The organism is Streptomyces sp. NPDC111516 (genome assembly GCF_055635345.1).
The window spans coordinates 1-113,980 of sequence record NZ_JBVKBV010000010.1 but is presented as its reverse complement, the minus strand read 5'-3'; the positions used below and the strand labels follow the sequence as shown (position 1 = coordinate 113,980).

Annotated in this window: 97 protein-coding genes, 8 pseudogenes and 1 riboswitch (1 of these 106 cut by a window edge); of the genes and pseudogenes, 50 read left to right on the top strand and 55 right to left on the bottom strand. The window is 69.6% G+C overall.

Annotated elements, in window-relative coordinates:
- The 6 genes and pseudogenes from ACZ7L9_RS20635 to ACZ7L9_RS20610 form a co-directional block, all read left to right on the top strand.
- Positions 1–248: the 3' portion of a GPW/gp25 family protein gene (locus ACZ7L9_RS20635; protein WP_471416737.1), read on the top strand. The gene continues 175 nt to the left of window position 1, outside the view; the window shows 248 of its 423 coding nt (coding positions 176–423); its start codon lies beyond the left edge, outside the window; the stop codon is at positions 246–248.
- Positions 248–2,209 (top strand): putative baseplate assembly protein, encoded by a 1,962-nt coding sequence (locus ACZ7L9_RS20630; protein ID WP_471416735.1) that lies wholly within the window; start codon positions 248–250, stop codon positions 2,207–2,209. The genes ACZ7L9_RS20635 and ACZ7L9_RS20630 overlap by 1 nt, the downstream gene beginning before the upstream one ends.
- Positions 2,206–2,769: a phage tail protein gene (locus ACZ7L9_RS20625; protein ID WP_471416733.1), complete on the top strand. Its 564-nt coding sequence runs from the start codon at positions 2,206–2,208 to the stop codon at positions 2,767–2,769. Before ACZ7L9_RS20630 ends, ACZ7L9_RS20625 begins: the two co-directional genes overlap by 4 nt.
- Before the next feature lie 4 nt (positions 2,770–2,773).
- Positions 2,774–2,839: pseudogene (locus ACZ7L9_RS20620) on the top strand (zinc ribbon domain-containing protein); the annotation flags it as partial.
- 321 nt (positions 2,840–3,160) lie between these two features.
- Positions 3,161–3,934 carry an NADase-type glycan-binding domain-containing protein gene (locus tag ACZ7L9_RS20615; protein ID WP_471416944.1) on the top strand — a complete coding sequence of 258 codons (774 nt, stop codon included), beginning with the start codon at positions 3,161–3,163 and terminating at the stop codon, positions 3,932–3,934.
- Between the two features lie 299 nt (positions 3,935–4,233).
- Entirely contained in the window at positions 4,234–6,129 is a 1,896-nt protein-coding gene (locus ACZ7L9_RS20610) for an eCIS core domain-containing protein (protein ID WP_471416731.1), read from the top strand.
- A 235-nt stretch (positions 6,130–6,364) separates the two neighbouring features.
- Here ACZ7L9_RS20610 and ACZ7L9_RS20605 read toward each other — a convergent pair whose 3' ends face one another.
- The gene (locus tag ACZ7L9_RS20605) at positions 6,365–7,141 is read right to left on the bottom strand and encodes an RraA family protein (protein ID WP_471416729.1); all 777 of its coding nucleotides are present in this window, start codon (positions 7,139–7,141) and stop codon (positions 6,365–6,367) included.
- 142 nt (positions 7,142–7,283) lie between these two features.
- On the opposite strand from ACZ7L9_RS20605, the gene ACZ7L9_RS20600 reads away from it, so the two are divergent.
- The 5 genes from ACZ7L9_RS20600 to ACZ7L9_RS20580 all read left to right on the top strand — a co-directional run bounded on the left by ACZ7L9_RS20600 (position 7,284) and on the right by ACZ7L9_RS20580 (position 14,058).
- Positions 7,284–8,558 (top strand): alpha-L-fucosidase, encoded by a 1,275-nt coding sequence (locus tag ACZ7L9_RS20600; RefSeq protein WP_471416727.1) that lies wholly within the window; start codon positions 7,284–7,286, stop codon positions 8,556–8,558.
- Between the two features lie 365 nt (positions 8,559–8,923).
- A complete protein-coding gene (locus ACZ7L9_RS20595; RefSeq protein WP_471416725.1) occupies positions 8,924–10,168 on the top strand; it encodes an ABC transporter substrate-binding protein in 1,245 nt (414 codons plus the stop codon).
- Entirely contained in the window at positions 10,147–11,067 is a 921-nt protein-coding gene (locus ACZ7L9_RS20590; RefSeq protein WP_471416722.1) for a carbohydrate ABC transporter permease, read from the top strand. The genes ACZ7L9_RS20595 and ACZ7L9_RS20590 overlap by 22 nt, the downstream gene beginning before the upstream one ends.
- 13 nt (positions 11,068–11,080) lie before the next feature.
- Positions 11,081–11,992: a carbohydrate ABC transporter permease gene (locus tag ACZ7L9_RS20585; RefSeq protein WP_471416720.1), complete on the top strand. Its 912-nt coding sequence runs from the start codon at positions 11,081–11,083 to the stop codon at positions 11,990–11,992.
- Positions 11,993–12,063: 71 nt separating this feature from the next.
- Positions 12,064–14,058, top strand: coding sequence for a right-handed parallel beta-helix repeat-containing protein (locus tag ACZ7L9_RS20580; RefSeq protein WP_471416718.1), 1,995 nt, complete (start codon positions 12,064–12,066; stop codon positions 14,056–14,058).
- A 59-nt stretch (positions 14,059–14,117) separates the two neighbouring features.
- Here the strand turns inward: ACZ7L9_RS20580 and ACZ7L9_RS20575 are convergent, their stop codons facing one another.
- The 3 genes from ACZ7L9_RS20575 to ACZ7L9_RS20565 all read right to left on the bottom strand — a co-directional run bounded on the left by ACZ7L9_RS20575 (position 14,118) and on the right by ACZ7L9_RS20565 (position 16,887).
- Positions 14,118–14,885 carry a GntR family transcriptional regulator gene (locus ACZ7L9_RS20575; protein WP_471416716.1) on the bottom strand — a complete coding sequence of 256 codons (768 nt, stop codon included), beginning with the start codon at positions 14,883–14,885 and terminating at the stop codon, positions 14,118–14,120.
- Between the two features lie 68 nt (positions 14,886–14,953).
- The gene (locus ACZ7L9_RS20570; RefSeq protein WP_471416714.1) at positions 14,954–15,940 is read right to left on the bottom strand and encodes an acetylxylan esterase; all 987 of its coding nucleotides are present in this window, start codon (positions 15,938–15,940) and stop codon (positions 14,954–14,956) included.
- 122 nt (positions 15,941–16,062) lie between these two features.
- Positions 16,063–16,887, bottom strand: a complete 825-nt coding sequence (locus ACZ7L9_RS20565) for an amidohydrolase family protein (RefSeq protein WP_471416712.1) — start codon at positions 16,885–16,887, stop codon at positions 16,063–16,065.
- Between the two features lie 177 nt (positions 16,888–17,064).
- Here ACZ7L9_RS20565 and ACZ7L9_RS20560 point away from each other — a divergent pair, with 177 nt between their 5' ends.
- The 4 genes from ACZ7L9_RS20560 (at position 17,065) to ACZ7L9_RS20545 (ending at position 21,468) form a co-directional block, all read left to right on the top strand.
- Positions 17,065–18,945 (top strand): DUF8034 domain-containing protein, encoded by a 1,881-nt coding sequence (locus ACZ7L9_RS20560; RefSeq protein WP_471416710.1) that lies wholly within the window; start codon positions 17,065–17,067, stop codon positions 18,943–18,945.
- A complete protein-coding gene (locus ACZ7L9_RS20555; RefSeq protein WP_471416708.1) occupies positions 18,942–19,898 on the top strand; it encodes an aldo/keto reductase in 957 nt (318 codons plus the stop codon). Before ACZ7L9_RS20560 ends, ACZ7L9_RS20555 begins: the two co-directional genes overlap by 4 nt.
- Before the next feature lie 118 nt (positions 19,899–20,016).
- Positions 20,017–20,421 (top strand): GNAT family N-acetyltransferase, encoded by a 405-nt coding sequence (locus tag ACZ7L9_RS20550; RefSeq protein WP_471416706.1) that lies wholly within the window; start codon positions 20,017–20,019, stop codon positions 20,419–20,421.
- Positions 20,422–20,679: 258 nt separating this feature from the next.
- Positions 20,680–21,468: an IclR family transcriptional regulator gene (locus ACZ7L9_RS20545; RefSeq protein WP_471416703.1), complete on the top strand. Its 789-nt coding sequence runs from the start codon at positions 20,680–20,682 to the stop codon at positions 21,466–21,468.
- Between the two features lie 67 nt (positions 21,469–21,535).
- Here ACZ7L9_RS20545 and ACZ7L9_RS20540 read toward each other — a convergent pair whose 3' ends face one another.
- A complete protein-coding gene (locus ACZ7L9_RS20540) occupies positions 21,536–23,836 on the bottom strand; it encodes an FAD-dependent oxidoreductase (protein WP_471416701.1) in 2,301 nt (766 codons plus the stop codon).
- 436 nt (positions 23,837–24,272) lie between these two features.
- On the opposite strand from ACZ7L9_RS20540, the gene ACZ7L9_RS20535 reads away from it, so the two are divergent.
- The 4 genes from ACZ7L9_RS20535 (at position 24,273) to ACZ7L9_RS20520 (ending at position 29,034) form a co-directional block, all read left to right on the top strand.
- Positions 24,273–25,202: a carbohydrate ABC transporter permease gene (locus tag ACZ7L9_RS20535; RefSeq protein WP_471416699.1), complete on the top strand. Its 930-nt coding sequence runs from the start codon at positions 24,273–24,275 to the stop codon at positions 25,200–25,202.
- Complete coding sequence (locus ACZ7L9_RS20530) at positions 25,199–26,119, top strand: carbohydrate ABC transporter permease (RefSeq protein ID WP_471416697.1); 921 nt, start codon at positions 25,199–25,201, stop codon at positions 26,117–26,119. The genes ACZ7L9_RS20535 and ACZ7L9_RS20530 overlap by 4 nt, the downstream gene beginning before the upstream one ends.
- 77 nt (positions 26,120–26,196) lie before the next feature.
- Entirely contained in the window at positions 26,197–27,498 is a 1,302-nt protein-coding gene (locus ACZ7L9_RS20525; protein WP_471416695.1) for an extracellular solute-binding protein, read from the top strand.
- A gap of 222 nt (positions 27,499–27,720) precedes the next feature.
- Positions 27,721–29,034: a BNR-4 repeat-containing protein gene (locus ACZ7L9_RS20520; protein WP_471416693.1), complete on the top strand. Its 1,314-nt coding sequence runs from the start codon at positions 27,721–27,723 to the stop codon at positions 29,032–29,034.
- 28 nt (positions 29,035–29,062) lie between these two features.
- Here ACZ7L9_RS20520 and ACZ7L9_RS20515 read toward each other — a convergent pair whose 3' ends face one another.
- The 5 genes from ACZ7L9_RS20515 to ACZ7L9_RS20495 form a co-directional block, all read right to left on the bottom strand.
- Positions 29,063–29,500, bottom strand: a complete 438-nt coding sequence (locus tag ACZ7L9_RS20515) for a WD40 repeat domain-containing protein (RefSeq protein WP_471416691.1) — start codon at positions 29,498–29,500, stop codon at positions 29,063–29,065.
- 475 nt (positions 29,501–29,975) lie between these two features.
- Positions 29,976–30,431: a MaoC family dehydratase gene (locus ACZ7L9_RS20510; RefSeq protein ID WP_471416689.1), complete on the bottom strand. Its 456-nt coding sequence runs from the start codon at positions 30,429–30,431 to the stop codon at positions 29,976–29,978.
- Positions 30,432–30,456: 25 nt separating this feature from the next.
- The gene (locus ACZ7L9_RS20505) at positions 30,457–31,947 is read right to left on the bottom strand and encodes an acyl-CoA synthetase (protein ID WP_471416688.1); all 1,491 of its coding nucleotides are present in this window, start codon (positions 31,945–31,947) and stop codon (positions 30,457–30,459) included.
- A 13-nt stretch (positions 31,948–31,960) separates the two neighbouring features.
- Positions 31,961–32,827: an amidohydrolase family protein gene (locus tag ACZ7L9_RS20500; RefSeq protein WP_471416686.1), complete on the bottom strand. Its 867-nt coding sequence runs from the start codon at positions 32,825–32,827 to the stop codon at positions 31,961–31,963.
- Positions 32,824–33,768 (bottom strand): SDR family NAD(P)-dependent oxidoreductase, encoded by a 945-nt coding sequence (locus ACZ7L9_RS20495; protein ID WP_471416684.1) that lies wholly within the window; start codon positions 33,766–33,768, stop codon positions 32,824–32,826. Before ACZ7L9_RS20495 ends, ACZ7L9_RS20500 begins: the two co-directional genes overlap by 4 nt.
- 77 nt (positions 33,769–33,845) lie before the next feature.
- Here ACZ7L9_RS20495 and ACZ7L9_RS20490 point away from each other — a divergent pair, with 77 nt between their 5' ends.
- From ACZ7L9_RS20490 to ACZ7L9_RS20475, 4 genes and pseudogenes are all read left to right on the top strand, one after another.
- A complete protein-coding gene (locus tag ACZ7L9_RS20490; protein WP_471416682.1) occupies positions 33,846–34,292 on the top strand; it encodes a MarR family winged helix-turn-helix transcriptional regulator in 447 nt (148 codons plus the stop codon).
- 290 nt (positions 34,293–34,582) lie between these two features.
- A pseudogene (locus tag ACZ7L9_RS20485) lies at positions 34,583–35,090 on the top strand (LysR family transcriptional regulator).
- 188 nt (positions 35,091–35,278) lie between these two features.
- Complete coding sequence (locus ACZ7L9_RS20480) at positions 35,279–35,995, top strand: SDR family NAD(P)-dependent oxidoreductase (protein WP_471416680.1); 717 nt, start codon at positions 35,279–35,281, stop codon at positions 35,993–35,995.
- Between the two features lie 54 nt (positions 35,996–36,049).
- The gene (locus ACZ7L9_RS20475; protein ID WP_471416678.1) at positions 36,050–36,463 is read left to right on the top strand and encodes a YybH family protein; all 414 of its coding nucleotides are present in this window, start codon (positions 36,050–36,052) and stop codon (positions 36,461–36,463) included.
- Positions 36,464–36,678: 215 nt separating this feature from the next.
- On the opposite strand, the gene ACZ7L9_RS20470 is transcribed toward ACZ7L9_RS20475, so the two are convergent.
- From ACZ7L9_RS20470 to ACZ7L9_RS20455, 4 genes and pseudogenes are all read right to left on the bottom strand, one after another.
- Positions 36,679–37,347 carry a nitroreductase gene (locus ACZ7L9_RS20470; RefSeq protein ID WP_471416676.1) on the bottom strand — a complete coding sequence of 223 codons (669 nt, stop codon included), beginning with the start codon at positions 37,345–37,347 and terminating at the stop codon, positions 36,679–36,681.
- Between the two features lie 260 nt (positions 37,348–37,607).
- A complete protein-coding gene (locus tag ACZ7L9_RS20465) occupies positions 37,608–38,336 on the bottom strand; it encodes an SDR family oxidoreductase (RefSeq protein ID WP_471416674.1) in 729 nt (242 codons plus the stop codon).
- A gap of 259 nt (positions 38,337–38,595) precedes the next feature.
- Positions 38,596–38,766 (bottom strand): hypothetical protein, encoded by a 171-nt coding sequence (locus ACZ7L9_RS20460; protein ID WP_471416672.1) that lies wholly within the window; start codon positions 38,764–38,766, stop codon positions 38,596–38,598.
- Between the two features lie 132 nt (positions 38,767–38,898).
- A pseudogene (locus ACZ7L9_RS20455) lies at positions 38,899–39,006 on the bottom strand (DUF3761 domain-containing protein); the annotation flags it as partial.
- 168 nt (positions 39,007–39,174) lie between these two features.
- Here ACZ7L9_RS20455 and ACZ7L9_RS20450 point away from each other — a divergent pair.
- Positions 39,175–39,384 (top strand): hypothetical protein, encoded by a 210-nt coding sequence (locus ACZ7L9_RS20450; protein ID WP_471416670.1) that lies wholly within the window; start codon positions 39,175–39,177, stop codon positions 39,382–39,384.
- 36 nt (positions 39,385–39,420) lie between these two features.
- Positions 39,421–39,999, top strand: a complete 579-nt coding sequence (locus ACZ7L9_RS20445) for a maleylpyruvate isomerase family mycothiol-dependent enzyme (RefSeq protein ID WP_471416668.1) — start codon at positions 39,421–39,423, stop codon at positions 39,997–39,999.
- A gap of 918 nt (positions 40,000–40,917) precedes the next feature.
- On the opposite strand, the gene fumC is transcribed toward ACZ7L9_RS20445, so the two are convergent.
- The 3 genes from fumC to ACZ7L9_RS20430 form a co-directional block, all read right to left on the bottom strand.
- Positions 40,918–42,378 (bottom strand): class II fumarate hydratase, encoded by a 1,461-nt coding sequence (gene fumC, locus ACZ7L9_RS20440; protein WP_471416666.1) that lies wholly within the window; start codon positions 42,376–42,378, stop codon positions 40,918–40,920.
- Complete coding sequence (locus tag ACZ7L9_RS20435; RefSeq protein ID WP_471416664.1) at positions 42,375–44,030, bottom strand: NAD-dependent malic enzyme; 1,656 nt, start codon at positions 44,028–44,030, stop codon at positions 42,375–42,377. Before ACZ7L9_RS20435 ends, fumC begins: the two co-directional genes overlap by 4 nt.
- 242 nt (positions 44,031–44,272) lie before the next feature.
- Complete coding sequence (locus ACZ7L9_RS20430; RefSeq protein WP_471416662.1) at positions 44,273–45,136, bottom strand: SDR family oxidoreductase; 864 nt, start codon at positions 45,134–45,136, stop codon at positions 44,273–44,275.
- A gap of 505 nt (positions 45,137–45,641) precedes the next feature.
- Between ACZ7L9_RS20430 and ACZ7L9_RS20425 the strand changes: the two are divergent.
- Positions 45,642–46,464: pseudogene (locus ACZ7L9_RS20425) on the top strand (IS5 family transposase).
- A 22-nt stretch (positions 46,465–46,486) separates the two neighbouring features.
- On the opposite strand, the gene ACZ7L9_RS20420 reads toward ACZ7L9_RS20425, so the two are convergent.
- Entirely contained in the window at positions 46,487–47,398 is a 912-nt protein-coding gene (locus ACZ7L9_RS20420) for an alpha/beta fold hydrolase (protein ID WP_471416660.1), read from the bottom strand.
- Positions 47,399–47,863: 465 nt separating this feature from the next.
- On the opposite strand from ACZ7L9_RS20420, the pseudogene ACZ7L9_RS20415 reads away from it, so the two are divergent.
- Positions 47,864–47,992 (top strand): annotated as a pseudogene (locus tag ACZ7L9_RS20415) (integrase core domain-containing protein); the annotation flags it as partial.
- Here the strand turns inward: ACZ7L9_RS20415 and ACZ7L9_RS20410 are convergent.
- The gene (locus tag ACZ7L9_RS20410) at positions 47,993–48,205 is read right to left on the bottom strand and encodes a helix-turn-helix domain-containing protein (RefSeq protein WP_471416658.1); all 213 of its coding nucleotides are present in this window, start codon (positions 48,203–48,205) and stop codon (positions 47,993–47,995) included.
- Between the two features lie 7 nt (positions 48,206–48,212).
- Between ACZ7L9_RS20410 and ACZ7L9_RS20405 the strand changes: the two genes are divergently transcribed.
- The 5 genes from ACZ7L9_RS20405 (at position 48,213) to ACZ7L9_RS20385 (ending at position 54,324) form a co-directional block, all read left to right on the top strand.
- Complete coding sequence (locus ACZ7L9_RS20405) at positions 48,213–49,478, top strand: ABC transporter substrate-binding protein (protein WP_471416656.1); 1,266 nt, start codon at positions 48,213–48,215, stop codon at positions 49,476–49,478.
- Entirely contained in the window at positions 49,475–51,235 is a 1,761-nt protein-coding gene (locus tag ACZ7L9_RS20400; RefSeq protein ID WP_471416654.1) for a branched-chain amino acid ABC transporter ATP-binding protein/permease, read from the top strand. The genes ACZ7L9_RS20405 and ACZ7L9_RS20400 overlap by 4 nt, the downstream gene beginning before the upstream one ends.
- Positions 51,235–51,918 carry an ABC transporter ATP-binding protein gene (locus ACZ7L9_RS20395; protein WP_471416652.1) on the top strand — a complete coding sequence of 228 codons (684 nt, stop codon included), beginning with the start codon at positions 51,235–51,237 and terminating at the stop codon, positions 51,916–51,918. The genes ACZ7L9_RS20400 and ACZ7L9_RS20395 overlap by 1 nt, the downstream gene beginning before the upstream one ends.
- Positions 51,919–51,952: 34 nt before the next feature.
- Positions 51,953–52,528 (top strand): amidase family protein, encoded by a 576-nt coding sequence (locus ACZ7L9_RS20390; protein WP_471416650.1) that lies wholly within the window; start codon positions 51,953–51,955, stop codon positions 52,526–52,528.
- A gap of 179 nt (positions 52,529–52,707) precedes the next feature.
- Positions 52,708–54,324: a flavin monoamine oxidase family protein gene (locus tag ACZ7L9_RS20385; RefSeq protein WP_471416648.1), complete on the top strand. Its 1,617-nt coding sequence runs from the start codon at positions 52,708–52,710 to the stop codon at positions 54,322–54,324.
- Between the two features lie 244 nt (positions 54,325–54,568).
- Here the strand turns inward: ACZ7L9_RS20385 and ACZ7L9_RS20380 are convergent, their stop codons facing one another.
- Entirely contained in the window at positions 54,569–55,795 is a 1,227-nt protein-coding gene (locus tag ACZ7L9_RS20380; protein WP_471416646.1) for an MBL fold metallo-hydrolase, read from the bottom strand.
- Positions 55,796–55,895: 100 nt separating this feature from the next.
- Entirely contained in the window at positions 55,896–56,336 is a 441-nt protein-coding gene (locus tag ACZ7L9_RS20375) for a PPOX class F420-dependent oxidoreductase (RefSeq protein ID WP_471416644.1), read from the bottom strand.
- Between the two features lie 161 nt (positions 56,337–56,497).
- Between ACZ7L9_RS20375 and ACZ7L9_RS20370 the strand changes: the two genes are divergently transcribed.
- The 4 genes from ACZ7L9_RS20370 to ACZ7L9_RS20355 all read left to right on the top strand — a co-directional run bounded on the left by ACZ7L9_RS20370 (position 56,498) and on the right by ACZ7L9_RS20355 (position 59,707).
- Entirely contained in the window at positions 56,498–56,812 is a 315-nt protein-coding gene (locus ACZ7L9_RS20370) for a hypothetical protein (RefSeq protein WP_471416642.1), read from the top strand.
- Positions 56,813–56,997: 185 nt separating this feature from the next.
- Positions 56,998–58,218 (top strand): glutamate dehydrogenase, encoded by a 1,221-nt coding sequence (locus tag ACZ7L9_RS20365; protein WP_471416640.1) that lies wholly within the window; start codon positions 56,998–57,000, stop codon positions 58,216–58,218.
- A gap of 194 nt (positions 58,219–58,412) precedes the next feature.
- The gene (locus ACZ7L9_RS20360) at positions 58,413–59,024 is read left to right on the top strand and encodes a hypothetical protein (RefSeq protein ID WP_471416638.1); all 612 of its coding nucleotides are present in this window, start codon (positions 58,413–58,415) and stop codon (positions 59,022–59,024) included.
- Between the two features lie 71 nt (positions 59,025–59,095).
- On the top strand, positions 59,096–59,707 hold the full coding sequence (locus ACZ7L9_RS20355) for a TetR/AcrR family transcriptional regulator (protein WP_471416636.1): 612 nt from the start codon (positions 59,096–59,098) through the stop codon (positions 59,705–59,707).
- A gap of 50 nt (positions 59,708–59,757) precedes the next feature.
- Here the strand turns inward: ACZ7L9_RS20355 and ACZ7L9_RS20350 are convergent, their stop codons facing one another.
- Positions 59,758–60,759 carry a DUF6745 domain-containing protein gene (locus tag ACZ7L9_RS20350; RefSeq protein WP_471416634.1) on the bottom strand — a complete coding sequence of 334 codons (1,002 nt, stop codon included), beginning with the start codon at positions 60,757–60,759 and terminating at the stop codon, positions 59,758–59,760.
- Positions 60,760–60,997: 238 nt separating this feature from the next.
- On the bottom strand, positions 60,998–61,324 hold the full coding sequence (locus ACZ7L9_RS20345; protein ID WP_266904720.1) for a hypothetical protein: 327 nt from the start codon (positions 61,322–61,324) through the stop codon (positions 60,998–61,000).
- Positions 61,325–61,532: 208 nt separating this feature from the next.
- Between ACZ7L9_RS20345 and ACZ7L9_RS20340 the strand changes: the two genes are divergently transcribed.
- Genes ACZ7L9_RS20340 through ACZ7L9_RS20315 form a run of 6 tightly spaced genes read left to right on the top strand, consistent with a single transcriptional unit; the run spans position 61,533 to position 67,718 of the window.
- On the top strand, positions 61,533–62,489 hold the full coding sequence (locus ACZ7L9_RS20340; RefSeq protein WP_471416632.1) for an STM4015 family protein: 957 nt from the start codon (positions 61,533–61,535) through the stop codon (positions 62,487–62,489).
- Between the two features lie 6 nt (positions 62,490–62,495).
- Positions 62,496–63,467 (top strand): STM4015 family protein, encoded by a 972-nt coding sequence (locus ACZ7L9_RS20335; RefSeq protein WP_471416630.1) that lies wholly within the window; start codon positions 62,496–62,498, stop codon positions 63,465–63,467.
- Complete coding sequence (locus ACZ7L9_RS20330) at positions 63,448–64,602, top strand: STM4014 family protein (RefSeq protein WP_471416628.1); 1,155 nt, start codon at positions 63,448–63,450, stop codon at positions 64,600–64,602. Before ACZ7L9_RS20335 ends, ACZ7L9_RS20330 begins: the two co-directional genes overlap by 20 nt.
- 37 nt (positions 64,603–64,639) lie before the next feature.
- The gene (locus ACZ7L9_RS20325) at positions 64,640–65,455 is read left to right on the top strand and encodes an STM4013/SEN3800 family hydrolase (protein ID WP_471416942.1); all 816 of its coding nucleotides are present in this window, start codon (positions 64,640–64,642) and stop codon (positions 65,453–65,455) included.
- A gap of 8 nt (positions 65,456–65,463) precedes the next feature.
- On the top strand, positions 65,464–66,813 hold the full coding sequence (locus ACZ7L9_RS20320) for an STM4012 family radical SAM protein (RefSeq protein ID WP_471416939.1): 1,350 nt from the start codon (positions 65,464–65,466) through the stop codon (positions 66,811–66,813).
- Positions 66,814–66,821: 8 nt separating this feature from the next.
- On the top strand, positions 66,822–67,718 hold the full coding sequence (locus ACZ7L9_RS20315) for an STM4011 family radical SAM protein (protein ID WP_471416626.1): 897 nt from the start codon (positions 66,822–66,824) through the stop codon (positions 67,716–67,718).
- Between the two features lie 80 nt (positions 67,719–67,798).
- On the opposite strand, the gene ACZ7L9_RS20310 is transcribed toward ACZ7L9_RS20315, so the two are convergent.
- The 3 genes from ACZ7L9_RS20310 to ACZ7L9_RS20300 form a co-directional block, all read right to left on the bottom strand.
- Positions 67,799–68,644: an SGNH/GDSL hydrolase family protein gene (locus ACZ7L9_RS20310; RefSeq protein ID WP_471416624.1), complete on the bottom strand. Its 846-nt coding sequence runs from the start codon at positions 68,642–68,644 to the stop codon at positions 67,799–67,801.
- 197 nt (positions 68,645–68,841) lie between these two features.
- On the bottom strand, positions 68,842–69,774 hold the full coding sequence (locus ACZ7L9_RS20305) for a M23 family metallopeptidase (protein ID WP_471416622.1): 933 nt from the start codon (positions 69,772–69,774) through the stop codon (positions 68,842–68,844).
- A gap of 3 nt (positions 69,775–69,777) precedes the next feature.
- A riboswitch (cyclic di-AMP (ydaO/yuaA leader) is annotated at positions 69,778–69,934 on the bottom strand.
- 294 nt (positions 69,935–70,228) lie between these two features.
- Complete coding sequence (locus ACZ7L9_RS20300) at positions 70,229–72,328, bottom strand: alpha-galactosidase (protein WP_471416620.1); 2,100 nt, start codon at positions 72,326–72,328, stop codon at positions 70,229–70,231.
- A 226-nt stretch (positions 72,329–72,554) separates the two neighbouring features.
- Here ACZ7L9_RS20300 and ACZ7L9_RS20295 point away from each other — a divergent pair, with 226 nt between their 5' ends.
- A complete protein-coding gene (locus ACZ7L9_RS20295) occupies positions 72,555–73,367 on the top strand; it encodes a tyrosine-protein phosphatase (RefSeq protein ID WP_471416618.1) in 813 nt (270 codons plus the stop codon).
- Positions 73,368–73,394: 27 nt separating this feature from the next.
- Here ACZ7L9_RS20295 and ACZ7L9_RS20290 read toward each other — a convergent pair whose 3' ends face one another.
- From ACZ7L9_RS20290 to ACZ7L9_RS20200, 19 genes and pseudogenes are all read right to left on the bottom strand, one after another.
- Positions 73,395–73,562, bottom strand: a complete 168-nt coding sequence (locus tag ACZ7L9_RS20290; protein ID WP_471416616.1) for a DUF6126 family protein — start codon at positions 73,560–73,562, stop codon at positions 73,395–73,397.
- A 31-nt stretch (positions 73,563–73,593) separates the two neighbouring features.
- A complete protein-coding gene (locus ACZ7L9_RS20285; RefSeq protein ID WP_471416614.1) occupies positions 73,594–74,202 on the bottom strand; it encodes a helix-turn-helix domain-containing protein in 609 nt (202 codons plus the stop codon).
- A gap of 76 nt (positions 74,203–74,278) precedes the next feature.
- Entirely contained in the window at positions 74,279–75,676 is a 1,398-nt protein-coding gene (locus ACZ7L9_RS20280; protein ID WP_471416612.1) for an aspartate aminotransferase family protein, read from the bottom strand.
- Positions 75,673–77,574: a 1-deoxy-D-xylulose-5-phosphate synthase gene (dxs, locus tag ACZ7L9_RS20275; RefSeq protein ID WP_471416609.1), complete on the bottom strand. Its 1,902-nt coding sequence runs from the start codon at positions 77,572–77,574 to the stop codon at positions 75,673–75,675. The genes ACZ7L9_RS20280 and dxs overlap by 4 nt, the downstream gene beginning before the upstream one ends.
- A 26-nt stretch (positions 77,575–77,600) precedes the next feature.
- Positions 77,601–77,942: pseudogene (locus tag ACZ7L9_RS20270) on the bottom strand (flavodoxin-dependent (E)-4-hydroxy-3-methylbut-2-enyl-diphosphate synthase); the annotation flags it as partial.
- 143 nt (positions 77,943–78,085) lie between these two features.
- A complete protein-coding gene (gene hpnH, locus ACZ7L9_RS20265; RefSeq protein WP_471416607.1) occupies positions 78,086–79,105 on the bottom strand; it encodes an adenosyl-hopene transferase HpnH in 1,020 nt (339 codons plus the stop codon).
- A gap of 5 nt (positions 79,106–79,110) precedes the next feature.
- Positions 79,111–79,770 carry a phosphorylase family protein gene (locus tag ACZ7L9_RS20260; protein ID WP_471416605.1) on the bottom strand — a complete coding sequence of 220 codons (660 nt, stop codon included), beginning with the start codon at positions 79,768–79,770 and terminating at the stop codon, positions 79,111–79,113.
- Complete coding sequence (gene shc, locus ACZ7L9_RS20255; protein WP_471416603.1) at positions 79,770–81,770, bottom strand: squalene--hopene cyclase; 2,001 nt, start codon at positions 81,768–81,770, stop codon at positions 79,770–79,772. The genes ACZ7L9_RS20260 and shc overlap by 1 nt, the downstream gene beginning before the upstream one ends.
- Before the next feature lie 107 nt (positions 81,771–81,877).
- Positions 81,878–82,978 carry a polyprenyl synthetase family protein gene (locus tag ACZ7L9_RS20250; RefSeq protein ID WP_471416601.1) on the bottom strand — a complete coding sequence of 367 codons (1,101 nt, stop codon included), beginning with the start codon at positions 82,976–82,978 and terminating at the stop codon, positions 81,878–81,880.
- The gene (hpnE, locus tag ACZ7L9_RS20245) at positions 82,975–84,363 is read right to left on the bottom strand and encodes a hydroxysqualene dehydroxylase HpnE (protein WP_471416599.1); all 1,389 of its coding nucleotides are present in this window, start codon (positions 84,361–84,363) and stop codon (positions 82,975–82,977) included. Before hpnE ends, ACZ7L9_RS20250 begins: the two co-directional genes overlap by 4 nt.
- Before the next feature lie 118 nt (positions 84,364–84,481).
- Positions 84,482–85,402: a presqualene diphosphate synthase HpnD gene (gene hpnD, locus ACZ7L9_RS20240; RefSeq protein WP_471416597.1), complete on the bottom strand. Its 921-nt coding sequence runs from the start codon at positions 85,400–85,402 to the stop codon at positions 84,482–84,484.
- Between the two features lie 29 nt (positions 85,403–85,431).
- Positions 85,432–86,352: a squalene synthase HpnC gene (gene hpnC, locus ACZ7L9_RS20235; protein WP_471416595.1), complete on the bottom strand. Its 921-nt coding sequence runs from the start codon at positions 86,350–86,352 to the stop codon at positions 85,432–85,434.
- A 446-nt stretch (positions 86,353–86,798) separates the two neighbouring features.
- On the bottom strand, positions 86,799–87,584 hold the full coding sequence (locus ACZ7L9_RS20230; protein ID WP_471416593.1) for an ABC transporter ATP-binding protein: 786 nt from the start codon (positions 87,582–87,584) through the stop codon (positions 86,799–86,801).
- Complete coding sequence (locus tag ACZ7L9_RS20225; RefSeq protein ID WP_471416591.1) at positions 87,577–88,506, bottom strand: ABC transporter permease; 930 nt, start codon at positions 88,504–88,506, stop codon at positions 87,577–87,579. Before ACZ7L9_RS20225 ends, ACZ7L9_RS20230 begins: the two co-directional genes overlap by 8 nt.
- Positions 88,507–88,613: 107 nt before the next feature.
- A complete protein-coding gene (locus tag ACZ7L9_RS20220; RefSeq protein ID WP_471416937.1) occupies positions 88,614–89,486 on the bottom strand; it encodes a glycosyltransferase family 2 protein in 873 nt (290 codons plus the stop codon).
- Between the two features lie 8 nt (positions 89,487–89,494).
- On the bottom strand, positions 89,495–90,274 hold the full coding sequence (locus ACZ7L9_RS20215) for a CDP-alcohol phosphatidyltransferase family protein (RefSeq protein ID WP_471416589.1): 780 nt from the start codon (positions 90,272–90,274) through the stop codon (positions 89,495–89,497).
- Complete coding sequence (locus ACZ7L9_RS20210; protein WP_471416587.1) at positions 90,252–91,313, bottom strand: iron-containing alcohol dehydrogenase family protein; 1,062 nt, start codon at positions 91,311–91,313, stop codon at positions 90,252–90,254. The genes ACZ7L9_RS20215 and ACZ7L9_RS20210 overlap by 23 nt, the downstream gene beginning before the upstream one ends.
- The gene (locus ACZ7L9_RS20205; RefSeq protein WP_327271591.1) at positions 91,301–92,038 is read right to left on the bottom strand and encodes a phosphocholine cytidylyltransferase family protein; all 738 of its coding nucleotides are present in this window, start codon (positions 92,036–92,038) and stop codon (positions 91,301–91,303) included. The genes ACZ7L9_RS20210 and ACZ7L9_RS20205 overlap by 13 nt, the downstream gene beginning before the upstream one ends.
- A complete protein-coding gene (locus ACZ7L9_RS20200) occupies positions 92,035–93,807 on the bottom strand; it encodes a DUF5941 domain-containing protein (RefSeq protein ID WP_471416936.1) in 1,773 nt (590 codons plus the stop codon). Before ACZ7L9_RS20200 ends, ACZ7L9_RS20205 begins: the two co-directional genes overlap by 4 nt.
- Before the next feature lie 794 nt (positions 93,808–94,601).
- Between ACZ7L9_RS20200 and ACZ7L9_RS20195 the strand changes: the two genes are divergently transcribed.
- From ACZ7L9_RS20195 to idi, 3 genes are all read left to right on the top strand, one after another.
- A complete protein-coding gene (locus tag ACZ7L9_RS20195; protein ID WP_471416585.1) occupies positions 94,602–95,543 on the top strand; it encodes a cation diffusion facilitator family transporter in 942 nt (313 codons plus the stop codon).
- A 74-nt stretch (positions 95,544–95,617) separates the two neighbouring features.
- Complete coding sequence (locus ACZ7L9_RS20190; RefSeq protein ID WP_471416583.1) at positions 95,618–96,025, top strand: hypothetical protein; 408 nt, start codon at positions 95,618–95,620, stop codon at positions 96,023–96,025.
- A gap of 153 nt (positions 96,026–96,178) precedes the next feature.
- Positions 96,179–96,772 carry an isopentenyl-diphosphate Delta-isomerase gene (gene idi, locus ACZ7L9_RS20185; RefSeq protein ID WP_471416581.1) on the top strand — a complete coding sequence of 198 codons (594 nt, stop codon included), beginning with the start codon at positions 96,179–96,181 and terminating at the stop codon, positions 96,770–96,772.
- Between the two features lie 39 nt (positions 96,773–96,811).
- On the opposite strand, the gene ACZ7L9_RS20180 is transcribed toward idi, so the two are convergent.
- Together ACZ7L9_RS20180 and ACZ7L9_RS20175 are read right to left on the bottom strand one after the other, a co-directional pair.
- Complete coding sequence (locus tag ACZ7L9_RS20180; RefSeq protein WP_471416579.1) at positions 96,812–97,267, bottom strand: ATP-binding protein; 456 nt, start codon at positions 97,265–97,267, stop codon at positions 96,812–96,814.
- A gap of 144 nt (positions 97,268–97,411) precedes the next feature.
- Positions 97,412–98,035 (bottom strand): HdeD family acid-resistance protein, encoded by a 624-nt coding sequence (locus ACZ7L9_RS20175; protein ID WP_471416577.1) that lies wholly within the window; start codon positions 98,033–98,035, stop codon positions 97,412–97,414.
- An 80-nt stretch (positions 98,036–98,115) separates the two neighbouring features.
- Between ACZ7L9_RS20175 and ACZ7L9_RS20170 the strand changes: the two genes are divergently transcribed.
- A complete protein-coding gene (locus ACZ7L9_RS20170) occupies positions 98,116–98,874 on the top strand; it encodes an enoyl-CoA hydratase/isomerase family protein (protein WP_471416575.1) in 759 nt (252 codons plus the stop codon).
- Between the two features lie 11 nt (positions 98,875–98,885).
- On the opposite strand, the gene ACZ7L9_RS20165 is transcribed toward ACZ7L9_RS20170, so the two are convergent.
- Positions 98,886–99,827, bottom strand: coding sequence for a GlxA family transcriptional regulator (locus ACZ7L9_RS20165; RefSeq protein ID WP_471416573.1), 942 nt, complete (start codon positions 99,825–99,827; stop codon positions 98,886–98,888).
- A gap of 134 nt (positions 99,828–99,961) precedes the next feature.
- Here ACZ7L9_RS20165 and ACZ7L9_RS20160 point away from each other — a divergent pair, with 134 nt between their 5' ends.
- Together ACZ7L9_RS20160 and ACZ7L9_RS20155 are read left to right on the top strand one after the other, a co-directional pair.
- Positions 99,962–100,825, top strand: a complete 864-nt coding sequence (locus tag ACZ7L9_RS20160) for an SCO6745 family protein (protein ID WP_471416572.1) — start codon at positions 99,962–99,964, stop codon at positions 100,823–100,825.
- Between the two features lie 144 nt (positions 100,826–100,969).
- A complete protein-coding gene (locus ACZ7L9_RS20155; RefSeq protein ID WP_471416570.1) occupies positions 100,970–103,399 on the top strand; it encodes a Tex family protein in 2,430 nt (809 codons plus the stop codon).
- Between the two features lie 139 nt (positions 103,400–103,538).
- Here ACZ7L9_RS20155 and ACZ7L9_RS20150 read toward each other — a convergent pair whose 3' ends face one another.
- The 3 genes from ACZ7L9_RS20150 to ACZ7L9_RS20140 all read right to left on the bottom strand — a co-directional run bounded on the left by ACZ7L9_RS20150 (position 103,539) and on the right by ACZ7L9_RS20140 (position 108,725).
- Positions 103,539–105,176 (bottom strand): ABC-F family ATP-binding cassette domain-containing protein, encoded by a 1,638-nt coding sequence (locus ACZ7L9_RS20150; protein WP_471416568.1) that lies wholly within the window; start codon positions 105,174–105,176, stop codon positions 103,539–103,541.
- Positions 105,177–105,405: 229 nt separating this feature from the next.
- A complete protein-coding gene (locus ACZ7L9_RS20145; protein WP_471416566.1) occupies positions 105,406–106,719 on the bottom strand; it encodes a M14 family metallopeptidase in 1,314 nt (437 codons plus the stop codon).
- Entirely contained in the window at positions 106,716–108,725 is a 2,010-nt protein-coding gene (locus tag ACZ7L9_RS20140; protein ID WP_471416564.1) for a Xaa-Pro dipeptidyl-peptidase, read from the bottom strand. The genes ACZ7L9_RS20145 and ACZ7L9_RS20140 overlap by 4 nt, the downstream gene beginning before the upstream one ends.
- Before the next feature lie 211 nt (positions 108,726–108,936).
- Between ACZ7L9_RS20140 and ACZ7L9_RS20135 the strand changes: the two genes are divergently transcribed.
- Positions 108,937–110,421 carry a M1 family metallopeptidase gene (locus ACZ7L9_RS20135; protein ID WP_471416562.1) on the top strand — a complete coding sequence of 495 codons (1,485 nt, stop codon included), beginning with the start codon at positions 108,937–108,939 and terminating at the stop codon, positions 110,419–110,421.
- 158 nt (positions 110,422–110,579) lie between these two features.
- Here ACZ7L9_RS20135 and ACZ7L9_RS20130 read toward each other — a convergent pair whose 3' ends face one another.
- The 4 genes and pseudogenes from ACZ7L9_RS20130 to ACZ7L9_RS20115 form a co-directional block, all read right to left on the bottom strand.
- On the bottom strand, positions 110,580–111,470 hold the full coding sequence (locus ACZ7L9_RS20130) for an oxygenase MpaB family protein (RefSeq protein WP_471416560.1): 891 nt from the start codon (positions 111,468–111,470) through the stop codon (positions 110,580–110,582).
- A 134-nt stretch (positions 111,471–111,604) separates the two neighbouring features.
- Positions 111,605–113,167 (bottom strand): M4 family metallopeptidase, encoded by a 1,563-nt coding sequence (locus ACZ7L9_RS20125; protein ID WP_471416934.1) that lies wholly within the window; start codon positions 113,165–113,167, stop codon positions 111,605–111,607.
- Positions 113,071–113,547: pseudogene (locus ACZ7L9_RS20120) on the bottom strand (aldehyde dehydrogenase family protein); the annotation flags it as partial. The pseudogene ACZ7L9_RS20120 and the gene ACZ7L9_RS20125, both read right to left, overlap by 97 nt.
- Positions 113,546–113,965 (bottom strand): annotated as a pseudogene (locus ACZ7L9_RS20115) (transposase); the annotation flags it as partial. The pseudogenes ACZ7L9_RS20120 and ACZ7L9_RS20115, both read right to left, overlap by 2 nt.
- Positions 113,966–113,980: the final 15 nt, after the last annotated feature.

Here is a 113,980-nt window from a genome sequence, read left to right as displayed (position 1 = left end):
ACGTCTTCGCCCCCGGCGACGGCGCCACCGCGGGCCGCATCGCGCGCGAGGTCCGCACGTCGCTGGAGCGCTGGGAGCCTCGCATCGAGGTGACCGACGTGGTGATCGCGTTCGACGCCGTCGAGGAAGGCACCTTGTACATCGACGTGCACTACACCGTGCGTGCCACGAACGACCTGCGCAACCTCGTTTTCCCCTTCTACACCATCCCCTCCTCCGAGGGCTCCGAAGAAGCGGGAGTGCGCTGATGGCCCTGCCCTCACCCAACCTGGACGACCGGCGCTTCCAGCAACTCGTCGACGAGGCCAAGCGGTACGTCCAGCAGCGCACCCCCGAGTGGACCGACCACAACGTGTCGGACCCCGGGGTCACGCTCATCGAGACGTTCGCCTACATGGTCGACCAGTTGCTGTACCGGCTGAACCGGGTGCCGGACAAGAACTACTCGGCCTTCCTCGACCTGCTGGGCGTCACGCTGTTCCCGCCGACGGCGGCGCGGGCGGAGGTCGACTTCTGGCTGTCGGCCCCGCAACCGGAGACCGTGCTGCTCCCGGCGGGCACGGAGGTCGCCACCTCGCGCGGCGAGGCCGAGGAGGCGGTGGTTTTCTCCACCCCCAACAACCTGTCACTCGTGCCGAGTTCGCTGGTCCGGCTGGTCACCGCGCCGGTGTCGGGCGAGCCGACCGACCGCACCGCGCCGCTCGGTGCGGGCCAAGACGTCCCGTGCTTCCAGGCCCGGCCGGAGCCGGGCGACGCCGTGCTGTTCGGGCTGCCGACCGCCGTCCCCCGGTGCATCGTCGCCGTACGCCTGGACAGCCGCGTGGAGGGCGTGGGCGTAGACCCGCGGCAGCCGCCGCTGGTGTGGGAGGCGTGGGACGGTGCCCGCTGGGTGACGTGCCGGACCGGCACCGACAGCACCGGAGGGCTGAACAGGCCCGGCGAGGTCACCGTGTTCGTCCCCGCCGGGCACACCACGTCGGTGGCCGCGGGGACCCGGGCGGGGTGGCTGCGCTGCCGGGTCACCGCGCCGGAGCCGGGCCAGCCGTTCTACTCCGAGTCGCCGACGATCCGGGAGGCCGAGGTATTCACCGTCGGCGGCACTGCGGACGTGGAGCACGCGGAGACCGTCCTGGACGTTCCGCTCGGCGTCTCCGGGGGCGTCGCCGGCCAGCGGTTCTCCGTGAACAGGGCACCGCTGCTGCTGGACGGGGAGCCGCTGCTGGTCCAGGTGTCCACCGCGGATGGCTGGCAGGTGTGGACCGCCGTGGAGCACTTCGGCGCCTCCCTGCCGGACGACCGCCACGTGCGGATCGACGCCGTCACCGGCGAGTTCGCGTTCCCGCCCGAGGTGCGCGAACCCGACGGGACGATGCGCGCCTGCGGCGCCGTGCCCGAGAAGGGCGCTCAGCTTCGGGTCCCCCGCTACCGGACGGGCGGTGGCGCGGCCGGGAACGTCGCCCGGGGCGCCATCAATGTGCTGCGCAGCTCGGTGCCGTACGTGGCGAGCGTGAACAATCGTGAGGCGGCCCGGGGCGGGGTCGACGGCGAGACGGTGGAGAACGCGAAGGTCCGGGCGCCCAACATGCTCCGGGTGCAGGAGCGGGCCGTCACGGCCGCGGACTACGAGGTCATCGCCCGCGAGGCCGCTCCCTCCCTGCGCAGGATCCGGTGCCTGCCCGCCGCCGCGGGCGAGGGCGGTGCGGTGCGGGTCCTGGTGGTCCCCGACGCGGTCCCCGACGAGGGCGGAAACCTGCGGTTCGAGCAGCTGATCCCATCGGACCCGGTGCTCTCGGCGGTCGCGGCGCGGCTCGACGAACGGCGGCTGGTCGGGACCCGGCTGGTGGTGGAACCGCCCGCGTACCAGGGCGTCACCGTGGTCGCCAGGCTGGTGGCGTCCGGTGGGGAGGTGGACCGGGTCCGTACAGGGGCGCTCGCGGCACTGTTCCAGCACATCGACCCCCTGCGGGGCGGGGCGGAGGGGGCGGGGTGGCCGTTCGGCAGACCGGTGCAGTACGGCGAGGTCTTCGCGGTGCTCCAGAACGTGCGTGGGGTGGGCCTGGTGGAGGAGGTGCGGCTGTTTCCGGCGGACCCGATCACCGGTCGGCGCGGGGCGGCGCAGGAGCGGATCGACGTCGCCGCAGGCGCCCTGGTCTTCTCGCACCAGCACCAGGTCGTGGTCACCGCGGGCGGCAACGGTGACGGCTCATGACCAGAGCCGCGGTACCGGGGCTCGCCAGCCGCTACCCGATCGGCGGGCTGCTGCCCGCGCTGTACGCGGACGACGACCTGGCCCAGCGGTTCACCGCGGGCCTGGACACCGTGCTGGCCCCCGTCCTGTCCACCCTGGACAACCTTCCCGCCTACTTCGATCCGGCACTCGCCCCGGTCGACTTCCTGCCCTGGCTGGCGTCCTGGGTGGGAGCCGATCTCGATCCGGCTTTGCCACAGGAGCTACGGCGGGCCGTCGTCGCCCGTGCCGTCGAGCTGCACCGGTGGCGTGGCACCCGCCGGGGCCTGATCGAACAGCTCCGGCTCTGCTTCGGCCTCCACGCCGACATCCGTGACGGCGGAGGCGTCGCGTGGTCGTCGGAGCCGGGAACCGCGTTGCCTCCGGCGCCGACCGGCGAACTGCTGGTGCGCGTCTGGGCGCAGCACGGGGGCCCGGTGGACGCGAACCGCGTCCTGGACGTCGTCGCGGCGTCGTGCCCCGTACACCTCACGTGCCGGGTGGAGATCCTGCCGGGCCCGCCAGAAGAGACAGGAGACTGATGCGATGCGCTCGTGTCCGGCGTGCGGTGCGGCCAACCGCGAGGGTGACGAATTCTGCGGGAACTGCGGTTCCTATCTGGGCTGGTCCTCCCAGCCGCTGCGGAACCCTCCCGCCGCCGAGGAACCTGTCGGCCCGGCGGAACCGGAAGCCGAGCCAACGATCCGGGCTCCAGCCGTTCCCGAGACCGGTATCGCCCCGCAGACCGCAGACCCCGCGGCCGGGGCCCCGCCCTCCCCCCGTCGCGAGCCAACGGTGGAACCCACGCGGTTGCGCACACCGGAGCCTGCCGGACCGCCCCCCGGGGTGCCCGCGGCGGCGCCCGAACCGCCCCCGCAGCCGGCGCAGCCCGCCGCTGTCCTGCCGGAACCATCGGCAGAGGAGGACGTGCCCGTGGTTGCGGTGCAGCCGGCCAAGCCGATCGCCCGGCGCCCCGTCGTCAGGCCCGTGGCCGCGGAAGAGAACCCCGACGGGCCGCCGTGCCCGGCGTGCGGCACCCCGAACCTTCCGGGGCGCCGGTTCTGCCTGCGCTGCGCCGCACCGCTGCACACCCGCGAACAGCCGAAGCCGCTGCCGTGGTGGCGCACGGTGTGGCCGTTCCGCCGCCGCGTGCGGGGCGGATCGGGCCGGGCGCTGCGGCGGACGCTGCTGGTGCTGGCGATCGTCGGGCTGCTGTTCGCGGGTTTCCTGCTCCTGCCGGCCGGGCGCTACCTGTTCGAGGACGTGCGGGACAAGCTCGGTGGAACGGCGGAGATCAGCCCGGCCAAGGCCACCGCGAGCTCCCAGGCTCCCGGCCATCCGGCGACCGCGGCCATCGACGGAGTGACCAACACCTACTGGGGCGCACCCACGCTCGGCTCGTCCTTGACTTGTGTCTTCGACAAGCCGTTCCGGCTGGTCGGCGTCGTGGTGCACACCGGTGTGTCGACGGAGCCCCAGGAGTTCCGGCAGGGGGCCAGGCCCACTCGGGCCGATCTGATCGTCACCACGACGGACGGCGAGGTCCATGAAAAGGCGGTGACACTCACCGACAAGCCGGGCCCGCAGACGATACGGGCCGGCATCAGCGATGTCGTCTCCGTCCGGCTCGTGCTGCGGGCCGCGTCCGGCCAGGGCGAGGGGCGGCCCATCGCGGTCGGGGAGGTCGAGTTCTTCAAGCGCACGTGAGGCCGAGCGCGGCTCGGGGGCGGGCCGGAGCGGCGCCGCGCCGGTCCGCCCGGCCTTCCGGGGCGATGGACAGGATTTCCCCGCCCGCCGAACCCCGTGGTCGCGACCTGCGTGCTGTGCCAGGTCTCGACCGGGCCGGATCAGGGCGCCCTCGCCGCGGGCTCCAGGCCCCCACACTCTGCCCGTTTGCCCTCTCTTCTTTGCCTCTTAGCACCTGGATCAGGAGGCGAGGCGCCACGTATGCAGAAGGAGATACATTTCTACGCGGGAAGAGGACCCCCTTGCGCGATCACGACCACGTGAGATCGACCTCCGCGGCGACCTGGCATACACCGGCCCGCAAACCCACGGCGGACGAGCGGATGCCGCCCCAGGGCGTCCTCTCGCTGCAGAGCACAGCCGGGAACGCGGCCGTTGTCCAGATGCTCCGTCAGGCCGGGCATCCTTGGGCCCAGGAACAGCACCGGCACAGCGCGGACTGCGGGCATCAGCAGGCTGAGCAGCCCGCGGTGCAGCGCTCCGCCGTCCACGACGTCCTGCGCACCAGTGGCAAGCCCCTGGACGAGGCGACCCGGACCGAGATGGAGGCACGTCTCGAAGCCGACTTCTCCGACGTCCGCATCCACAACGGCAGCGCTGCCCGGGCGTCCGCCGCCGAAGTCGGCGCCCGCGCGTACACATCAGGCAGCCACGTCGTCTTCGGCGCCGACAGCACCGACAAGCACACCCTCGCCCACGAGCTCACGCACGTGATCCAGCAACGCCAAGGAGCCGTGACGGGGACGGACAACGGTGCGGGGCTGTACCTCTCACACCCGGACGACCGCTTCGAGCGGGCGGCGGAGGCGAACGCGGCGCGAGTGATGGCCGGCCCGGTACCGGACTCACCGGCCGCTCACGGCCGTGTGGAGCAGAACACGGCTTCCGGCACCGGTCCCGTCCTGCAGCGCCGCACCGCCACCTCGCTGCACGACCAGCTCGCGAAGGACGACCTGCCGGACAACGTGGCCGAGGCCGTGAAGCGGTACGACGGACTGACGGACCTGGAGCTCAATGAGCAGATAAGGGAACTGAAGACGATTCAGAACCTGCTGCCGAACGGCCCGGGCAGCATCCGCGACGTCGTGGAGAGCGAACTGAAGCACGTCGACGACGAGCTTGCGTCCCTCCGGAGAACGATGAGTACGCCGGACGGCCCCTACGACCTGATGACCCAGCAGGGACTTCTCTGGACGGACGAGGATTTCCCGATGAACACGACCGCCGTGGGCAGGACCGGCAGGCCCTACTTCGAGCAGCTCTCGGCCGGGAACCTCAAGGGGCTGCAGGAAGAGAACGCGAACATCTCGAATGACCTCGAGTGGTACAGGGGAATGCGGGGCGAGTTGGAGCGGGCTCTGAATGGGTTCGTGGTCCGCCACTACGCCCCGAAGGAACGAATTGAGGGCATACTCAGCGGCGGGCTGCAGTCGAGGGCGAAGCTCGAGACGGACCACGGTGGCGGCGCAAACAATACGGACACCTACGACGTTCACGCACTGGCCAACACGGGCTTCGTGTTCTTCTACATCGAAGCACCCGAGAGCGGCTTCCGGGGTTCTCGCTTCGGCAACGAAGCCCGAATATCCCTCGGACTGAAGGAGTCAGGACTGCTCAGCAATGGCTGGGTGATGCTCAGCGACTTCGCCGCGCGGGAGTTCCCGACGTTGCTGGTGGAACGTTCCGACCCTCCCGAGGTCCAGTCCCGCAGCAAGAACGTGAACCGGTTCCTCAAGGAAAACAAAAACTTCGCCAAACTGCGCGAGTTCAAACGTGATCCGAAGCTTGCGGAGCCCGAACCACCGCGTTCCATGACCGCCGAACGCCGCGTGGAGTCGAACAGGATTCGGACTCAGATAGCCGAGGAACCCAAATCCAGGCAGCGCTACACCGGGCCTCGGAAGTCCGTTCTGGAGCGCCCCGAGTTGCTCCACCAGAACCTGCTGGTCGGCCCGGACATCATCCCTGGCCTTGTCGAACGGCTCCTGGCCGACGTGGCCAGGATCAGTGAAGTGGATCCGCAGGCGGGAAAGACACTGCGCAGCAGGAGTGCGAAAGAGCTGGCACTCTTCCTGCTCAAGGACGTGGTCCGCCCGCAGGCCATGGTGCCGAACTCCGTACACATTGACGAGCAGAATATCGAGTACGCGAATTGACCACGGGCCTGCGTCCCTTTCCTGTGGGGGCAGGACGGGAGCGGCAAGCCGGATATTCTCCGAGTCCCGCCGCAAAGCGCCCAGCACCGGAACCACGACACGCGCGCTCAGCCGGGTCTGCCAAACGAACGACTCCGTTCCATGATTGGTGGTGCCGGTGAGTGTTCGTCACTGGACGGGCCTTCTCGTAACGGCACAGCAGCCCCATGGCACCGACCGAACAGTCCGGCGGGACTCAGGTGGCGGGCCGGCTCGCCAGGTACTCGGTCAGGCCCTCACCGGTGAGCGGGTAGTAGTCGGAAAGCCGTCCGCCCTCGTCGAGGCGGCGGCGCGCGAACGCCTCTCGGTCCTGGTGCAGCAGGGAGTCCTCGGCGAGCGGGATCGCGGTCCGTTGCGGCACGACGACGGCGCCGTCCTCGTCGGCGACGATCAGGTCGCCGGGCGTCACCAGGGAGCCACCGACGCCGACGGGCACGTTGAACGCGGACGGGAACAGCTCGGTCTGCGAGGCGTAGTGCGGGGTGACGCCGGTGCACCAGATGGGCACTCCGAGCGCGCGGACCCGGGCCGCGTCCCGCACCCGTCCGTCCACCACGATCCCGGCGCCGCCACGCAGCTTGAAGTAGCGAACCAGCATGTCGCCCAGGCAGCCGGTGAAGTGGCTGCCGTGGGCCGAGACGACGAGCACGTCGCCGGGCCGGATGGATTCGAGGACGCCCCACAGCGCGGTCTTCCGCTCGATGTCCTCCTGCTCCGCGCCATTGAAGACGTCCTCGCGCTGCGGCAGGAACTGCAGCGTCACGGCACCGCCGGTGATCTTGACGTCCGGCTCGCGGTGCAGCGGCACGGGGCCGTCGATGAACGTCCGGGTGATACCCATCTGATGCAGCTTCGCGCAGGCCGTCGCAGCGCTCACGTCCTTGAGGGCTTCCACCATCTGTGAGGTGGGTCGTACGTAGTCCGCGGTGTGGACCGGTGCTCGCATCGACTCATAGGTGCGGGTCTCCCCCACCGACGGCGTTTCCTGATCCCCAATCGGGTGCATGCACTTGCCTCTCCGCGCACTCTTCGCACGCAACGCCAGTGACATCATCGCCTATCGATGGTAGATAACAGCCAATCGATTAGTGATGTCAATGCGTCAGGAGCCCTCCGTGACCGGTGCTTCCACCGATTCCGCTCTTTCCACCGGATGGTTCGAGGCGGCACGCTTCGGCCTGTTCGTCCACTTCGGCCTGTACAGCCTGGCGGCTCGGCACGAGTGGGTGCGCAGCCGGGAGGCCATGTCCCAGCAGGAGTACGATCGTTACCTGCACCGGTTCGATCCCGACCTGTTCGATGCCAAGCAACTGGCCCGTACGGCACGGGAGTCCGGGATGCGCTATGCCGTACTGACAGCCAAGCATCACGACGGCTTCTGCCTGTTCGACTCGGAGCTGACCGACTACACCTCGGCGCGCGCGACGGGCCGCGACCTGGTGCGCGAGTTCGTCGACGCAATGCGCGCCGAGGGCCTGCGCGTCGGCCTGTACTACTCGCTGCTCGACTGGCACCACTGCGACTTCACAGTCGACGAGCACCACCCGCTGCGCGGCACCGCGGCCCGGCGTGAGCGCCGGGACATGGCGCGCTACCGCGCGTACATGGAGGGGCAGATACGTGAACTCCTCACCGGATACGGCCGGATCGACCTGCTGTTCTTCGACTTCACGTATCCGGAGAAGGGCCCCGAGGAGTGGGGTGCGCAGCAACTTCTGTCCCTGGTGAAGGAGTTGCAGCCCGGCATCCTCGTAAACGACCGGCTCGGCATACCCGGTGACTACGTGACGCCCGAGCAGTACCAGCCCGACCGGCCGCTTGAGCGCGGCGGCGAACGGGTGATGTGGGAGGCCTGCCACACGCTCAACGGATCGTGGGGGTACGACCGCGACAACCACGACTACAAGGACCCTGCATTGCTGGTCCGTATGCTGGTGCAGTCCGTCGCCTGTGGCGGCAACCTCATCCTGAACGTCGGGCCCACCGGCCGCGGCGCCGTGGACCCGCGGGCCCGGGACACGCTCCGGGCCATCGGCGAGTGGACCGAACTGCACGCGCGGTCCGTCCACGGCGCGGGACCGAGCACGTTCGAGGCGCCCGCGAACGCCCTGTACACGCAGTCCGGCCACCGTCTGTACCTGCACCTGCTGGCCTGGCCGCTCAAACACCTCCACCTGCCGGGACTGGCCGGGCGCGTGCGCTACGCCCAACTCCTGCACGACGGTTCGGAGATCCGCTTCCACGAGATGGACGGCACGCGGCACGAGCACAACAACCTCGCGCCGCCGAGCCAGTCGGCGGGCACCCTGACCCTGCCCCTGCCGATCGCCCGGCCCGACGTGCTGCTCCCGGTGATCGAGCTGGAGCTGGACACGACGACCAGCAGCTGACCCGGAGTTGGACTGACCACCTCATCCGCTGACGCTCACAGCCCGTTCCCCCGGGACTCAAGACCGCGTCTGTGTGCGGTGGTTGCTCATCGACGCACCCGACCGGAACCCGGCGGACGAAGACCAGAGGTTTGCGGCGGCAGCACCCTTGAACAAGCGAAGTGCCGCCCATAGCATCAGTAATCGATAGACGATAGTCATGGAGGCGAGACCCACTCCGTCTCCGTCGTACCGCGCCACCCCCCGCCGAGCGACCCATCCCAGCGACCTCGCCCGCGGCCCCCTCCCACCGCTGCTCCACCGGGAACTCCGCGGCTGAACGCCAGCTATCGATTATTCACGTCTACGCAACGGAGTGTGTCCAGATGAAAGCAATGTGGCGCCGTGCCTGCGGGCTCGCCGTGGCTCCCCTGGTGATGGCGTCCGCCGTCGCCTGCGGCGGCGGCTCCGACCAGGCCGCAGGGGGCACGACCCTCCGCGTCATTGTGAACATCACGCCGAACCTGACGGAGAAATACTGGAACGGCCTCTTCGACAAGTACGAGAAGGCTCATCCCGGCGTGACGATCAAGCTCGAACTGACCGGCACGATCTCGGCGGACGCGAAGCTGAGGCAGGACCTGGCCGCCGGCGATCCGCCGGACGTCGCCCAGCAGATCATTCCGACCGCCGACACCGCCTCGCTCTTCGCCGACCTGTCCGACCAGCCCTGGACGGCCAAGACGCCACTGGCCGACCAGTACGCCGTCGACGGCAAGCACTACGTGGTCGGTGTGGGTGAGCAGATCCAGTCCCTCGTCTTCTACAACAAGGCCGCCTTCGAGAAGGCAGGGCTCGACGCCACGAAGATCCGGACCATGGACCAGCTCACCTCGGCCATGGGCGACCTGAAGGGCGCGGGCTACAAGCCGCTGCAGACCGCCGGCCAGTGGGTCACCGGCTCCCAGTTCACGATGATGGCCGACGCGGGTGTGCTCACCGCAGACCCGGAGTGGACGGCCAAGCGCAACGACGGCAAGGTCTCCTTCGCGAAGAGCGACTACCTGCCCTACCTCCAGCACTACAAGAGCTGGATCGACAAGGGCTACCTGGACAAGAGCGCGCTCGGCCTCACCTACGCGGACGGCCAGACGGCCTTCCTGAAGGGCAAGTCCGCGATGTACATCATGGGTTCCTTCTTCGTGCCCGCTGCGGACCTCGCGAAGAAGAGCGACGACATCGGCGTGTTCACCATGCCGACCGAGGGGGCCTACCCGCCCGGCCAGTTCGGCAACATCTCGAACCCGTACGTGGTGGTGAACAAGTCGGGTCACAAGGCCGAGGCGATCGAGTTCGTGAAGTGGGCGACCACCGACCCCGAGGCCATCAGGAGCCAGCTCGCCTCCGACGGCAATCTGCGTGAGGGCGTCACGTACCCCATGTCCAGCCTCGGCACATCCGTGCAGCAGATCCTGGACAAGGCGCCTTCGGTGATCGTGAAGTCCGGCAGAAGCCAGCCGATCGCCGGGTTCAGCGACGAGCTCAACAAGCAGGTCCAGTCCCTGTACACCGGCTCGTCCCCCGAGGACGCCGCCGACGGATTGGACAAGTGGTGGAACTCGCAGGGCTGAACACGGGACTGAAGCAGCGGCGCAGGGCGCGGCTGCGGGAGTCGGCCATCACCCTCGGGATGATGGGCCCGGCCGTCCTGCTCTACACCTTGATGACCGTGCTGCCGGTGGGAGTCGCGGTATATCTCAGCCTGACCGACTGGGACGGCTTCTCCACCGCCACGTTCACCGGGCTCGACAACTACAAGCACCTGTTCGACGATCCCAGTTCGACGGACGCCTGGTACGTGACGGCGCTGATCGCCGTGGCCGGCACCGTCCTCATGGTGGGCCTGGGGCTCGTGTACGCGCTCGCGCTCAAGGGCCGCTCGCGCACGAACTCCTTCTTCCGGGCCGTCGCCTACTTCCCGCACGTCATCAGCGCGCTGATCCTCGGCTATCTGTGGGCGGCGATCCTCGGCACCAACGGCGCCATCAACAACACACTCGCCAAGTTCGGTGTCGAACCGCTCGGATTCCTCTTCGACGAGCAGTTCGCGCTGATCTCGCTGATCGCCGTGATCGTGTGGGCCGGGTTCGGTTTCAACGTGGTCCTGTTCGTGGCCGCCCTGCAGACGGTACCTGCCGAGCTGCTCGAGGCCGCGGCGATCGACGGCGCCTCCAAGCGCCAGATCAATCTGCGGATCGTGATCCCCATGATCGCGCCCGTGGTGACCGTGGCGACGGTGCTGAACCTGGTGGGTCTCATCCGGGCGTACGACATCGTGGTCAGCCTCACCGGCGGCGGTCCGGCCGGGTCGACGCAGACATTCACGTACCTCATTCTCGCGCGGTCCTTCGAGGGCACCAAGGTCGGATACGCGACCGCGCAGGCGGTGTTCCTGATGGTGGTGTCCGCCGCGCTGGCTCTTCTCGTGACGGCCCTGCGCAACCGTCAAGACAAAGCTGCTACAGGTTAGTTAGGAGCCGGTGGTGGTCATTCCAGAGGCCGAGGTCCGCGACAAGCCGAAGGCTTCGCCGACCAGAGGTGACGACACGGGGCAGACGGAGCGCAGGGAGCCCCGCTCGCCCGTGCGGTGGGCCCTGCTCGGCGTGCTCTTCGTCGTCATGATCGTTCCGATCTACCTGCTCGTGGTGAACGCATTCAAGTCGCAGCAGGACATCCTCGACAACCCGTTCTCGATCCCACTGGGCGGGCTGACCTTCGAACACATGTCGGCCGCGATCAACAGCCCGCAGTTCAACGTCATCGGCGGCTACGGCTTCACACTGTTCCTCGTAGTGGTCGTGGACGTGCTGTGCATCCTGCTCGCGGGCCCCGCCGCGTACGCGATCGCGCGCAGCCTCAAACGGCGTACACAGCTGGTGCTGCTGTACTTCCTGGCCGGAACGTTCATCCCGGGCGCCGCCGTGATCATCCCGGTGATCTATGTACTGCGCGAGATCGGCCTGGCCAACACGGTGACCGGTCTGGTGGCGCACGATGTGGCGTCCACGCTGCCGGTGAGCATCTTCTTGTTCGTCGGCTTCATCCGCACCATCCCGGTGGACATCGACAACGCGGCGACGATCGACGGAGCGGGCCGGTACCGAACCTTCTGGGCCATCATCTTCCCTCTGATGCGTCCTGCGGTCGTCACCGTGCTGATCCTCAACTCGATCGGGATCTGGAACGACTTCGTCTCCCCACAGATCCTGCTCAGCCCGTCCTCCGGGCACTACACGGTCACGACAGCGATCTACGCCGGCATCAGCCAGTACTCGACCGACCTGACGAAGGTGTTTCCCAACCTTCTGCTCGCCGTCGCGCCCGTCGTCGTCTTCTTCATCCATATGCAGCGCCACATCATCAGCGGTCTCACCGTCGGCGCTGTGAAGGGATGAGTCGTGAAGGGACGGCCGGGCCCGACGTTCCCCCTCCGAGAATGAGCCGAGAGAAGAGAAAGGACCACGGAATGCCGAGGAGAAGGAGGCCACGGTCCCGCAGGGGACCCTGGTCCGCAGCCGCCCTGCTCACATCCCTGACCGTGGTGGTGGCCGGTCATCCTGCCGCCGCCGCCCATCCGGTCAAGTCCCGTTCGGGACAGACCTATTACGTCGCGTCATCCGGCCAGGACACGGCCGGCGGCAAGAGTCGCGAGAAGCCGTTCCGGCACATCCAGAAGTGCGCCGATGTGATGGTGCCGGGTGACACCTGCCTGATCCTGTCCGGCACGTACGAGGAGACCGTCGTGCCGCGCCGTTCCGGCACCGCCGAGCTGCCGATCACATACCGCGCCGCCCCGGGCGCGCAGGTGACGGTGAGCGGTGCGTCGAGGATCGGCGGCTTCGAACAGGTCACCGCCGCCGATGTCACCGAGATCGCCGAGGCCGACCCGTTCGCCGAGGACTCGCAGTTCAGCGAGGCGGTGGCGGCTGGGCACATCTACAGCACGGACGTCGACCTCGGCACGGACGTGAGCACCGTCCAGGTGTTCACCGACAAGCAGTCGGGTGTCGAGGCCCAATGGCCCTATCCCGGGCTCGATCTGCTCGGTCCCACGCTCCAGTACGCCGGTGCGGGCAGCGCGGACGCCACCATCGCCGACCCGGCCCTGACCCGCCCGGCGGGGTACTGGGACGGTGCGCGGGCCCTCACCGGCTACTGGTACGTCTCGGCCACCACCACGGTGAAGAGCTCCGCCACCGGCTCGGTGACGCTGGACGCGGCTCCGCCGTGCGTCCACAAGGTCGTGCCCACGGAGACCCGGTATGCACTCTCCGGGAAAATCGGTGAACTCGCCCACCCCGGCGAGTGGTTCTACGATGCCGCCGCCAAGCGCCTGTACATGTACGGCACCGACGATCCCGCCGGCCGCACCGTCGAGGCCAAGCGCCGCACCCTCGGCTTCGACCTGACGAACACCAGTCACACGACGGTAGACGACATCGGCCTGTTCGCCACGACGATCCGGACGGGTGCCTCCAGCACCGGCGTCACACTGGACGGCATCAAAGGCCAGTACCTGTCGCACTATACGGACATCACCCGGGGCGCGACGGACTGCGGCAGCACGGTCACTCGGGGCGTCGGCGACACCGGCATCATCCTCGACGGCACCTTCAACAAGATCGTGAACAGCGATCTTTCGCTGAGCGCTGGAAACGGCATCGCGCTGCGCGGACAGAACAACACCGCCACGGACAACGTGATCCACGACGTGGACTACATGGGCACCTATGCTGCGGGCATCGCCGTCCAGGGCAACAGCCAGACAGTCACGCACAACACGATCTCCCGGGTCGGCCGCAGCGGCATCAACCTCCAGTGGAACGAGGTGGCCGGGCTCACCCCGGGCAAGGACCTGATCGCGTACAACGACATCTCGGGGTATGCCCGGCTGAGCCTCGATGTCGCCGCGATCTACACCTGCTGCAGTGCGTGGATGATGGGCACGAACATCGACCACAACGTGCTCCACGACCCTGCGCCGACCACGACCTCCACCACGTTCGGAATCTCGGGAATCTACGCGGACAACGGCCAGAGCGATCTCGTGATCGCGAACAATGTGGGCTGGGGCAACCGGGAGGGCACGGTGATGCTGAACGGTCTGGGCACCGGATCGCACAACAACGGCGTCTACAACAACACCGGCGGGATGACGCTGTTCTATGTGAAGGAGCCGGGCCAGTCGACCGGCACCGAGATCTACAACAACGTCGGCACGATCCGGGGCCTGAACGGCGCCACCGACGGCGGGCTCGCCCTGTCCAACAACCTGCCCCCGGAGGCCGATCCGCTGTTCGTCGACGCGGCGAACCACGACTACCGGCTGACCGCCGAATCGCCGGCTCGCAATCAGGCGATTCCGCTGCCGGGTATCAATGACGGTTCCACGGATGCAACACCGAGTCTGGGTGCCTACCAGTACGGGGCACCCAAGTGGACCGCGGGCGCCCGTCGGTAGCCCCGCAACACGGCCATGGGTCCGATCCGGAATTCCGGATCGGACCCATGGCCATTTGATCATTTCGACTTCGTCGCTGTCTTCCCGGCTGCCGTTCTCCTCGCCGTGGCGGCCTTCTTCCGCGGCTTCTTCGCCTTCCGTGCGTCCGGTACGGGCCCACGCCCGGCGGCGTGCTCGGCGAACGCCTCGGCCGCCTTGTCGGGCTCCCGGGCCCGCAACAGGCCGACGAGACGGCCGTGCTCGGCGGCCATCGCGTTCCAGTCGCCCTCGAAGAGCGGGTCCGAGATGGCTCGCAGGGTGCGCAGACTCGGCTCGATGACCTCCCACATCCGGGCGAGGAACGGATTGCCCGCGAACTGGCTGACCAGGGTGTGGAACTCTATGTCGGCGTCGCGGAAGCCGCTGACGTCGCTCGCGGCGACCGCCTCGTACATCCGCTCCACCAGCGCGTCGAGCTGGGCGAGCTGCTCCTCGGTGATGTGCTCGGCGGCGAGCTGAGCGGCAAGGGCCTCCAGCGGCTCGCGCACCTGGCGGGCGTACTCCGCGTCCTGCGAGGAGATCTCGACGACGAAGTGGCCGCGGCGCGGCACGTGTGTGAACAGGCCCTCGCGGGCGAGTCGCTTGACCGCCTCACGCACCGGGGCCTGGCTCACGCCGAGCCGCCGCGCGATCTCGGATTCGACCACGCGGTCGTTCGGCGCGAGATCGCCCTCCACGACGGCTTGGCGGAGCAGTTCGTACACCTGGTCCGAGATCAGGGTCTTGCGGAACCGGTCCTTGTTGGTGGCCAGCGTGGAGACGAATCCACCCGACGCGTTAGATGCCATGAATTCCCAATCCTACGCCGGAGCACGTGAGTTGAATCACAATACGCGCCCGTCTTCTCCCGATGGAATCACACCGAGGTTTTCAACTGCCGGGCCATCCATTCCAATTTGACGACCTCATGGGCGGGCCCGCCGCCTTCGTGGTCGTTGAACGGATAGGCCCGTATCTGCTTGTCGACCTGATCCACATTTCGCTGGGCGCCGTAATGGTTGAACGCCGCATACACCGTGGAGGGCGGGCAGATGCGGTCCATCAGGCCGACCGAGAACAGCGTCGGCGCATTCGCCCTGCGGGCCAGGGAGGCGCCGTCGAAGTAGGACATGGTGCGGCCGACCGTGGCCGCGTGCTCGCGGTGCAGCTTCACGAACTTGGCGACCTCGACGTACGGCGGCGTGTCGGTGATCGTGGTGGCGCGCGGGAAGTGGCACAGGAACGGCACGTCCGGCATGACGGCCACGAGGTCGGGGACGAGGCCCGCGGCGGCGAGCGCGATCCCGCCGCCCTGGCTGGTGCCGGTGACCACGACGCGGGTCGGGTCGGCTTCCGGGTGCGTGCGTGCTGCGGCGACGGCGCGCACCGCGTCGGTGTACAGGCGCCGATAGTAGTAGCGGTACGGATCGAGCACGCCGCGGGTGAGGAAGCCCGGCGCGGCGATGTCACCGGTGGCCGGGTCGGGGTCGGGTGTTTCGGCGCCCTGGCCGCGGGTGTCCATGACGAAGTGCGCGTAACCCGCGTCCGCCCACAGCCGCTTCTCGTGCGGGGCGCCACGCCCACTGCCGTAGCCCAGGTACTCCACCACGACCGGCAGCGGGCCGGTGCGGGTCACCGGCAGATGGAACCAGCCGCGCACGGGGTGACCGCCGTAGCCGGCGAAGGTCACGTCGAAGGTGTCGATCGTGGCGAGCCCGTTGTGCACCGGCTCGAACGTCGCGGCAAGGTCGAACTCCTCCTGCTGCGCGAGCGTCTTCTGCCAGAACGCGTCGAAGTCGCCCGGCTCGGTGAGGGCTGGGCGATATCGATCCAACTCGTCCTGGGACAGGTCGAAATGTGCCATGGGGCATCTCCGCTGAGGTCGGGACCGACTCTCGGCGAGGCGGAGTCGGTATCTGTTCATCGCCTATCGATCATCGAGGGAATCGAACCAGGGGCGTTCGAGCACTGTCAACCACGCATCGGTCAGCCGCCGAGGCCGTACACGCGGACCGCGGTCGTGTGCAGGACCCGTTCCTGTTGATCGGCCGTCAGGTGAGTGAGTCCGAGGCGGGACGTCGCGAGCGATTCGGCCCGTGAGCCGCGGGTCAGGCAGATCGGCCAGTCGGAACCGACGAGGCAGCGGTCGGGCCCGAACGCGTCCACGACGTGCCGCACCATGTGCGCGATGCGCCGTGGCGTCACCCCCTGCTGCTGGGTGAGCAGCCCGGAGATCTTCGCCACCACGTTCGGGCTCGCGGCGGCGCTCTCGACGTCGCGGAACCACTCCCCCGCCGCCTGCGTGCGCAGGTTCGGGGGGTTGCCCAGATGGTCGACGACGACGGTGAGCCCGGGGTGTCGTGCGGCGACGTCTGCGGCAGCCGTCAAAGCCCCCTGATGCAGGTTGAGTTCGAGCACCGGACCCGTTTCGGCCAGCACGGGGACGAGCGCGCGGGCCGACTCGGGGGTGCCCGTCCACGAGGTGCCGCCGAGCCGCATCCCATTGGGGCGGAACTCGCCCGACTCGCATAGGAAGGCGTGGAAGAGGTCGGGCCCGCCCTCGCCGTGGACATGCAGGTTGGCCACGTAACCGGCGACCAGATCCGGGCGGCGCCGGCGCAGTTCCCGCAGCGCGAGCGTCTCTCCCGCATCGCCGCGCGACGCCTCGACCAGGACCGCCCCGGTCAGATCGAGACCCGCGCCCGAATGCTCCAAGTCGTCCTCACCGAAGGCGCGATGATGCCCGCTGCCCGGCCGGATCCACTGGAATCCCTCGGTCGGATCCCACAGGTGGACATGGCAGTCGATCACGGTTCTCCTCCCCTTCGGGGCTTGTCGGGACCGCTCCGGAGTATTGACACGCCGGCTCCCCTCCCCTGAGTCTAACCATCGGCTATCGATGGGCGATTGTTAGTTCCGTACGTGACGAGGGTGCAGGTGTTCCCGATGCTCAGGCCTGAACGATCCGGCGGCGCGCGCACAACGGGCGTGGCGCACGGACCTCTGCTGACCGCGACCCGGCGCGTCACCGAGGTCCCTCAATGGGCGCTCCTGGAAAGGCAGTTGTTCGCCGCGCAGGACAAGGCGTGGCGGCTCTTCGCGGACCGCTACACCGAGGACGACGGCCGTCTGGTCTTCCGCGACACACTCGGGCAGGGCATGGACGGCCGGGACGGCGTGGACGACTTCTACGAGCCGTTCTTCAACTGGCCGACGCTGTACCTGCTCGGCGGCAGCCCGGAGTTGCTGACCGCTTCGCGGCGGCACTGGCGCGGAGTCACCGCTCAGCTCACCGAGATGGGCATGCTCGTCGACGGTCTGGAGCGCGGCTACGACTGGTTCCACCAGGGCGAGGGGCTGCTCCTCTTCTACGGCCTGTGCCTCGCGGACCCGGATGACGCGGAGCTGCGCGAACTCGCCTGCCGTTTCGCCGACGTCTATCTTCCCGGCGGCCCCAACTACGACCCCGGGCACCGGGTCCTGCGTGCCCCGCACAACGGCGCTGCGGGGCCGCGCTTCGGCTTCAGCGACGAAGAGCCGTACTTCCCGTGGAGCCTGGCCCTGCGCCCATACGGTCTGCCGCTGGACGGGATCGACGGCGTCACGTCCTTCGACGAGCTGTCCGCCTCGCCCGAGCGCGCCCGCGCGTACGGCCGCGCGATGTGGGACCGGATGGGCCGCGGTGACACGATCGTGAACCTGTCCGCCACCGGCCTCGCCGCCAACGCCTTTCTGCTCAGTGGAGAACGGCGCTACGCGGACTGGGTGGCCGAGTACGTCGGCGTGTGGCAGGAGCGGCTCGCGGGCCGCGACGTCGTGCCCGACAATGTGGGCCTGAACGGTCTGGTGGGCGAGTATCTGGACGGCCGCTGGTACGGCGGTCACTACGGATGGTCGTGGCCGCACGGCCTGTCCCCCGTCGGCAGCGCCACCGTCATCGGCGCCACCAACGCGACACTCCTCACCGGGGACCGGGGCTTCCTGGACCTCGCCCGCAACCCCCTCGACGTGGTGCTGCGCCACGCCGAACAGCGCGGTGCCGACCGGATGGGCACCCTCGGCGAGCGCTGGGAGCCGCACCTGCGCGCGATGACGGCCGAGCACACCCTCATGGTGCCGCAGCGGCACAACGACTCCGGCTGGTTCGACTTCACCGTCATGCCCGGCCAGCTCCCGGTCTCGCTCTGGCACTTCAGCCGCGAGCAGGCCGACCGGGACCGGATCGAGCACCTGCGCGCCGAATCCCACTGGGACTGGACCGCCGTGCACACCCAGCGCATCAAGGACGAGGCCGGTCACGAGGAGCCCTGGTACGAGTTCCTGCACGGGCGCAACCCGCACTTCCCCGAGCGGATGCTGCGCAGCGCCCTCGCGAGTTGCGCCGAGCGGGTCGAGGCCATCAAGAACGACACCGTCGACCCGGCTGTCGGCCCCGACGTCCTGGACATCCATCACTGGCAGCACCTCAACCCCGTGGTGACGGAAGCCCTTTTGCAGCTGACGACCGGCTCCCCGCAGGTCCTCTACAACGGCGCCCTTGCCCAGCTGCACGTTCGCTATCACGACGCGGACGCCCGCCGCCCCGGCCTTCCGCCGGACGTCGCCGCGCTCGTGTCCGACATCCGTCCGGACCACACGGTCGTGGAGCTGGTCAACCTGGGCGGCGCCGCGCGCTCCCTGCTGGTGCAGGCGGGTTCGTTCGCCGAGCACCATGTCGCCACCGTCCGCATGGATGACAGCCCCGAGCAGCCGGCCGACGGACCGTACTGCCGCATCGGCCTCCCCGGGAACACACGGATCCGGCTGACCCTGACCATGACGCTGCGCGCGAGTCGCGCGGCCTGTGCCTCCCCGTGGGAGACGGCATGACCGACAGCGCCGCAGCGAACCGGCTGCCCTTCGCCCTGCCGCGTATCGGCATCGGCACCGCTCCCCTGGGCGGGCTCTTCGAAGAGGTCACCGAGCAGGACGCCGCCGCGACCATCGAGGCCGCGGCCGAGGCCGGGATCACCTACTTCGACACCGCGCCCCGCTATGGACACGGCCTCGCCGAGGAGCGCCTGGGCCGCCTGCTCGCCCCGGCCGGGGTCACCGACCCGGTGATCTCCACGAAGACGGGCTGGCTGCTGCGCACCCGGCCGGACGGCTCCCCCGGAGAGGTGATCACCAACTGGACGGAGCGCGGCATCCGGGAGTCCCTGGAGGCGAGCCTGACCCGCCTGGGCCGCTCCAGCGTCGACATCCTGTATCTGCACGACCCGGACGACTACCCGGACGAAATACGCCGCACGGCCTATCCGGCGGTGCGCAAACTCCGTGACGAGGGGCTGATCGGGGCAATCGGATTCGGCATGAACCACAGCGGCCCGCTCGCCTCGTACGTGGCGGAGTTCGAGGTCGACGTCGTGCTCATCGCAGGCCGTTTCTCGCTCCTCGACCACGAGGCGCTCACCACACTGTTGCCGCTGTGCGCCAGGACGGGCACCGCAGTGGTCGTCGGCGGGGTGTTCAACACCGGTCTGCTGGCCGACCCGTCTCCCGGCGCCATGTTCAACTACCGGCCGGTGCCCGCAAAAGCGCTGGAGCGGGCGCGGCAGTGCCGGAGCCTGTGCGACGCGTACCAGGTGCCGCTCCCCGCGGCCGCCATCCAGTTCCCGCTGCTGCATGCCGCCGTCGACTCGGTCGTCCTCGGCTGCCGTTCGGCGGCCGAGGTGACGGCGAACGCGGCGGCAGCCCGCTTCCCGGTCCCGGACGAACTCTGGCAGCGGCTCGCGGAAGCCGGGTTCGTACCCGAGCAGATGCTGGACGCGCACTCCGGGTAGCCACCGCTGGTCGACCACGCGGCGAGGCGCGCCTGCGACACTGCTGTCGGCGGTCGTGCCTCGCCGCCGCGTTCCCGGACCACGGATGTGAAACGGCGTTGCGCCCCGTGGGGCCGACATGGATGCTGGCGTCGCAGAGCAGTTGGAGCGTGCCCGGCCGGGAGAAGTCGACTACCTTGCGGTTTGCCCTGCAACGGATATTCCCGTGGCGAAAGGTGGAGTCGACTACCGAGTCAAGGAGGGTGTCGGCACTCTGTGGCAGCTGGCGGTCCATCCCGCATTGCAGTCGTGCGGGATCGGCACGTTCCTTGTGGAAGCCGCAGAGCGGCGCATCAGGAACCGCGGTCTGTGGCAGGCCGAGCTCGGTGTGGAGGAGAGCAACCCCCGGGCTCGAGCGCTCTACGAATGGCTGGGCTACGTCGCATTCGACCGTCAGCCGGACTCGTGGGACGAGCAAGCTCCGGATGGGTCGTTGCGCCGCTACGAAACGATGTGCACGTTGATGCGCAAGGACCTCTCGTAGGTTCGGCCACCTCCGGCGGCGAGTGGCCGGGTTCAGTGCACGCCACGCCTGCGCTGACGCCCGAGCCGCAACTCGTGGAAATTTCGACACCCCCGCGACTCGGACATCACCACCACGTCAGCCCACGCACCATCTCCCGCGGGACGGTGCATGCCGGGATCCGGTCCGCCGCGAGCCGGTGGATCTCAGGGACATCCCCCAGGTCGACGCGATATGCTGATGCAGATTGTGCAAGCGATTTGCAAAATGAGGAGGGTCATGGCTACGCGGGCGACCGATGCCGGGACGAACCAGAGCGTCGAACGAGCGGTCTCGGTGTTGCGCGCACTCGACTCCGGCCGCGCCGAACTACGCGTCTCCGACGTCGCCGAACTCACCGGACTGGGGTCTTCCACCACCTCCCGTCTCCTGTCCACTCTCGAGCGCCTCGACATGGTCGAACGCGACCCGGTCAGCAACCTCTACCGACTCAGCCTCGGGATTCTCCCGCTCGCCGCCACCGCGACCAATCGCCACCCCGTCCACCGTGCGGCCCGCATGGTCCTCCAGGACCTCGCGACCCGCACCGGACTTGGGGCCAATGTCGCCGTCCGACGGGATACCGAACTGATGTTCCTGTGCAATTTCGAGGGGACCCGCGCTCCCAAGTCCTACACGCAGGCCGGGCACACCGCTCCGCTGCACGCCACCAGCATCGGCAAATGCCTTCTCACCGGCCTCACGCCCAAAGAGCGCCGCAAGCTGCTTCCCGAGCCGCTCGCAGCACACACCGACTACACGACCACCAGCCACGACCTTCTCGACACCGAGATCGACACCGTCCGCCGCACCGGCTACGCAATCGAAGCCGAAGAACGCGCCCTGGGCCGCGCTTCCCTTGCCGCGCCCGTCCGCGACGCCTCGGGTGACGTCGTCGCCGCCATCTCCCTGTGGGGTCCGGCCTCCCTCCTCGGCAGCCACACCGAAGCCGACGGGCAGCGGCTCGCCCTCACCCGTGAGGTCATCGAGGCGGCCGACGCCATCAGCCAAGCACTCGGCGTCCTCTGAATCACGCCGCTAAGGGGCCCGGTGAAGGCTGTTCGGCCTTCACCGGGCCCCTTGGGCCCTAGGGCCTCTATGCGCAGTACGCCTTGAACGCGATCACGTGCGCGTGGCGCGCCCCGTGCGTCGCATCCACCACGAGCCGCAGCGCATCGGTGCGCAGGGGCCCGCCGTCCGCACCGCTCAGTCGGTGCACGCGGTGGCGGCGGCGGTTGCCCTCCACCGTCAGCAGCGTGCGCCAGGTGCCGTCGGACTCGCGGCTCTGGATGCGGTAGTCGCGGACCAGTTCCGGCATGACCTCGAACGGGGTGCGGTGGCGGTGCAGGTTGTTGAGGTACTCGTCGACGTCGTCGTCGAACACCACGCGTGTTTCGGTGAGCTGCCGCTCCTCGTCCCAGTCGAGGCGCAGCCATTGCCCGGCCCGGTCCGGGTCGGGCAGCGGCTCGGACGACCACATCTGCGGTCCTCCGTAAGCGCGTTGGAATCCGCCGACGGCCCGCTCGGGCAGGAAGGCACCGGTGTCCGGAGTCGCACGGAAGCCGAAGGTGCGGCGGCGCAGGCCGCGGGCCTGCCATTCCAGGACCAGCTGGCCGTCCTCCTCCGGAATGTCGTGGTCGACGGCCGCGTCTCCCTCGACCCTGCATCGCAGCGCGAGGACACCGTCGGTGCGCTCGGGAACGAGGACCAGCGCCGCGCCCGGGCAGGCGCGCACGATCAGGACGACGTTCTCCGGGGCGTCCGGGCGGTGGCCAAGGCGGGCCGTGACCCAGTGGGGTCCGTCGGCCGGCACGGTCACCGTGGTGGTGAGCAGATGGTCGACGGGGACCGCGTTCTCGGGGCGGCCGGTGCTCCACAGCTCCACGGTGAGTTCGCTCGTCGGCTCGTCCGGGACGCCGTGGACGAGCAGGTCGACCGTGTCGAGTGCGGGGTCCACCGGCAGCAGCAGCGCGAGGTCGCGGGTGAGCGGGTACGGCTCGCCGGGTGCGGTCGGCGTGGGTTCGGCCGCCAGGCGGCTCAGGTGCGAGGAGGCGCTGACGCGGGCCGTGCGCGCCAGGTTGTCGGGGTCGTCGTCGCACAGGCCGATGACCGAGGCGTCCTGCCGAAGCAGGGTACGGCGCACCAGCTCAGGGTGGCTGGCGGCGAGTTCGCGCGGGGTGAGGCCCTCGGCGACGCACAACGCGGCGGCCGTGCCCGCGGCCTCGCCGAGCGTGGCACAGGTGGCCATGACGCGGGTGGCGCCGAAGGCGATGTGAGTGGCGGAGATGTTGCGCCCGGCGAACAGGAGGTTCCTGACGTTCGCCGAGTACAGGGAGCGCAGCGGGATGTGGAAGATGCCGTCCGCGTAGCGCTGGCGGGCGCCGGGCTCGTCGGCGTACATGCCCTGCACCGGGTGGAGGTCCACGGACCAGCCGCCGAACGCGACACGGTCGGCGAACTGTCGCTGCTCGAGGATGTCCTGCTGGGTCAGCATGTGGTCGCCGAGGAAACGGCGGTACTCGCGCTTACCGGGGAGGCTGCCGACCCATTCCAGGGTCAGGTTCTCGGCGTCCGGGAACTCGCCGGAGTTCTTGATGTGGTCCCAGATGCCCATGATCACGGCCTGGAGCTCGTCGCGGATGCGCTCGTTGTCGTGGACGGTGTCGAGCTCGCCGCCCCACTCGATCCACCAGTAGTCACAGCCGTTGTCCCCGGTGCGCAGGACGCGGTTGCGCAGGATGGGCGTGGTGGTGAGGTCGCGGGCGCCGGCGGGCGGCACGAACTTCACCGGCCGGCCCGTGTCCTTGGTGTGGAACAGGATTGTCGACCCGAGCAGCGCCTCGTCCTCCTCCTCGGGTGCCCAGGGCTCGCCGAACTCCGCTCGCGCCTCGCGGCCGATGCGGTAGCGGGCGCCGGCGAGGTGGCCGAGCAGGCCGTCGCCGGTGCAGTCGAGGAACTGCCGCGCGTGAAACGTGATACGCCGCTCGGAGCCCATCATCCAGCCGGTGCAGGAGTGCACCTCGCGTGCGTCGTCCGGGCCGCTCGCCTCGACCTCCCGTACGTCGGTGTTGAGGTACAGGTCGATGTTCGGCTCGGCCCGGACGGCGTCGAGGACCACCTGGTCCCAGTAGTACGGATTGCCTTCGGGGTTGCGGAACTGGTTCTCGGTGTACAGCTCGCCCATGATGCCGGTCTCCCGGGCCCAGCGGTGCACGCCGTGGGCGGTGGCGCCGCAGACCCAGACACGGACCTCGCTGCTGGCATTGCCGCCCAGGACGGGCCGGTTGTTGACCAGCGCGACGCGCCGGCCGAGCCGTGCTGCGGCGATGGCCGCACAGGTCCCCGCCAGACCGCCGCCGATGACGGCGATGTCGTAATGGACCTCTTCTTCCCGCACGGTGCGGCCTCCTTGGTGTGAAGCTCGGATTCTCTCCGCCATAGCGGAGCAGCCATGAACGTACATCACATGCATATTGTGCAACCACTGTTCAGTCAGTGGGATGTGCTGTAGGTTTCCAGCGCAGCCGACGACATCGTCGCCGCAGGCCGACGCCCAGCTCATGGCAAGTGCGGCGACTTCGCCGGTCCTGCACAGAACCGGCGATTCACTCACCAACAGGGTTGACGCCGTCGCACGATATGGAGAACGATCCCGCATGCTGCAACTTGCGTTCAATGGAGCATGCAATGGCATTCACACAGGGCCTCGGGCGAAGCAGGGGACGGGGCGGCTCACCACTCGCGCCCGGCCGCGTCGCATCCGGCTGCCGGTGCACGGCCTTCCGTGCCACGCCCTGCAACACCGCTCCCGCCCCGTTTGAGAGGACACACCCATGAGTACGGCCGCACCTCCCCAGAAGGCCGCTCCACGCCGCGAGCGGGCCGGCGGGCGGCTCTCCAACGGCGCGTTCGCACTGCTGCTGACCGCCCCGGGGCTCGCCCTGTTCGCGACGATCATCGTCTACCCGCTGGTCTCGGCGCTGTTCACCGGCTTCTTCAAGCAGGATCTGCGGATGCCGGGCCGTGAGTTCGTCGGCCTGGACAACTTCGCCTACTGGCTGGACGGCGACTTCCTCACGATCCTCAAGCAGACGCTGGTCTTCACCGTCGGTGCGACGATCGTCCCCTTCGTGGTCGGATTCGCGCTCGCGCTCGCGCTGAACTCGGGTCTGAAGGGCAGTGGCTTCCTGCGCGGCCTGTTCCTGTTCCCGTGGGTGATCCCGGGCGTGGTGGTCTCCTTCCTGTGGATGTGGATCTTCAACGCGAACTACGGCGTGCTGAACGGCATCCTCATGAAGGCCGGGTTCATCGAGGAGTCCATCTCCTGGCTCGGCCGGCCCGGCACCGCCATGCTCGCCGTCGTCATCACCAAGACCTGGGCGAGTTTCCCCTGGATGATGGTGATGCTGCTGGCCGGTCTGCAGACCGTGCCCAAGGAACTGCACGAGGCGGCCTCGATGGACGGGGCGGGCTCGATCCGGCGCTTCTTCGCCGTCACCTGGCCGCAGGTCCGCGGTGTCGCCTCGATTGTGCTGCTCCTGGAGTTCATCTGGAACTTCCAGCACTTCGACACCATCTACGTGCTCACCGGCGGCGGCCCGGCCGGTTCCACCGAGACCTTCGCGACCGCCGTGTACCAGACCGCCTTCAAGGGCTTCGACATCGGCCGGGCGACCGCGCTGGGCGGACTGTGGATGCTGCTCCTGCTCATCCTGGTCGCCGTATACCTCAGGATCACCGAGCGGAAGGGCGACGCCCGATGACCTTCACGACCTCCACCCCGCTGTCCGGCACCGAGCGGCCGAGGCCGCACACCACGTCCGCCGGGCGCGCCTCGCGGCGCCGGATACGCAAGGACCTGCTGCGCTCACGGATCGCCGCCTGGACCGCGGTCCTGGTGATCGGCGCCTTCGGCATTCTGCCGATCTACTGGCTGCTGGCCACCGCCCTGAGCAGCCCCGAGCAGACTTTCCAGTTCCCACCGAAGCTCATACCCACCGACATCACCTTCAGCAACTTCACCGCCCTCGCCGAGAACGACCAGTTGATCAAGTACCTGGTCAACTCCCTCGTCGTGGCCTCGATCACCGCCGTGCTGAGCGTGGTCGTCGCCACGTACATGGGCTACTCGTTCTCCAAGTTCCGCTACCGCGGGCGTCGTTCGCTGATGCACCTGGTGCTGGCCTCGCAGATGTTCCCGCAGGCGGTCCTGCTGGTGACGCTGTACGCCGTCTTCTCCAGCTTCGGCCTGCTGAACACGTACACCGCCCTGGTGCTGTCCTTCACCACGTTCACGATGCCGCTGTGCGTCTGGATGCTGAAGGGCATCTTCGACACCATCCCGGACGCCCTGCTGGAGGCCGCGTCCATCGACGGCGCGTCCAGGTGGCGGACGCTGCACTCCATCGTGGCTCCGCTGGCCGCGCCCGGAATGATCGCCGCCGGCCTGTTCGCCTTCGTCCGCGGCTGGAACGACTTCATCTTCGCGGTGACGCTGGCCGACAAGGAGAAGCAGACCCTGCCGCCCGGTCTCGTCTCCACCTACATCGGTGAGTTCCAGACCGCCTGGCCCGAGCTGATGGCGGCCTCGCTCATCGTGTCCGTCCCCGTGGTCATCGCCTTCATGTTCCTGCAGCGCTACCTCGTCGGCGGCATGACCGCCGGATCGGTCAAGAGCTGAGCCCGCGGGATCCTCCCGCGCCCTCCCCCTCCCCCCACACCCCCCTTCCCTTCCGCCCACTCCCCCATGGAGAGACCATGACCACCTCTGGCATCAGCCGGCGCGGCGCGCTGCGCATGTTCGGCATCGGCGCGCTCAGTGTGGCCGGCGCCGGTGCGCTGGGCGCCTGCGCACCGTCCGGCGCCAGCACCTCCTCCAACGGAGGCGACACGAAGTCCAAGGACTTCGACTTCACCTCCTGGTCGCTCAACGAGGAGGCCGCCAAGCCCTCGATCGAGAAGATCATCAAGGCGTGGGAGAAGGCCGAGGGTTCCAAGATTCGCGCGGTCTCGTACCCGTACAACGAGTACCTGAGCCAGCTCACCCTCAAGCTCGGCGGCGGGGAGACGACCGGCGCGGTGCATCTCGACATCGCCTGGCTCGCCGCGGTGGCGCAGATGGGCAAGCTCGCCGAACTCGATTCGGTGGCCATGAAGGGCGGCTACACGAACGTGGCGCTGGAGAGCGGCATGTACGGCGGCAAGCAGTACGGCCTGCCGTGGAACACCGGCTCGATCGGCGTGATCGCCAACTCCAAGCTCCTGGAGAAGGCCGGCATCAAGAAGCACCCCACCACCGTCGAGGAGTTCGAAGGCGCGCTGCAAGAGCTGAAGGGGCTCGGCAACGGCATCGTGCCTTACGCCGCGGCCACCAAGGTCGCGCAGCTCAAGGACATCTTCCCGTGGATGCAGACCTTCGGCTGCACACTCATGGAGGGCGACAGGGTGACCATCGGCGACGACGCCTCCGTCGACGCGGTCACCTGGTACAAGAAGCTGCACGACGCGAAGCTGATCGCCGCGGACGTGGACCGCTTCGACGCGCGCGCCCTGTTCGGGCAGGGCAAGGCCGCCTTCTACGACGACGCCATCATCGGCAAGGGCGTGACCGCGGCGCAGTCCAAGGACAAGACGCTGGCCGACGCGATGCAGCCGATGAAGCGTCCGGTGCTGCGCTCCGGAGACACGCCGCAGGCGCTGCTGTGGGGCGGTGTGATCGCGATCGTCAAGGGCAAGGGGCAGGACGCGGCGACGCGGTTCGCGCTGCACGCCACTTCCGACCGCGCCACCACCACCGAGTACTTCGCCTCCCGCGCCCTGCCGCCGTCCACCACGGTGGGCCTGGCCGACCCGAAGGTCGCCCAGGACACCTTCACCACCGAGTGGACCGACAGGATCACCGACACGGCGACCGGCAGCCCGTTCTGGCAGTTCGCGCAGAACGCCCAGATCGAGGAGGCCGTGGCCAAGCAGGTCCAGGCGGTCCTGGTCGGCAAGTCGAAGCCGAAGGACGCGATGAAGAAGGCCGGCGAGGAGGTCACCGCCCTCATCAGGCGCTGAGCCGGCGCGCGGCGTTCCGGGCCCGGTGAAGGTCGAAACGGCCATCACCGGGCCCTTCGCCATGCTGCACAAACCTTCCCCAAGACGTATTCCAATTCCGCATTGTGCAAACTCTATTCATGATCTGGGAACTGCTGTAGGTTCCGGGCGCAGCGGAGGGGGTGCACCGACCTGCGGGCCACTCCCGTTCGCCTCACCGCCACACCCACGAAGGAGTTCACCTTGCGACGTCCCACGGCACGCGCGTACGCCCCCTCGGCCGCGGCCCTGGCCGCCCTGCTCACGCTTGTCCCGGCAGCCCGGGCCGACAGCACGGACCGTGCGGAAGCCGCGGCAGCTGCGGCGACGGTGATCGAGAAGGTCCCGTACGCGATGGACTCGTCGAACCAGGCCGGCTGGTGGACCCCGGTAGCCACGTACAAGGGGCGCGGCCAGTACACGTACTTCGCCTTCAACGAGCCCGGTTCGACGGCCGCCACACATCGTCCGGCCATCGCGCGGCGCGACCCGGACGGGGCGTGGAGCCGTCTGCCGCTGCTCGACAAGAGCGGACAGCAGGCCGAGTTCCCCGACGACAACGGTCACAACCAGTCGTCCGTCGCGCGCGACGGCAGCGGCCGTCTGCACGTGTTCGCCTCCATGCACGCCAACCCCTGGCGCTACTTCCGCACCGAAGCCCCCGGCCAGGACGTCACGGACCACGCGGCCGAACTGCCCGACCAGGGCGTGGGCATCACCTACCCGGTCGTGACCACCGCGCCCAACGGCGATCTGTACCTGGCCGCCCGCGTCGGCGCCGGCTCCGACCAGCGCCCCGGCAAGCTGTACCGCTGGGACAACGCTGCCGCACGCTGGAGTGTGGTCGCCACCTTCGCCGGCGCGCTGAACCGCTCCGTGTACCCCGACGACCTGACGGTGGACGCCGCCGGCCGCGTACACCTCTTGTACGAGTGGGCCAAGGCCCCGGCGACCGCGTTCCGCCACCAGCTCTCCTATCTGCGCTACGACCCGGCGACCGGCACCTTCGCCGACAGTGCGGGCGCGGCCGTCACCACCCCGGTGACACCCGCCACGTCCGATGTGATACAGGAGCTCACCGCAGGTGAGGAGTGGAGCATCGACAACGCCTACCCGGGTCCGGCGGTGCAGAGCGCCAAGCTCACCCTCGACGGCTCCACCCCGAAGGTCGCCTACCGCTACCGCTCGGCCGACAGCGGCGGCAACTTCCGCGTGTACTACGCGTATCCGAGCGGCGGCGACTGGGTCAGCAAGACCGTGTACTCCGGTGGCCAGACCGCTGCGACCCTCGGCATCACCTGGGACGAGACGGACACCAAGCGGATCTACTACGTCACCGGCTCCGGCACCGACCGCGTCTTCGCCGCGACGCAGTCGGCGGACGGAACCTGGACCGCGCGGTCCGCCGCGCCGGGCGTGAGCGCGGACCGGCTCGCGGTGCGGCGGGACTCGGACGGCAACGACGTGCTGTACCTGCCGGACACGGCGCACAACTCTCTCTACTACGGGCTCCGTTGAGGCCCTGAGTCGTTGACGGTCCTGGCGGCTAGGTGCAGCAGCGCCAGTTCGTCGGCGAAGCCGACCAGCAGTGCGCCGCCGTCGACAGGGGAGTCACGCTGTGCACCCGGTAGGGGAAGCGCAGGACGTGGTGAATCCGGGTGTGGGTGTGCAGGTCCCAGGCGCGCACGGTGGCGTCGTCGTCGCCGCCGGTGACGGCGACGGTCCGGTCGTCGAGCGTGGTGACGGCCAGGTCGGCGATCCGGCGGCGGTGGCCGTGCAGCGGCTCGTCGCGCTCCGCGCCCATCGTGAGGTCCCAGACCCTCGGGTGGGGGCCGTACCCGGCGGTGGTGACGGCGACGGGCGTGCCGTCCACGAAGACCGTCGCGACACGCTCCACCGCGCGGGTGTGTCCGTGCAGCGGCCGGCCTAGCGAGGCGCGGTCGGCCAGGTCCCAGATCCGGACAGTTCCGGTCCGGATGCCCACCAGGACGAGGGTCCACCCGCAGCGTCCGCCTCAACCCCCGCGTCGTCAAACGCCAGATGTCCAACTTCGGAGTCAAACGCGACGAACACCTGCTGTCGGGACCGTCCGCCGGCACCCGCTGGGCGTGCACGGCATGCAGGCGCTTCCGTTCCTCGAAGTAGGAGACGGCACTGTCGTAGGCGTCCTGGGGGACGGGCTCGGACAGGCCCTCGACAGTGCCGCCGGGGCCGGCGACCAGCACCTTGAGGGGCATCGTCCAGCAGCCGGCGGGCGATGCGGGCGCCGAGCATGCCGGTGGCGCCTGTCACCAGTGCGTTGACCGTAATCGTGTCCTCCCGGTGCCGTGGGCGCGGGTGGCCGCCGCCGGTGCCTGGCTGTTCTGAACAGCAACGTATGCGGGTGGGGCGGGGACGGCATGCGCGCTGATGCATGCGGTTCCACGCCCCGCGCTTGGGGCGTAACTCCGCGGTCGTTGTCAGGCGTAGAAGCGCGAGACGCTCTGCAGCACTGCGGCCGGCTTCACCTCGCCATCGATCTCGATCGTGCCGTCGACCACTATCTGCAGGCCACCGGGCACTTCTTCGACCTCGGCGAGACGGGCGGCCAGACGGATGCGCGAGCCGACCTTCACCGGGGCGGGAAAGCGCACCTTGTTGAGGCCGTAGTTGACCTTGGTAGCGACGCCCTCGACCTCGAGCAGCTCGGTGAAGAAGGGGATGAAGAGGGACAGCGTCAGGTAGCCGTGGGCGATCGGGGCGCCGAAGGGGCCGGAGGCGGCACGGTCGGGGTCGGTGTGGATCCACTGGTGGTCGTCAGTGGCCTCGGCGAAGAGGTCGACGCGGTCCTGGGTGACCTCCAGCCAGGAGCTGGTGCCGAGGTCGGTACCGGCGAGGGACTTGAGCTGGTCGAGGCCGGTGACGGTGAGTGCCATGGTGACGGGACAGCCTTTCGGTCGGTCAGTTGCCGTGCTGGGCACGGATGTCGTTCTTGCGGAGCTTTCCGGAAGCGGTACGCGGCAGCCTGTCCACCAGCAGCACCGACTTCGGGAGCTTGTACTTGGCGACCACGCCCGCCAGCCGGGCCAGCAGGAGCTCGGGGGCGAGCTCGCTGCCGGGTTCGGGGACGACGACGGCGCGGCCGACCTCGCCCCACTTCTCGTCGGGCACGCCGATCACGGCGCATTCGGCGACGCCGGGGAGGGCCAGCAGGGCGTCCTCCACCTCGGCGGGGTAGACGTTCTCGCCGCCGGAGATGTACATGTCCTTGATCCGGTCGGCGATGGTGACGTAGCCGTCCGCGTCGACGCGGGCGGCGTCGCCGCTGCGGAACCAGCCGTCGGTGAAGGCGGCGGCCGATGCCTCGGGCAGGCCCCAGTAGCCGGGGCTGACGTGGGGGCCGCGCACCATGACCTCGCCCAGCCCCCCCCCCGGCGCGGCCTCGGACCCGTCGTGGGCGAGTACGCGTACATCGCTGAAGAAGTGCGGCACGCCTGCGGAGCCCGCCTTGCTGACGGCGTGTTCGGCGTCGAGGAAGAGAGTGCCGGGGGCGGCCTCGGTCATGCCGTAGCCCTGGAGGAAGGTGAGTCCGCGCCGCTGGTAGAGGTCGATGAGGGAGGTGGGCACCGGGGCGCCGCCGCAGGTGAGCAGGCGCAGGCTGCTGAGGTCGGCCGTTCCCCATTGAGGCCGGCGGGCCATCAGGTCGTACATCGTGGGCACGCCGAACACGAAGGTGATCCGGTGCCGCTCGATCAGCTCCAGCGTCGCGGCGGCGTCGAAGGACTCGACCAGCACGCAGGTGCCGCCCTTGAGCAGGACCGGGAGGGTGAGCATGTTGAGCCCGGCCGTGTGGAACAGCGGCGCGGAGGCGAGGGCGCGTTCGTCGGCGATCAGGTCGTGGTCGACCAGGACGTTGACGGCGTTCCAGGTCACGTTGCCGTGGGTGAGCATGGCACCCTTGGGGCGGCCGGTGGTGCCCGAGGTGTACATGATGATGCAGGTGTCGTCGAGGGAGACCGGCTCGTCGATCGGGGTGGCATCGACGGCGGCCAGCCGCGCCTCGTAGGCGGGGCCGACCTCGACCGTGATCGGGGCACCGGAGCCGGCGACGAGGTCGGCGCAGCTCGGGGCGTGGATCAGGGCCTTGGCGCCGCAGTCGTCGAGCTGGAAGGCGATCTCGGGCGCGGCGAGGCGGGTGTTGAGGGGGACGAAGAGGGCGCCGAGCTTCCCGGCCGCGAAGCAGGTCTCCAGGAAGGCGGGATGGTTGGGCCCGAGGTAGGCGACGCGGTCGCCGCGGCGGACGCCGGCGGCGCGCAGCGCGTGGGCGAGCCGGGTGGTGCGCTCGTGCAGCTCGGCGTAGCTGACGCTGCGCTCACCGTGGACGAGCGCGGTGCGGTGGGGGGTCTTGCGGGCGCGGCGGGCGGGCCAGGAGCCGAGTCCCTCGTTGCGCATGGCGGGTGCCCTCTCAGCTGAGCCCGAGCAGCCGGGCGGCGTTGTCCTTGAGGATCTTGGGCTTGACCGCGTCCTTGATCGGCAGCTTGTCGAAGTCGGAGAGCCAGCGGTCCGGGGTCAGCACCGGGTAGTCGGAGCCGAAGAGCACCTTGTCCTGGAGCAGCGAGTTGGCGTACTGCACCAGCTGCGGCGGGAAGTACTTCGGCGACCAGCCGGACAGGTCGATGTGCACGCCGGGCTTGTGGGTGGCGACGGCGAGGGCCTCGTCCTGCCAGGGGAAGGAGGGGTGGGCGAGGATGATCTTCAGGTGGGGGAAGTCGGCGGCGACGTCGTCGACGTGCATCGGGTTCGAGTACTTGAGCCGGATTCCGCCTCCGCCCGGGACACCGGTGCCGATTCCGGTCTGGCCGGTGTGGAACAGGGCGACGGTTCCGGTCTCCTCGATGACCTCGTAGAGCGGGTGGGCGAGGCGGTCGTTGGGGAAGAAGCCCTGGATGCTGGGGTGGAACTTGAAGCCCTTGACCCCGTACTCCTCGACCAGCCGCCGCGCCTCGCGCACGCCGGCCTTGCCACGGAAGGGGTCGATGGAGGCAAAGGGGATCAGCACATCCGGGTTGGCGGCGGCCGCCTCGGCCACCTCCTCGTTGGGGACCGGGGTCGTGCCGGTGGCGTGCTCGGCGTCGACGGTGAAGACGACGGCGGCCATGCGGCGCTCACGGTAGTAGGCGGCCATCTCCGGCAGGGTGGGCTTACGGGCACTTTCGACCTTGAAGTAGCTGCTGGACGCCTCTTGCAGGTCATCCGCGAGGGATGCCTTCCCGCTCGAGGAGACCTCGGCGTGCGTGTGCACGTCGATGGCGGTCAGCTCGCTCACGTTCACTTGGCACTCCCTTCGGGGACGGCCGGCGCCGGGATGCCGACGGTCTGCGGCTCGCGGCCCATGGAGGTGGCCCAGCTCGCGGCGATGGCCTCGGGGCTCCAGCCGCCGTCGGCGTAGGCGACGGCCGTCTCCTGCGGGTGGGACCACAGGGCCAGCTTGTCCCCGCCGATGCCGATGCACTGCCCGGTGACGGCGCGGGCGGCGTCCGAGGCGAGGAAGGGGATCAGCACGGCGCAGTCCTCGGCGGTGCCGAAGCCCTCGCCCTTGCGCAGGAAGTCCGGCAGCGGGCTGCCCTGCCTCATGGCCTCGATGTAGGGGGCGAAGGCGGGGATGGTCTCGGTCATGGCGGTGGCGGCGACCGGCACGATCGCGTTGACGGTGATGCCGTTGCGGGCGAGCTCCATGGACCAGGTGCGGACCATGGCGGCGATGCCGGCCTTGGCGGCCGCGTAGTTGGTCTGGCCGAAGTTGCCGCGCTGCCCGGCCGGGGAGCCGACCATGATCAGGCTGCCGCCCTCGCCCTGCTCACGCATGCGGATCGCGGCTGCGCGGGCGCAGGTGAAGGTGCCGCGCAGGTGGGTGGCGATCACCGCGTCGAAGTCCTCGTCGGTCATCTTCCACAGCACCTTGTCGCGCAGGATGCCGGCGTTGGTGACCATGACGTCCAGGCGGCCGAACTCGGCGACGGCCCGGTCGACCAGGGCCTGCGCCGCCTCGCCAGTGCCGACGGCGACGGCCTCGGCGACCGCGCGGCCGCCTGCTCCGGTGATGGACTTCGCGGCCTGTTCCGCGACCTCGGCATCCAGGTCGTTGACGACCACGGCGGCTCCGGCGCGGGCCAGGGCGGTCGCGTAGGCGAGCCCGAGCCCGCGTCCGCTGCCAGTGACGACGGCGACCTTGCCGGTGAGGTCGATCGATTCACGAAGGTGTTCAGAACTCATGGCAATGGAAGGTAAAAGCAATCATTGCTTTCGTCAATGGTTGTCACCAACCGCGATTCTGCGGCATGATCTCCGCTATGAGCGACGAGCCTTGGATGCGCGGTCTGCACACGGACACCGGCTACCTGCTGTACCGGCTCGGCCTGCGGTCCGGCAGCCTCTTCAACGCCGGCCTGGAGCAGCATGGACTGCGCCTGCGCCACTACGCTGTGCTGCGCTACCTTGCCACCGTCGAGGGCGCACGACAGCGTGAGCTCGCCGACCGCCTGGGCTATGACCCCAGCGCGATCGTCTCCCTCCTCGACGACCTGCAGCGACTGGAGCTCGCCGAACGCAAGCCCGACCCCAGCGACCGCCGCAACCGCATCGTGGTGCTCACCGACGCCGGACGGGAACTGCTGCGCGACAGCGAACAGGACAGCGCCCAGGTCACCGACGCCCTGCTCGCGCCGCTCTCCACCGAGGAACGCGGCACGCTGCACGCGCTACTGCTGCGCATCGCGGAACCCGGCGGCGAGGACTGAGCCCGGCGTCCCGCCAGAGCCTTGGGCCGCCGGCCGGCCGGGGGCCCGCACCGGGACGAGATCGCGAACGTCCCCGCCGACCGCACCCGGTCGAAGCGGCGGGCCGCTCTGCCTGTGTCTTGCCCGGCGAGGATGGCCAGATCAAACGGGGCGTGGGCTGTGTCTCCGTTGTGCTGTGCCGCGTCGTAGTAGGCCATCCATGGCGGGTCTTCCGAAGCGCAGGCCCGGGTGAACGCCTCATCGGCAGCTCCGACGGCGGCCATGATGTCGCGGACATCGCCCGTCTTCAGCTGCGGTATTTCGTTGCGGTCGCCGAGGAGCTGAACTTCAGCCGGGCGGCAGCCCGGCTGCTGATCGCCGGCCCGTCACTGTCACAGCAGATCAAGGCGCTCGAACGTGACCTCGGGGTGGTCCTGTTCGATCGGGATCGGCGTTCGGTCGTGCTCACCGCGGCGGGGACCGCACTGCTGCCGCACGCGCGTGCCCTGCTGGACCGGGCCGACGACCTCAAGCGTCGGGCCGGGCAGCTGTCCGGTTCGCAGTCGGTCCGGCTGGGCTACGTCAACTGGCTGCCGCGGGATCTCTCCGCCCGGACATCGGCAGCAGCCCGGGTCCATGTGGATGCCGCAGGTGTACTGGACGTGGTCGCTGGTGCGGCGTGCGAACGAGGAGCGCCCGGCGGTGCTCGCTGTGGTCGACGCGCTCTGCAAGGGCATCGGGGATCTCGGGCTGCACGGCCCGGAGGCCTGGCTTCCGGCCGGTGACCCGTACCGGCCCGAGCGCCGTCGGGACAGCTGACCAGGGCTGGAAGGCCCAGCCTTTCAGCAGGGAGGAAGCTGGTCCCGGCATCTGGGTGGTTCGGCGTTGCCCCGCCCGAGCCGTCCTGCCTATCGTCGAGGAGTCGGCCGGCGGCCAGCGCCGAGGTCGAGGAATCCCGCTCCCACCGAGCGCGCACTCGTGCTCGGCCGCACCCTCGGAGATATGCCATGGGCATGCAAGAGCAGCAGAAGGTCGCCGTGATCACCGGAGCCTCGCAGGGCATCGGCGCCGGCCTGGTCGACGCCTACCGCAAGCTCGGCCACGCCGTCGTCGCCACCTCGCGCACCATCGCCCCCGCCGACGACGAGGGCGTGCTGACCGTCCCCGGGGACATCGCCGACCCGACCACCGCCGACCGCCTGGTCTCCGCCGCCGTGGAACGCTTCGGCCGGATCGACACCCTGGTCAACAACGCCGGCCTCTTCGTCGCCAAGCCGTTCACCGACTACACCCCGGAGGACTACGCCGCCGTGCTCGGCGTGAACCTGACCGGGTTCTTCCGCCTCACCCAGCTCGCCGTCGGCCAGATGCTCGCCCAGGGCGTCGGGCACATCGTCACCATCACCACCAGCCTGGTCGACAACGCCGACGCCCGGGTCCCCTCCGTACTCGCCTCGCTGACCAAGGGCGGCCTGCAATCCGCTACCAAGTCCCTCGCCATCGAGTACGCCACCCGCGGCATCCGGGCGAACGCCGTCTCCCCCGGCACCATCCGGACCCCGATGCATGCCGAGGAGACCCACGAGTTCCTCGCCGGCCTGCACCCCGTCGGCCGCATGGGCGAGATCGCCGACATCGTCGAAGCCGTCCTCTACCTGGAGAACGCACCGTTCGTCACCGGCGAGATCCTCCACGTCGACGGCGGCATGAGCGCCGGCCACTGAACCCCACCCCCACACAAGCGGACCCCGACCGCATCAGCTCCCGGGAGAACCGCCATGCACCACACCACCACGGGCGACGAGAAGATCCTGCGCAGTGTTCTCGACGGCTGGAAGGCCGCCGTCGACCAGCACCAGCCCGACCAGGTCGCCGCCCACTTCACCGAGGACGCCATCTTCCAGGGCCTGCACCCCTACACCGTCGGCCGCGCCGGCATCGCCGCCTACTACGACGCACAGCCCCTCGGCCTGACCGCCCACTACCGCATCCTGGAGACCCGGCACCCGGCCGACGGCCTGATCCTCGGCTACCTGAGCGTCGACTTCTCCCTCACCGACCACCCCACCCTCACCGTTCACCTCGGCATCCTCCTCCAGCGGACGGACCACGGCTGGGCCATCGCCCACTACCAGGTCTCCCACCTGAACGACGCGCCCGCAGCCCACTGGGCCCCACCCTTCGTGTTGTGATCACTCCTGCACAACGAGGACCGGTGGGGGTGCGGCGGGTGGGTCCGGACAGTAATTCGATGTCCGGACCACCAGGTCAGAGCGCATTCGCTGTGAGGTTGGATCCACCACATGACGACTCGTACTCCACCGTCCGTTCACGCAGAAGGTCCTGCTGCCCAGTTGGACGCCAGGGGTGTGAGCGGAACAACTGTGATCGTCACGCAGTAGCGAATCTACCCCTCGACGAACGTGACCGTCTCGTCGAGCGGGGCCCGGCCCGTACGGGTGTAGCCCACCGTGACGTCCTCGAATCCGATCGACATGCCGCAGAAGAGGACGAACCCGTCCGGGGGTGACAGGATTTCCGCGACGGTCTTGCGATACACCGACCACGCCATCTGCGGGCAACTGTGCAGCCCTTCGGCACGCAGCAGCAGCAGCATGACGGTCTGCAGATACATGCCGGCGTCGGACCATTGGGGCCGGCCCATGTCGCGGTCGATATAGCAGAACAGGGCGGCGGGCGCTCCGAAACAGTCCCAGTTCGCGGCAGCGGCCCTCTGACGCGCCTCCCAGTCCTCGCGCCCAATACCAAGTGCGCTGTAGCGCTCATGGCCGAAGGCGGATCGCCGCTCGTGGTACGGAGACTTCAGTGCGGGCGGGTACATCTCGTACTCCCGCTCGTCCCAGGGGTCACCTGAGGCCACGCGCTCGCCGGCACGCTTCTTGAGCTCGGTCAGCGGTTCACCGGTCACCACGTAGGCGCGCCACGGCTGGAGGTTCGATCCGGACGGCGCCCAGGCCGCAGCGGACAGTACCCGCTCCAGCACCTGCCTCGGTACGGGCCGGTCGGTGAACCCGCGCACCGCCCGTCGGCTCGTGACCGCCTCATAGACATCCAAGATCATCTACCTCCGCCATCTCTGCTCCATGTGCCTCCTCATTGACAATCCGGGACCGCGAGATGCGACAAGGCCCCCAACCACGAGAGCCGTGGCCCGTCCATCCCGGCGGGACCGAATAGGTGCACGTGAGCCCGCTCCGCCTGACCGGGGATCGGAGGACCGCGGGCCGGATCTCCGTATGACTCACGCCACCGCACCCGGCGGACGCAACGAAAATATCTGCCGGGCTGAGACTGAACACGCAGGAGGCAGTGAAGTCAGGAGAGCCAGTCGGCGTAGCGAGTGGCGGCGAGGTGGGCGTCCTTGTCGGTGAGGACGTCACCCTTGACGACGGCGAACATGCCGGCGGTGGGATCGGTGACGACGGTGCGATTGTCGCCCTTGTGGGACAGGGTGATCCGGCCCAGCTCGTCCAAGGCGAAGATCTCGGGGCCCGCGATGTTGCGGATGCCGTTCAGCGGGGCGCCCGCAGCGACCTCCGCCACCGCGGCGGCCACGTCCTTGGAGGCGATCGGCTGGATCGGCGTGGCGGGCAGCCGGACGGTGCTGTCGTCGGCGGTCCAGGACAGGACGGCGTCCATGAACTCCATGAACTGCGTCGCCCGGACGATCGAGTAGGGGATCGACCCGGCGGCGAGGAGGTTCTCCTGGAGTGTCTTGGCGCGGTAGTAGTCCAGCTCGGGTACCTGGTCCGTGCCGACGATCGAGAGGATGACGATGTGGCCGACGTCGCCCTTGCGGGCCGCCGCCAGCAGGTTCTCCATCGAGGTCTGGAAGAAGGCCGGGGAGGCTTCATCGAAGGTCGGGGAGTTCGTCAGGTTGACGACGACGTCGGCTCCCGCCACCGCCTCGTCCAGCCCCCGGGCGCTGAGGACGTCGATGCCAGTGGACTTGGAGTGCGGTACCGCCTCGTGCCCGGCGGCGATCAGGTTCTCGACGACCTGCGACCCGATCAGTCCGGTACCGCCGATGACTGCGATCTTCATGACATGCCTTCCGTAGAGGCTATATACGGAATATGACATATGTGCAGTTACATGGGTGGGGCAAGACACGGCCTCCTGATCACCTGATGGGGCGGTGTCACAGACCGTCGACGAACCGGACCGTCTCGTCGAGCGGCGCCATGCGGGCCTCACTTGCGGTGACGTCCTCGAACCCGATCGACATCCCACAGAAAGAGGACGAGGTCGTCCGGAGGCGACAGGACCTCCGCGACAGCCTGTGAAACTTCGCCCAGGCCGTCTACGGACAGCGGTGCGGCCCTTTGGTGCGCAGCAGCATGGCGGTCTGCAGATCCATGCCGGCGTCGAACCATTGGACCGGGCCCGTGTCAGGGTCGATGTAGCAGAACAGGGCGGCGGGCGCACCGAAACAATCCCAGGTCGCGGCAGCAACCCTCTGACGTGCTGCCAAGAACGACCGCCGGTCAGCAGTCGCTCGGCCGGCTCGGCTCGGTTGGCGGGCCATGGGCGTCGGAAGGTTCCGCGCGTAGCGGGAACGGTCGCCGCATCGGTGACCTGCGACCTGCTCGAACCAGTAGCGGACGCCGCCATGCCCGCTGCACGTGCCGCGGAAAGTCTTCCAGTAGCTGGGGGTGCCGTCCTTGCACTCCGCGGTCGCGCCCGACCGCGGTGCCCGGCCAGGGCGGCGCAGAGGTCCTGGCCGAGCCGGCCGGAACCAGCTGACCGCCGAAGCCGTATGAGAAACAACGTCCTGAGTCCCTCACCCTCGCCGACGCCCTGGGGTGGATCCCCACCTGCTCATCGAGGTCATCAACGGCAGTGGCCTGAACAGCCGGTACGTCCAGAGCAAAGGGCCGAGGTGATCGACGACGACCTCGACACCCCCTCTTTTCCGCTCAAAGCGGCGGAGAAGGATGCCGGCCTGATCACCGACACCGCCCGTGCTGTTGGCCTGCAGCGAGGTAACGCGGAAGTCGTACGTGAAAGCCTCCACCGCGCGGCCGACGACGGACTTGGGCGCGCGGACGTTGCCGCGACCTACCGCACGTTTCGCCAGGCCGCATCCTGACGAGGCTGTCCCTTCGAGACAGGCGCAGGAGGAACGATGCCCCATGCCGGCATCGCCGCCGCGCGTTCGAGCACGGCACAACTCGCGGAGATCATCCACCAGGTGAACGACGATCAATGGGAGCTGCCGTCAGCGTGCGACGGCTGGCGCGTCATCGACGTGGTGGCCCACCTCGCGGCCCTGGCCTCCGAGGCGGTCGACCCACCGCCGCCCGACCCCTCACTGCCGAAGAACCGCGAGCGCTACCACGGCCTGCGCGTCGACCAACGCCGTGGCCGGAGCCATGCCGAAGTCCTCGACGAGTGGCAGCGCAGCACCCTCGGCATCTGGACCTCCTGGAAGCGGCCCAGGAACCGCCCGCGGCCGACGAGCCCGTCGAGGTGCCCGGGCTCGGGCCATATCCGCGCCACCTCCTGGCGAACACCATGGCGTTCAACGTCTTCTGCCACCTGCACAACGACATGCTCGCCCCGGACGGCCCGCTCCCGTGCACGCTGCCGGAACCGGCCGACGACCTGGTCGCCCCCGCCGTCGACTTCATGCTCGCCGGCCTCCCCCAGCTGCAGGGGCCCGAACTCACCGCCACCGTCGGCCGACCCCTCGTCCTCAACCTGACCGAGCCGGGTGCCACCACCGTCACCACCCTTCCCGCGACCGGGCCGGACGGACAGCTGACCGTGGCACCGGGTGCGGACGCCACCACCCACGTCCACAGCACGGCACTCGACTTCATCGCGTGGGCGCCTGCCGTTCCTGACCAAGCCGATCGCGCTGCCGGTGGCCGCCCGGCTGTGGCGGGGCAAGTGCACCGCCTCCCGCACCGACCTGGCCCTGGAGATGGTCCACGACCTGGCCGCACTCTTCCCCGACCGCACCCTCCATGTCACCGGCGACGCCGCCTACCATTCCGGCAAGGTCGCCGACCTGCCCGGAACCGTCACCTCACGACCCGGCTGTCACGCGACGCCGCCCTGTTCGAGCCCACCGCGCCCCGGACGAACAAGCGCGGCCGGCCCCGCAGGAAGGGCGCCGCACTGGCGTCTGACCGTCGTGGAACGCTACGGACGCACCGAGTTCGTGATCACCGAGCTGGAGTGCCTGTGTTACGGCGCCTTCAAGGACCTCCCCGTGCGCCTCGTCCTGGTCCGCAACCTGGACTCGACCAACTCGTACGACCTCGCGCTGGTCAGCACCGACCACATCAGCACCGCCGATGACCTGGTCGAACGGTGCGGCACGCGCTGGCCGATCGAGTCGGTCTTCGAGCACATGCGCGGTGAGACCGCCGGACACACCAGCCGTGGTACACGACCAAGACGAGCCCGGCGTTCAGCGACATGCTCGTCAAGCTCCGCCGGACGATCATCACCGCCCGCCATATTCGCAACCCCGCAGGTCAACCCAGCCACGAGGAAATCGCGGCGGTCATCCGCGCCTGGGAAGCCGCAGCGGCATAGAGCACCCCGCACCAAGATCACGACCCGCTGCAAAGTCGAGCACGGCGGTCCTGCGCACTATGTCCGCGGTCGAGGCTCAGGCACCGGACACACCGTCACCGACCATGGAGAGTGGATCGACAACGGCGTCGAACGTTTTTTCGTCGACGTGACCGCTTGCCAGGGCGGCCTCTTTGAGGGACTGGTTGTTGGCGAGCGCGGACTCGGCGATGTGCGCGGCGTTCTGGTAGCCGATGACGGGGCTCAGCGCTGTGACCAGCATGAGGCTCTCGTTTACGTATTGTGCGATTTTTGTTCGGTTCAGCTCGGTGCCGTCAACGGAGAATGTCCGGAACTTCTCCATCCCGTCGGCAAGGATGCGTGCGGAGTGCAGGAAATTCCTGATGATCACCGGGCGCATCGCGTTCAGTTCGAAGTTGCCCTGGCTTCCGGCGAACGCCACTGCAGAGTCGTTGCCGAGCACCTGGATCGCGATCATGACGATGGCTTCGCACTGGGTCGGGTTGACTTTGCCTGGCATGATCGAGGAGCCGGGTTCGTTCTGGGGAAGCAGTAGCTCGGCGAAGCCTGTGCGTGGGCCTGAGGCCAGCCATCGCATGTCGTTGGCGATCTTCATCACGGCAACGGCCAGTCCGCGCAGTGCTCCGTGTGCCCGCACCATGGGGTCCAGCGACCCCTGCGCCATGAACTTGTTTTCGGCGGTAACAAACGGCTTGCCGGTCAGTTCGGCGATCTGCGTCGCGACGTCACGGCTGAAGTTCTTCGGCGCGTTCAGGCCAGTTCCGACGGCAGTGCCGCCCAGAGCCAGCTCGAGCAGCCCGTTGCGGCTGTGCTCGATCTCCTCGATGCAGGCGCGCACTTGGGCGGCATAACCTGACCACTCTTGTCCCACGGTAAGTGGTACGGCGTCTTCGAGGTGCGTGCGGCCGATCTTCACGACCGTGTTCCACTCTCTGGCCTTTGCCTCGAGGACCGTAGCAAGGTCTCGAGCCTGAGGTAGGAGATGGTCATCGATTTCCTGCACCGCAGCGATGTGCATCGCGGTCGGGAAGCTGTCGTTGCTGGACTGCCCCATGTTGACGTCGTCGTTCGGGCCCACCGGCTTCTGGCTCCCGAGCGTGCCACCGAGCAACTGCGACGCACGGTTGGAGATGACTTCGTTGACGTTCATGTTGCTTTGGGTGCCTGAGCCTGTCTGCCAGACGAAGAGGGGGAAGTGCTCGTCAAGCTCCCCCTCGATGACTTCCTCCGCGGCCCGCACGATTGCCTGTTTCTTCCATTCGGGCAGCCGGTTGGCAGCGGCGTTCACAAGCGCTGCCGCCTTCTTCACGTAGCCGTAGGCGTGGTAGACCTCCTTGGGCATCCGGTCGCCACCGATGGAGAAGTGGATCAGCGACCGTTGCGTCTGCGCTCCCCAGTAGCGGTCTGCCGGCACCTCGACCGTGCCCATGCTGTCAAATTCTTCGCGCTGTCCATCGGCCCGGATCCCGATCGGCACTTCCTGCATCTCGAAAACCGACTGGTCGCCCTGGCTCACTTCGCGTGCTCCGCATCGCTCGTGGGATAGACCGGCTGCCACATCGCGTCCTGGACCGCTTGAATGAGGTTTTCGTGCGTCTTCGTCGCGACTCCATCCTGTGCCGCGGCGCGGGCGACGGCGACGGCGACTGTGGCCGAGGACGCTCTCAGGTTCGCAACCGGCGGCAGGAGTGAGGCCCCTGGCCGGGACACATCGACTTGGCCGGCCACGGCTTCGGCAGCGGCGAGCAGCATGCCGTCGGTCAGGTGCCGGGCGCCCGAAACGATCGTGCCGAGGCCGAGTCCGGGGTAGAGGAGCGCGTTGTTGGCCTGTCCGATCTCGTAGGAGATGTCGTTGTAGTCCACCGGTCCGACCGGGATGCCGACCGCCATCAGCGCTCTGCCCTCGGACCAGATAATCGCGTCTGAAGGCATGACCTCGATACGACTCGTCGGATTTGACAGCGGCAGGAGGATCGGGCGGTCCACTCCCTCGGCCAGCGCGCGCACGACGTCCTCAGTGAAGGCGTTATGGACGGTCGACGTGCCGATGAGGATGGTGGGTTTGACATGCTTGATTGTGGTCAACAGATCGATATCACCGTCCGCCCACACGCTCACCTCAGACTTCGGCCTTGCGTACGCCTGTTGGTAGTCAGGCAGGTCCACCATGTCGTCGGTCACGAGGCCATGGACGTCGATGAGCCAGATGTTGCTCTTAGCCTGTGCGGGTGTGGCACCGTCACGCACCATCGCTGCGTGGATCTGGTCGGCCATGCCGGTGCCGGCGGTTCCCGCTCCGAAGACCACCAGCCGCTGCTCGGACCAGCGTGTCCCGGTGACCTTCAGGGCAGAGAACACCGACGCCATGACGATCGCCCCAGTGCCCTGCATGTCGTCATTGAAGATCCGGTATTTGTCCGCGTTCTCCACCAAGATCCGCCGGGCGTTCGACGGCCCGAAGTCCTCGAAGTGCAGCAGCGCGTTCGGGAACAACTCGGACACGGTCTGGAGATAGAGGGTGATGAAGTCGTCGTACCGCTTACCAGTCACCCGCGCATGCCGGTTGCCCAGGTAGGGCGGGCTGTTGAGCAACTGCTCGTTGTCTGTCCCGACATCGAGATTCACGGCGATGACCCGGTTCGGGTCGATGCCGGCTGCGGCCGTGTAAACGGCGAGCTTGCCGATGGAGATGTCGGTCCCGTTGACGCCCCAGTCCCCGATTCCCAAAATTTCCTGGGCATCGGAGACAACGATCAGATCGACGTCGTCTGCACCAAGGCCGAGCGACTCGAATGATGCTTTCACGTCCTCGGGACGGTTAATCGACAGGTATACCGCACGTGAGTCGCGGTAGTCCACGGACCATTGCTGGATCGCGTCACCCACGGTTGGGTCGTACACAACGGGCAGCAGCTCGTCGAGGTGGTCGGCCAGCAGCTTGAAGTACAGAATCTGGTTCCGGTCGTGAATCTCATTGAGGTAGATGTACTTCTGCAGATCGGACGATTTCTGCTTGAGCTGTGCGTAGGCCCGGTGGGCCTGCCCCTCGAGGGTCTCGACGGCCGCCGGCAGCCGCCCGGTGATCCCGAGCTTCGCCCGCTCCTCCAGTGTGTAAGCGGTGCCGCGGTTTCGGTAGCGATCCTGCAGGACGGTCGGTTTGACGGACATGCATGCCCCTTCGGCAGGTTTCGAGCATTGACTCTTTGCGTCAGCCCGGACATGGCTCCGCAGGGCTCCCTTGGGCATCGGGAGCCCGCTACTGTCTTCGCCCGCCCGTGCGGCGCCTGCTGTTGGGTGAGGGCCGGTGAGAAGTTCGCTATGCCCAGGCACACGCGTGATGACGAGGCACGCGTCGGCTGTCTACGACCCGCAGTAGTCAGGACGAACGCCCGCGGTCATCCGGAACCGGATCAGGTCGAGACGAGAGTCTCGGGCTGCATCTCATAGGAATGCTGAATGGCCTGATGCCGCGTCCCGAGGCCATCCGTAACCTTGCGCTCCCAGGGGACCTGCTGGAGGTGCTTGGTCTCTTCGAGCATCGACTCGGGCTCCAGATTACGGAAACGGTCGACCTCTCCGGCAGCGACAGCGGTCAGCGTCGCATAGACCGCTTCAGGATCGAATTGTGCTCGGGGGAAGGAGAGCTTGGAGTAGTCGAAGAGCCTCTGCGAGGGGTCGTCCTCCCAGCTCTCCCAGGTCTGGAACATGCGGTCGTTGAAGCCGGTCAGGAACGGCCCCGGATTGACCGTGGCGACCTCGACGTTGTGCTCCTGCAGCTCGTATGCCATGGTTTCGGCGATCGCCTCGACCGCATGCTTGGAAGCGGAGTAAATGCCGGTGAAGGGGTTGACGTTCAGGCCCTCTCGGGACGAGACCCATACGATTCTGCCGGCGCCGCGCTTGACCATCTGCTTGGCGATCCCCTGAGTGAGGAGCAGCGGGCCGGTGACGTTGACTTCAAACTGGTGTCGGATGTTCGACGCGGGAATGTCAACTGCGGAGCCGCCTTCGCCGACTCCTGCGTTGTTCACGAGGATCTCCACACCCCAGTTGAGGGCTTTTCGACGATCACCGTCGTTGGTCACATCGAGCTTTTCGACCTGCAGGGTTACCCCTCGCTCGGCCGCCTGCCGCTTCAGCGTCTGGACCTGGGCGTAGATCTCCACCGTGGCGATCACGTCGAAGCCCTTTTCCGCCAAGCGCATGGCGGCTTCATGCCCGAAGCCGGTGCCCGCTCCTGTGATGAGGACCTTCTTGAGCTCACGGTTCGCCATGTAAAGCTTCCCTCTTTCTACCCAACCGCCGAACCCGGGGCGCCGAATCTATTTCACTTCCAGTCGGCCCAACGCACATGACACGCTGCCTTCGCGGATACGTTCCCTTCGAGGCAACAGACTGACCGCAAAACTCGAGGCCATAGGGAGACTGCGCTCCGCTCTCGGTGCCACGGTGCCACACCCTCCGCCGACCCGCGATCCGACCACGGCCGGTCGGGCTCGGACTCCTGCATCGCACGACTCGTGCGGCGCAGCCTTCAGCGGATTTGAGGAAGCGGGGCGCCGGGCCCGCACTCGCAGCGGGAAGCCGGCCTCAGCGAGTCGGACGATCATTGGCTGGCGCCGACCATCCGTCAGCGGAATAGCTGACCCGGCGCGGCTCGAACCAACTTCCCTCCCTGGTTGTAGCCCTGGAAGAGTGGCCGTCCCGCCCGTGTTGTTGATCACTAACGACGTGTACTAAGACCGTGTCCTATGTGGTGAGTTGCTCGTTGGGCTGTTCATGGGGCGGGATGCGTGGAGTTGGATTGTTCCGGACGGGCTGTGGGAGATCGCGAAGCCGTTGATCCCGCCGTCGAAGGTGCGTCCGCAGGGTGGCGGAACGCAGGACACGGCTGATGAGACGCTGTTCGCCGCGATCGTCTACGTGTTGGTGAGCGGGTGTGCCTGGCGGGCGCTGCCGCCTTGTTTCGGGATCTCGAAGTCGACGGCTCACCGCCGTTTCGTGATCTGGTCCAGGGCCGGTGTCTGGGGTCGGCTGCACGAGGCCGTCGTCGACAGGATCGACGGGTGCGGCCTGCTCGACCTGACCCGCGTGGTTCTCGACTCCGCCCACGTAAGGGCGAAAAAAGGGGCGAACTCACAGGTCCGTCGCCCGTGGACCGGGGTAAGCCCGGTTCCAAGATGCATGTCCTGTCCGACGCGAACGGACTGCCCCTGGTCGTCGGCCTCTCCGCCGCCAACACCCACGACAGCCACGGCATGAAGCCCATGGTGGCCGGTCTCCAATCGAGACACGACCCCCACCGCGGCTGGAACTACAAGCCGCGCAAACTCCATACCGACAAGGCTACGACATACCTGACCTGCGGAAATGGTTCCGCGGGAAACGTATCGGCGTGCGCATCGCCCGCAAAGGAATCGAGTCCAGTGAACGGCTCGGGCGCCGAAGGTGGGGCATCGAGCGGACGATCTACCGCAGACTTAACCACCGCTACGAACGCCACCCCCGCAACTACCTGGCATTCCTCGGCCTGGCAGCCGCCCTCTGCTGCTACAAACGACTCGTCCGACTCACCACAATAGGACACGGTCTAAACATCTGAACAGAATTCCTGACTCAGAAGACTAGCGCAGTCGGCTGACCTCAAGGACCGCATTGGTGAAGGCTTCCGGGCGCTCCTGGGGGAGGTTGTGGCCGGCGCCGGGTACTTGGTGGTGGACGCGTGGGCCGGTGAAGTGCGCTGCTGAGGAGGCTCCGTTAGTCGGGGGCAGGCTTCCGTCTTCCAGGCCGTCCAGGGTCACGGCGGGCACCGTGATCGGCGGTTGTTTGAGCAGCCGCGCCTCCAGATCGGCGTAGCGGGGGTCTGTGGGGGCGTCGTGGCGTCTCACGCGGTAGACGTTGAGGACGACAGCGATGTAGTCCGGATTGTCGAACATCCTGGCCGCGCGGTCGAGATCGGCCTCGGTGAACCGCCATTTCGGCGAGTTCCGCTTCCATACCACGCGGGCGAACTCCTTGGTGTTCTTCGCCAATCCCACTGCCCCGCGTTCCGTGAGAAGGTAGTAATAATACCAGTGGGCAGATTCGACCTCGGGAGGATCGGGTGTCTCGATTGCCGTCTCATTGAGGTTCTGTATGAGATAGCTGTTGACCGACACGAGTCCCCTGCAGCGCTCTGGCCACAGGGCGGCCGCCACACACATGCCGCGTCCACCCCAGTCATACCCGCCGAAGAGGGCGCGCCGGATGCCGAGTGCGTCCATGAACGCGATGACGTCCGAGCCGAGAGCGGCTTGCTGACCGGATCGAATGGTGTCCTTGTCCCGGAAACGCGTGGGTCCGTGCCCGCGCAGGTACGGGACGAGCACATGGAATCCCCGACGGGCGAGCTGGGGCATGACGTGGCGGTAGGCGTCAGGACTGTAGGGCCATCCGTGGCCGAGCAGCACGGCGGGACCGTGAGCGGGCCCTGCCGTGTGGTAGGCGATGTCCAGCAGGTCCGTGCGGACCTGCTGGATCGGCCCTAGTTCAGGCAACGGGTTTATGAGCTGCGCGGATGCGCTCTGCGGTGAGACGTCGTCACGCGTGACCGCGACTGCGGATTTCGCAGGGAATGCGGGGAGCGCAGCCGAGGCCAGGCCCGCGGTGACCATCGCGTTGAAAGTCCGCCTGTCGATGACAACCACCTTCTTGTGAAAGTGGCCGAGTGCACCGGGTCACGGGCAGCACCGGCCATGCAACACCAAACGCGGAAATGCGCGCAACGGGGACCGCTTGAGTTCCTGCGGAGCCGTCGGCCACGGAACACTCTGTCTGAGAGTCGGGCACTCGGCTACTCGACGCGAGAATGCGGTGTGGGAGAGTCCCTCACCGCCATGGCCTGCTGTCAGTTCGACCGGTGTCGCAGGCGGCGGCCGAGGACGAGGGCTCCCGCACCAGCGATCGTGAGCGCCACGGCCATGCCGATGAGCCGCATCATGGCGTGCACGTCGGTTGAGCAGTACACCAGCCGGGCGTTCGCCGACGCCTGCCGCAGAGCCGGCGTCCGTCAGTCCATGAGCGCGATTGGCAGCTCGGCGGACAACGCGCTCGCCGAGTCCTTCAACGCGACGTTCAAACGCGAGACGCTGTCAGCAGGCATCAGCACCTTGACGCATCTGGTCCCGCACCGCCCGCGGTGAAAGCCCGAAGGCGGCCCGGAACGCGCGGCTGAAATGGCTTGCGTCGGCGAAGCCCCAGCGGGCCGCCACGACGTACACGGGCAGGTGCGCGAGGGCGGGGTCAGTCAGGTCTCGGCGGATCCGCTCCAGTCGGCGCTGTCGCACATGGTCGCTCACCGTCACTCCCGACGTGCGGAACAGCGTGTGGAGATGGCGTACCGAGATGTGGTGTGCCGTCGCGATCACCCCCGGCGACAGATCGTCCGACAGCCACTCGTCGATGTGGGCCGCTGCCGTCGCCCTCGCCCTGTCCGGCTGTCAGGGCGCGGCGATCTCCGACGACGAGCCGGCCGTCGGGGGCGGACCGGTGAAGATCGGGGTGGTCGTCCCGCTCACCGGGCCGGTCTCACAGGTCGGCACGGCCCTGCGCCACGGCCTGGAGCTGGCGGTCAAGAAGGTGAACGCCGAGGGTGGCGTCAGCGGCCATCCTGTCGAATACGTCGTGGTCGACGACGCCGGAGACCCGGCGAACTCCACCCAGCTCGCCCGCCGTCTGATCGGCCAGGACAAGGTGACGATGCTGTTCGGCACCATCACCGGCGACACCGCCGAGGCCGTCGGCCGCGTCGCCGACGAGGCGCACGTGCCCTTCGGCACCGCCATCCTCGGTGACACCGAGCACTGCTTCGCCTACCAGTGGGGCTTCGGCGAGTCCACCCGGCAGATGCTGACGCCGACCGTGCCCGGACTCGTCAAGAAGTACGGGACCAAGGTCGCCCTCGTCGGATCCGACTACAACTACCCGCACTTCTACGCCGGTATCGCGAAGGACCTGGTACGGGACGCGGGCGGCACCGTGGTCGCGGAGGAGTACAGCCCGCTCGGCCGGACCGACTGGCAGCCGGTCATCGGCAGGCTGAAGGCCGCCGAGCCCGACGTGCTGCTCTCCATGGTCGTCGGCGCGGACGCCGTCACCTTCAGCCGGCAGGCGCAGCAGTTCGGCTTCCTCACCCCGAAGCTCGGTTTCGAAGGCGCGCCGCTGGACGCCGACTTCCAGCCGGCCCTGGGCGATCTCGTGGCCGGCCGCACCCACACGGTCCGCTGGAGCGACAGGCTGAACGACACCGAGAGCCGCGCCTTCGCGCAGGACTACCGGTCCGCCTACGGCTGGAAGGCGCCGATCCCCGAGGTCGCCGGCAACGCCTACTTCGGCGTCAAGTTCTTCCTGGCAGCCGCGAAGAAGGCCGGCAGCAGTGATCCGCAGGCCGTCAACCGGGCGATCGGCGGGCTGTCGTACGACAGTCCCCTGGGCACCGGTTCACGCTTCCACCCCGCCAACCACGTGCTGCAGGCGGACATGCAGGAGGTCACCATCGGCGGCGACGGCGCGTACACCGTCACCCGGACCCACAAGGCGGTCGCCGACCTCACCCCCAAGAAGGGCTGCGCGCCGTGACCGTCCCCACCGCCACGGCACCTCCCGCGGCGCCCCGGTCGGCCACGGCCGTCGGCGGCGGCCTGCGCCGGCCGCTGCGCCTCGCCCTGCCCTGGCTCACCGCTGCGGCGCTGCTCGCCGCGCCGTTCGGTCTCGACGCCTTCGCCGTCGCCACGCTCACTCTGGGCCTGTGTCACGGCCTGTTCGCCTATGGTCTCGACCTGAGCTGGGGTCGGGCCGGGCTGCTGAGCGTCGGCCACGCCGCGTTCTTCGGCCTCGGCGCCTATGCGGTGGCCCTCGGCCAGGAGCACGACCTGCCTTCGGCGGCGACGGTCGCCGCGGCCGTCGTGGCCGCCGTGCTGATCGCCCTGCCCATGGTGCGGATCGGGCTGGCCGCCCCAGTCCCGGACGCGCCGCTGATCCTCCTCACCATCGGCGTGGGACTGCTGCTCCAGCGCGCCGCGACCACGCTCACGGGGGTGACCGGCGGCACCAACGGGCTGTCCGTCTCGGGTCCGGACGTGGTCACCGCCTACTACGTCACCCTCGCCGCGGTCGCGGCCGTGGTGGCGGTCTGCGGGCTGCTGCTGGTCCGCGGCCGGTTCGGCGCCCGCCTCGTCGCGGCCGCCCGCAATCCCGAGCGGGCCGCCCAGAGCGGCATCGACGTCACCCGGGTGCGCACCACCGCCTTCGCCGCGAGCGCGGCCGTCGCCGCCCTCGCAGGGGCTCTGTACGCGCCGGTCGCGGGCCTGGTGTCGCCTCAGGTGTTCGGCCTGGGACTGTCGACGTCCGTGCTGATCTGGCTGGCCCTCGGCGGCCGCGAGTCCACGGCGGGGCCGTTCCTCGGCGCCGTCGCCGTCACCGCGGGACAGCAGTTCCTCGGCGCCACCTGGCAGGGCTGGTACGTCCTCGCTCTGGCCGGCCTGTTCCTGCTGGTCGTCCAGGTCGCGCCGGGCGGTCTCACCGCCGCCCCGCGCCGGTGGCTCGCCGGCCCGGGACCCGCCGTACGCCTGCCCGCCGCGGCCCGGCGCACCCCTTCCACCGGCCCGGCCGCAGGCTCCGCGCCAGTGCCGGACGGTGGGACTATCCCCCTCGTCGTGTCCGGGATCAGGAAGTCCTTCGGGCCGGTCGACGTGCTCACCGGGGTGGACCTGACCGTCGAGGCTGGCCGCTGCGTGTGCCTGATCGGCCCGAACGGCGCCGGGAAGAGCACCCTGCTCAACGTGGTCGCCGGACAGCTGGCCCCCGACGCCGGCGCCCTGCGGCTCTTCGGCACCGACGCGGCCGGTCTCCCCGTGCACCGCCGGGTGCGGCTCGGCGTCGGCCGGATGTTCCAGATCCCCAGCGTGATCGCCGACCTCTCCCCCGCCGACAACCTGCGGCTCGTGCGGATGGACGCGTCCGTGTCCACCGCGGTGCCCGCGGAGTTCGCCGATCTCGCCGACGACGAGCTCCGCCCCGCGGGCACCCTCCCGCTGGCCGACCGCCGGCGCCTGGAGCTCGCCATGGTGCTCTCCGCCGCGCCCCGGCTGCTCCTGCTCGACGAACCCGCCGCCGGACTCGGGCCCGACGACGCACGCCGGCTGACCCGCGAACTGCGCGAGGTGGGCCGCCGCACCGGCTGCGCCCTGCTCGTCGTCGAGCACGACATGGAGATCGTGCGGGAACTGGCCGACGAGGTGGTCGTCCTGGCCGGCGGGCAGGTGCTCGCCCGCGGTCCGCTCGACGCGGTGGCCGCCGACCCGGCCGTCCGCGCCGCCTACCTGGGAGCGCGCTGATGCTCGAACTGACGGACCTCGCCGGCGGATACGGACAGGCCGCCGTCGTCCACCCGACCGGCCTGACCGTGCGCGGTGGCGAGATCACCGCCCTGATCGGCCGCAACGGCGCCGGCAAGACGACGCTGCTGCGCACCGTCTTCGGGCTCGCCGACCGGCACGGCGGCCGCGTCGCCCTCGACGGCCGCGCCCTGCCCCCGGGTCGCCCCGACCTCCTGGCACGGGCCGGGGCGTCCCTGATGCCCGAGGACCGGGGCGTGTTCCCCACGCTCACCGTCGCCGAGAACCTCCGGCTCGCCCGCCGCCCCGGCTTCGTCCCGGCGGTCGACCCGTACGAGGTCTTCCCCCTCCTCACCGACCGCGCCCGGCAACAGGCCGGCACCCTCTCGGGCGGGCAGAAGCAGCAACTGGGCATCGCCCGCGCGATGCTGGCCGGCCAGAAGCTCATCGCGGTCGACGAACTCACCCAGGGCCTCCAGCCCTCCCTGGTCACGGACGTACTGGCGGCCCTCGGCGCGATCGCCGCCGACGGCGTCGCCGTCCTCCTCGTCGACCAGCACGCGGGCGCGCTCCTCGACCACAGCCGGCACGCCGTAGCCATGGAGGCCGGACGGGTCGTCCTCGATGCCCCGAACGCCCCCGGTCTGCGCGACCGGCTCGACGAGATCCTCGCGGTCCGCTGACCGTCCCCCCATCCCCCAACCTGGAGTCGCCACCATGGACCCGTTCGCCTCGGCCACCGACCTCGCGGCGGCGATCCGCCGCCGTGACCTGAGTCCCGTCGAGGTCGCCGACGTCTATCTCCGGCGGATCGCGCGCTACGACGGAGAGCTCGCCGCGTTCACCTGGATCGACGAGGAGGCCGTCCACGCGGCCGCCCGGCGCGCCGAGAAGGCCGTCACGGACGGCCGGCCGCTGCCGCCGTTCCACGGCGTCCCGGTGCCCGTCAAGGAGCTGACGCAGGTCGAGGGCCAGCCCGCCACCTACGGTTCGTACGGGGTCGACGACCAGCCCCGTACGATCACGGAGCCCGTGGTGCGCCGGCTGCTCGACGCCGGGTTCGTCCTCATGGGTCGCACCAACTCGCCCGAGATGGGCCTCCTTTCGACCACGGACAACAGCCGGTTCGGCAGCACCCGCAACCCCTGGAGCCCCGACCACTCCTCCGGCGGATCCAGCGGCGGTGCCGCCGCGGCCGTCGCGGCCGGGCTCGCGCCCGTCGCCCACGCCAACGACGGCGGCGGCTCGATCCGTATGCCGTCCTCGCCGGGCCCTGGGACGAGGCCGCGCTGATCCGGGTCGCCGCCGAACTGGAGAACCTGGACCGCTGGCCGCACCGACGCCCCGCGCGCTACGCCGGCTGATCCCACCGGCCCCGCGCGAGGCCCCTTCTCTCGTCGGCGTCACACCGTGGCGCCGGCGCCACGGTTCCCCCTCCCCCAGGGAACCGCCCCCCTCGGAAGGAGCCGTACATGGCACGCACCGCACCGGCCCGCCTGCTGGGCCGGATCGTCGCAGAACATTCCCCCGTACCCGACACCGCCCGGCCGCCCGGAGCGCTCTCCCGCCGCACCCTGCTCGGCGGGCTGGCCGCCGGCGCGGGCCTGGCCGCCGCCAACGTCGTCGGCACGGCGCGCCCCGCCCATGCCGCGACCGCCGCGCAGCCCGTGATCGCGATCGTCGGCGCCGGCATCGCCGGCCTGACCGCCGCTCTGCGGCTCGCCGACCACGGCATCGCCTGCATGGTGTACGAAGCCGACACGCGCGTCGGCGGCCGTATCTACTCCAACCCGGCCGGCTCCTACTGGGGCGACCGCCAGAGTTCCGAGTGGGGCGGCGAGATGATCGACTCCGGTCACGTCCTCATGCAGTCCCTCGCCACGCGCTTCGGGCTGCCCCTGGACGACCTGCGCGCCGCCGAACCGGCCGGAGCCACCGAGGTGTACCGCTTCGACGGCGCGTACTACAGATACGCCGATGCGAGCGCCGACTTCAAGAAGGTCCGCCCGGCGATCCAGCAGGACCTCTCGACGTTCACCTGGCCCGTCGCCTGGAACTCCGCCAACAGTCCCGGCGCCGTGGCCCTGTCGAACCTGAGCGTGTACAACTGGATCGCCACGAGGGTCCCGGGCGGGCACGCGTCGCAGTTCGGGCAGCTGCTCGACATCGCCTACACGACCGAGTTCGGCCTGGACACCCGCTCCTCGTCGGCACTCGGCATCCTGGGCATGCTGGGCTACCAGCCGGCGCCGGGCAGTTTCGCGCTGTTCGGCGAGAGCGACACCCGCTACCGCGTCCGGGGCGGCAACCAGCGTCTGCCGCAGGCCGTCGCCGACGCCCTGCCCGCCGGCACGGTACGCCACGGCTGGCGGCTCAAGTCGCTGGCCGCGGCCCCGGGCGGGCGCCAGCAGCTCACGTTCACCGCGGGCGGCTGTACGCAGTCGGTGGCGGCCGACCACACCCTGCTGGCCCTGCCGGCCGGCGTGCTCAAGCGGCTCGACCTGTCCGCCGCCGGGTTCGACAGCCGCAAGCTCGGCGGCATCGCCGCGCTGGCGATGGGGCAGAACTGCAAGCTGTCCCTGCAGTTCGACACCCGGTGGTGGAACAACACCGGGCCGTGGGGGCTCGCCTCGGGCAACACCATGAGCGACACCGGGTACCAGACGTCGTGGGAGTCCAGCCGGGCCCAGGCCGGCCGGAGCGGCATCCTGACGGTCTACGCGGGCGGCCCGCACGCGGCGGACTTCACGCCGTCCGCGCCGTTCCGCACCGCGGCCGACCCGCAGACAGCCGGGTACGCCCGGGCGGCGCTCGCCCAACTCGAGCCGGTCTTCCCGGGCCTGACCGCTCACTGGACCGGCCGGGCCACTCTGGCAGCCTGGCCGCTCAGTCCGAACGCGTACGGCTCGTACTCCGCCTGGCCCACCGGATACGCGCACACCTACGCGGGCTACGAGGGCGTCCGCCAGGGCAACACCCACTTCGCCGGCGAGCACACCTCCGAGGTCGCCCAGGGCTACATGGAAGGCGGCGCCGAGTCCGGTCAGCGAGCGGCCGACGAGATCCTCGCGGACCTCGGCGTCCTGTGAGCCGCTCCGACGCCCGGAGCGGCTCACGCACCAGGGGCGGGGCGGCCCGCGCGACCCGTCGCCGGGCCGGCCGGGACTCGTAGGGGTCATGGTCCGGCGGCGAGTCGCGGGAGCAGGACGAGGTCCACGTCCGGCAGGCTTCGCACGACCGTCCGTCGGGGTGCCGGTGGAATGGAGGGGAGCGAAGGTACGGCCTCCGACATCGTCGCAAGGACTTCCGTGATCCGCGTCGGCTCGTCCACGTTCAGCCCTCGCCCACGAGATCGAGGCCGTCAACCACCGGAGTGAACTCCGGAACAGGCCACCTGCGGTTCAGCGGCAGCGACACATCCCGCCACCAGGGGTGCGCAGGGAGGAATACAGCAGGCTCGAAGGGCTGGCCCGGAACAGGGAGGGCGACTGCTTGTCCGACCGCCTCGGCCGCGGCCAGCGTCCACTCCCCCGGCTCGGCCCACGGATGCAACGAGAGGTTGAATGTGCCCCAGTGGATCGGCAGCATGACCCCGCTCGGTCGGCCTTGCTGCAGGTCAAGATGGCTCTGCACCCCCTGCGAAGGGTTCATGTGAATGTCCGGCCACGCGCCGGGCAGCGGCGTGGAATCCGTGTGGTTCCTGGGCCAGTACTCGGAATACGCACCGATCTGGATCATCGTCGCGTCGAACGGGCCGTGTTCGGCGCCGATGTCCTCGAAGCCGGGGAAATAGCCGGTGTCGCCGCTGTGGTAGATCCGGTGTTCGGGTCCTGCGACGGCCCAGGATGCCCAGAGCGTGTGCTGCTGGTTGCGCAGGCCGCGGCCGCAGAAGTGCCGGGCCGGGGTGGCGGTGAGACTGATCCCGGCGATCTTCGTGGTCTCGTTCCAGTCCAGTTCGCGCATCCCGTCGGTGGGCACACCCCACCGCTCCAGATGGGCGCCGACACCGAGCGGGACGGCGAACACCGTGTTCGTGCCCGCGAGAGCCTTGATCGTCGGCAGATCGAGGTGGTCGTAATGATCGTGGGAGATGACCACCGCGTCGACGGGGCCGAGCGCGGCCAGCGGCATTGGCACGGGGTGCAACCGTTTGGGCCCGGCAAAGGCGAAGGGCGAACAGCGCTCGCCCCACACCGGGTCGAAGAGCACCCGCCGGCCGTCGATCTCGGCGAGCACACTGGAATGACCCATCCAGGTGAGCCGCAGCCCGGTGGTGGGCGGCTCGGCGAGGTCGGCGTAGGTGGTGGCGTGCACGGGCACGGTGCCGACCGGGGCCCTGCGCGCTCGCTCCTCCTTGCGGAAGTAGACCTTCGCGAGCTCCAGGGCGGATCCGGAGGGACTGGTCCGTGCCCCCACGGGGTTCTGGAAGACGCCGTCGGCGAAGTTGGGTGAGCGGCGGATGCGCTCCATGCGGGCACCACCCGGATCGGCGCCGAATGCGGCGGGGCGCAGCGAACGCAGCCGGGCACGGAGCGGAGGCAAGGGGGCAGCGCCGTTCACAGCATCTCCTGAGGGAGTCGGTGTCGTCTCATTATGGGTAGGGGGTACGACAGTGCGAGTGCGGAACGGCCCGGCGGGCCGCTCACCGGGCCGTTCTCCGTCAGCCACGCGGCTGCCCGTACGCGTGCTCGATGCGCAGTCGCAGCACGACCCGGCCGTCGCGGACCATGGCGCTGCGGTAGTCGTCCCAGTCGGGGTGTTCACCGTGGACGTCGCGATAGAGCGTGATCAGCTCCGCCACCGTCTCGTCGTGCGGATCGGCGGCGACCGGGGACAGCTCGGCCGTGCCGTCCACGACCGTCCACGCCCAGCGGTCCGCGCTGGTGACGTGGTAGCTCGCCCGTGGGTCGCGGCGGAGGTTCTTCGTCTTCGCGCGGTCCTCGGTGATCGAGACGCGGACGACACGCTCCTCGGGATAGTAGAAGTGGTTGACATTGGACAGTTGCGGCCTGCCGTCGCGCTTGAGCGTCACGAGCACGCCGCCGCTCTCCTCGCCGAGCAGCCCGAGCAGCGCTTCCTGCTGTGCGTCGATTCCCGTCATGCCGGATCCAACGTCCGTACCCGCCACAGGATTCCGGATCCGGTCGCACTCCCGTGTCACATCCGAGGGGTCCCCGCCCGTCACACCCGTGAACGCAGCCGGCCGACGGCGTCCCACGACGCAGCCGGACGGCATCCGAGCCGTACCGAAGGAGACAGGTCATGACCGCCCGTATCTCGCTCGACCCGCCCCGCAGCCTCCTCTTCCGCGCCGTTTCGTGGTACTCGAACCGTATGTACGGCAAGGTCATCGATCCCCTGCGGGCCACCGCCCACCACACCGGAGTGCTGTGGGCCGGGAGCCGCTTCGAGCTGGCGGTGGGCCGCTGGAAGAAGCTGGACTCCCGCACCAATTCCGCCCTCGGTCTGACCAGCCAGGGTTTCAAGGAGCGGTGGGGAGGTGGAGCGCCCCGCGAGCCGCTGATCGATGCGGTCCGGCCACTGAATGACGATTCAGCAGTGGCCGCATTGACATGAGTGGCCCCGCCTCCCAATACTGACCTGCGATTCAGTAGACCGGTCTGTTGGTGTCGGCCCGTCCGTGGCGGGAGGCAGTGCGCCGGAACAGCCGGGCAGCAGCGCGGCGACCGGCTACGGCCGGACCGGCCGTAGCCCTGACCGCCCCGGGCCCACCGTGATCACAGTGACCGAGGAGACCCCCGATGAAGACACCTCCGGTGTCCCCCTCCGCCGCACCCACGGCGCCGCTGATATCGCTCACCTGGACCGACCACGTCACCGGCCGTCAGGGGCACCTGGTCGTGGACCGACTGGTGCGCGGGGTGGCCAGCGGTGGGCTGCGGATGCGGGCGGGCTGCACACTGGACGAGGTGGCGGGGCTGGCCCGCGGCATGACGATGAAGGAGGCGCTCCACTTCGACGCCGACAAAACGGACGCCCGCTGCATCCCGCTGGGCGGCGCCAAGGGCGGCATCGACTGCGACCCGCGCGACCCGCAGGCGTACGGGATTCTCGTGCGCTATCTGCGGGCCGTGCGCCCGTACCTCGAGAACGTGTGGACGACGGGTGAGGACCTGGGGCTCACCCAGGACATCGTGGACCGGGCAGCCGCCGAGGCCGGGCTCGTCTCCTCGATCCAGGCCGTCTTTCCGCTGCTCGACGACGCGAGGGCGGCCCGACAGCGCCTTGCCGACGCGTTCGCCGTCGAGGTGGACGGCATCGGGCTCGACGAACTGGTCGGCGGCTGCGGGGTCGCCGAGTCGGCGCTCGCGGCACTGGACCGGGAAGGCGTCCCGTACCGGGAGGCGAGGGTCTCCGTGCAGGGGCTCGGCACCATGGGCGGGGCGACAGGGCGGTTCCTGGCGCGGGCCGGGCTGAAGGTGGTGGCCGTGGCCGACATCAAGGGCACGATCGCCAATCCGGCAGGCCTGGACGTAGAGGCGCTGCTGGCCGCCAGGGACGGGTACGGAACAGTGGACCGCCGTGCGCTCCGGGACGGGGACCGGGAGCTGCCCGCCGACGCCTGGCTGACGCAGGACGCCGAGATACTGGTACCGGCAGCCGTCTCGTACGCGATCGATGCCACGAACCAGGCCCGGATACGGGCTCGTTGGGTCGTGGAGGCGGCCAACATGCCGGTACTCCCCGAGGCGGAAGCGCTGCTCGCGGCGCGCGGGATCACGGTGCTGCCGGATGTGGTCGTCAACTCCGGTACGAATGCATGGTGGTGGTGGACCCTGTTCGGTGACATCGGCGCGGACGCCGACGAGGCGTTCGGCCACACCCGCCGCTCGATGCGGGCCCTGATCGACCTGATGCTGGCCCGCGCCGAGGCCGACGACTGCACACCGCGGGCCGCCGCGCATGCCATCGTCGCGGACCGGCTGCCGGTGATGGCGGAGCGATTCGGCTGGTACCGCTGACCCCAACTGCCCACCTGAAAAAGCCTGTTGCTGCAAATCGTAGACATGCACGGTGCATAGCCGCCATGGCAGCTTCCCGCCAGCCCGCATCCGGTTCCCGTCCGGCGTGATCCTGACACTCTCACCTCGTCACCCCCTGAAAACAAACGACGGACTCTCCGTCCACCGGCCGACACCGGTGCTCCGGCTGGGGCATGTACGCGTGGACGACCTGGCACGGACTGACGCTCTCTCAGCAGGTCACCCGCTACCGTCCGCCGTCGGAGCAGACGCTGTACTTCACGCCTGACGTGGCGTGGACGACGGCGACCTTCCACTACCAGTACGACGTCGGCGACAGCGTCTATCCGCTGGGGACGCTGAGCGGTCCACCCACCGTGTACAGCATGGATGGTGACTACCAGGACGACTGGATGTCCGCCCCCTTCAACCCGGCGCTCGGCGAGCAGGCCGGTGCCGCCCAGGTCATCAGGGAGGGCGACAAGCTGAAGGTGGCGCTCCCGGTGTTCTCCGACGCGGCCGGGCACCGGGCCGAGACGGCACCGGGTGCGGACAGCGCGAGCACGGTCCTGGCGGACGACAGCGGAAAGGTGCTGGCCCGCAATGCCGCACCGGGGCGCGCCACATTCGACCTGCCTCGCAAGGAGAACTGGTACCGGCTGACCGTCGATGCCACGCGTACGTCGCCGGATCCGGTGACCTGGATGCTCGGGACCAGGGTCACCAGCGAGTGTCGGCTGCGCTCCGGGCACGAGAAGTCGGCCACCGCGGCCCGGTTGCGGGCCGGTGCCCCGGGCGTCGGATGAACAGGGGGCGGGGCCGTACGCGGCTCCGCCCCCGGCCTGCCCGTGCCCCGTGCATTCGTTAGGGTGACGCCGTGGCGAGAGTGCGGTTGAGCGTGGCGGAGCGGCGCGAGGAACTCCTGCGCGCTGCCGTCGAACAGATCGAGGTGCGGGGAGTCGCAGCGGTACGCATCGCCGACGTGGCCGCGGTGCTCGGTGTGAGCAACGCGCTCGTGCTCTACCACTTCTCGACCAAGGAGAAGCTGGTCGCGGCCGCCTTCGCACATGCCGCCGAGGCCGATCTCGCCCATCTACGCAAGTTGCTGAGCCGTCGCACCAGTGCCGTACGGCGGCTGCGAGCCGCCGTACGCTGGTACGCGCCGACGGGCCAGGCCAAGGGCTGGCGGCTGTGGATCGAGGGCTGGGCGGCCTCGCTGCGCGACCCGGCGCTGCGCAATGTGGCCGCCGATCTCGACCAGCAGTGGAAGGCGGAGCTGGCCGAGGTCATCGAGGAGGGCGCCACCGCCGGTGAGTTCCACTGCGACGACCCGATGTCCGTGGCCTGGCGGCTGACCGCACTGCTGGACGGCCTGGCCGTGCAGATGACGTCGTACGCGGGTCCGCTTTCCAGGGCCACGATGCTGGCCTGGACCGATGAGGCCCTCGCCCGCGAACTCGGCGTCGATCATGCGGCACTGACGGCCTGAGACGCTGCCCCGTTTCGCCGGTTCATCCGGGCGTATCGGCGGTCCGGCGGTCAGGTCTGGCGCAGGGGTGCGTACGCATCCCCCTGGAGCCCGAACGTCCAGGCCACGCCCTCCTTCGCGGTCCTCGTGGCGGGCGGCACCCGCAGCCAGTAGGTGCGGTGGGTTCCGTCCGGCTCCGGGATGGAGTTGACCACCTCGACCATCACCACGTCCTCGTCGCCGTCCAGCGCGATCCGCCACAGGACTCCCGTCTCGTCCCGGTGGACCGGCTCGGCACCCGACTCGGTGAGGTAACGGTCGTAGCCGTAGAACTCCAGCATGACGCGGCGCAGTTCCGCGTTCTCCTCCTCACGTATCCGTTCGGGGGTCAGGGAGTTCAGTTCCGCGAGGAATTCGGCGGGCACGGGCATGCCGCGCCAGGCGTGCAGCGCGAAGCCGTCGCGGTAGGCGAGCGCCGGGCCGTCCCCGCGGTCCAGCCGGCCCGCCTCGTCCCGGTGGAGTGCTTCGGGGCGCTCGCTGATCACCACGGCACGCTCGTAGGGCCACCACCAGCCCGCGTTCCTGGCCACCTCGGCCAGGCCGTCCAGTCGGTCGCCCCGGCCGTCGAACGCGGCGAGCCAGGCCGCGTCGTGCTGGCCGAGCACCGCGTCGAGCAACACCAGCCGGACATCGGACTCGTCCTCGGGGCGCTCCGCGAGGTCCGCGACGACAACTGCCCTGATCCGCTCGGCGAGTGCCGCCGTGGTCTCCCAGAGCTGTGCCCCCGTGGCGGACCACAGGGCGGACCAGCCCGCGGGGCCCAGCTCGTCGTACATCCGGCGCCGTTCCTCCGCCCACGGCCGGGTCCGTACCTCGTCACGCACCGAGCGTCCGGCGCCGACGAGCTTCTCCACGGCCGCCACGGCGGCCCTGGGCGAGTCGACCCAGAGGATTCGCTCCGGCTCGGCAAGTCCTGCGCTGCGGTAGGCGAGCCGGAGCCCGTCCTCGGCCGCGGCCCGGTCCGCCGCGCCGGTCGCCGCTGCCACGGCCCGCCATGAGTCCACGTACTGCATCGGTCTTCCCGTCCCTGAATTCGGTGTTCGGTGGTCTGCGTTCTGCGTTCTGCGTTCTGCGTTTCGGTGCTGTGCGTTCGTGAGTTGCGCGTTCGCGGGTTGTGCATTGTGCGTTGTGCGTTTCAGTGATCCGGAGCGTTCGCGTGCGTCGGTGATCCGGCGCGCTCCGGATCACCGAGCTGCCGCTCAGCCTCGCCGGTGTCCGGCGAGACCGGCCGCTTCGGACCACTCAGCCCGCTCAGTCCGCCACGATGCGGACCGCCCCCGGCGCGTACTCCCGCTGGCGCACCACGCGGTACCAGCCCTTCGACAGCGGTATCGCCGCGTGCTCCTCGTGCACCACCCGCCCGCCGTCGGGAAGGTGAAGCAGCATCGGCCCGAAGGCTCCCGCCTCGCGCATCAGCCGACCCGGTCCCTGAACCGCGTGTGCATGTCCGGTGACCTCGCCCAGCGCGAGGATCATGCGCCCCCGGCCGTCCCTCGGTTCGCCCGGCGCGTCCACAAGATGCGCAGGCACCGCCGACTCCTCCAACGACACGATCAGTACATCGCCCTGCCGGTACACAGACGTCTCCCCTCGACGGCCGCACCCGCTGTGCCGGCCACGAGAAAAACGCTAAGGGAGAGGTCTGACAATCGACCGTCGGCGGACTGCGACCGGCTTCCGCGGGAGTCCGCGGGCACGTCCGGACCGTCCCGGTCGCGCCGTTGTCAGTGCGGCTTGATACACCTTGCAGACATCAGCCGTCTCCCAGTACCAGGAGCTCAGGGTCATGTCCGGTGTGGACCATCTGCACGAGTTGCTCGGCCTTCCTGCAGTCGACTTCCAGCACGCGACGGGTGAAGTGCCCGCACAGGCCGCCGATGCGGCGGCCTGGCGCATCTCGGTCGATCCGTACGACGACGAGTCCGAGATGACCTGGGAGGAGGCGTTCCAGGAGTTCCTCACTGCGGTCGACCCGGCCGGGGTCCGCGCGCTGATCATCGGTCAGTGGGGCGAATCGTACGAGGAGACCTCGTCCTACCCGATCGATCTGGTCATCGGCGCGGCCGACCGGCTCACCTCGCTGGAGGCCGTTTTCGTCGGCGACATGATCCTGGAGCAGAACGAGATCTCCTGGATCGAGCAGTCGGATGTCACGGCGCTGCTGACGGCCTTCCCGGGACTGCTCGAACTGGGTGTGCGCGGCGGCTCGGACCTGGTTTTCCCGCCCTCGAAGCACGAGCGGCTGCGTGCGCTGACCATCGAGACCGGTGGTCTGCCGATCGGTGTGATCCGTGGCATTCTGGACAGCGAGCTGCCCGCGCTGGAGCGGCTCGATCTCTGGCTCGGCGTCTCCGCGTACGGGGGCGACGCCGATGTGGCGGACCTGGCGCCACTCCTGACCGGCTCCCGTTTCCCCAGGCTCACCCATCTCGGTCTGCGCAACAGCGAGCTGCAGAACGAGATCGCGACGGCCGTCGCGGGCGCGCCGGTCGTCGCCCAGCTGCGCGTCCTCGACCTGTCGAACGGCACGCTGGGCGACGAGGGCGGGGCGGCGCTGCTCGACGGCCAGCCGCTCACCCATCTCGAACGGCTCGATCTGCACCACCACTTCATGACCGAGCAGATGGAACGCCGGATCGCTCAGGCGCTTGAGCCGCACGGCGTGAGGGTCGATGTGTCGGAACGCGAGGAGCCCTGGGGCAACCGCGGCATCGAAGGCCGGTACACCGCGGTTTCGGAGTGATGGGCGATGACCGACATCGAACACCCCGAGATGTTCCACGGTCTTCCGGTCCTGACTCTGCCGGGACCTGGCGGTACTCGCGTCGAGCCCCTCCCGGCCGCCGACTCGGTCGCGTGGCGGCTGGAGAGCGACTGGGACGGCGATCCGACGTTCGCCATGCTCTGGCAGCACTTCGTGGACACGGTCGACACCTCGCGTGTCCGGGCCCTGCTGATCGGTCCCTGGTGGCAGGGCGACTACGAGTCCGTCGCTCCGGTCATCGAGCTGCTGACCGGTCACGCGGACCGCTTCCCGGCACTGCGGGCGCTCTTCCTGGCCGATGTCGTCAGCGAGGAGTGCGAGGTGTCGTGGCTGGTCATGTCCGACATCACCCCGGTGCTCGAGGCGTTCGGACAGTTGGAGGAGCTGACGGTACGCGGGGGCGGCGAGCGGATCGAGGGCCGGACGATACTCGGTCTGCAGCCGGTGCGGCACACGTCTCTGAAGAAGCTGCGATTCGAGTCCGGCGGTCTGCCGTCCGGCGTCGTCCGGGCGGTCGGGGCTTCGGAGCTGCCCGCGCTGGAACATCTGGAACTCTGGCTCGGCATCACCGAGTACGGCGGGGACACGACGGTCGATGACCTCGCTCCGCTGCTGTCCGGTGCGGCGTTCCCCGCCCTGCGTCATCTGGGGCTGCAGAACAGCGAGATCCAGGACGAGATCGCGACCGCGGTGGCCTCCGCACCGGTCGTAGCCCAGTTGGAGTCGCTCTCCCTCGCGATGGGGACGCTGGGCGACGAAGGCGCCGAGGCGCTGCTCTCGGGCCAGCCACTCACCCATCTCACCTCGCTGGACCTGCACCACCACTACATCAGCGACACATTGGTGGACCGTCTCGGGAACCTCCTCGGTTCCGACCGGGTGAACGGCGATATCGACGAGGTGGAGTACTGGGATCCGGAAGAGGACGAGTTCCGCTATGTCGCTGTCAGCGAATAGCCCGGCCGGCCCGGCGCCGCGTTTGGTCGTCGTGGGTGTGCCCGGGAACCGCCGGGTCGCGCTGTTCCAGGACGCCGTGCGCGCCGCCGGGCTGCCCGCGGCGCGTGTCGTGTCCTGGCTGGACGTCCTGCGCGGCGAGGCCGCCTTCCGGCCGGGCGAGACCGTACGGATGGACTCGCCGGGTGAGGACACCGAGGTGGAGCGACTGCTCAGGGCGGTCGGCGATCCGACCAGGGTCGAGGGGACCGCCCTGTGGTACGCCCGGTTCACCGAGGCCGTACGGACGGTGGCGCGGGCGGCCGCCGCTTCCGGTGCCGTGCTGCTGGACGACCCGGGCGATGTCGCGGTGCTCTTCGACAAGCGGATCTGCCATGCCGTGCTGGACGACGCCGGAGTGCGTGTACCTGCTTCGCCGACCTCGGGGGCCGCGGCGCCCGTGGTGCGCGACTGGGTGGACGTACGCGAGCGGATGACGGCCCACGGCATGCCCAGGGCCTTCGTGAAGCTCGCGCACGGCTCCTCCGCCTCGGGGGTCCTGGCCGTCGAGACGGCCGGGCCCGGCCGGGTCAGGGCCACCACATCGGTGGAACGGGACACGGCCGGCCGGCTCTTCAACTCGTTGCGGGTACGCCGCTGCACGACGGAGCGGGAGGTCGCGGCGATCGTCGACGCCCTCGCGCCGGACGGGCTGCACATCGAGCGCTGGCTGCCCAAGGCCACCCAGCACGGCCGGGCGGCGGATCTGCGGGTCGTGGTGGTGGCGGGCCGGGCCACTCATGCGGTCGTGCGCACCAGCCACTCCCCCATGACCAATCTTCACCTCGGCGGCGCGCGTGGAGATCTCGACGACGTCCGTGCGGCCGTCGACGCCGCGGGCGGCAGCTGGACCGAGGCCCTGGCCCTGTGCGAACGGGCCGCGGCCTGCTTCCCGGACACGCTGTGTGTGGGCGTCGATCTGCTGCCCGCGACCGGCTGGCGGCGTTTCGCCGTCGGCGAGGTCAACGCCTTCGGCGATCTGCTGCCGCGGCTGACCGGACTCTCCGGCAGCGGCGCCGAGGGCCTGGACACCTACGCGGCGCAGGTCGCCGCCGTACTGAACAGAGCAAGGAACCACCGTGCAACCGCCACTCCCTGACATCGCGCCCGCCCCCGCGGACGCCCGGAACCCCGACATGAGCGAGATCGTGGGCAGTCACGACCTGCTGCTCGTCACCCTCGACACGCTGCGCTACGACGTGGCGGCGGAGCTTGCCGCCGCCGGACGCATCCCGCATCTGGCGCGCCATCTGCCGGGTGGTGCCTGGGAGAAGCGGCATGCGCCCGGCAGCTTCACCTACGCCTCCCACCAGGCGATCTTCGCGGGATTCCTACCCACTCCGGCCGGCCCGGGGCCGCACCCCCGGCTGTTCGCGGCACGTTTCGCGGGCAGCGAGTCCACCGCTTCGGGGACCTTCGTCTTCGACACCCCCGACCTGCTGTCCGGACTGGCCGGTGCGGGGTACCACACGGTGTGCGTCGGCGGCGTCGGCTTCTTCAACCGGCAGGGCCCGCTGGGCTCGGTACTGCCCGGCCTGTTCCAGGAGAGCCACTGGGAACCGGAGTTCGGTGTCGCGTCGCCCAACTCGTTCGAGGCGCAGGTGGCCCGCGCCGAGCAGGTCGTCGCCGAACTCCCCGCCGAACAGCGGCTGTTCCTCTTCGTCAATGTGTCCGCCCTGCACCAGCCCAACTGGTTCCACCAGCCGGGTGCCACCCGCGAGGCGGGCGATTCCCGCGCCACCCATGCCGCCGCTCTGGAGTACGTCGACGCACACATCGGCCGGCTCTTCGCCGCTGCGAGCAGCCGCCGCCGCTGTTTCGCCATCGTCTGTTCCGACCACGGAACGGCGTACGGGGACGACGGCTACATCGGTCACCGGCTCGGCCACGAGTCCGTCTGGACCGTTCCGTACGCGCACTTCTTCCTGGAACCGGGGGCCACCGCATCATGAGCCGCACCATGACCGTCGCGCGGTCCACCCGCCCGTACCAGAGCTATGTGTACGCCTATCCGCACAAGACGGCCTACCGGCCGCTCGCCGAGCGGCCGATGCTGCGCGAGCTGTGGGCGGCCGAGCGCAAGGAAGCGCTCTCGCTCTATCTGCACATACCGTTCTGCGAGGTCCGCTGCGGCTTCTGCAATCTCTTCACCCGGATCGGTGCTCCCGACGAGCTGACGACCCGCTATCTCGACGCGCTGGACCGGCAGGCCACCGCCGTCCGCGACGCGCTGGGCGACGCGGAGCCGGTGCGGTTCGCCGCGGCGGCGTTCGGCGGGGGCACGCCCACGTTCCTGACCGCGGCGGAGCTGGACCGGCTCTGCGACATCACGGAAGAGCGGATGGGCGCCGATCTGCGGGCCGTTCCGCTGTCGGTCGAGACGTCGCCGTCGACCGCGACGGCCGACCGGCTGGCCGTCCTCGCCGACCGCGGGACGACCAGGATCAGCATCGGCGTGCAGAGCTTCGTCGAAGCCGAGGCGCGCGCCGCGGTGCGACCGCAGCACCGCGCCGATGTTGAGGCGGCGCTTGACCGGATACGTGACACCCGCATCCCGGTCCTCAACATCGACCTGATCTACGGCATCGACGGGCAGACCGAGGAGAGCTGGCGCACCTCGCTGGACGCGGCGCTCGGCTGGCGGCCGGAAGAGCTGTACCTCTACCCGCTGTACGTCCGCCCATTGACCGGTCTCGGGCGGCTCAGCGCCGACGGCGAGGCGGCGGACGCCGCCTGGGACGAGCAGCGGCTGCGGCTGTACCGCGCGGGCCGCGACCATCTCCTCACCCACGGCTACGAGCAGGTGTCCATGCGGATGTTCCGCCGCGCGGACGCCCCGCGGACGGACGGCCCCGACGAGTACGCCTGCCAGACCGACGGCATGATCGGCCTGGGCTGCGGCGCCCGCTCGTACACCACGAAGCTGCACTACTCCTTCGACTACGCGGTGGAGATGCGGGAGGTTCGGGCCATCATCGACGGCTACACCGCCACCGAGGACTTCTCGCGCGCCGAGGTCGGCCGGTACGTCGACGGCGACGAGGCGCGCCGGCGCCACCTCCTGCAGTCCGTCCTCCAGGCCGAGGGGCTGCGGTCGGCCGACTACCGGGAGCGCTTCGGCACCTCCCCGGCGGATGACTTCCCCGTCGAACTGGCCCGGTTCGAGGCGCGCGGCTGGCTCGACACGACGGCCGGGGCGTCCGGACTGTTGCGGCTCTCCCCCGAGGGCCTGGCCCACTCCGACGCGCTGGGCCCGGAACTCTTCTCCCCCTGTGTGCGGGCCGCGATGGCCGCGTACGAATTGAAGTGAGCGCGCCGATGGACCTGACCATCCTCTACCGCGGCCCGCTCGCGTCCTGCGACTACGACTGCCCGTACTGCCCGTTCGCGAAGCGGCGCGACAGCCGGGAGCAATTGCGTGCCGACCGCGCCGCGCTGGAGCGGTTCACCGCCTGGGCCGCGGCGCAGACCGGTGACCGGCTCTCGGTCCTGTTCACCCCCTGGGGCGAGGGTCTGGTCCGCTCCTGGTACCGGCGCGCACTGGTCGAGCTGGCGCAACTGCCGCACATCGGCCGGGTCGCGATCCAGACCAACCTCAGCAGTCGTACGGGCTGGCTGGCGGAGGCGGGTGAGGCCGGCCGCGAGAAGATCGCGCTGTGGTGCACGTACCACCCGGGGCAGACGCCGTACGAGCGGTTCCTCGCCAAGTGCGGAGAGCTGACCGCGCTCGGGATTCGCCACAGCGTCGGTGTCGTCGGGCTCGACGACCATCTCGAAGAGGCCCGGCGGCTGCGAGCCGCGCTGCCCGACGAGGTCTATCTCTGGGTGAACGCCGCGGAGGGGCACACCTATTCGGACGAGGGGGCGGACCGCTGGACGGCCCTGGACCCGCTCTTCCCGTACAGCCGGCATCCGCACCGCTCCGCCGGGCTGCCGTGCCGGACGGGCGAGTCGGTCATCTCGGTGGACGGTGACGGCACGGTGCGGCGCTGCCATTTCGTCCCGGCGGAGCTCGGCAACCTCTACGACGGCAGTTTCCGGCGCTCGCTCGGCCCGCGCGCCTGCCCGCTGGCCGTCTGCGACTGCCACATCGGCTATGTGCATCTGGAGACGCTGCCGCTGTACGACGTCTTCGCGGGCGGCGTGCTGGAGCGGATACCGGCGCCGCCGCTGTCGTCCCTCGCCGGACGGGCCCGATCCGCCGGACGGGCCTGAGACCCGGCCGGCGGGCGAGGACACCGCGGTCGCGGCCCCGGTCGTGAGCGGCCGGGCAAGGCCCTGGAGCGGCGGCAGGCCTAGAGCGGCAGCAGGTCGGGCCGCTTGGCCTCGACATGGTCGCCGGAGGACTCGCCGCGCAGCCGCCGGCCGATCCACGGCACCAGGTACTCGCGCGCCCAGTGGATGTCGTCGCGCCGTTCTTCGAGCGTGCCGCGCTGTGCCTGCGGGGGCCATTCCTGGTCGGGGTCGGCCGGCACGCGGAGGCCGAGGACCTGGGCGGCGCGCAAAGCGACCCTGGTGTGTCCCTCGGGCGACAGATGGAGCCGGTCGTCGTCCCAGGCGCGCCTGTCCTGGACGGACCGCAGCGACCACAGGTCGAGGACCGGGCAGTCGTAGCGGTCGGCGATGGACCGCACATGAGCGGTGTAGGTGGCGATCTTGCCGCGCAGATGACGCAGCACGGGAACGCCGCGGGTGTCGAAGCCGGTGGTGACCATCACGGTGCCGACCGATTCGGTCAGCTCGGCGACCGCGCGCTCGAAGCGCTCGGCCACGTCGTCGGGGTCGGTGCCGGGCCTGATGATGTCGTTGCCGCCCGCGCAGAAGCTCACCAGATCGGGAGCGAGTTCCTTGGCGCGCGGCACCTGCTCCTCGACGATCTGGTCGAGGAGGCGTCCGCGTACGGCGAGATTGGCGTACCTGAAATCCCCGTGCGTGGAGCCGTCGATGCTCGATTCCGCATCGGGGTCCGGGAGCTCGTCCGCGAGAAGTACCGCGAAACGGTCCGCCCAGCCGACGAAAGTCCCGTCCGGACCGGGGTCGCCCACTCCCTCGGTGAAGCTGTCGCCAATCGCTGCGTACGACCCGATGACGCCGTGTCGGTTGATGACGCCACGTTGATTTTTTCTCGAATCGTCTGCCACAAACGCTCATCCTGCACTGCCGAATGTGACCTACGCGACCGTAATAAGGGGTTGACGGGTGGTGAGATAGACCACCCGGTCAGGTTTTAGTAAAGGGGGAATAAGACCGACCGGCAGCAGGGGCGGTGCGCCGCCGCGCACCGCCCCTGCTGTGTTGCTCAGGTCATACCGTGTTGGTGAACTGCCCGTTCGTTCGCTCAGACGTAGATGCCGTGCGAAGCCAGGAAGGCGATCGGGTCGATGTCCGAGCCGTACGCCGGGCCCGTGCGGACTTCGAAGTGCAGGTGCGGTCCGGTGGCGTTGCCGGTCGCGCCGGAGAGACCGATCTGCTGACCGGTGCTCACGGACTGGCCCGCCGACACGGAGATCGAGGACAGGTGGCCGTACTGCGAGTAGTGACCGTCGGCGTGCTTGATGACGACCTGGTTGCCGTACGCGCCACCCCAGCCGGCAGTGACGACGGTGCCGGAGGTGATGGACTTCACGCTGGTGCCGGTGAAGACGGGGAAGTCGATCCCGGTGTGGCTGCCGCTGGACCAGTTGGAGCCGGAGGCGCGGTAGCCGGTGGTGTGGTTGCCGGGGACCGGGTGGGCATAGCCGGAGCTGTTGCTCTGACCGGCCGGGGCGGAGGTCTTGGACTCCGTGACCGTCGACACCTTGGCCGGGGCGGACTTCGCTGCGACCGACGAGGGAACCGATGGAGCCTTCGACGGGAGGCCTGCACCCGTACCGGCGCCGGTGGGCGCGGAGTCACCCGACGCGTTGCCGCCGAGCGTCAGCTTCATGCCCGGGAGGATCAGGCCGGGGTCGTCGCCGACGACCTCGCGGTTGTCCTGGTACAGCTTCTGCCAGCCACCCTCGGTCTTGTGCTCGGCGGCAATCTTCGACAGGTAGTCACCGGAGACGACGGAGTACGTCGTGGTGGCGGCCTGCTTCTGCGCGACCGGCTTGGCCGGAGCGGCGTGCGCGGCGGCGGCGGAGACCGACTGCGGCGCGGCAGCCGGAGCGGCGTGGGCACCGGTGGCGCCGAGCAGCGGCAGCGCGAGGACGGCGCCGCCGGCGCCTGCGGCGGCGACGCCACGGGCGATGGTGCGGGTCTTCGTACGACGGTGCTTACCCGGTATGGGCATGAAGTGCTTCCTCTCCGGCGCCTACGAGGTGAGCTGTCGGGTTCGGGCTGGAGATGCCCGGCCGCGCCGAGCGCGACTTCACCCCGAGCCGGCCGGATTTCTCCGATCGGCGGCCTACCTGGTTCCCCCGCTCCTGCCACACGATGAGTGGATGCGAATTCCGGGCGGCGGCAGGATTAGGCGGTCCGTCCGGATTTGACGGTGACCGTAAGCGAGTCGGGACGGCGAGAACAAGCCACTGGTTCCGCGCCGGAATCCCCACCAGGAATTCCGAGCGGAATTCCGGTCACACTCCGTGGATTAAGGATCTTGGCCTTCCGTGCCGCGCACGGAATACCCGGCCGCCCCGCCAGCACGCACCGTCACGGATATGATCCCGCTCACGAGCAGGTGACCATTTGCCGTACATATGGGGTAAGTTACTCTAAATCAACCCATTACGGACATGTCATGCTCATCGTTCGCGCCGGAGCCTCAGCACCCGTGCGTCGAGGTCCCCTCGGAGCCCGGTGTGCAGCCCCTGATGAAGCAGTACCGAACCGTGGTGCACCGCCCCCGTGTCCAGGCAGGTGTACGTCGCCGCAGGGTCGAGTCCGCGCAGCCGCAGGGCCGGGGGCCGTTCCCCGTACCGCTGCGCCTCGAGCCACATCAGGACCACGGCCTCGTCCCGGTGGACGTACTGGACCGCGCTGAGCCCACCGCGCGGGGCGCGCAGTCGGTACAGCGAGCCGTGCTGCACCACCGGCCGGATCTCCTTGTAGAGATCCACCCAGGTCCGCGCCTCGGCCAGTTCCTCCTCGCTCCACTCGGTGAGGTCGCCGCCGACCCCGAGCACACCGGCCATCGCGCTCACGAAACGGAAGCGCAGTGAGCTGACCCTGCCGTTGAGCTGGACGTTGGGACTGTCGGTGACCCAGGCGGCCATCACCCGGGCCGGATGGATCTGACCGAAGCCCTCCTGGATGGTGAGTCGGTCGAGCGGGTCGGTGTTGTCCGAGGTCCACACCTGGTCCGTACGGGACAGAATCCCCAGATCGATCCGGCCGCCGCCGCCCGAGCAGGACTCGAAGGCGACCGAGGGGTGTGCGGCCCGGAGCCGGTCGATCAGCGCGTACAGGGCGTCGACATGCTCGATCCAGAGTTTCTGCGGATATTCCTCGCCAGGCCAGCCCGCGTCGGTGAAGGAGCGGTTGAAGTCCCATTTCACATAGTCGATGGGCGTGCTGGAGAGCAGTGCGTCCAGCTGTTCCCAGAGATATTCCCGCACATCGGCGCGGGCCAGATTGAGCACCAGTTGATTACGGAACTCGGTCCGGGCCCGCCCGGGGAAGTGCTGTACCCAGTCGGGGTGTGCACGATAGAGATCACTGTCGGCATTGACCATTTCCGGCTCGACCCAGATACCGAACTGCATGCCGAGACCGTGCACTTCGTCGGCGAGCGGCCCCAGCCCACCGGGAAAGCGGTCCGGATTCGGCGTCCAGTCGCCGAGCCCCGCCCGGTCACTGGTGCGCTGTCCGAACCACGCGTCGTCCACGACGAACAGCTCGACGCCCATCTCGGCGGCGCGCTCGGCGAGGGCGCGCTGCTGCTCCTGCGCGATGTCGAAGCCGGTCGCCTCCCAGGAGTTGTAGAGCACCGGCCGCAGACTCCCTGCGTCCGGGATCACCTGGGCCAGTTGCCAGGCGTGCCAGCCCCGGCTCGCCCCGCCGAACCCCGCCGCGCTCCACAGACCGGCGAAGACGGGTGTGATGTACGACTCCCCCGGCGCGAGCAGCAGCAGCCCCGAGTCGTCGTGCCCGGCACCGCCGGTGATCTGCACGAGCCCGTCGGACAACCGCTGTACGGAGATCCGCCACGACCCGGACCAGCCGAGTGCACAGCCGTACACCTCGCCGCTCTCCTCGGTCGCCGCGCCGTCCGCGTCGAGTGCGACCCACGGCAGGTGCTGGTGCCCGGTGTGGCCGCGCCTGCTGGAGATGACGCTCTCCCCGTACGTCAGCTCCGCCCGGGCGAGCCGCGACTCCGCCGCCCAGCGGCCGTGCAGCCGGCTCAGCCGCCAGCCGTCGCGGGCCGGCAGCGCCCAGGCGGCCGCGTCGGCGCGCAGCAGCTCCAGCGGCGGACCGTCCGGCCCGGCGTGGGCGACGGTGGCCCAGCGCTCGATGACGTCACAAGCGTCCCGCACCCGGTAGTGCAAGGTCAGGGCGAGCCGGTGCACGGAGTCGGTGAAGCCGATGCGGAGTTCGTCCCCGTCCACCGTGGCGTCGGCGAAGACCCACTCGGTACCGCGGACCTCCGGGGTCCGTACCGAAAGGGCCGGACGGACGAACCGGGGGCCGCCCTCCACCGGGTACTCCTCGCGGCCGTCGAGCGGGGACTCGAAGCCCCGGACGGGCTGCTCCCTCGCCGCGGCCAGCGCCTCCGCCGCGGCCAAGGAGATCCGCGGACCCCAGTGCAGATGGACCAGTTCGTCCCGCTCCGTGAGCCGCAGTGCGTAGCCGCTGCTCGCCCCGGTGAGCAACCAGGTCCGCCCCTTGTCGCCGGTCTCGATCATCTCGCCCCCACATTCCAACAGTTCCGCACATCATCGACCGTTGCTGCGTGGGCGGGCAACGGTTCGGCGAGGAATTCACCGGACGGATTCGCCGCAGGGGCAAGGGGGTTCGCCGCGGTATCGACAAGGAATGGCCGAGATGATTGCCTGAGGAATCAATGTCGTATCGTCGCGGGAGTGGCCCAGTCGGCGACACGCGTCGACGCCAGACACTCCAGGAGACACTGTGACGCAGCAGTTGCCGCAGACCCCGTCGACGGAACCCGAGCTGGCGGGCGTCCGCAACTTCCGTGATGTGGGCGGCCTGCCCACCGTCGACGGCCGGCGGGTGCGGTACGGGCGGCTCTTCCGCAGTGGTCACCTCGCGCACGCCACCGCCGAGGACTCCGCCTTTCTCAGCGGCCTCGGTCTGCACACCGTCTTCGACTTCCGCAATGAGGCCGACCACCGCCTCGACGGTCCGGACATCGAGCTGCCAGGCGTGCAGAATGTCAGCATCCCGCTCTCCGACCCTGCTGACGGAGCCGAGTTCTGGCGGCTGGTGCGCGACGGCGACCTCGACCAGCTGCGCTCGATCCTGGCCGACGGCAAGGCAACGAACCGGATGATCGCCTCGTACCGCTCGATCATCCTGGACCGTACCGCCGAGCACAGCCGGGTCCTGCACGCCCTGGCCGAGGACGGCGTTCCGGCGTTGATGCACTGTGCCGCGGGCAAGGACCGGGCCGGTCTGTCGATCGCGGTGTCACTGCTCGCGGTCGGCGTGGAGCGTGACGCCATCGAGGCCGACTACCTGAAGTCCAACGACGCTCACCGCCGCTACAAGGTGCGCCGCAGCGACACCTCGGCGGACGGCATGTCGGCCGAGGTGATGGAGCTGCTCAATCCGCTCTTCGGCGCCCATGCCGACTATCTGGCGGCGGCCTTTGCCACCATCGACGAGACCTGGGGCGACACGGACCGCTATTTCTCCGAAGGGCTGAAGCTCACTCCCGAGACCCGTGAGCGGCTGCGCAACCGGCTCCTCGACGAGGCGTAGCGCGAACCGCTCGGCAGACAGCGGTGGTCAGCCCTTGCCGGCCACCGCGAAGAGCAGGTAGAGGAAGGCCGCGAAGATGTGTCCGGCAATGAGGTAGGCGAACAGCCGGATCACCACGCCGCGCGGAAACTTCCGCTCCTGGGCTTCGTATTTCTTGTTGGACCCGAGCGGGTCATAGTTTTCTGAATCGGACATGACAGTCCTCTCTGGCGACCGGACGGGCCGGTCAGCGACGGTGGATGCCGCTGCCGAGACACAGCTCGGCGGCGGGGCTCTGCAGCAGGGTGTGGACGAAGAGCAGCTCGGCACCGTCGCGGTCGACGGCCGCGATCCGGTGCGGGGTCAGCGAGTCGAAGTGCGCGCTGTCACCGGGCGCGAGATCGTGCACGGTGTCGCCGAGCGTGACCCTGAGGTGCCCAAGGAGCACGTACAGCCACTCCTCGCCGGGATGAACCCGCACGAGATCACCCTGCGCGCCGTACGGAACCCGGACGCGCAGCGCTTGCATCGCCCTGCCGGAGCCGCCGACCTGCTGGTACATCCAGCCGTCGGCCTCGGCCCCTTCGAACTTCCCGCCGCGGATGATCGCCTCCCGTTCCGGGGGCGTCTCGCCGAGTAGTTCGGAAACCGTCGTACCGTAGATCCTGGCCAGGCCGAGGAGCATCGGCAGCGAGGGCTGCCGACGGCCCGTTTCGAGCCGGGAGAGATGGGCGGGCGAGAGGCCCGCCCGCTGAGCGGCGGTCTCCAGGGTGAGACCACGGCTGCGGCGCAGATCGCGCAGACGTGGTGCGACCCCGGGCAGCTCGTCGACCGGCCCTCCGTCTGGAGTGTTCATGTACCCATTGGGCCAGGAGCTTTCCTCGGAGGCAAATTTCTTACCTCTGAGGCAAGAACCTGATGGATCCCCGGGGTCAGCGGTTGGCGACGGCCTGTTTCACCAGGATCCTGCCGAAGTCCCACATCAGTCCACCCCCGCTGTGTGCGTCGTCCATCACCGCGGTGAACGCCGTCACGAACCGGTCGACCTCCGGCTCCCCGATCACCAGCGGCGGAATCAGCTTGATCACTTCGAGATGGTCGCCGGAGACCTGCGTGAGGATGCGGTGCTTCTTGAGCAGGGGCACCACCACCATCTGCGCGAAGAGCCCCTTGCGGGCCGCCTGCAGCATGGCCCAGCGGCTGCGCAGTTTCAGTGACGACGGCCGGCCGAACTCGATGCCGATCATCAGCCCGCGGCCGCGCACCTCGTGCAGCAGCTCATAGCGGTCGACCAGCGCGGCCAGCCGCCCGCGCAGCAGATCGCCGGTGCGGCGCGCGCCCGCGACGATCTCCTCGTCCTCCATCACCGCGAGGACTGCGAGCCCGGCAGCCATCGCCTGGGCGTTGGAGCCGAAGCTCGCGGAGTGGACCAGGACCCGGTCCATCGACGAGTAGACGCGTCTGAAGATCCAGTCCTTGCCAAGGGTCGCCCCGACCGGCACATAGCCGCCGGAGAGTGCCTTGGCCACACACACCAGATCGGGTTCGACACCCTCCTCGTGCTGGTACGCGTAGAAGTCCCCGGTCCTGCCGAGACCGGTCTGCACCTCGTCGGCGATGAGGAGCGCCTTGTGCTTGTGCAGCAGCTCCTGCGCGGCCCGCAGGAAGCCGGGTGGCGCGGCATGGACGCCTTTGCCCTGGATCGGTTCGACGACCAGTGCCGCCACATCGCCGCGCTTCAGCTCACGCCTCAGTGCGTCGAGATCACCGAGTTCGATGGCGGTGTCCGGCAGCAGCGGGGCGAAGCCGTCCCGGAAGCCGCTCTCCCCGTTGACCGAGAGCGAGCCGGTCGTGAGCCCGTGGAACGCGTGGGTGCAGTAGAGGATCCTGGGCCTGCCGGTGGCGTACCGGGCGAACTTCAGCGCGGTCTCGACGGCCTCCGTACCGCTGTTGCCGAAGAAGACCCGGTCCAGATGCGGGCTGTGGACGAGCAGCTTCTCGGCCAGCAGCCCGGGCAGCGGCTGGCAGTCGAAGCGGGTGAGGTCGGCGAGCGAGGCGTCGAGGACGTCGTGCAGGGCCTTGCGTACGACGGGGTGGTGCCGGCCGAGGCCCATGACGCCGAATCCGGCGAGCATGTCGAGGTAGTCGTTGCCTTCCGCGTCCCAGAAGTGCGCGCCCTCGGCCCGTTCGTAGACCTTGTCGAAGCCGATGGTGTGCAGCATGCGCGGCAGTTGGTGATTGAGGTGTTTCGTGTGCAGCTCGTAGCGCTCCGCGCCGCGCTCCGCGAGGAGCTGCGCCAGATCGAAGCCCTTGGGCCCGTCGTCCTTCATGCCCCGCTCTCCTCGGTCCTTCTCGCTGCTTCCTGGCCGGCCAGTGCGGCGCTGATCCGTCCGGCGATCTCGACCGGGGTGAGCCCGATGTCGGCCAGCACCTCGGCACGCTTGCCGTGGGCGAGGAACTGCTCCGGGATGCCGAAGGTGCGCAACGGTACGTCGGTCCCGGCATCCCGCAGCGCCTGCCCGACCGCTGAACCGACGCCCCCGGCACGGCTGTTGTCCTCGACGACGGCGACCAGCCGGTGCCGTTCGGCGAGCGGGGCCAGCTGTTCGCCGACCGGCTTGACCCAGCGCGGGTCGACGACGGTGCAGCGGATGCCGCGGCCCGCCAGCAGGTCGGCGGCGCCCAGGCAGACCGGGGCGAGCACACCGACGGCCACCAGCAGCACATCGGGATCATCCGCCCGGTGCAGAACGTCCATGGAGCCGATCCGGTCGATGGCCGGGACCGGCTCCCCCACCGACTCCTTGGGAAACCGGATCACGGTGGGGGCGTCGTCGATGTCGACGGCCTCGCGGAGTTCGGCCCGGAGTTCGGAGGCGTCGCGCGGGGCGGCGATCCGCAGTCCGGGGACGACCTGCAGCAGGGACATGTCCCACATGCCGTTGTGCGAGGGCCCGTCGGGTCCGGTGATCCCGGCCCGGTCGAGGACGAAGGTCACCCCGCACCTGTGCAGCGCGACGTCCATCAGCAACTGGTCGAAGGCCCGGTTGAGGAAGGTGGCGTAGACGGCGACGACCGGATGCAGTCCGGCGGTGGCGAGTCCCGCCGCGGAGACCGCGGCATGCTGCTCGGCGATCCCGACGTCCCAGACCCGGTCGGGGAACGCGTCGGCGAACTTGGTCAGTCCGACGGGGTGCAGCATTGCCGCGGTGATGGCCACGACATCCGGCCGCTCCGCGCCGATCGCGGCGATCTCGTCCCCGAACACGGAGGTCCAGGAGGGCGCTTCCGTCGGGACGAGCGGCGCGCAGGTCAGCGGGTCCATCGCGCCCACGGTGTGGAAGCGGTCGGCCTCGTCCCGGAGCGCGGGCGGGTAGCCGCGGCCCTTCTCGGTGAGGCAGTGCACCAGCACCGGGCCGTGGAAGCGTTTCGCCCGGTGCAGTGCGGACTCGACGGCCGCGATGTCGTGCCCGTCGATCGGCCCGACGTACTTGAGCCCGAGGTCCTCGAACATGCCCTGCGGGGCGAAGGCGTCCTTGAACCCCTTCTTCGCGCCGTGCAGCGACTCGTACAACGGCTGCCCGATGACGGGCGTCTGCTGGAGCACTCCCTTGCCCCAGGAGAGAAAACGTTCGTATCCGTCGGTGGTACGAAGAGTGGCGAGGTGGTTGGCGAGGCCGCCGATCGTCGGGCCGTACGAACGCTCGTTGTCGTTGACGACGATGATCAGCGGCCGGTCCCGTGCGGCCGCGATGTTGTTGAGCGCCTCCCAGGCCATGCCGCCGGTGAGGGCACCGTCACCGATGACGGCCACCACATGGTCGCTCCGTCCCAGCACCTGATGGGCCTTGGCGAGGCCGTCGGCCCAGCCGAGGACCGTCGAGGCGTGCGAGTTCTCGATGACGTCGTGCTCGGACTCCTCCCGGGAGGGATAGCCGGACAGGCCCCCCTTGCCGCGCAGCTTGGAGAAATCCTGCCGCCCGGTGAGCAGCTTGTGCACATAACTCTGGTGCCCGGTGTCCCACAGGATGCGGTCCACCGGCGAGTCGAAGGCCCGGTGCAGCGCGATGGAGAGCTCCACCACCCCCAGGTTCGGTCCCAGATGACCGCCGGTCCTCGCCACTGCCCCGACGAGGAACTTCCTGATGTCCTCGGCCAGTTCGTCGAGTTGCGCATCACTCAGCGCCTTGAGATCGTGCGGCCCCCGAATGCTCTCCAGAATCGTCATGCTCGGGCCCCCTCTCTGGTTCTGTTTCAGCTCACGGTGACGGCGGGGACCCCCGATGGTGTCCCTGCGTCGTCCATGCCCTCGGCGATCTTCATGGCTTCCTCGATCAACGTCTCGACGATCTGCGACTCGGGCACGGTCTTGATGACCTCGCCCTTCACGAAGATCCGCCCCTTGCCGTTGCCCGACGCGACACCCGGATCCGCCTCACGGGCCTCACCCGGACCATTGACGACACAGCCCATCACGGCCACCCGCAACGGCACCTCCATGCCCTCAAGACCCGCACTGACCTCGTCCGCCAGCTTGTACACATCCACCTGCGCCCGCCCGCACGACGGACACGACACGATCTCTACGCGTCGTCGTCATCGACTGCACCGACACCGGCGCATCCCCGCCCACCGCCACCGACCCGGCCTGGATGCGCCGCGAGCGGCGGCGCATCGCGAGCGGCCGGGACGGCAGCTCGGGGAGACCCAGTGCGACCGGCTCTCCAGCGGTCATGACGTCACCGGTTCCCGGAGACGGTCTCGCGCGCGGCGCGCAGGGATTCCTTCAGCGATCCCATCGTGGCGAGGACGGCGGTGGGCTCGTAGCCGCAGTGCGCCATGCAGTTGGCGCAGCGCGGGTCCTTGCCACGGCCGTACTTGTCCCAGTCGGTCTCCTCGATGAGTTCCCGGTAGGTGGGGACGTACCCGTCGCTCATCAGGTAGCAGGGCCGCTGCCAGCCGAAGAGCGAATAGTTCGGGATCGCCCACGCGGTGCACGGGAAGTCCGCCTTGCCCTCCAGGAAGTCCAGGAAGAGCGGCGAGTGGTTCAGCCGCCAGCGGGACCGGTTGCCGCCCGCGAACGACTTCTTGAAGAGTTCCCGGGTCTGCTCGACGCCGAGGAAGTGCTCCTGGTCGGGTGCCTTCTCGTACGCGTAGGCGGGCGAGATCATCATCTCGTCGACCTTCAGGTCGTCGTTGAGGTAGTTGAGGACCTCGATGATGGTCTGCGGGGTGTCGGTGTTGAAGAAGGTGGAGTTCGTGGTCACCCGGAAGCCGCGCCGCTTGGCCTCCTTGATCGCCGCCACCGCCTCGTCGAACACGCCTTCCTTGGCAACCGATTCGTCGTGCCGCTCCCGCAGCCCGTCGATGTGCACGGCAAAGGCGAAGAACGGTGAGGGCGTGAATTTCTCGATCTTCTTCCGCAGCAGCATCGCGTTGGTGCAGAGGAAGACATACTTCTTCTTCGCCACCAACTGCCGTACGATTTCGTCGATCTGTGGGTGCATCAGAGGTTCGCCACCCGCGATGGAAACCATCGGGGCGCCCGATTCCAGTACCGCGCCGACAGCCTGGGCCACCGGCATGCGCTGCTTCAGAACTCCGGCCGGATGCTGGATCTTCCCGCAGCCCTCACACGCCAGATTGCAGGCGAACAAAGGCTCCAGCTCGACAATGAGCGGGAATTTGTCCCGCTTGCGGAGCTTCTGTTCAATGAGGTACGTCGCAACCTTGATGGTCTGACGGAGCGGCATGGCCATCTAGCTCACCTCCTGGGGAGCAGCAGAGATCGGTGCCATTCATAGAAAGCCGGTAGGACGGCACGGAGAACACGGAAAGCTGATATTCCACCGCGTATCGTCCCGATGCGGACGAGCTCGTGCTCCGGAGCGTCCACTACCACCCGTACGGCCGCAACCGGGCGTGGCCCGGACCGCAGGGCGGCACGAAGGGTGGCGGCGGACTCCATGTCCACCGCGATCGCTCCGGTGGCCAGCAGTTCGGCCCGCTCATGTCCGCGTACGACATGGGCGGAGCCGGTCAGCGGACCGGTGTGGACGGTGCGGCCGGGCACCGTCCGGGCAAGGGCCTCGGCGAGCAGGTCCGTGCCGGTGCAGGCCGTCGGGTCCCCGGCACTCCGGGTCTCGTCGGCGACCACCAGGTCCCCGGGGTGCATACCGGGTGACAGCCCGGCGCAGAAACCGGAGGCGAGGACCGCCGTGCCGGGTGCCCGGTCCTGACCGAGCGCCTGTGACACGGCCGCCTCGGCGGCCTTGGGGCCCATCCCCGTACGCAGTACGGTCACCGGGCCCGGAGCCGCGCCGGCCCTGCCTCTGCCACTGCGCAGGGCGAACTGCTCGATGCCGAGCGCACAGGCGATCAGCAGCGGCGCTGCAGGGCCGGCCGGCCCCGGACCATCGCCCATCAGGCCCCCTTGCGGACGGCCGTGCGGTCGGCGAAGGGTTCGCCGTGCACGTACCGCCCGAGCGCGGTGAGCGGGAAGACCTGCCGGTAGAGGTGGTAGTTGATGGAGAAGTCCCAGGGGAAGCCGGTGCCGGTGAAGTACGGCTCGTCCCAGGAGCCGTCGGCCTGCTGGGTCTCGGTGAGCCAGCGCACTCCCCGCTGCACGGCCACGCTGTCCCGCCGCCCCGCGGCGAGCAGCGCGAGCAGTGCCCACGCGGTCTGGGACGCGGTCGAGGCGCCGTGCCCGATCCACTTGTCCTCGTCGTACGAGCGCAGGTCCTCGCCCCAGCCGCCGTCGTCGTTCTGTACGGACTCCAGCCAGCCGACCGCCCGGCGGATCGCCGGATGCGTGCCGGACAGCCCGGCGGCCACCAATGCGGGCACCACCGACCCTGTCCCGTAGACGTAGTTGACGCCCCAGCGACCGAACCAGCCGCCGTTCGGGTCCTGTTCGGCCAGCAGCCACTCGATGCCGCGCCGGGTGGCGGGGTGCGCGGACCGTCCCTCGACGGCGAGCATCTCCACCACGTGCCCGGTGACATCCGCGGACGGCGGGTCGATGACCTCACCGAAGTCGGAGAAGGGCAGCCGGTTGGGGAACGGACTGGTGTTGTCCGCGTCGAAGGCGCCCCAGGCCCCGTTGCGGGACTGCATGCCGAGGTTCCAGCGCACTCCACGTCTGATGGCGGCCTCGACCCGTGCCATGTCGGGGTGATGGACCCGACGCAGTGCGAGGACCACCTCCGCGGTGTCGTCGATGTCGGGGTAGTTGTCGTTGTGGAACTCGAACGCCCAGCCACCCGGGTCGAGGCGCGGGCGGCGTACGGACCAGTCGCCGGGCCGGACGATCTCCTCGCCGAGCATCCAGTCCGCGGCCTTCACGAGTGCCGGGTGGTCGGGGCGGACCCCGGCGTCGGCGAGGGCGATGGTGGCGAGGCAGGTGTCCCAGACCGGGGACTGGCAGGCCTCGATCATCCGGGCGCCGTCCTCGCGCCAGACGGCGAACCGGTCGAGCGATTCGAGTCCGGCCCGCATCACCGGGTGGTCCAGGTCGTAGCCGAGCAGGTACAGCGCGATGACGGAGTACACGGCAGGTGGCTGGATGCCGCCCCAGCAGCCGTCGTTCTCCTGGCGTTCGATGATCCAGCGGGCCGCGGCGTTCATGGCGGACCTGCGCAGCTTGCGCGGTGCGATCCGGTGGTAGAGGTGCAGCGCCTTGTCCAGGCGCTGGAAGACACCGTCCCAGCTCACCGCCGGAGCGGTGCGTCCGGGCGGGTTCGGATGACGTGGATCGGTGTGCAGTTCGTCGAGCGCGAAGGGGGCCGGGCGCACCGGCCGCTTCGCCGAGACGATGGTGAGCGGCACGATGGTCTGGCGGGCCCAGCAGCCGAAGTCATAAATGTTGAGGGGGGCCCATTTGGGAAAGAACATCAGCTCGGGCGGCATCTGAGGCAGGTCGTCCCACTTCCACCAGCCGAAGAGGGCGAGCCAGATCCGGGTGAAGACGCGGCTCGCCGCGATTCCGCCTTGTTCCCTGACCCATGCCGAGGCCCGGGCCATGTGCGGTTCGTCCGGCCGGTCTCCGGCCAGCCGCAGTGCCACGTACGCCTCGATGGTGGTGGAGAGCTCGCCGGGGCCGCCGTGGAAGGTGGCCCAGGTGCCGTCGCCGCGCTGTTCGCCGCGGATGAAGCGGCCGGCCGCCTGGACGACCGTCTGATCCTGGATGCCGAGGAATTGACGGAGCATCAGGTCTTCGGCGTCCATGGTGACATTGGTGGCGAGGTCGCCCTTCCACCAGCCCCGCTCGTCCTGCCTGCCGAGGAGATGCTCCACCGAGCGCTCCGCGGCCCGCCGCGCGGCGGCCTGTACGTCGTCCGCGGCGATGGTTGTATCGGTCGGATTGCTGGCCGAGGCTGCGCGGGGGTTCACAGCCCCGGTGCTTCCGTCGGTCGTCGCTGTCATGGCTTCCCCTTCGTGCAGTTCGGTCCTCTGCTGTGCTGGGGTCTCCGTCGGCCGGCGCCCGGACGGGCACCGGCCGGCGACTGCGAGTCATATGGAGCAGATAGTGATCATCTCTTTCGTACGACGACGAAGTCAGCGAGCGCTGTGAGCTGCGCCCGCACGGTGGGCGGCATGTCGACGCGGTGCAGCGCCTCGATGGCGACCGCATGCTGTCGACGGGCCTCCTGGGCGGTCCATTCGCGGCCGCCCGCCTCCTCGATGAGCGCCGCGCGGGCGGCGAACTCCTCTTCGGAGAAGCTGTCGAAATCACTGCTCTTGGCGTCGGCGGCGAGCAGTTCGCCGAGGCGTTCCGAGGCCGGTCCGCCCGCGGCGAGCGCGGCGACGACCGGCAGCGACTTCTTGCGCTGGCGCAGATCGCTCCAGGTCTGCTTGCCGGTGGACTCCGGGTCGCCCCAGATGCCGAGCAGATCGTCGACTGCCTGGAAGGCGAGGCCGAGGTGGTGGCCGTATGCCTCCAGGGTGTCGGCGGTACGGTCGTCTGCGCCGCCGAGGACCGCGCCGATGGAGCAGGCACAGGCGAGCAGGGCGCCGGTCTTGTTGCCCTCCATCTCCAGGCACTCCTCGACGGTGACCCGCTCGCGGTGCTCGTAGGAGATGTCCTGGGCCTGACCATCGATGAGCTTGCGGGTGGCGACGGTCAGCCGACGGGCCGCCCGGCCCGCCTCTACGGTGCCGAGCTCCAGCAGGATCTCGTTGGCGAGCGCGAAGAGCGCGTCGCCGACGAGGATCGCCTGGGCGGGGCCGTGCACCTTCCAGACGGTGTCGCGGTGGCGGCGCTGTTCGTCGCCGTCCATCAGGTCGTCGTGCAGCAGCGAGAAGTTGTGCACGAGTTCGACGGCCACGGCGCCGGGGACGCCTGCCTCGGCGGCGGCGCCGGCCGCCTCCGCGGACAGCAGGGCGAGCGCCGGGCGGACGGCCTTGCCGCCGTCGCCGTCGGAGGGCCGTCCCTGGGCGTCGATCCAGCCGAAGTGGTAGGCGGCGACGGTGTCCATGGGCGGTGCGAGCCGGTCAACGGCGGCCCGGAGCACCGGCGTGGAAAGGGCCCGTCCGCGCTCCAGAAGCGCGGTGACGTCCGTGTCGGCCACGGTGTCGAAAGCCGGATTCGCCGGGGTCACTGACTCTCCTCTTGTTCCGGTGGTACTGCTCATGCCGCCTCCTGCAGCGGATGTTCATGGGAGCGGCCGAGCGCCCGGAGCGCGGCGTCCGCCGCGCTGAACCCGCTGCGGACGGCACCCTCCATCGTCGCGGGCCAGCCGGTGGCCGTCCACGCTCCGGCCAGGCTGAGGCCGGGGGCACGGGTGCCGGCTCCGGGCCGCAGTCGGCCGACGCCGGGGGCGGGGGCGAAGGTCGCCGTGCGCTCCCGGGTGACGAAGAAGTCTCTGATCCCGGCCCCGCGGGCGGCCGGAAGGAGCCGCTCCAGCTCGGGCAGGTAGCGCCCCCGCAGCTCGGCGACGGGGAGGTCGATCTCCTCGTCCGCGGCGGACTGGGACACCGCGAGGTACTGACCGGGGCCGGTGAGGCCCGAGGCGTGCGTACGGTCGAAGACCCACTGGACCGGGGAACCGAGCGCGGCGAAGAACGGGCGGCGCAGCACCTTGCGGTCGTAGACGACGTGCACGTTGAGGATCGGCGAGGTGCCGATGTCGAGCAGCCGCTCCGGCGCGTCGAGCGACCCCGCGGGCAGCAGGTCGTGGGTCTCGCGCTGGGGGACGGCGAGGACGACGGTGTCCGCCTCGATTCGTTCGCCGCCGGCCTCGACGGCCCAACGGCCGCCCTCCGTACGGGTGACGGAGGACGCTCTGGTGCGCAGCTCGGTGCGTACCCCGGCGGAGTCGAGTGCCTTGCGGGCCAGTGTGTCGTGGATCTCCCCCAGCGGCACGCTCGCCCAGCCGATGTCGGCGGCGCCGGGATCGGAGAGGAGTCCGGTCTTGAACACCTTCGCGGCGAGGGCCAGCGAGGAGTTCGGCGCGGTGGCGTTGAGCGTGGCGACGCCGACCAGGTCCCAGAGGGCCTCGATGGTGCGTGGCGACTGGCCGTGCCGGGTGAGCCAGCTGCCGAAGTCGATGGCGTCGAGCGCGGGGTCGTCCGGGTCCAGGCGGCCCAGCGCCAATGCGGCGCGTCCTACGCTCGCCCGCTCGGTGAGCGAGAGGTGCGGATAGCCGACGAGTCCGGCGGCGAGGTGGAACGGCACCGGCAGCGCGTTGCGGCGCAGCCGTCCCAGCCGGGGGCCCGCGGGGCGCCCGACGTCGAGAACGGGCACGTCCAAACGGTTTTGCAGGGGCGCCAGGCGCGTTCCGTCGACGCGGTCGAGGAACCAGCGGTAGGCGGTGCAGCAGCGCAGGTAGACGTGCTGCCCATTGTCGACCGTCAGTTCGCCGCGCCGGAAGGAGAAGGCGAGGCCGCCGAGCCGGGGCCGCCCTTCGAGCAGGGTCACGTCAAGCCTGGCGTCGGCGAGTCGCAGGGCCGCGGTGATGCCGGCGAGTCCACCGCCGATCACGACCGCGTGGGAGGGACGCGGGGCGTCGTTCGTCATGCGCCCTCCTTTCGCCGGGTCACTTCAGTCAGAGACGCGTCAGTACACCAGAGGGTTGACCACCGACGGAAGCGCGTTTCCGTGCCGCACGTGGTGCGAGAAATGTCCGTACGGTGCATCAGACACGCCCCCGGGCCGTCCGGCGGGAGACGTAGCGCGCGTCGAGACCCGAGAGTCCGCGCACCGCCACATACGCCTTCTCGTGGCCCGGCAGCGAGACCCGGCCGCGCAGCACCGCCTCGGGGTCGCGCTCGATCCGGTCCAGCAGCCGGCGGTAGATGCCCGCCATGGCCGCGACGCAGGCGCCGCTGCGCCGGTCCAGCATCGGCAGCAGCCGGTATCCCTCGGCGAAGAGGGTGCGGGCGCGCCGTACCTCGAAGTGGACCAGGCCCGCGAAGTCCGCGCCGGGCGGCGGAGTGGCCCGGTGGAACCCGGCCGAGCAGCCGAACTTGGCGAGGTCGTCGGCGGGCAGATACGTACGCCCGTTGCCGGCGTCCTCGCGGACGTCGCGCAGGATGTTGGTCAGCTGGAGCGCGAGGCCGAGCGTGTCGGCGTACTCCGCTGCCCGGTCGGCGCCCGGAGCGCCCGGTTCCGTACCGAAGACGCCCAGGCTGAGGCGGCCGATGGCGCCCGCGACGCAGCGGCAGTAGACCTTGAGGTCGTCCCAGGTCTCGTACGTCGCCCCACGCACATCCATCAGCACACCGTCGATGAGTTCGTCGAGCCCACCGAGCGGGAGCGGGAATCTGCGCGCGGCGTCGGCGAGCGCGACGGCCACCGGATCGGTGTCGTCCTCGTCGATCGCGCCGTCGCGGATCCGGCCCAGAACGGTGCGGGTGCTCTCCAGGCGGGTCCGCTTGATCTCCGGCTCCAGCTCGCCGTCACCGATGTCGTCGACGCGCCGGGAGAAGGCGTACAACGCCGACATGGCCTGCCGCTTCTCGGCCGGCAGCAGCCTGATGCCGTACGCGAAGTTACGCGCCTGCTGTCCGGTGACCGCCTCGCAGTAACTGTATGCGGCCTGTACCGGTGCCGACATATACGTCGTCTGTCCCTCCACGGTCCGGCTCACCCCTCTCTACGCGCTCTTCGCAAGACAACTCCCACCTCGCGCAGCAGGCTGGGCTTGGTGGGCTTGGGCGGTCCGGGCAGTACGTCGAACCCGGCGGCCGCGATCGCGGTGAGGGCGGCACGCCCCCCTCCCACGAATCCGGCGAGAAGCAGCTTGAGCCTGCCGTGGACGCTACCCACCAGGGGGGTGCCCTCATTCAGCAGTTCCCGAGCGCGTTCTGCTTCGTACGCAACCAGCGAACGCACCGATGCGCCCCCCGAGGGGGCGGTCAGATCGGTTTCGCGGACGTGGAACCGGGCCATGTCGTCCGCGGGCAGGTAGATCCGGTCGGCGGCCAGGTCCTCGGCGATGTCCTGGAGGTGCTCGACGATCTGCAGGGCCGTGCAGACGGCGTCGGAGCGGCGGATTCGTTCGGGGCTGACGGTTCCGGTGATCTGCAGGACCAGCCTGCCCACGGGATTGGCGGAGAGCTCACAGTAGGCGGCGAGCTCCTCGTACGTCCCGTAGCGGCGGACCTTCTGGTCCTGCCGGTTCGCCTCGATGAGGCCGAGGAAGGGTTCGGGCGTGAGCGAGCAGCGCCGCACGGTGGGGCGCAGCGCGCGCAGCAGGGGGTGGTGCGGGTCCTCGCCCGCTTTGTCGAAGACCCGGTGCAGATCGGCCTCGAAGGCATCGAGCATGGCGAGCCGGTCGTCGGTCTGCTCGGGATCGAGGCCGAGGTGACGGGCGTCCGCACCACCGGGGGTGAGGTCGCCGTCGCCGATGTCGTCGACAAGACGGGCGTAGCCGTAGACGGCCATCAGGTCGTCGCGCCAGGCTCGCGGCAGAAAGAAGGGGGCTACCGGGAAATTCTCGTCAGCGGCCTTGTCGAGGGTGCTGGGCGCGGCGGCATCGTGGTGCGCCTGCCGGGTAGGGGTCACCACCGACCGCCCGGCGCTGGGACGGCGTGAGCACCTCGGAGCTGGAGATTTTCCGTCATAGCCGTCACATCTCCCGTTCTACACTGCTGACCCAAAACATCCCATTCCGGACACGCCGCCCGCTCTGCCGAGTGCGGAGCACGCCGTCGGGCCGTATGGCCAGGCGGTATCGCCCCACTTGCAACGAATCAGCACCGGTACAGCTTACGTTGTACAACGCACATCGATACGTCGGGGTGTTGCGCGCAGAGGAACAACACGCCCCGCCCCGCCAACCTTCCCCGTGCGCAAGGAAATTGACGTCATCCGCCGGGAGGAGATCTTGTCCCGAGCGTACCGCCGGGCGTGCAGGCCGCCCGGCGGGATCCGTGGCCCGGACACCGAGGCGGCCTCCGCCGGAGAGTTCCGGCGGAGGCCGCGACCGTGCCACGGGACCGAAAGACCCGCTATTTGCCGGTCTCGCGCTCGTACGCCTTGAGGACCTCGTCCGTCGGACCGTCCATCAGCAGCTCACCCTTTTCCAGCCAGAGCACCCGGTCGCAGGTGTCCCTGATGGACTTGTTGCTGTGGCTGACCAGGAAGACGGTGCCCGCCTCCTTGCGGAGTTCCCTGATGCGCTTCTCGGAGCGGATCTGGAACTTGCGGTCGCCGGTGGCCAGCGCCTCGTCGATCATGAGGACGTCGTGGTTCTTCGCGGCAGCGATGGAGAAGCGCAGCCGGGCGGCCATTCCGGAAGAGTACGTCCGCATCGGCAGGGTGATGAAGTCGCCCTTCTCGTTGATGCCGGAGAAGTCGACGATCTCCTGGTAGCGCTCGCGGATCTCCTCGCGCGACATGCCCATCGCGAGGCCGCCGAGCACGACGTTGCGCTCGCCGGTCAGATCGCTCATCAGCGCCGCGTTGACCCCGAGCAGCGACGGCTGGCCGTCCGTATACACCTTGCCGTGCTCGGTCGGCAGCAGTCCGGCGATGGCCCGCAGCAGGGTCGACTTGCCGGAGCCGTTCGTCCCGATGAGGCCGATGGCCTCGCCCCGGTAGGCGGTGAAGGAGACGCCGCGGACAGCGTGCACCTTCCGTACGCCGCGCGCCTCGCCCTTGTCGCGGCGCAGTATCCGGCTGAGCGCCGCGGTGGCGCTGCCCTTCCCGCCGCCGGCGCCGTTGACCCGGTACACGATGTGCACGTCGTCGGCGATGACGGTGGGGACGCGCCCTGAAGTGTTGTCGTCAGCCACGGCCGTACCGTTCCTCTGCCTTCCAGAAGTACACGAAGCCCACCAGGCCGACGAGGACCGCCCAGGCGAGCGCCACGATCCAGACGTGCGCCGGCAGGTTGCCCGAGCCGTAGCCGTCGATCAGCGCGAAGCGGATCAGGTCCATGTAGATGGCCGCCGGGTTGTACTGCAGCACATTGGCAATCCAGTCCGGCTTGTCCTTGAGCATCACCGGGATGGAGAACATGACGCCCGACGCGTACATCCAGGTCCGCATGACGAACGGCATGAGCTGGGCGAGGTCGGGGGTCTTGCTGCCCAGCCTGGCCATGATCAGCGCCAGGCCGGTGTTGAAGAAGAACTGCATGGCCAGCGCCGGAACGACCAGCAGCCAGGAGAGACTCGGGTAGCTGCCGAAGGCGATGGCCACGACCGCGAGCACGACCATCGAGTACAGCAGCTGCTGGAGCTGCTGCAGCGAGAACGAGACGGGCAGCGAGGCGCGCGGGAAGTGCAGCGCACGGACCAGCCCCAGGTTGCCGGAGATGGCCCGCACACCCGCCATCACCGAGCTCTGGGTGAAGGTGAAGACGAAGACGCCGGTCACCAGGAACGGAATGAAGACGTCCAGGGTCATTCCCCTCCTGGTCCCCAGGATCAGCCCGAAGATCAGGTAGTAGACGAGAGCGTTGAGCAGCGGCGTGGCCACCTGCCACAGCTGGCCGAGCTTCGCCTGGCTGTACTGTGCGGTCAGCTTCGCTCTGGAGAACGCCAGGATGAAGTGGCGCCGGCCCCAGAGCTGCCGGATGTACTCGAAGAGCCCTGGCCGGGCGCCGCTCACCGTCAGGCCGTACTTGGCGGCCTTCTCGGCCGCGCTCAGGCCGTCGTCGGCGGATGGTGGGGTGCTCAATGCGACCGCACCATCATGGGTTGTGTCACTCACCAGATGAAACTCTCGTATTCAAGATGCGCAGCCAGTCGCGGGCGCGGCTCGGAGCGGACAGGTCCCGTGGAGAAGAAGTACGTCTCATGCTCTCAGAGGAGAGCCTCTCAGATCACGGGAGGTCGACCCAGCCTGGTCAACCGCCATACGGTGCGCCATCTCATCGGACGGCGGGTGCCGCAGGACGTGGACCAGCCTTCCCGGAAGCCGCCGAACCAAGCCTTCAGGGCAGGGCCGGAAGGCTTGCGGAGCAGGGTCAGCAGCATCCACACGCCGAGGTAGACGGGGATCAGCGGCGCGGGCAGGTTGCGCCGGGCCAGCCACACCCGGTTGCGGGCCACCATGCGGTGGTACACCGCGTGCCGCGACGGGGCGGTGGTCGGGTGGTTGAGGACCATGTCCGCGCGGTAGTCGATCATCCAGCCGGCGTCCAGTGCCCGCCAGGCGAGGTCGGTCTCCTCGTGCGCGTAGAAGAACTGGCCCGGCAGCGGCCCGACGTCGGCGATGACCTTGGTGCGTACGGCGTTGGCGCCGCCGAGGAAGGTCGTCACCCGCGAGGAGCGCATCGGGTCGGAGGCCCGCAGCCGCGGCACGTGGCGACGCTGCGTGACACCGGTGTCGGGGTCGGCGATGCGGAAGCTGATGATGCCCAGCTCGGGGTCGGCGTCGAAGGCCTGTCGGCACAGCTCGGCGGTGTCGGTGAGCGGCAGCAGTCCGTCGTCGTCGAGGAAGAGCAGGGCGTCCACATCGGCGCCGGACGGGCCGAAGGCCTCGATCCCGACGTTGCGGCCGCCGGGGATGCCCAGGTTCTCGGGCAGCTCGATGGTGCGTACGCCTGCGGGGACGTCCGGTACGGAGGCGCCGTTGCCGACGACCACCACCTCGATTCGGTCGCCGTCCTGCTCGGCGACCGAATCGAGGAGGGCACGCAGCTCTGCGGGGCGGTTACCCATCGTGATGACGACCGCGCCGAGCTTCATCGGATTGCTCACTTCAGCCTGCTCGACGCCAGGATCGACACGAGGTGCAGCAAGGTCTGCAACAGGGCGATGCCGGCCAGTACCGCGACCATGAGACGGCTGAAGAACAGATCGTCCCTGACCGCGTCGAGGACGGCCGTCACCAGGATCACCAGCGACGCCTCGATGCCGAGGATCAGCCGGTGGAACTTGAGCGCACCGGCGGCCCGGCGAGCGAGCGCCATGCCGGACGAGCGCGGCTCGGAGGCGGCCTCCTTGACCGGCGGCAGACCGCCCTGGTGGCGTGCGACGCCGACGAGGTCGGTCTCGGCCTTGATCAGGATGGCGCCGAGCGCCGCCAGAGTGCCCAGGAAGGCCCACAGCCAGTCGATCCGTCCGGAGCCCCACGGATCGGCGGCGCGCAGGCCGAAGCCGACCAGCACGGCGGCGTCGCAGAGATACGCGGCGACGCGGTCCATGTAGACGCCGCCCAGGGAGAACTGCTTCTTCCAGCGGGCCACCTCGCCGTCGACGCAGTCGAGCAGCAGGTAGAGCTGGACCATGAGAACGCCGAGCAGCGCGCCGGGAATGCCGGGAACGAGCAGCGCCGGCGCGGCGAGCACGCCCGCGACGGTCATCACGTAGGTCAGCTGGTTGGGCGTGACCTTGGTGTTCACCAGGTGCCGGTCCACGCGCAGGGAGATCTCGCGCATGTAGAGCCGACCCGCCCAGTGTTCGCCGCTGCGCCGGTCCTTCACGCCCGGGGGGTGCACGACCGGACGGAGTTCAGCTATGGATGGCTTTTGCATAGTCGGCGTACGCGTCCCTGATCTGATCGGTGGACAGGTTGAGGTGTTCCAGGATGGTGAACCGCCCCGGGCGGGTCTGCGGTGCGTATTCGACGGCCCGGACGAACTCGTCGGTGGTGAACCCGATCTCGTCGGGCATGACCGGCAGACCGTGACGGCGCAGGGTGTCCGCCATGAGCAGCGACTCCTCGCGCGCGCCGCGCAGGTGCATGGCAAAGCAGGCGCCGAGGCCGACCTGCTCGCCGTGGCTGGCGGCGCGCTTGGGGTACAGCAGGCCGAAAGCGTGGTTGATCTCGTGGCAGGCGCCCGAGGCCGGCCGGGAGTCCCCGGCGACGGACATCGAGATGCCGGTCAGCACGAGGCCCTCGGCCAGCACCTTGAGGAAGGCGTCGTCGCCGATCCCGCCGGGGTGGCGCAGCACGGCCTCGCCGGCCTGGCGGGCCATGGCGGCGGCGAGTCCGTCGATCTCCTCGCCGTTGACCTCGTGGGCGAGTTCCCAGTCGGCCACGCAGGAGATGTTGGAGACCGCGTCGCCGATGCCGGAGCGCACGAAGCGGGCCGGTGCCTGGCGGACGATGTCGAGGTCGATGACCACGGCGATCGGGGTGGGGACTCCGTAGGAGCCCCGGCCGTTGTCGTTGTCCAGCGTCGCGACGGGTGAGCACAGGCCGTCGTGCGCGAGGTTCGTCGCCACCGCGACCATGGGCAGCCCGACCCGCGCCGCCGCGTACTTCGCCACGTCGACGATCTTGCCGCCGCCGAGGCCGACCACGGCGTCGTACTGATTGCCCTTGATGTCGTCGGCCAGCTTGACCGCCGAGTCGAGGGTGCCGTCGGCCACGGAGTACCAGTGGGCGCCGGGCAGCGCGGGGGTCAGCCGCTCGCGCAGGGCGCGCCCCGAGCCGTCGCTGATCGCGACGGCGAGCTTGCCGGAGGAGGAGATCCGCTGGTCCGCGAGGAGGCCGGCCAAGTCGTCCAGGGCGCCCCCACGGATGTCGACGACGACCGGGGACGGAATGAGCCGGGTCAGTACTGGCACGCGATCTCACGGCCCTTCGCGAGGTCGTCGTGGTTGTCGATCTCCACCCACGTCACTTCGCCGATGGGGGCCACGTCGACGGTGAAGCCGCGGTTCACGAGCTCCTGGTAGCCGTCCTCGTAGTAGAGGTCGGGGTCGCGCAGATACGTGGCCTTCAGGGCGTCCGCGAGCTCAGCGGCGGCCTCCGGCTCGATGAGGGTGACGCCGATGTACTCGCCGGTCGCGGTGGCCGGGTCCATCAGCTTCGTGATGCGCCGCACACCCTTGTCGCCCTCGGTGATGACCTTCATCTCCTCGTCGGCAAGGTGCTTCACCGTGTCGAGGGCGAGGATGATCTTCTGACCGTTGCCGCGGGCGGCGAGCAGGGTCTTCTCGACGGAGACCGGGTGGACGGTGTCGCCGTTGGCCAGGATCACGCCGCGCGTCAGGACGTCACGGGCACACCACAGGGAGTAGGCGTTGTTCCACTCCTCGGCCTTGTCGTTGTCGATCAGGGTGAGGGTGACGCCGTACTTGGCCTCCAGCTCGGCCTTGCGGTCGTACACGGCTTCCTTGCGGTACCCGACGACGACGGCGACCTCGGTGAGGCCTATCTCCGCGAAGTTCGCCAGCGTGAGGTCCAGCACCGTCTTCTCGCCGTCGACGGGCACGAGCGCCTTCGGGAGCGTGTCGGTGTAGGGGCGCAGACGCCGTCCTGCACCGGCTGCCAGTACGAGGCCGATCATGCGGGTTCTCCTTCGTCGTGAACGGCGGGTGCTCCGGAGGACACCCAGAAGCGGATGGACTCCACGAGGACCACCAGTGCCACAGCCGCTGCGAGAGCGGTGAGTGCCACGGTGAAAGCTGAATGCCGGGTGAATACGGCGGCGAGTACGGCCACCACCAGGGTGCGGCCCTCGTGCCCGCCGATCGTGCGTACCAGCCACTGGGGCGGCGCGCCGGTGCCGCCGCGGATGCGGTACACGGTGTCGTAGTGATGGTAGGCGACGGCCGAGACCAGCCCGAAGGCTGCGGGAAGGGCTCCCGGGACATCGCTGCGGGCGGCGAGAACGAGGACGGTGCAGTACTCCGCCGCCCTGAATATCGGCGGTACGAGCCAGTCGAGAGCGCCCTTGAGGGGGTGGGAGACCGCCAGGCCGGAGAACATCGCATAGACCACTGCCGCGAGGATGGTGTGCCAGCTGCCGAAGGGCTGCGAGAGCGCGGAGGCGATCATGAGCGCCCCGGCGAGCAGCGCCATGACGGGGGCGCTCCAGGTGTCGCTGAGCCGGGGTCCGACCGTCGCCACGGTCTGGGCCAAGGGGCCGGAGTCGGCGAGGTCGGCGAGGGCCCGGGCGGCGCGGTCGGTGCGTCGGGCCTTACGGGTCACTGAACGCAGCAGGCGGCCCGCGGTGGTGTAGCAGGCGGCGAAGGCGCAGCCGATGAGCAGGGCGTAGAAGACGATCCGGGGCGTGGTCACCGCGGTCAGTACCGCGATCATCGCCCAACGCTCGCCGATCGGCAGCACTATCATCCGGCGCAGCCAGACCGTCCAGCCGACGCTGTCGAGCCGGTCGGAGAGGGCTGCCGTGGGGCTCGAATTGGCCACCGCGTCGTGGTTGGCCTCGTTGAAAGAGAAGTCGATGACATGGCGGCAGGCCTGGAGCACCATCGCGCCGAGGGCAAGTGCCCAGACGTCGTCGCCGCCGCGGGCGGCGCCGAGTGCGAGGCCCGCGTAGTACGCGTACTCCTTCGCCCGGTCGAAGGTGGCGTCCAGCCAGGCGCCCATCGTCGAGTACTGCAGCGAGTAGCGGGCGAGCTGCCCGTCGGTGCAGTCCAGGACGAACGAGAGGAGCAGCAGCAGTCCGGCGGCGACGTAGCCGCCGCGGGTGCCGGTCGCCGCGCTGCCCGCCGCGATCAGCGCGGTGAGCAGTGACGCGGTGGTGACCTGATTCGGGGTGAGGCCGCGACGGGCGCACCAGCGGGCGATGTAGCGGGAGTACGGGCTGATGAAGAACGTGGTGAAGAAGCCGTCGTGGGCCTTCACGGCGCTGCGCAGCCGTACTGCCTCGTCGTCGACCGCGGCGAGGTCGCTCTGCGCTGCGGCACGCGAGGATTCGTCGGCCGGTACGGCGGCGACCAGCGAGCCGAGCTCGGGGCGCTGCACAGCGGTGCCTTCGGCGTCCATGGTGACGGCAAGGCGGCCCGGCACGGTGCGGTCGGTGACCGTCGCCGTGGTGCCCGGACCGGTCGGGACGCCCGCGCCGACGGCTGCGGCGGTGGTGCTCAAGGCCCGAACGAGCGCGGAGCGCGCCTCCGGCTGCGCGGTGAGCGCGCCGGGCACGGCGGCGGCGGGGAAGCGCGGGTCGGTGAGTCCGAGCCGGAGGGCGTGGACGTGGCCGACGAAACGGGGGTCGACCAGTGCGACGCGACGGTCGGCGGGGACATCGGCGAGCAGCCGTGCGGCCTCGGTCACATCGGCGGCGACCTGTACGTCGAAGCCCAGCGACCGCAGATCGTCCGCGAGCGACGATCCGGGTACCGGTGCACCGGTGAGGATGGCGGTCGACAGACGAACTCACTCCTTGGTGCTGACGGGGTCGGCGCGCGACAGTACGGCCCAAAGGCGGGCCGGCGGCACGTCGGCAGAGGCTATCGGATGAACGGAAGTGGGAGTTCACTGCCCGTTTGTGCTCCGTTCGGGGTGGACCGGCATGATGCGGCGCCGCCCGCGATCATCATCGTCGATCCCGGCCTCACCTGACAAAACGCGGTGGCGCGGGCCCAGGGCCTCTCGTCCGGATCAGGACCGGAGGGCAGACCCTCGGGTGACCCGTCCCGGCGGCTGTGCCGCTGATCCGGGCTCGGTGGCCGACCGGGTACCGGCCGCCGAGTACGCCGTGACCGGTGTGACACATCTCCATTCCATGGCGCGGCCCTCGTCGACGCGCATCTCGCCGTCACCCGGCCCGGGAAGCCGGAGGTCCACGCGCGCCACCCCGGCGATGCGGCGAAGGCCGTGGCGTCTGCCGTCCGGATGTCCGGGGAGCCGGGCCGGGCGGCCCGGCGCGGGGTACCCGAAAGGGGGCATTTCGGGCTGGGAAGGCTGGTGTCCGCGCCATCCCGGGGCACGCGGCAGCTGAGCCGTCAGCGATCGCCCCACAGCTCTGACCTGCAACCATTTCCGCAGGTCAGAGCATATGACAACGGTGTTCAGTGCCGTGTTGCCCGATACCCCCCACCCGTAGTTGACTGGCAGTGCTCGGGCGGATCGCGTCCGAGTCCGCGCGACGACCGGGAGGCGTCCCCATGGGGGCAGGGCACGACCACGGGCACACACACGGCGGGCCGCCGCCGACCGGCACGGCAGCCGCCGCGTACAAGGGACGGCTGCGGATCGCGCTGTGCATCACGCTCACCGTGACGGTCCTGGAGGTCGTCGGCGGACTGCTCTCCGGCTCCCTCGCCCTCATCGCCGACGCGGCCCACATGGCGACCGACGCCCTGGGCCTGGGCATGGCGCTGCTGGCGATCCACTTCGCCAATCGGCCGGCCGGACTCAACCGCACCTTCGGCTTCGCCCGCGCCGAGATCCTCGCCGCTCTGGCCAACTGTCTGCTGCTGCTCGGCGTGGGCGGCTATCTGCTCTTCGAGGCGGTCCAGCGCTTCATCACCCCGGCCGAGACGAGGGGCGGGCTGACGATCACCTTCGCCCTGGTCGGCCTGGTGGCCAACGTGATCTCCCTGTCGCTGCTGCTCCGCGGGCAGAAGGACAGCATCAATGTGCGCGGCGCCTATCTGGAGGTGCTCGCGGACACGCTCGGCTCCTTCGCCGTGCTGCTCTCGGCGGGAATCATCCTGGCCACCGGCTGGCAGGCCGCCGACCCGATCGCCTCGCTGGTGATCGGCCTGATGATCGTCCCCCGTACGGTGAAGCTGCTCCGGGAGACCCTCAATGTCCTGCTGGAGGCGGCGCCCAAAGGCGTCGACATGGGTGAGGTGCGGGCCCACATCACCGCTCTGCCCGGGGTGCTGGGCGTCCATGACCTGCACGCCTGGACGATCACGTCGGGGATGCCGGTGCTCTCCGCCCACGTGGTGGTGCGCCAGGACATGCTGGACTCGATCGGCCACGAGAAGCTGCTCCATGAACTGCAGGGCTGCCTCGGCGTCCACTTCGACGTGGAGCACTGCACCTTCCAGCTGGAGCCGAGCGGCCATGCCGAGCACGAGGCCAGGCTCTGCCATTGAACTGCCGTTCAGCACCGACATGTAGGGTGTCCGGCGAGGCGAATTCCTCGTGTCCGAGAGAGGAACCGAGGTCGATGACCGTCGCGACGGCGCCCGCCCGGCGCAGCATCCGGTCCGTCCTCATCTTCCGGGCCCTCGGCCAGGGTCTTTCGTTCGGATCAGACCGGATCAGGGAGCGGGGTCCGGTGCCGTGCATCGCAGCGGCCGCCGACGCGTCGGCTCCCGGCATGGAACGGGCGCTCCCGGCGACCCACGAGGAGTCGGCCATGCGGCGCGATCACGGTACGGAGTACGGCTACGTACTGCGCCCCGTCGACCCACGCCGGGCCACCCGGCCGGAGACGGCGGCGGATGTGGCGGCCGTGCGCGCGGTCGACACCGCCGCGTTCCCGACGCCGGACGCGATGATGGCCCTGGCGCTCGACGACTCCGTGCCGGTGCCGCACGGCACGATCCGCTGCCCGTCGGCCTTCGGCGTCTGACGTGGACGTGCATGTCCGGCCCGGCCGCGCCACGGGGCACGGCAGGGCCGGACATGCAGGACCCGAAGTGCGGACAAGCGGCTTTTGTACGGCAGACTTGAGCGGACTCGACGGGACCGGCGCACGGGGCCGGGACCATAGCGAAGGATGGGTATGCCGACCACACCAGCCACCGCGGCGAACAGCTCGTCGAACGGCACAGCAGAAGCGATCATGCTCGAACTGGTCGATGAGAACGGCACCACCATCGGTACGGCGGAGAAGCTCGCCGCCCATCAGCCGCCCGGTCAACTGCACCGGGCCTTCTCGGTGTTCCTCTTCGACGAGCAGGGCAGGCTGCTCCTGCAGCGCCGCGCGCTCGGCAAGTACCACTCCCCCGGCGTCTGGTCGAACACCTGCTGCGGCCACCCCTACCCGGGCGAGGCGCCCTTCGCCGCCGCCGCCCGGCGTACGTACGAGGAGCTGGGGATCTCGCCCTCGCTGATGGCCGAGGCGGGCACGGTCCGCTACAACCACCCCGACCCGGCCTCCGGCCTGGTGGAGCAGGAGTTCAACCACCTCTTCGTGGGCATGGCACAGGAGTGGCTGCACCCGGACCCGGAGGAAGTCGGCGAGACCGCGTTCGTGACGGCCGGCGAGCTGGCCGAACGGCATGCGCGGGCGCCGTTCTCGGCCTGGTTCATGACGGTGCTGGATGCCGCGCGGCCGGCGATCAGGGAGCTGACCGGACCGTCCGCCGGCTGGTAGCGGGCGGGCGGCACCGGATGTCGCAGCGGTTACGGGTGGTCAGAGCCGCGGGCTCAGTGGCAGCGCCGCCCAGATGACCTTTCCGCCGCCTGCGGTGTGTTCCACATCGCAGGCGCCGCCGGCTTCCCGGGTGATCTCCCGGACCAGCAGCAGGCCGCGGCCGCCGGTCTGCGCGTAGTCCGTCTCCAGGGCCGTCGGCCGGTAGGGATGGTTGTCCTCCACGGACACTCTGACCCATTCCGCTCCGACGGCCACCTCGACGGCGAGCTCCGGCGAGAGCAGCGCGGCATGCTTCACGGCATTGGTGACCAGCTCGGAGACGATGAGCAGCAGGCCCTCGGCGACGTCCTCGTCCAGCGGCACGCCCTGGCGGTTCAGCAGATCGCGTACGGCATGCCTGGCCTGCGGTACGGAGACGTCCACGGCCGGGGCGGTGAACCGCCAGACTCCCTCGTACGACACGGGCCGGGCGGGGACACTCCCGCGGCTCTCCATAGTCCGGTACCCGCTCTCCACTCGGTGGTGACTGCACGTCGAGTACAGAGTGCGGGGCGTAGTCGGTCCGGCTCGTGCTACTGAACAGAAGTCGACTTCGATCGACTTGTATCGACGGAATTTGGCCGGACACGCACGAATGCGTCAGCTCCTGGAGCGTTTCGGATGCTCTCCGCCGGGTGTGCCCGGCAGTTCTCCGCTCGTCTGCTGATCCGAGACCAGGGAGACCACATGGCGGCCGCCGACCCCGATCGCGATCAGGCCGAGCCCGTCGAAGAGCAACGCCAGCGAGAAGAACAGGCCGAGTACGTAGAGGCTGCTGTGCGGCCAGTCGAAGAGCACCAGCAGCCCCAGGAGCAGGCCGAAGGCTCCTTGCAGCAGCGTCCAGCCGAACTGCGGACCTCGCACGACCACGCTGCCGACCAGCCGGAACAGCCCGCCGGTCAGGAAGAGCAGCGCGGCGAACATGGTCAGTGCCTCGGCCGTGCCGTGCGGATGGTGGATGACCACGACTCCGGCGGCGATGTTCAGCGCGGCGACCACGACGCCCAGCCAGAAGAAGTTCGTGCCGCGGGACTCGATGGCGTGGAGCAGCCCGACGATGCCGCCGATCAGCAGCAGCCAGCCGAACAGGAGCATCGAGGTGAGCGTCGCGACGCCGGTGTACACGAGTCCGACCAGACCGGCCACGACGAGAAGGGTGCCGAGCAGTGCCAGCCAGCCGAAACTGCGGCTCAGCTTCTTGCCCTCGACGGCGGGACCGGCCATGGGAAGCTCCTCACGGTGCGTACCTGTTCGGCGACCCCTTCTTGATCATAGGTTCGAACCGTACGGATAGCATCCGGCGCATGGACCGTACGGAACCCCGGCTGGAGCACACCGTCGCGGACGGTGTGGCGACGGTCGTCATCAGCAATCCCGCCAAGCGCAACGCGATGACGGCTGCGATGTGGAGCGCGCTGCCCGATCTGCTGGCGCGGCTGGCCGCCGACGCCGCGGTCCGGGTGCTGGTGCTGACGGGGGCAGGGAACACCTTCTGCGCCGGAGCGGACATCTCCTCGCTCCGGGATCCGGCGGGCGATCCGCAGGCGCTCGCCGTGGCCGCCGAGGAGTCCCTCGCGGCGTTCCCCCGGCCGACGCTCGCGGCGATCCGCGGCTACTGCGTGGGCGGCGGCAGCCAGCTCGCGGCCGCCTGCGATCTGCGGTTCGCCGAGGAGGGCGCGTCGTTCGGCGTCACACCGGCCAGACTCGGGATCGTGTACGCGGCGTCGTCGACCCGGCGACTGGTGGCGCTGACCGGCCCGGCCACGGCGAAACATCTGCTGTTCTCCGGCGAGCTGATCGACACCGCGCGGGCGCTGCGGACCGGTCTGGTGGACGAGGTGCTGCCGGCCGGTGAGCTGGACAAGCGGGTCGACGCGTATGTACGCACGCTGGCGGCGCGCTCGCAGCTGACGCAGGCGGCGGCCAAGGAGTTCGCCACCGGGCGCGAGGACCGGGACGCCTACTGGGCGGAGCAGGCGCTCCGCAGCGGCGACACCGCGGAGGGTGTCGCCGCCTTCCTGGAGCGGCGCGCGCCGCGCTTCACCTGGGCGACCGGGCTGTAACGCCCTTGCGGCTACTGGAGGATGAAGCGGCTCCCGGCGCGGAACTTCTCGACCAGCGCCGCCGGGGCCTTCGCGGGTGAGCCCGCGTCGTACGGCGGCTGCGGGTCGTACTCGGACCCACCGTCGGTGGTGTCCTCCAGCAGCCGGCGGGCGTGTTCGAGGCGTATGCGGTCGACGTAACGGCCCGGTGTGAGTCCCGTCTCGGCCTGGAAAGCGCGGGCGAAGTGGCGGGGCGAGAGCCTTGCGCGGGCGGCGAGTGCCTCGACGGTGAGGTCCTCGCCGGGGTGTTCGGTGATCCAGTGCTGGACCTCACGCAGCGGTTCGCGGCGGGCGGTCTGTGCGGTGAGCTGGGCGCTGAACTGCGCCTGGTTCCCGGGCCTGCGCAGAAAGACCACGAGGTGACGGGCGATCGTGAGCGCGATGTCCCGGCCGTGGTCCTCCTCGACGAGGGCCAGGGCCAGGTCGATACCGGCGGTGACCCCGGCGGAAGTGGCCAGTCTGCCGTCGCGTACGAAGATCGGGTCCGGGTCGACCTCGACGGCCGGGTAGCTTCGGGCGAGATGGTCGCAGACCGTCCAGTGCGTGGTCACCCGGTGCCCGTCCAGAAGGTCGGCCGCGGCGAGCAGCAGCGCCCCCGTGCAGACGGAGACGAGCCGCTCGGCGAACGGGGCGTGGCCTCGCAGCCAATCGATCAGCGCCGGGTCGGGATCACGGGTGCCCTGACCGCCGGGGACGAGGAGGGTGTGCGGCGGTGCGGCGTCGGCGAGGCTGCCGTCGGGGACGAGCTTCAGGCCGCTGCTCGTACGGACCTGCGCGCCGTCGAGGGAGGCGGTGCGCAGTTCGTACGTGGCCCCGGGGAAGTGGGAGGCCCCGGCGAAGACCTCCACAGGGCCGGTCACATCGAGGCTCTGTACGCCGTCGAAGAGGACGACGAGTACGGATCGCTGCGTCATGACGGCCATCCTGGGCGGCCCGGAGCACGGCCGCAATGACGAAGAACCCACCTTTTCCGCCATGCCGAGGGCCGCGCGAAATGGACGTCCCTCCGGGGTTACGGGGCATACCGACCAGTCGGTAACGTGCTTGCATGAGTACTCTGCCGCCGCGCGCCGGACGCCGCTGCCACAACACCATCAACCCGTTGCACTCGACGGTCTACTTCTCCCCCGACCTCGGCGAGGAGCTCGGGAAACTCGGCATCGACGATTCGAACGCCGCCTACTTCGCCGCGCGCGCGGCGGCGCTGGGCGCCGTCGGCCCCGGCACGGTCACCGCGACCTTCTACAACTTCAACCACGATCTCGTCGCCCGGCATCTGCCTGCCGTGTGGTCCGTCGCCTCGCCACAGGCGGTCCTGGACGCCCGGCTGCGCGCCGCCGACGCCACGTTGCGCCGGCTGCTGGGCGGGGAGATCATCGCATCCCCCGAAATGGCCGAGGCGGCCGGGCTGGCACTGCGCGCCGCCGAGGCGTGCACCCGACACGCCCGGCCGCTCTACGCCGCCCACGCCGATCTGCCGGTGCCCGAGCAGCCGCACCTGGCGTACTGGCACGCCGGGACGCTGCTGCGTGAGCACCGCGGCGACGGCCATCTCGCGGCACTCCTCGCGGCCGGTCTCGATCCGGTGGAGGCGCTGGTCAGCCACACCGCGACCGGCAAGGGGATGAACCCGCGCTGGGTCCTCGCCACCCGAGGCTGGCGCCGCAGCGACTGGGAGGAGGCCTCCGAGCGGCTGCGCGGGCGTGGACTCCTGGACGGTGAGGGCGAGTTGACGGAGGCGGGCGTCGCACTTCGGGCGGATCTGGAGGAGGCCACGGACCGCATGGACCGCGCCCCGTACGAGCATCTGGGCGCGGAGGGGGTCGAACGGCTGACCGAGCTCGCGCGCGGATTCCTGTTCACGGCCGCGTCGGCCGGCGCGTTCCCGGAGGACCTGATCGGCAAGGGCTGAGCGGCACCGGCCCACGGTCGACTGGGGCGGTCGGGCGACACGGCGCCCGGCCACCCGGCACAATGCAGGCGAAGGGGCCCCGCCCCGGCAAGCACAGCCAGTAGAGCCAGTACAGCCAGTACGAGAAGGCGAGTCGGTAGAACCGTGACGACGTCCATCGAAGGCAGGATCGCCGAGGAGCTCGGCGTACGCGAGCGGCAGGTGAAGGCGGCCGTCGAGCTGCTCGACGGCGGGTCGACCGTGCCGTTCATCGCGCGCTACCGCAAGGAAGCGACCGAGATGCTCGACGACGCGCAGTTGCGCACGCTCGAGGAGCGGCTGCGGTATCTGCGGGAACTCGAGGACCGTCGTACGGCGATCCTCGACTCGGTACGCGAGCAGGGCAAACTCGACGAGGCGCTGGAGGCGCAGATCCGGGCCGCCGACACCAAGGCGCGCCTTGAGGACATCTATCTGCCGTTCAAACCCAAGCGGCGCACGAAGGCGCAGATCGCCAGGGAGGCGGGGCTCGAACCGCTCGCGGACGGTCTGCTCGGCGACCCCACGGTCGAACCGCTGGCCGCTGCCGCCGCCTTCGTCGACGCCGACAAGGGCGTCGCGGACGGTGCGGCGGCGCTGGAGGGAGCCCGCTCCATCCTCACCGAGCGGTTCTCGGAGGACGCCGACCTGATCGGTGAGCTGCGCGAACGCATGTGGTCGCGCGGGCGGCTGGCCGCCAAGGTGCGGGACGGCAAGGAGGAGGCAGGGGCGAAGTTCGCCGACTACTTCGACTTCGCCGAGCCGTTCACCGCGCTGCCCTCGCACCGGGTGCTCGCGATGCTGCGGGGCGAGAAGGAGGACGTGCTCGACCTGGTCCTGGAGCCGGAGGAGCCGTCCGAGACGCCCGGCCCCTCCACTTACGAGAACATGGTCGCCCGGCGCTTCGGAGTGGGTGACCGCGGCCGCCCGGGCGACAAGTGGCTCGCCGACACGGTGCGCTGGGCCTGGCGGACCCGGATCCTGGTGCACCTCGGTATCGATCTGCGGCTGCGGCTTCGTACGGCGGCCGAGGACGAGGCGGTACGGGTCTTCGCGTCGAACCTGCGCGATCTGCTGCTCGCCGCGCCGGCCGGGACGCGGGCCACACTGGGGCTCGACCCCGGCTTCCGTACGGGTGTGAAGGTCGCCGTCGTCGATGCGACCGGCAAGGTCGTCGCGACGGATGTCATCCACCCGCACGTCCCGGCGAACAAGTGGGACCAGGCGCTGGCCAGGCTGGAGCAGCTGGCGAAGGCCCACGACGTGGACCTGATCGCGATCGGCAACGGCACGGCGTCCCGCGAGACCGACAAGCTCGCCGGTGAACTCATCGACAAGCACCCCGAGTTGAAGCTCACCAAGGTGATGGTGTCGGAGGCGGGCGCGTCGGTGTACTCGGCTTCGGCCTTCGCCTCGCAGGAACTCCCCGACATGGACGTGTCGTTGCGCGGTGCCGTCTCGATCGCGCGACGCCTTCAGGACCCTCTCGCGGAGCTGGTGAAGATCGACCCGAAGTCGATCGGTGTCGGCCAGTACCAGCACGACCTGTCCGAGGTGAAGCTGTCGCGCTCGCTGGACGCTGTCGTCGAGGACTGCGTGAACGGTGTCGGCGTCGACGTCAACACCGCGTCGGCGCCGCTGCTTTCGCGGGTTTCGGGGATCGGCTCGGGCCTCGCCGAGAACATCGTCGCGCACCGTGACGTGAACGGGCCCTTCCGTTCGCGGAAGGCGCTCAAGGATGTGGCGCGGCTGGGCCCGAAGGCGTACGAGCAGTGCGCGGGCTTCCTGCGCATCCGGGGCGACGACCCGCTGGACGCGTCGAGTGTGCACCCGGAGGCGTACCCGGTGGTGCGGGCGATGGTGAAGCGGACGGGCGGCGACGTCGCCTCGCTGATCGGCAACACGAGTGTGCTGCGGTCGCTGCGCGCCGACGACTTCGTGGACGAGAAGTTCGGACTGCCGACGGTCACCGACATCCTGAAGGAGCTGGAGAAGCCGGGGCGCGACCCGCGTCCCGCGTTCAAGACGGCCACCTTCAAGGAGGGCGTCGAGAAGATCGGTGATCTGGCGTCCGGGATGGTGCTGGAGGGTGTCGTCACCAATGTCGCGGCGTTCGGCGCGTTCGTGGACATCGGTGTGCATCAGGACGGCCTGGTGCATGTGTCGGCGATGTCGCGCACGTTCGTGAAGGACCCGAGGGATGTCGTGAAGCCGGGCGACATCGTGAAGGTCAAGGTCATGGATGTCGACATTCCGCGGAAGCGGATCTCGCTGACGCTGCGACTTGACGACGAGGCGTCGGCGGGGGGTGCGTCCCAGGGCGGCGGGCCCAGGCGGGAGCGGGCCGAACGGGGCGAGCGGGGCGGCCAAGGAAATGCCAAGGGCGGCCGGCCGCCGCGGCAGCGCCAGGGACAGGGTGGTCAGGAGCGTGACCGGCGCGGTGGCGGCGGGGGCGGCTCCGCTCGTCCGGCGCCCGCACCCGTGAACAGTGCGATGGCGGATGCGTTGCGGCGGGCCGGGCTGGCGGATCCGAAGCAGGGCGGCAAGAGGGGCTGACGTCGAGGGCGGGGACGGGGACGGGGTGCCGGGGCTCCGCCCCGGACCTCGCTCCCACGCCGGAGAAGCTCAAAAGGCCTCCTCGAACGCCGGACGGGCTGGACACGCCTGAGGGTGCCGGGGCGGAGCCCCGGCACCCTCACAGCTCCGTCACCTTGCCGTCCACCACCTCGACGCGCCGTGTCGTCCGTACCGCTTCCAGCATGCGCCGGTCGTGCGTGACCAGCAGCAACGTCCCCGGGTACGAATCCAGCGCCGACTCCAGCTGCTCGATCGCGGGCAGATCGAGGTGGTTCGTCGGTTCGTCGAGGACGAGGAGGTTGACGCCCCGGCCCTGGAGCAGGGCGAGCGCCGCCCTGGTGCGTTCGCCGGGCGAGAGCGTGGTCGCCGGACGCATCACATGGTCCGCGCGCAGGCCGAACTTGGCGAGCAGCGTGCGGACTTCGGCCGGTTCGGTGTCGGGGACGGCCGCGCAGAACGCCTCCAGGAGCGATTCGGAGCCGTGGAACAGCTTGCGCGCCTGGTCGACCTCTCCGACCACGACGCCCGAGCCGAGCGTCGCATGCCCGGCGTCCAGCGGGAGGCGGCCCAGGAGTGCGGCGAGGAGGGTGGACTTGCCCGCTCCGTTGGCGCCGGTGATGGCGACCCGGTCCGCCCAGTCGATCTGCAGTGATGCCGGGCCGAAGCCGAAGTCGCCGCGTACGGCCCGGGCTTCGCTCAGGGTCGCGACGACCGAACCGGAGCGGGGCGCGGCGGCGATCTCCATCCGCAGTTCCCACTCCTTGCGCGGCTCGTCGACGACGTCGAGCCGTTCGATCATGCGCTGCGTCTGCCGGGCCTTCGCGGCCTGCTTCTCGCTCGACTCGCTGCGGAGCTTGCGGCTGGTCTTGTCGTTGTCGGTCGCCTTGCGGCGGGCGTTCTTGACGCCCTTGTCCATCCAGGAGCGCTGCATGTGGGCGCGCCCCTCGAGGGCGGCGCGCTTGTCGGCGTACTCCTCGTACTCCTCGCGGGCATGCCTGCGAGCCCTCTCGCGCTCCTCCAGGTAGGCGGCGTACCCACCGCCGTAGAGGTTGATCTGCTGCTGGGCCAGGTCCAGTTCGAGGACCTTGGTGACCGTACGCATCAGGAATTCGCGGTCGTGGCTGATGACGACCGTGCCCGCGCGCAGTCCGCAGACGTAGCGCTCCAGCCGCTCCAGGCCATCCAGGTCGAGGTCGTTGGTGGGCTCGTCGAGCAGGAAGACGTCGTAGCGGGAGAGCAGGAGGGAGGCCAGGCCCGCGCGGGCCGCCTGGCCGCCGGAGAGCGCGGTCATCGGCAGGTCGAGGCCGACGGTCAGGCCGAGGTCGGCGGCGACCTCCTCGGCCCGCTCGTCCAGGTCCGCGCCGCCGAGCGCCAGCCAGCGCTCCAGCGTCTCGGAGTACGCGTCGTCCGCGCCCGGCGCCCCGTCGACGAGGGCCTGCGTGGCGGTGTCCATCGCCGCCTGGGCGTCGGCGACGCCGGTGCGGCGGGCCAGGAACTCGCGCACGGTCTCCCGCGGACGCCGCTCCGGCTCCTGCGGGAGGTGGCCGACGGTGGCGGTGGGCGGGGAGAGCCGCAGCTCGCCCTCCTCCGGCCGGTCGAGCCCGGCGAGCAGCCGGAGCAGGGACGATTTACCGGCCCCGTTGACTCCGACGAGACCGATCACATCACCGGGCGCGACGACGAGGTCGAGTCCGGCGAAGAGTGTGCGGTCGCCGTGTCCGGCGGCGAGGTCCTTGGCAACGAGAGTGGCAGTCATCAGGGTGCCGATCCTAATCGGCCGCCGGAGAGCGCGGACCGGCCCGGCCGGTCCCGGGCCCGGCGCGGGTGCCGGTACGGCGTCGGGTCACCGGGGAGGTCCGCCGTCACCGGCAGATCTCCCCGGCCGCCCGTTCTCTGTTCGTCCCGCGGCCCGGATGGCACCTTCCACGGAAGCCGCATATTCACTCTCCGCATGCAGTGCCGCACGCGGCGCTCACCTCATGGGATCAACAAGAGGTATCGGCCTGCCCGCTTGTGAGGTGATATGACGCCCGCCCGTCCAGGAGGAGCGGGATCAGATTCCGGGCCGACTGCCGCAGCGGTACGTACGCTCCGTCACCGTCGCGCCGGGAGGTGACGCCGTGCAGGGCGAGTTCGTCCTTGACGTCGTCGAACTGGGCCTTGGTGAGCCGGTATCCGCACGGCGGGTCCTGAAGGACTCGGCCGGCTTCGGGTGCCTCGTTGTCGGCGCCGCCGAGAAAGACCGGGCCACGGTCCTTGAATCCCGCGGCCCGGGATGCGGCGGTGGCGGCGACGATCGGGCCGCGGTGCTCGTCGGTGAAGGCGAACAGGCCGTCGAGTGCGGTGAGTTGGGAGTGGACGCGGCGTCGGCTGTTGAGCGCCGGGTCGGCCTTCTCGGCGGCGGTGAGTGCGTCGACGCGGGATTCGATGAGCAGGCCGACGGCATGCTTGATGCCGGAGGTGTTGCGCAGGATGCGTTCCTGTCCGTCGCCCGCGGTCTGCTTGATCGGGTCGCCGGTGACGGGGTCGGTCCAGATGCCGTAGAGGCCGCTGCTGTAGCCCGCCTCCGCGGCGGTGGGTCGCACATAGCTCTGGGCGAGGGTCTGCGATTCGCCGTGCACCCGGTCGGAGACGTTGAGGTTACGGGGCCACAGGACGAAGAGGTCCTTGTCGTAGTACGGCGGGGTGGCCCCGTACTCGTGCAGGTCGTAGATCACATCGGGCTTCCGGTCGCGGATGACCGCCGCCATGGCGCGGCCCTCGGCGGTCTGCAGCGCGATGTGGTCGCGGTTGATGTCGACGCCGTCGGAGTTGCCGCGGGTGTCGGCGGCGCGTCCGTCGGGGTTGGCGGTGGGCACGACCAGGACGTTCGTACGGGAGAGGAAGGCGCGGGTCGACGGGTCCTGGGCGTAGGCCAGATCGCGAATGGTCGTCAGGCACGCCTCGCGGCCGGACGGTTCGTTGCCGTGCTGGCTGCAGATCAGCAGCATCGTGTTCGCGTTGGCGCGGTGGTTTCCGATCCGGACGAGCTGGAGCGGGCGGCCCTGTTTCGTCGTGCCGATCCGGTCGACGGAGACCCGGTCGCTGCCCCGGTCGACGGCGGCCAGGAAGGACTGTTCCTCCGGCTGGCCGGTCCACCGGGCCCCATTGCTGGTCTCGAAGCCGGTACGGGGCTGGGGCTGGGTGTGCGCGGCCTGGGCGGGCACGGTGACCAGGGGTACGGCCAGGACGGCGGCGGCTGCCGTCAGGACGAGGTTGCGGCGGACTGACCCGCGGGCGGTCGGGATACGGGGTGTCATGAGCGGCTGCCTCCCGGGATGCGGTGGGCGGGACGCGGTGGCGTCACGCCCTCGGAGTGGACTGCGCGGGGGGTGGCTGTCGCGGGTGCGGAACCCGCGGTGGCTCGCACGAAGGCTCCGGCGCCGCCGGTGAACGGCAGCTTCGCGGACGTACGGGCCAGGTCGAGGGTGAGCGTCGGCGTGGAGTCCGGCGGGTCGATGAGGTCCCGGTCGGTGCCGGCGACGATCAGGGCGAGGCGGTGTCCGGCCGGGACGACGTGGTCGGTGGCGGCCAGGTCGATGGTGATCGTGTAGGCCCTGCCCGGGGTGAGGGGGCGGCCGTGTCCGGCGGAGGCGTAGGTGCCGAGGTCGGCCCAGCCGCGGCTGAGGACGGTCCGGTCGACGGCGGCCGTCCTGGCCCGGGTCTCCTTGAAGCAGGAGCTGTCCCCGGTGGTGCTCGCGCCCCAGCAGGTGCGGTCGGTGAGGGTGGTGATGCCTTCGCCGGACGAGCCGTAGTCGCGGATGGTGTCGGGGCCGATGTCCACGAGGACCGCGGAGAGATGGGCGGTCGATGTGGTCGGGGTTGCGGTGACGGTCACCGTGGACGATCCGGCCAGTCGCAGGTCCCGGGTGAGCGGCGCGGTACGGAAACCCGTCTTGGCGCTCGTGGTCCGGTCCACGTCGGCGGCCCACTGTGTCTCGCTCTGTGCAGGATCGTCGGTGAACGTCTCGGTGGCGCCGGGGCGGGCGGGCTTCAGGCCGAGGCTGCCGACGCCGGGCACGTCGCCGGGGCCGGGGCGCACGGTGGTGGTGTGCGTGGTGCGGGGCGGCCAGACGCTGTCGGTGGACCACTGATCGGGGTGCCGTTCGATGTCGGCCATCGGTTCGCGGTCGATGCCGTTGTCGTAGCCGAGGAGATAGTGGTCGAACCAGCGGTGCAGCGTCTTCACCCACTCGGCGCGCCGGTAGTCGAACGGGTCGACGTGCCCGGTCTGGGAAAGCCAGATCTTGCGCTCCACGCCACGGTCCGCGAGGGCGTCCCACCACTGGCCGAGGTGCTTGGTGCGGACGTTGAGGTCCTGCATGCCATGTACGGCGAAGACGCTGGCCCGCACCTTGCGGGCGTCCTTCACGTAGTCGCGGTCGCTCCACAGCTTCGTCCAGTCACCGGTGCGCGGCGCCTGGTCGACGAGCCGCTGCTGGACGGCGGCGCAGCGCCCTCGTGCCTCGGGGCTCTCCACATAGCCGGAGAGCCAGTCGGGGCCGCTGTCGTAGAGGGGCGCGCCCTGCGCGAAGTAGTAGTCGTACCAGGAGGAGATGGCACCGATCGGCACGATGGTCCGCAGCCCGTCCACGCCGGTCGCCGCCACACCGTTGGCGATGGTGCCGTCGTAGCTCTTGCCGATCATTCCGGTGCGTCCGTCGGACCAGTCGGCCGTGGCGCGTTCGCCGCCGGTGCGGGTGGTGTAGGCACGTGCGCGGCCGTTCAGCCAGTCGATGACGGCCTTGGCGGACTGCACATCGGAGCGGCCGCCGACGTCGACACAGCCGTCGGAGCGATTGGTTCCGGCCAGATCGACAGCGACGAATGCGTAGCCGCGCGGCACGAAGTAGTTGTCGTAGTAGAGGGGGAACCGGACCGGCCGACCGTCGGCGTCGTACGTCTTCAGCTGGCTCTCGTTGCCGCGGCCGCAGCAGGAGTAGTACGGGCTGGCGTCCATGATCACGGGGATCTTCCGGCCCTGCCGGGCGGGTTCGCGGGGGCGGACGACATCGACGGCGACGCGGTCGCTCCTGCCGTCCCCGTCGCCGTCCAGTCCGGTGTCGACCCAGACGGATTCGCGCACGGCGTTCTCGTACGAATAGACGGGGTTGCTCTCCAGGGCCCCGCTCGCCACGGGCCCGCTCTCCGGAGGGCTCGCGCCCTGTGCCCCTGCCGGCGAGAGCAGGACTGCCATCAGGGCGGCGACGGCCGCCACCACCAGCGATCTGTACGTCAAGCGGGTGCCCCGCGCACGTGTCGGCATGGGCGGAAGGTACCCCGGTCAACTCCTGGGCAACAGGGGGCGATCACCGATGAATATGACGTGCCCATGCGGGAAGGAAGACCGTGTGCCATGTCGGCCGGATGGCGATCGTGTGACAGATGCTGCCATGGACACGACTGATGTGGCGGTCGCTGAATAGTCTCTACGTGACGGTTCGAAAGATCCTTCGCCCCGACGAATTGGAGCATTCGTGCACCGCAGATTCATCGTCCCGAGCGCACTCGCGGCCTCCCTGCTGCTGGCGATCCCGGCCTCGGCCGCCGAAGGCACCGCGGGCGCCCCGGGCATCGGCGACCCCTACTACCCGGCCAGCGGCAACGGCGGCTACGACGTGTCCCACTACGACCTGCGGCTGACGTACCAGCCCGCCACCGACCTGCTGGAGGGCACGGCGACGATCCTCGCCACGACGACCCAGGAACTCTCCCGTTTCAACCTCGACTTCGGGCTGGACGTCTCCGAGGTACGGGTGAACGGCAAGAAGGCCGGCTACGCCAGGAGCGGCGAGCAGGAGCTCGAAATCACCCCGGCGGCAGCGCTGGCCAAGGGCAAGGCCGTCTCGGTGGTCGTGCGGTACGCCGGAAAGCCGTCGGAAGTGAAGATCAACGGTTGGACCTCCTGGGTCCGCACGCCGGACGGCGCGGTGGCCGCGCAGGAGCCGGAGTCGGCCGCGTGGTGGTTCCCCAGCAACGACCACCCGCTCGACAAGGCGACGTACGACATCTCGGTGTCCGTGCCGGACGGCACCCAGGCGATCAGCAACGGCACGCTCCAGTCGCAGAGTTCGAAGCTCGGCTGGACCCGCTACAACTGGCGCTCCGCGAAGCCGCAGGCGACGTATCTGACGACGCTGGCCATCGGCAAGTTCGACATCACCACCGACACCACGTCGGACGGGCTGCCGGTCGTCAACGCGTACAGCAGGGATCTCGGCGCCAACGGCGGTGCGGCACGCGCCAGCATCGAGCGGACCACCGAGGTCGCCGAGTGGCTGACGGAGGTCTTCGGACCGTATCCGTTCGAGGCGCTCGGCGGGTACTCCCCCAATGTGAAGAGCGGGTTCGCGCTGGAGACCCAGACCAGGCCGTTCTACAGCCCGAAGCAGTTCGCGAACGGTGCGAACGTCTCCGTCGTCGTCCATGAGCTGGCGCATCAGTGGTACGGCGACAGCGTGTCCCTCAAGGGCTGGAAGGACATCTGGATCAACGAGGGCTTCGCCCGCTACAGCCAGTGGCTGTGGTCGGAGAAGGAGGGCGAGGGCACCGCGCAGGAACTGGCGGACTACACGTACGCCCAGCACCCGGCCGACGACGCCTTCTGGACGGTGAAGCCGGGCGACCCGGGCCCGGACGACCAGTTCGACGCGGCCGTCTACGACCGGGGTGCGCTGGCACTCCAGGCACTGCGCAACAAGGTGGGCGACGAGACGTTCTTCGCGCTGCTGAAGGGCTGGCCGGCCGAGCACGCGTACGGGAACGCGAGCGTGGCGGACTTCGTGACGTACGCGGAACGGGTCTCGGGCAAGCCGCTCGCCGGCTTCTTCGACACCTGGCTGTACCGGCCGACGCGGCCCCAGGACCCGGCAGCGGCCGACGCGCACGCCTTGCGCGCCCCCGCGCAGCCCGCGTCGTGGAAGCAGATCGCGGCGACGAACACGATTCACGACCACCACTGACAGGTCCGCGGATCGGCTCCGGGCGCCGTCACCCCCTCTCCGATGGGGCGACGGTGCCCGGTGGACGACCGGGCGCCGCGTCCGGAGGTGGCCCTGGTCGGCTTCGACGGCATGGTGTCGATGACCGAGGCCGCCGATCCCCAGGTGCCGACGGCCCGTCAGGGCGTTGCGGACACGGTCCGGTTGACGGCCTCGCGCCGCGCCGCCCGCGCCCGGCGCGCGTACGGCAGATAGCGCAGTCGCTCCGGGAGCACGGGCACGACGCGCCGCACCACTCCGCAGAACCGTCGCAGCTTCCGCTCCTGCGCGTCCGTCCACTCCAGCCCGATCGCCTCCCGCGCATCCGGCGGCATCAGGCCGATGGTGACGAAGCGGCGGAACCGGGCCAGCGGCGGGAACAACACCGGCCACAGCGCCTTCAACAGCAGCCTCACCGGCAGCGGTCCCCGGTCCGGCGGCGGTACCGGGCGGTCGGTGGCGATCAGGTCCTCCACGACGACGGTCAGCTCGATCTCGTCGGCGAGCACCTTGCGGAAGTACGGCCAGAACTCCTCGATCGTCTGCGGCATGTTCCGGTCGTGGATGCCGAGAACCCGGCCGACCTGGAGCCACTCCCGGTACAGGGCCCGTTCCTGCGCGTCGGTGAGCGGCCGGATGAGATAGCGCGCGGCGTGCTGATAGACGGGGAAGCCCGTGGCATGCACCCACGCATAGTTCGCGGGCGACAGCGCATGGTAGCGACGCCCCCGGGTGTCGGTGCCCTGGATGGTGCGGTGCAGCCTGCGGAGCCTGCGCCCCTCCTCCGCGGCCGCATCACCCCCGTACACCCAGAGCTGGAGCGAGCGCAGGGACCTCTCGCCGCGCCCCCACGGGTCCGTACGGAACACGGAGTGTTCGTCGACACCCGCGCCGACCGCCGGGTGGGCGACCTGAAGGGTGAGCGCGGCGGGCAGCATCAGCAGTGCCCGGATGTCGCCGGAGATGCTCCAGAGCACACCGCCGGGCGGTGGCGGGACGGGGGTGTCGCCTCTGACTGCTTCGGTACTCATGACGCTCCCGGAGGTCGGCGGGGCGTGCGGCTCGGTGCCCGACCCTTGTGTGATCCAGTATGCGATCGATGCCGGGCGGGGTGCCCACCGGCGTCCGGTGGGCACCCCGCCCGGCAGTGCGGCACGGCCCGGGGCTACTCGCAGGTCCCGGCGAACGTCGCGCGGGTCACCACATCGGTGGCCGCGGCGGTCGTGTCGAGCCACGCGACGCGCCGGCCGTCACGGAGGGACGGGGCCGGCTGGGCGCCGGAGGAGCGGGAGACCCGGCTGTAGTTGTTGAGACCGGCGAGCACGTCGGCGGTCTTGGAGACCTGTACCTTGCCCGGTCCGCTCCAGGAGCCGAGCGCGCCCCAGAGGTCGTAGGTGGAGTAGGCGAAGTAGTCGTCGTTCACCGAGAACTGCGCGGCGTAGGTGCTCGACGGGTAGCGCAGCTTCGCGGCCTTGGACAGGTCGTCGAGCGGCGCCGACATGAACGTCGTGCTGGGGATCAGGAAGCCGCCCGTCTCGCGCCAGAAGACGCGGTCCGAGGTGATCTGGATGTCGGAGACGTAGTTGAAGAGGAAGCCGGTGATGCGCTTGGTCGGCGTGGTGCCCTTCGCGATGTCGTAGACGTGGACGTACGTGCCGTCGCCGCGGGCCCAGGCGATCGTGCCGTTCTTCATCGCAAGGCGGGCGGCCTTGGTGCCTGCCTCCGGGGTCACGTTGACCGTCGTGCCGTCGGCCTTGCGGAGCATGACGTCCTGCTCGCCGTCGGCGGTGGTGCTTATGCAGGCGAGCGCACCGTGGTCCGTCACCGGCTCGGTCTCGTCCGCGTCCGGCAGGTCGGCCAGCTTCTTGATCGCACCCTGGCCCTTCTCGCCCGCCTGGTAGATGCCGATGCCGTCGGCTGCGATGCGGGTGAAGACGATGCGGTCGTCGTCCAGGGAGGGGTCGAGCAAGTAGGCGTCCTTCTGGGCCAGTTCGTGCGTCGGCTTCTTGTCGAAGCGGCCCACGGTGATGCCGAAGGCGGCGCTGCCCTGGTCCCAGGCGATGGCGTCGCCTTGGCTGATCGCGTAGACGTCGCCGTTGATCTGGGCGGCCTGCTCGTCGACTCCGCCGTAGACCTCGTACGCGGACAGGATGTCGGCGCCGATGGTGGTGCCGTCGTGCGTGCCGCCCTGCTGCTCCCAGCCGGCCTCGATGCCGTGGTCGTCGAAGGCCTTGCCGATCGTGGCGAGGTCGGCCTCGGAGACCTTCAGGGACTTGGCGGCGAGGGTGACGGCGTTACGCATGTCGGTGAAGCCGGACAGCCGTGTGAGGTAGTTCTGCGCGGACCGGTAGATGATCCGGTCCGCGAGCTTGCTGTCGAGGTTCTTGCGCATGTCCCACAGTGCGCCGCCGACGATGGTGGAGTTGTGGTGCAACCCGCCGTTGTCGATGTCGAGCGTGATGGGCTCGTAGTCCTTCTGCGCGTTCCGTCCGTCGTCGTCCTCACCGTCTTCAGGTCGGATACGGGGACCTTGTACGTGTCCTTGTGGGCCTTCAGGTGGGCCCGGGCGGCCGCGGCGGGCGTACCCTCGCGGGCGGACATGTCCAGCCCCTGTGTCATCGCGGGAGCGACCACCACCGGGTTCGTCGCCGAGCAGCGCTGCCCCGCCTGACCGAAGGCTCCGCGCACGACGGCGTCCACGGCCTTGGCGAGATCGGCGTCGTCGCACACGATCAGCGCGTTCTTGCCGCCGAGTTCGAGCTGGGTACGGAGCAGCCGGTGCGCGCCACCGGTGTGGATGGCGGTGCCGACCGGCAGCGACCCGGTGAAACTGATGCCCGCGACGGCCTGGTTGGCGACCAGCGCCTCGCCTGCCGCCACATCGCCCTGGACCAGATTCAGCACTCCGTCGGGGAGCCCCGCCTGCTGGAACATCTCCACCAGGAGCGCCGAGGTCAGCGGGGTGAGCGGGGACGGCTTGAGCACCGCCGTACATCCGGACAGCAGGGCGGGAGCCACCTTCCACATCGGGATCGCGAGGGGGATAGCTGGTCTCGATCTCCCAGCGCTCGTGGTAAAGCCTGACCAGACCGGTCGCGGATGCCTCATCGGGGTCGAGCAGGCTGGTGACGAGCCGGTAGGTGCCCTGGGTGACTGGGCGCTCATCGGCGCCGTCAGCAGGGGCGAGGGTGACGTGGGCTTCGATGACGCGGACGGTGACCTCGCCGACGCGGGACAGGAACGTGCCGTCGGGCAGACGGCGCAGGACCGGCAGCTTGAGCGCTGTGCTGTGGGTCTTGGCACGGATGAGGAAGTCCGCGCCGGTGGACGCGACCGTGCCCACGAAGGCGGTGGCCGAGAAGTTCCGGTCACCGAGCAGCAGCATTCCGGGCCGGAGCGTTCCGGTCCGGCCCGCGGTGGTGACCAGGTCACCGGCGTAGGTCAGCTCGCCGGTGGCGTCGGTGCCGAAGACCACGTCCAGGAGCGTTCTGCTCCCGCAGGCCACCAGCGCGACCAGCCGCAGCATCGGGTAACCGGCCGG

Bases quoted from the DNA above. Each gene is read 5' to 3' on its own strand.
- ACZ7L9_RS20630 (WP_471416735.1), top strand. From the start codon at position 248: ATGGCCCTGCCCTCACCCAACCTGGACGACCGGCGCTTCCAGCAACTC.
- ACZ7L9_RS20625 (WP_471416733.1), top strand. From the start codon at position 2,206: ATGACCAGAGCCGCGGTACCGGGGCTCGCCAGCCGCTACCCGATCGGC.
- ACZ7L9_RS20595 (WP_471416725.1), top strand. From the start codon at position 8,924: ATGAAAGCAATGTGGCGCCGTGCCTGCGGGCTCGCCGTGGCTCCCCTG.
- ACZ7L9_RS20580 (WP_471416718.1), top strand. From the start codon at position 12,064: ATGCCGAGGAGAAGGAGGCCACGGTCCCGCAGGGGACCCTGGTCCGCA.
- ACZ7L9_RS20575 (WP_471416716.1), bottom strand. From the start codon at position 14,885: ATGGCATCTAACGCGTCGGGTGGATTCGTCTCCACGCTGGCCACCAAC.
- ACZ7L9_RS20570 (WP_471416714.1), bottom strand. From the start codon at position 15,940: ATGGCACATTTCGACCTGTCCCAGGACGAGTTGGATCGATATCGCCCA.
- ACZ7L9_RS20555 (WP_471416708.1), top strand. From the start codon at position 18,942: ATGACCGACAGCGCCGCAGCGAACCGGCTGCCCTTCGCCCTGCCGCGT.
- ACZ7L9_RS20550 (WP_471416706.1), top strand. From the start codon at position 20,017: ATGGATGCTGGCGTCGCAGAGCAGTTGGAGCGTGCCCGGCCGGGAGAA.
- ACZ7L9_RS20545 (WP_471416703.1), top strand. From the start codon at position 20,680: ATGGCTACGCGGGCGACCGATGCCGGGACGAACCAGAGCGTCGAACGA.
- ACZ7L9_RS20535 (WP_471416699.1), top strand. From the start codon at position 24,273: ATGAGTACGGCCGCACCTCCCCAGAAGGCCGCTCCACGCCGCGAGCGG.
- ACZ7L9_RS20530 (WP_471416697.1), top strand. From the start codon at position 25,199: ATGACCTTCACGACCTCCACCCCGCTGTCCGGCACCGAGCGGCCGAGG.
- ACZ7L9_RS20525 (WP_471416695.1), top strand. From the start codon at position 26,197: ATGACCACCTCTGGCATCAGCCGGCGCGGCGCGCTGCGCATGTTCGGC.
- ACZ7L9_RS20510 (WP_471416689.1), bottom strand. From the start codon at position 30,431: ATGGCACTCACCGTCACCGGCCTCGACCAGCTCAAGTCCCTCGCCGGT.
- ACZ7L9_RS20505 (WP_471416688.1), bottom strand. From the start codon at position 31,947: ATGCGCAACGAGGGACTCGGCTCCTGGCCCGCCCGCCGCGCCCGCAAG.
- ACZ7L9_RS20495 (WP_471416684.1), bottom strand. From the start codon at position 33,768: ATGAGTTCTGAACACCTTCGTGAATCGATCGACCTCACCGGCAAGGTC.
- ACZ7L9_RS20490 (WP_471416682.1), top strand. From the start codon at position 33,846: ATGAGCGACGAGCCTTGGATGCGCGGTCTGCACACGGACACCGGCTAC.
- ACZ7L9_RS20480 (WP_471416680.1), top strand. From the start codon at position 35,279: ATGGGCATGCAAGAGCAGCAGAAGGTCGCCGTGATCACCGGAGCCTCG.
- ACZ7L9_RS20475 (WP_471416678.1), top strand. From the start codon at position 36,050: ATGCACCACACCACCACGGGCGACGAGAAGATCCTGCGCAGTGTTCTC.
- ACZ7L9_RS20465 (WP_471416674.1), bottom strand. From the start codon at position 38,336: ATGAAGATCGCAGTCATCGGCGGTACCGGACTGATCGGGTCGCAGGTC.
- ACZ7L9_RS20445 (WP_471416668.1), top strand. From the start codon at position 39,421: ATGCCCCATGCCGGCATCGCCGCCGCGCGTTCGAGCACGGCACAACTC.
- ACZ7L9_RS20435 (WP_471416664.1), bottom strand. From the start codon at position 44,030: ATGTCCGTCAAACCGACCGTCCTGCAGGATCGCTACCGAAACCGCGGC.
- ACZ7L9_RS20430 (WP_471416662.1), bottom strand. From the start codon at position 45,136: ATGGCGAACCGTGAGCTCAAGAAGGTCCTCATCACAGGAGCGGGCACC.
- ACZ7L9_RS20395 (WP_471416652.1), top strand. From the start codon at position 51,235: ATGCTCGAACTGACGGACCTCGCCGGCGGATACGGACAGGCCGCCGTC.
- ACZ7L9_RS20390 (WP_471416650.1), top strand. From the start codon at position 51,953: ATGGACCCGTTCGCCTCGGCCACCGACCTCGCGGCGGCGATCCGCCGC.
- ACZ7L9_RS20385 (WP_471416648.1), top strand. From the start codon at position 52,708: ATGGCACGCACCGCACCGGCCCGCCTGCTGGGCCGGATCGTCGCAGAA.
- ACZ7L9_RS20375 (WP_471416644.1), bottom strand. From the start codon at position 56,336: ATGACGGGAATCGACGCACAGCAGGAAGCGCTGCTCGGGCTGCTCGGC.
- ACZ7L9_RS20370 (WP_471416642.1), top strand. From the start codon at position 56,498: ATGACCGCCCGTATCTCGCTCGACCCGCCCCGCAGCCTCCTCTTCCGC.
- ACZ7L9_RS20365 (WP_471416640.1), top strand. From the start codon at position 56,998: ATGAAGACACCTCCGGTGTCCCCCTCCGCCGCACCCACGGCGCCGCTG.
- ACZ7L9_RS20360 (WP_471416638.1), top strand. From the start codon at position 58,413: ATGTACGCGTGGACGACCTGGCACGGACTGACGCTCTCTCAGCAGGTC.
- ACZ7L9_RS20350 (WP_471416634.1), bottom strand. From the start codon at position 60,759: ATGCAGTACGTGGACTCATGGCGGGCCGTGGCAGCGGCGACCGGCGCG.
- ACZ7L9_RS20340 (WP_471416632.1), top strand. From the start codon at position 61,533: ATGTCCGGTGTGGACCATCTGCACGAGTTGCTCGGCCTTCCTGCAGTC.
- ACZ7L9_RS20335 (WP_471416630.1), top strand. From the start codon at position 62,496: ATGACCGACATCGAACACCCCGAGATGTTCCACGGTCTTCCGGTCCTG.
- ACZ7L9_RS20330 (WP_471416628.1), top strand. From the start codon at position 63,448: ATGTCGCTGTCAGCGAATAGCCCGGCCGGCCCGGCGCCGCGTTTGGTC.
- ACZ7L9_RS20325 (WP_471416942.1), top strand. From the start codon at position 64,640: ATGAGCGAGATCGTGGGCAGTCACGACCTGCTGCTCGTCACCCTCGAC.
- ACZ7L9_RS20320 (WP_471416939.1), top strand. From the start codon at position 65,464: ATGACCGTCGCGCGGTCCACCCGCCCGTACCAGAGCTATGTGTACGCC.
- ACZ7L9_RS20315 (WP_471416626.1), top strand. From the start codon at position 66,822: ATGGACCTGACCATCCTCTACCGCGGCCCGCTCGCGTCCTGCGACTAC.
- ACZ7L9_RS20305 (WP_471416622.1), bottom strand. From the start codon at position 69,774: ATGCCCATACCGGGTAAGCACCGTCGTACGAAGACCCGCACCATCGCC.
- ACZ7L9_RS20300 (WP_471416620.1), bottom strand. From the start codon at position 72,328: ATGATCGAGACCGGCGACAAGGGGCGGACCTGGTTGCTCACCGGGGCG.
- ACZ7L9_RS20290 (WP_471416616.1), bottom strand. From the start codon at position 73,562: ATGTCCGATTCAGAAAACTATGACCCGCTCGGGTCCAACAAGAAATAC.
- ACZ7L9_RS20285 (WP_471416614.1), bottom strand. From the start codon at position 74,202: ATGAACACTCCAGACGGAGGGCCGGTCGACGAGCTGCCCGGGGTCGCA.
- ACZ7L9_RS20280 (WP_471416612.1), bottom strand. From the start codon at position 75,676: ATGAAGGACGACGGGCCCAAGGGCTTCGATCTGGCGCAGCTCCTCGCG.
- dxs (WP_471416609.1), bottom strand. From the start codon at position 77,574: ATGACGATTCTGGAGAGCATTCGGGGGCCGCACGATCTCAAGGCGCTG.
- hpnH (WP_471416607.1), bottom strand. From the start codon at position 79,105: ATGGCCATGCCGCTCCGTCAGACCATCAAGGTTGCGACGTACCTCATT.
- ACZ7L9_RS20260 (WP_471416605.1), bottom strand. From the start codon at position 79,770: ATGGGCGATGGTCCGGGGCCGGCCGGCCCTGCAGCGCCGCTGCTGATC.
- shc (WP_471416603.1), bottom strand. From the start codon at position 81,770: ATGACAGCGACGACCGACGGAAGCACCGGGGCTGTGAACCCCCGCGCA.
- ACZ7L9_RS20250 (WP_471416601.1), bottom strand. From the start codon at position 82,978: ATGAGCAGTACCACCGGAACAAGAGGAGAGTCAGTGACCCCGGCGAAT.
- hpnE (WP_471416599.1), bottom strand. From the start codon at position 84,363: ATGACGAACGACGCCCCGCGTCCCTCCCACGCGGTCGTGATCGGCGGT.
- hpnD (WP_471416597.1), bottom strand. From the start codon at position 85,402: ATGTCGGCACCGGTACAGGCCGCATACAGTTACTGCGAGGCGGTCACC.
- ACZ7L9_RS20220 (WP_471416937.1), bottom strand. From the start codon at position 89,486: ATGAAGCTCGGCGCGGTCGTCATCACGATGGGTAACCGCCCCGCAGAG.
- ACZ7L9_RS20215 (WP_471416589.1), bottom strand. From the start codon at position 90,274: ATGCAAAAGCCATCCATAGCTGAACTCCGTCCGGTCGTGCACCCCCCG.
- ACZ7L9_RS20205 (WP_327271591.1), bottom strand. From the start codon at position 92,038: ATGATCGGCCTCGTACTGGCAGCCGGTGCAGGACGGCGTCTGCGCCCC.
- ACZ7L9_RS20195 (WP_471416585.1), top strand. From the start codon at position 94,602: ATGGGGGCAGGGCACGACCACGGGCACACACACGGCGGGCCGCCGCCG.
- ACZ7L9_RS20190 (WP_471416583.1), top strand. From the start codon at position 95,618: ATGACCGTCGCGACGGCGCCCGCCCGGCGCAGCATCCGGTCCGTCCTC.
- idi (WP_471416581.1), top strand. From the start codon at position 96,179: ATGCCGACCACACCAGCCACCGCGGCGAACAGCTCGTCGAACGGCACA.
- ACZ7L9_RS20180 (WP_471416579.1), bottom strand. From the start codon at position 97,267: ATGGAGAGCCGCGGGAGTGTCCCCGCCCGGCCCGTGTCGTACGAGGGA.
- ACZ7L9_RS20175 (WP_471416577.1), bottom strand. From the start codon at position 98,035: ATGGCCGGTCCCGCCGTCGAGGGCAAGAAGCTGAGCCGCAGTTTCGGC.
- ACZ7L9_RS20170 (WP_471416575.1), top strand. From the start codon at position 98,116: ATGGACCGTACGGAACCCCGGCTGGAGCACACCGTCGCGGACGGTGTG.
- ACZ7L9_RS20165 (WP_471416573.1), bottom strand. From the start codon at position 99,827: ATGACGCAGCGATCCGTACTCGTCGTCCTCTTCGACGGCGTACAGAGC.
- ACZ7L9_RS20160 (WP_471416572.1), top strand. From the start codon at position 99,962: ATGAGTACTCTGCCGCCGCGCGCCGGACGCCGCTGCCACAACACCATC.
- ACZ7L9_RS20150 (WP_471416568.1), bottom strand. From the start codon at position 105,176: ATGACTGCCACTCTCGTTGCCAAGGACCTCGCCGCCGGACACGGCGAC.
- ACZ7L9_RS20145 (WP_471416566.1), bottom strand. From the start codon at position 106,719: ATGACACCCCGTATCCCGACCGCCCGCGGGTCAGTCCGCCGCAACCTC.
- ACZ7L9_RS20140 (WP_471416564.1), bottom strand. From the start codon at position 108,725: ATGCCGACACGTGCGCGGGGCACCCGCTTGACGTACAGATCGCTGGTG.
- ACZ7L9_RS20130 (WP_471416560.1), bottom strand. From the start codon at position 111,470: ATGAGTACCGAAGCAGTCAGAGGCGACACCCCCGTCCCGCCACCGCCC.